This window comes from Tengunoibacter tsumagoiensis, from assembly GCF_003967535.1.
Taxonomy (GTDB): Bacteria; Chloroflexota; Ktedonobacteria; order Ktedonobacterales; family Ktedonobacteraceae; genus Tengunoibacter; species Tengunoibacter tsumagoiensis.
In genome coordinates this window covers 1,944,044-2,059,386 of the sequence record NZ_BIFR01000001.1, presented here as the reverse complement: position 1 = coordinate 2,059,386, position 115,343 = coordinate 1,944,044, and the positions used below count along the sequence as shown (strand labels likewise).

The 115,343-nt window shown below is 49.3% G+C and carries 89 protein-coding genes and 4 tRNA genes (1 of these 93 cut by a window edge); 41 read left to right on the top strand and 52 right to left on the bottom strand.

Annotated elements, in window-relative coordinates:
* Positions 1 to 81 precede the first annotated feature (81 nt).
* From EL628_RS08015 to EL628_RS08005, 3 genes are all read right to left on the bottom strand, one after another.
* A complete protein-coding gene (locus tag EL628_RS08015) occupies positions 82 to 816 on the bottom strand; it encodes an RHS repeat-associated core domain-containing protein (protein WP_126579433.1) in 735 nt (244 codons plus the stop codon).
* A 58-nt stretch (positions 817 to 874) separates the two neighbouring features.
* Positions 875 to 1,210 carry a hypothetical protein gene (locus EL628_RS08010; protein WP_126579432.1) on the bottom strand — a complete coding sequence of 112 codons (336 nt, stop codon included), beginning with the start codon at positions 1,208 to 1,210 and terminating at the stop codon, positions 875 to 877.
* Positions 1,211 to 1,724: 514 nt separating this feature from the next.
* Complete coding sequence (locus EL628_RS08005) at positions 1,725 to 3,404, bottom strand: RHS repeat-associated core domain-containing protein (RefSeq protein WP_503827288.1); 1,680 nt, start codon at positions 3,402 to 3,404, stop codon at positions 1,725 to 1,727.
* Here EL628_RS08005 and EL628_RS31200 point away from each other — a divergent pair.
* Positions 3,324 to 3,797 carry a hypothetical protein gene (locus tag EL628_RS31200; RefSeq protein WP_245994027.1) on the top strand — a complete coding sequence of 158 codons (474 nt, stop codon included), beginning with the start codon at positions 3,324 to 3,326 and terminating at the stop codon, positions 3,795 to 3,797. The genes EL628_RS08005 and EL628_RS31200 overlap by 81 nt on opposite strands.
* A 140-nt stretch (positions 3,798 to 3,937) precedes the next feature.
* Here the strand turns inward: EL628_RS31200 and EL628_RS07995 are convergent, their stop codons facing one another.
* From EL628_RS07995 to EL628_RS07980, 4 genes are all read right to left on the bottom strand, one after another.
* Positions 3,938 to 4,417 (bottom strand): GatB/YqeY domain-containing protein, encoded by a 480-nt coding sequence (locus EL628_RS07995; RefSeq protein WP_126579430.1) that lies wholly within the window; start codon positions 4,415 to 4,417, stop codon positions 3,938 to 3,940.
* A 53-nt stretch (positions 4,418 to 4,470) separates the two neighbouring features.
* Complete coding sequence (locus tag EL628_RS07990) at positions 4,471 to 5,724, bottom strand: glycoside hydrolase 5 family protein (protein ID WP_126579429.1); 1,254 nt, start codon at positions 5,722 to 5,724, stop codon at positions 4,471 to 4,473.
* A gap of 252 nt (positions 5,725 to 5,976) precedes the next feature.
* Entirely contained in the window at positions 5,977 to 6,219 is a 243-nt protein-coding gene (locus tag EL628_RS07985) for a hypothetical protein (protein WP_126579428.1), read from the bottom strand.
* A gap of 16 nt (positions 6,220 to 6,235) precedes the next feature.
* Positions 6,236 to 7,891: a sodium:solute symporter family protein gene (locus EL628_RS07980; RefSeq protein ID WP_126579427.1), complete on the bottom strand. Its 1,656-nt coding sequence runs from the start codon at positions 7,889 to 7,891 to the stop codon at positions 6,236 to 6,238.
* Positions 7,892 to 8,182: 291 nt separating this feature from the next.
* On the opposite strand from EL628_RS07980, the gene EL628_RS07975 reads away from it, so the two are divergent.
* From EL628_RS07975 to EL628_RS07965, 3 genes are all read left to right on the top strand, one after another.
* A complete protein-coding gene (locus EL628_RS07975) occupies positions 8,183 to 9,673 on the top strand; it encodes a thioredoxin-like domain-containing protein (protein WP_126579426.1) in 1,491 nt (496 codons plus the stop codon).
* A 102-nt stretch (positions 9,674 to 9,775) separates the two neighbouring features.
* Entirely contained in the window at positions 9,776 to 11,353 is a 1,578-nt protein-coding gene (gene pruA, locus EL628_RS07970) for an L-glutamate gamma-semialdehyde dehydrogenase (protein WP_126579425.1), read from the top strand.
* A gap of 155 nt (positions 11,354 to 11,508) precedes the next feature.
* On the top strand, positions 11,509 to 12,450 hold the full coding sequence (locus EL628_RS07965; RefSeq protein ID WP_161975339.1) for an MBL fold metallo-hydrolase: 942 nt from the start codon (positions 11,509 to 11,511) through the stop codon (positions 12,448 to 12,450).
* Between the two features lie 155 nt (positions 12,451 to 12,605).
* On the opposite strand, the gene EL628_RS07960 is transcribed toward EL628_RS07965, so the two are convergent.
* Together EL628_RS07960 and EL628_RS07955 are read right to left on the bottom strand one after the other, a co-directional pair.
* On the bottom strand, positions 12,606 to 13,598 hold the full coding sequence (locus EL628_RS07960; RefSeq protein ID WP_126579423.1) for a polysaccharide deacetylase family protein: 993 nt from the start codon (positions 13,596 to 13,598) through the stop codon (positions 12,606 to 12,608).
* Between the two features lie 106 nt (positions 13,599 to 13,704).
* Positions 13,705 to 15,267 carry a hypothetical protein gene (locus EL628_RS07955; RefSeq protein WP_126579422.1) on the bottom strand — a complete coding sequence of 521 codons (1,563 nt, stop codon included), beginning with the start codon at positions 15,265 to 15,267 and terminating at the stop codon, positions 13,705 to 13,707.
* A gap of 844 nt (positions 15,268 to 16,111) precedes the next feature.
* On the opposite strand from EL628_RS07955, the gene EL628_RS07950 reads away from it, so the two are divergent.
* The 5 genes from EL628_RS07950 (at position 16,112) to EL628_RS07930 (ending at position 22,657) form a co-directional block, all read left to right on the top strand.
* Positions 16,112 to 16,894, top strand: a complete 783-nt coding sequence (locus tag EL628_RS07950; RefSeq protein WP_126579421.1) for a glycosyltransferase family 2 protein — start codon at positions 16,112 to 16,114, stop codon at positions 16,892 to 16,894.
* Between the two features lie 119 nt (positions 16,895 to 17,013).
* On the top strand, positions 17,014 to 18,036 hold the full coding sequence (locus EL628_RS07945; RefSeq protein ID WP_126579420.1) for a glycosyltransferase family 2 protein: 1,023 nt from the start codon (positions 17,014 to 17,016) through the stop codon (positions 18,034 to 18,036).
* 141 nt (positions 18,037 to 18,177) lie between these two features.
* Complete coding sequence (locus EL628_RS07940) at positions 18,178 to 19,911, top strand: lipopolysaccharide biosynthesis protein (protein ID WP_126579419.1); 1,734 nt, start codon at positions 18,178 to 18,180, stop codon at positions 19,909 to 19,911.
* Between the two features lie 95 nt (positions 19,912 to 20,006).
* Positions 20,007 to 22,277 (top strand): hypothetical protein, encoded by a 2,271-nt coding sequence (locus EL628_RS07935; protein WP_126579418.1) that lies wholly within the window; start codon positions 20,007 to 20,009, stop codon positions 22,275 to 22,277.
* A gap of 11 nt (positions 22,278 to 22,288) precedes the next feature.
* On the top strand, positions 22,289 to 22,657 hold the full coding sequence (locus EL628_RS07930; protein WP_126579417.1) for a hypothetical protein: 369 nt from the start codon (positions 22,289 to 22,291) through the stop codon (positions 22,655 to 22,657).
* Between the two features lie 119 nt (positions 22,658 to 22,776).
* On the opposite strand, the gene EL628_RS07925 is transcribed toward EL628_RS07930, so the two are convergent.
* Positions 22,777 to 23,028, bottom strand: coding sequence for an acyl carrier protein (locus EL628_RS07925; RefSeq protein WP_126579416.1), 252 nt, complete (start codon positions 23,026 to 23,028; stop codon positions 22,777 to 22,779).
* Positions 23,029 to 23,142: 114 nt separating this feature from the next.
* Positions 23,143 to 23,535, bottom strand: coding sequence for a holo-ACP synthase (acpS, locus tag EL628_RS07920; protein ID WP_126579415.1), 393 nt, complete (start codon positions 23,533 to 23,535; stop codon positions 23,143 to 23,145).
* 373 nt (positions 23,536 to 23,908) lie between these two features.
* Here acpS and EL628_RS07915 point away from each other — a divergent pair, with 373 nt between their 5' ends.
* Both EL628_RS07915 and EL628_RS07910 read left to right on the top strand, forming a co-directional pair.
* The gene (locus tag EL628_RS07915; RefSeq protein ID WP_126579414.1) at positions 23,909 to 24,847 is read left to right on the top strand and encodes a thioesterase domain-containing protein; all 939 of its coding nucleotides are present in this window, start codon (positions 23,909 to 23,911) and stop codon (positions 24,845 to 24,847) included.
* Positions 24,848 to 25,100: 253 nt separating this feature from the next.
* Positions 25,101 to 26,063: an SDR family oxidoreductase gene (locus tag EL628_RS07910; protein ID WP_126579413.1), complete on the top strand. Its 963-nt coding sequence runs from the start codon at positions 25,101 to 25,103 to the stop codon at positions 26,061 to 26,063.
* Positions 26,064 to 26,271: 208 nt separating this feature from the next.
* On the opposite strand, the gene EL628_RS07905 is transcribed toward EL628_RS07910, so the two are convergent.
* The 10 genes from EL628_RS07905 to EL628_RS30320 all read right to left on the bottom strand — a co-directional run bounded on the left by EL628_RS07905 (position 26,272) and on the right by EL628_RS30320 (position 36,323).
* The gene (locus tag EL628_RS07905; RefSeq protein WP_126579412.1) at positions 26,272 to 27,015 is read right to left on the bottom strand and encodes a response regulator transcription factor; all 744 of its coding nucleotides are present in this window, start codon (positions 27,013 to 27,015) and stop codon (positions 26,272 to 26,274) included.
* A 314-nt stretch (positions 27,016 to 27,329) separates the two neighbouring features.
* A complete protein-coding gene (locus EL628_RS07900; protein WP_126579411.1) occupies positions 27,330 to 27,773 on the bottom strand; it encodes a divergent PAP2 family protein in 444 nt (147 codons plus the stop codon).
* Between the two features lie 18 nt (positions 27,774 to 27,791).
* Positions 27,792 to 28,013, bottom strand: a complete 222-nt coding sequence (xseB, locus tag EL628_RS07895; protein ID WP_126579410.1) for an exodeoxyribonuclease VII small subunit — start codon at positions 28,011 to 28,013, stop codon at positions 27,792 to 27,794.
* A 23-nt stretch (positions 28,014 to 28,036) separates the two neighbouring features.
* A complete protein-coding gene (xseA, locus tag EL628_RS07890) occupies positions 28,037 to 29,257 on the bottom strand; it encodes an exodeoxyribonuclease VII large subunit (protein WP_126579409.1) in 1,221 nt (406 codons plus the stop codon).
* 6 nt (positions 29,258 to 29,263) lie between these two features.
* Positions 29,264 to 29,785 (bottom strand): acetyl-CoA carboxylase biotin carboxyl carrier protein, encoded by a 522-nt coding sequence (locus EL628_RS07885; protein WP_161975338.1) that lies wholly within the window; start codon positions 29,783 to 29,785, stop codon positions 29,264 to 29,266.
* Between the two features lie 49 nt (positions 29,786 to 29,834).
* The gene (efp, locus tag EL628_RS07880) at positions 29,835 to 30,392 is read right to left on the bottom strand and encodes an elongation factor P (RefSeq protein WP_126579407.1); all 558 of its coding nucleotides are present in this window, start codon (positions 30,390 to 30,392) and stop codon (positions 29,835 to 29,837) included.
* Positions 30,393 to 30,406: 14 nt separating this feature from the next.
* Positions 30,407 to 31,507 (bottom strand): M24 family metallopeptidase, encoded by a 1,101-nt coding sequence (locus EL628_RS07875; RefSeq protein ID WP_126579406.1) that lies wholly within the window; start codon positions 31,505 to 31,507, stop codon positions 30,407 to 30,409.
* Positions 31,508 to 31,524: 17 nt separating this feature from the next.
* Complete coding sequence (gene aroQ / locus EL628_RS07870; protein ID WP_126579405.1) at positions 31,525 to 31,962, bottom strand: type II 3-dehydroquinate dehydratase; 438 nt, start codon at positions 31,960 to 31,962, stop codon at positions 31,525 to 31,527.
* 4 nt (positions 31,963 to 31,966) lie between these two features.
* Positions 31,967 to 33,625, bottom strand: coding sequence for a 3-dehydroquinate synthase (gene aroB, locus EL628_RS07865; protein WP_161975337.1), 1,659 nt, complete (start codon positions 33,623 to 33,625; stop codon positions 31,967 to 31,969).
* Positions 33,626 to 33,659: 34 nt separating this feature from the next.
* Entirely contained in the window at positions 33,660 to 36,323 is a 2,664-nt protein-coding gene (locus EL628_RS30320) for a CHAP domain-containing protein (protein ID WP_126579403.1), read from the bottom strand.
* Positions 36,324 to 36,613: 290 nt separating this feature from the next.
* On the opposite strand from EL628_RS30320, the gene EL628_RS07855 reads away from it, so the two are divergent.
* The 5 genes from EL628_RS07855 to EL628_RS07835 all read left to right on the top strand — a co-directional run bounded on the left by EL628_RS07855 (position 36,614) and on the right by EL628_RS07835 (position 40,203).
* Positions 36,614 to 36,687: transfer RNA gene (locus EL628_RS07855), tRNA-Val, on the top strand.
* Positions 36,688 to 36,726: 39 nt separating this feature from the next.
* Positions 36,727 to 36,800: transfer RNA gene (locus EL628_RS07850), tRNA-Val, on the top strand.
* A 282-nt stretch (positions 36,801 to 37,082) separates the two neighbouring features.
* Complete coding sequence (locus EL628_RS07845; protein WP_126579402.1) at positions 37,083 to 37,424, top strand: hypothetical protein; 342 nt, start codon at positions 37,083 to 37,085, stop codon at positions 37,422 to 37,424.
* A 99-nt stretch (positions 37,425 to 37,523) separates the two neighbouring features.
* A complete protein-coding gene (locus tag EL628_RS07840) occupies positions 37,524 to 39,113 on the top strand; it encodes a hypothetical protein (protein ID WP_126579401.1) in 1,590 nt (529 codons plus the stop codon).
* Positions 39,114 to 39,162: 49 nt separating this feature from the next.
* Positions 39,163 to 40,203: a HEAT repeat domain-containing protein gene (locus EL628_RS07835; protein WP_126579400.1), complete on the top strand. Its 1,041-nt coding sequence runs from the start codon at positions 39,163 to 39,165 to the stop codon at positions 40,201 to 40,203.
* 60 nt (positions 40,204 to 40,263) lie between these two features.
* Here the strand turns inward: EL628_RS07835 and EL628_RS30755 are convergent, their stop codons facing one another.
* The gene (locus EL628_RS30755) at positions 40,264 to 40,398 is read right to left on the bottom strand and encodes a hypothetical protein (protein WP_281276525.1); all 135 of its coding nucleotides are present in this window, start codon (positions 40,396 to 40,398) and stop codon (positions 40,264 to 40,266) included.
* A 306-nt stretch (positions 40,399 to 40,704) separates the two neighbouring features.
* Between EL628_RS30755 and EL628_RS07830 the strand changes: the two genes are divergently transcribed.
* Positions 40,705 to 41,727: a HEAT repeat domain-containing protein gene (locus EL628_RS07830; protein ID WP_126579399.1), complete on the top strand. Its 1,023-nt coding sequence runs from the start codon at positions 40,705 to 40,707 to the stop codon at positions 41,725 to 41,727.
* Positions 41,688 to 42,791 (top strand): HEAT repeat domain-containing protein, encoded by a 1,104-nt coding sequence (locus tag EL628_RS07825; protein WP_136626706.1) that lies wholly within the window; start codon positions 41,688 to 41,690, stop codon positions 42,789 to 42,791. The genes EL628_RS07830 and EL628_RS07825 overlap by 40 nt, the downstream gene beginning before the upstream one ends.
* 155 nt (positions 42,792 to 42,946) lie before the next feature.
* On the opposite strand, the gene ispG is transcribed toward EL628_RS07825, so the two are convergent.
* From ispG to rpsB, 9 genes are all read right to left on the bottom strand, one after another.
* Entirely contained in the window at positions 42,947 to 44,182 is a 1,236-nt protein-coding gene (gene ispG / locus EL628_RS07820) for a flavodoxin-dependent (E)-4-hydroxy-3-methylbut-2-enyl-diphosphate synthase (RefSeq protein WP_126579397.1), read from the bottom strand.
* A 19-nt stretch (positions 44,183 to 44,201) separates the two neighbouring features.
* Positions 44,202 to 45,398, bottom strand: coding sequence for a M50 family metallopeptidase (locus EL628_RS07815; protein ID WP_126579396.1), 1,197 nt, complete (start codon positions 45,396 to 45,398; stop codon positions 44,202 to 44,204).
* 70 nt (positions 45,399 to 45,468) lie between these two features.
* The gene (locus tag EL628_RS07810) at positions 45,469 to 46,644 is read right to left on the bottom strand and encodes a 1-deoxy-D-xylulose-5-phosphate reductoisomerase (RefSeq protein WP_126579395.1); all 1,176 of its coding nucleotides are present in this window, start codon (positions 46,642 to 46,644) and stop codon (positions 45,469 to 45,471) included.
* A 156-nt stretch (positions 46,645 to 46,800) separates the two neighbouring features.
* Positions 46,801 to 47,685 carry a phosphatidate cytidylyltransferase gene (locus EL628_RS07805; protein WP_126579394.1) on the bottom strand — a complete coding sequence of 295 codons (885 nt, stop codon included), beginning with the start codon at positions 47,683 to 47,685 and terminating at the stop codon, positions 46,801 to 46,803.
* Between the two features lie 137 nt (positions 47,686 to 47,822).
* Entirely contained in the window at positions 47,823 to 48,611 is a 789-nt protein-coding gene (uppS, locus tag EL628_RS07800; protein WP_126579393.1) for a polyprenyl diphosphate synthase, read from the bottom strand.
* 2 nt (positions 48,612 to 48,613) lie between these two features.
* Positions 48,614 to 49,171, bottom strand: a complete 558-nt coding sequence (gene frr, locus EL628_RS07795) for a ribosome recycling factor (RefSeq protein WP_126579392.1) — start codon at positions 49,169 to 49,171, stop codon at positions 48,614 to 48,616.
* Positions 49,172 to 49,234: 63 nt separating this feature from the next.
* Complete coding sequence (gene pyrH / locus EL628_RS07790) at positions 49,235 to 49,969, bottom strand: UMP kinase (RefSeq protein ID WP_126579391.1); 735 nt, start codon at positions 49,967 to 49,969, stop codon at positions 49,235 to 49,237.
* Between the two features lie 114 nt (positions 49,970 to 50,083).
* The gene (tsf, locus tag EL628_RS07785) at positions 50,084 to 50,680 is read right to left on the bottom strand and encodes an elongation factor Ts (RefSeq protein ID WP_126579390.1); all 597 of its coding nucleotides are present in this window, start codon (positions 50,678 to 50,680) and stop codon (positions 50,084 to 50,086) included.
* Positions 50,681 to 50,897: 217 nt separating this feature from the next.
* Positions 50,898 to 51,788: a 30S ribosomal protein S2 gene (gene rpsB / locus EL628_RS07780; RefSeq protein ID WP_126581901.1), complete on the bottom strand. Its 891-nt coding sequence runs from the start codon at positions 51,786 to 51,788 to the stop codon at positions 50,898 to 50,900.
* A 631-nt stretch (positions 51,789 to 52,419) separates the two neighbouring features.
* On the opposite strand from rpsB, the gene EL628_RS07775 reads away from it, so the two are divergent.
* From EL628_RS07775 to EL628_RS07765, 3 genes are all read left to right on the top strand, one after another.
* The gene (locus EL628_RS07775) at positions 52,420 to 53,166 is read left to right on the top strand and encodes a response regulator (RefSeq protein ID WP_126579389.1); all 747 of its coding nucleotides are present in this window, start codon (positions 52,420 to 52,422) and stop codon (positions 53,164 to 53,166) included.
* Between the two features lie 91 nt (positions 53,167 to 53,257).
* Positions 53,258 to 53,983, top strand: a complete 726-nt coding sequence (locus tag EL628_RS07770) for a Crp/Fnr family transcriptional regulator (protein ID WP_161975336.1) — start codon at positions 53,258 to 53,260, stop codon at positions 53,981 to 53,983.
* 32 nt (positions 53,984 to 54,015) lie between these two features.
* A complete protein-coding gene (locus EL628_RS07765) occupies positions 54,016 to 54,705 on the top strand; it encodes an ABC transporter ATP-binding protein (RefSeq protein ID WP_245994023.1) in 690 nt (229 codons plus the stop codon).
* A gap of 104 nt (positions 54,706 to 54,809) precedes the next feature.
* Here EL628_RS07765 and dxs read toward each other — a convergent pair whose 3' ends face one another.
* Complete coding sequence (dxs, locus tag EL628_RS07760) at positions 54,810 to 56,747, bottom strand: 1-deoxy-D-xylulose-5-phosphate synthase (RefSeq protein WP_126579386.1); 1,938 nt, start codon at positions 56,745 to 56,747, stop codon at positions 54,810 to 54,812.
* A 634-nt stretch (positions 56,748 to 57,381) separates the two neighbouring features.
* On the opposite strand from dxs, the gene EL628_RS07755 reads away from it, so the two are divergent.
* On the top strand, positions 57,382 to 57,909 hold the full coding sequence (locus EL628_RS07755) for a hypothetical protein (protein WP_126579385.1): 528 nt from the start codon (positions 57,382 to 57,384) through the stop codon (positions 57,907 to 57,909).
* Between the two features lie 77 nt (positions 57,910 to 57,986).
* On the opposite strand, the gene EL628_RS07750 is transcribed toward EL628_RS07755, so the two are convergent.
* On the bottom strand, positions 57,987 to 59,246 hold the full coding sequence (locus tag EL628_RS07750; protein ID WP_126579384.1) for a Glu/Leu/Phe/Val family dehydrogenase: 1,260 nt from the start codon (positions 59,244 to 59,246) through the stop codon (positions 57,987 to 57,989).
* A gap of 110 nt (positions 59,247 to 59,356) precedes the next feature.
* Entirely contained in the window at positions 59,357 to 60,844 is a 1,488-nt protein-coding gene (gene gatB, locus EL628_RS07745; RefSeq protein WP_126579383.1) for an Asp-tRNA(Asn)/Glu-tRNA(Gln) amidotransferase subunit GatB, read from the bottom strand.
* Positions 60,845 to 61,421: 577 nt separating this feature from the next.
* Between gatB and EL628_RS07740 the strand changes: the two genes are divergently transcribed.
* Positions 61,422 to 62,006, top strand: a complete 585-nt coding sequence (locus tag EL628_RS07740; protein WP_126579382.1) for a GTP-binding protein — start codon at positions 61,422 to 61,424, stop codon at positions 62,004 to 62,006.
* A gap of 533 nt (positions 62,007 to 62,539) precedes the next feature.
* A complete protein-coding gene (locus EL628_RS07735; protein WP_126579381.1) occupies positions 62,540 to 63,244 on the top strand; it encodes a LuxR C-terminal-related transcriptional regulator in 705 nt (234 codons plus the stop codon).
* A 45-nt stretch (positions 63,245 to 63,289) separates the two neighbouring features.
* On the opposite strand, the gene EL628_RS07730 is transcribed toward EL628_RS07735, so the two are convergent.
* On the bottom strand, positions 63,290 to 63,808 hold the full coding sequence (locus EL628_RS07730) for a hypothetical protein (protein ID WP_126579380.1): 519 nt from the start codon (positions 63,806 to 63,808) through the stop codon (positions 63,290 to 63,292).
* A gap of 376 nt (positions 63,809 to 64,184) precedes the next feature.
* Between EL628_RS07730 and glgP the strand changes: the two genes are divergently transcribed.
* Entirely contained in the window at positions 64,185 to 66,740 is a 2,556-nt protein-coding gene (gene glgP / locus EL628_RS07725) for an alpha-glucan family phosphorylase (protein WP_126579379.1), read from the top strand.
* A 125-nt stretch (positions 66,741 to 66,865) separates the two neighbouring features.
* Here glgP and EL628_RS07720 read toward each other — a convergent pair whose 3' ends face one another.
* Both EL628_RS07720 and EL628_RS07715 read right to left on the bottom strand, forming a co-directional pair.
* Positions 66,866 to 67,537: a GtrA family protein gene (locus tag EL628_RS07720; RefSeq protein WP_126579378.1), complete on the bottom strand. Its 672-nt coding sequence runs from the start codon at positions 67,535 to 67,537 to the stop codon at positions 66,866 to 66,868.
* A 327-nt stretch (positions 67,538 to 67,864) separates the two neighbouring features.
* Positions 67,865 to 68,314, bottom strand: a complete 450-nt coding sequence (locus EL628_RS07715) for a VOC family protein (protein ID WP_126579377.1) — start codon at positions 68,312 to 68,314, stop codon at positions 67,865 to 67,867.
* Between the two features lie 225 nt (positions 68,315 to 68,539).
* On the opposite strand from EL628_RS07715, the gene EL628_RS07710 reads away from it, so the two are divergent.
* The 6 genes from EL628_RS07710 (at position 68,540) to EL628_RS07685 (ending at position 75,396) form a co-directional block, all read left to right on the top strand.
* Positions 68,540 to 69,181 carry an HAD family hydrolase gene (locus tag EL628_RS07710; protein ID WP_161975335.1) on the top strand — a complete coding sequence of 214 codons (642 nt, stop codon included), beginning with the start codon at positions 68,540 to 68,542 and terminating at the stop codon, positions 69,179 to 69,181.
* 118 nt (positions 69,182 to 69,299) lie between these two features.
* Positions 69,300 to 70,550, top strand: coding sequence for an MFS transporter (locus tag EL628_RS07705; RefSeq protein ID WP_126579375.1), 1,251 nt, complete (start codon positions 69,300 to 69,302; stop codon positions 70,548 to 70,550).
* A gap of 36 nt (positions 70,551 to 70,586) precedes the next feature.
* On the top strand, positions 70,587 to 71,531 hold the full coding sequence (locus tag EL628_RS07700; protein WP_126579374.1) for a quinone oxidoreductase family protein: 945 nt from the start codon (positions 70,587 to 70,589) through the stop codon (positions 71,529 to 71,531).
* Positions 71,532 to 71,577: 46 nt separating this feature from the next.
* Complete coding sequence (locus EL628_RS07695) at positions 71,578 to 72,693, top strand: aminotransferase-like domain-containing protein (RefSeq protein ID WP_126579373.1); 1,116 nt, start codon at positions 71,578 to 71,580, stop codon at positions 72,691 to 72,693.
* A gap of 459 nt (positions 72,694 to 73,152) precedes the next feature.
* Complete coding sequence (locus EL628_RS07690) at positions 73,153 to 74,280, top strand: ABC transporter ATP-binding protein (RefSeq protein ID WP_126579372.1); 1,128 nt, start codon at positions 73,153 to 73,155, stop codon at positions 74,278 to 74,280.
* Positions 74,281 to 74,781: 501 nt separating this feature from the next.
* On the top strand, positions 74,782 to 75,396 hold the full coding sequence (locus EL628_RS07685) for a GNAT family N-acetyltransferase (protein WP_126579371.1): 615 nt from the start codon (positions 74,782 to 74,784) through the stop codon (positions 75,394 to 75,396).
* A 97-nt stretch (positions 75,397 to 75,493) separates the two neighbouring features.
* Here EL628_RS07685 and EL628_RS07680 read toward each other — a convergent pair whose 3' ends face one another.
* From EL628_RS07680 to EL628_RS07655, 6 genes are all read right to left on the bottom strand, one after another.
* On the bottom strand, positions 75,494 to 77,980 hold the full coding sequence (locus EL628_RS07680; protein ID WP_126579370.1) for a flippase activity-associated protein Agl23: 2,487 nt from the start codon (positions 77,978 to 77,980) through the stop codon (positions 75,494 to 75,496).
* A 13-nt stretch (positions 77,981 to 77,993) separates the two neighbouring features.
* Positions 77,994 to 80,492, bottom strand: a complete 2,499-nt coding sequence (locus EL628_RS07675; RefSeq protein WP_126579369.1) for a flippase activity-associated protein Agl23 — start codon at positions 80,490 to 80,492, stop codon at positions 77,994 to 77,996.
* A 39-nt stretch (positions 80,493 to 80,531) separates the two neighbouring features.
* Positions 80,532 to 83,099 carry a DUF2298 domain-containing protein gene (locus EL628_RS07670; RefSeq protein WP_126579368.1) on the bottom strand — a complete coding sequence of 856 codons (2,568 nt, stop codon included), beginning with the start codon at positions 83,097 to 83,099 and terminating at the stop codon, positions 80,532 to 80,534.
* Between the two features lie 298 nt (positions 83,100 to 83,397).
* Positions 83,398 to 87,618, bottom strand: coding sequence for a DUF2298 domain-containing protein (locus tag EL628_RS07665; protein WP_161975334.1), 4,221 nt, complete (start codon positions 87,616 to 87,618; stop codon positions 83,398 to 83,400).
* A 249-nt stretch (positions 87,619 to 87,867) separates the two neighbouring features.
* Complete coding sequence (locus EL628_RS07660) at positions 87,868 to 90,363, bottom strand: ATP-dependent Clp protease ATP-binding subunit (RefSeq protein ID WP_126579366.1); 2,496 nt, start codon at positions 90,361 to 90,363, stop codon at positions 87,868 to 87,870.
* Positions 90,364 to 90,477: 114 nt separating this feature from the next.
* Positions 90,478 to 91,320 carry an ROK family protein gene (locus EL628_RS07655; protein ID WP_161975333.1) on the bottom strand — a complete coding sequence of 281 codons (843 nt, stop codon included), beginning with the start codon at positions 91,318 to 91,320 and terminating at the stop codon, positions 90,478 to 90,480.
* A 180-nt stretch (positions 91,321 to 91,500) separates the two neighbouring features.
* Here EL628_RS07655 and leuA point away from each other — a divergent pair, with 180 nt between their 5' ends.
* Positions 91,501 to 93,222, top strand: coding sequence for a 2-isopropylmalate synthase (gene leuA / locus EL628_RS07650; RefSeq protein WP_126581900.1), 1,722 nt, complete (start codon positions 91,501 to 91,503; stop codon positions 93,220 to 93,222).
* A gap of 179 nt (positions 93,223 to 93,401) precedes the next feature.
* Here leuA and EL628_RS07645 read toward each other — a convergent pair.
* The 5 genes from EL628_RS07645 to EL628_RS07625 all read right to left on the bottom strand — a co-directional run bounded on the left by EL628_RS07645 (position 93,402) and on the right by EL628_RS07625 (position 99,237).
* Positions 93,402 to 93,477: transfer RNA gene (locus EL628_RS07645), tRNA-Arg, on the bottom strand.
* Positions 93,478 to 93,721: 244 nt separating this feature from the next.
* Positions 93,722 to 93,797, bottom strand: a tRNA-Arg gene (locus EL628_RS07640).
* Positions 93,798 to 94,085: 288 nt separating this feature from the next.
* Positions 94,086 to 94,508 (bottom strand): ArsR/SmtB family transcription factor, encoded by a 423-nt coding sequence (locus EL628_RS07635; RefSeq protein WP_218028886.1) that lies wholly within the window; start codon positions 94,506 to 94,508, stop codon positions 94,086 to 94,088.
* Positions 94,509 to 94,754: 246 nt separating this feature from the next.
* Positions 94,755 to 96,545 (bottom strand): aspartate--tRNA ligase, encoded by a 1,791-nt coding sequence (aspS, locus tag EL628_RS07630; protein WP_126579364.1) that lies wholly within the window; start codon positions 96,543 to 96,545, stop codon positions 94,755 to 94,757.
* Positions 96,546 to 96,825: 280 nt separating this feature from the next.
* Positions 96,826 to 99,237: a Stp1/IreP family PP2C-type Ser/Thr phosphatase gene (locus EL628_RS07625; protein WP_126579363.1), complete on the bottom strand. Its 2,412-nt coding sequence runs from the start codon at positions 99,235 to 99,237 to the stop codon at positions 96,826 to 96,828.
* Positions 99,238 to 99,490: 253 nt separating this feature from the next.
* Here EL628_RS07625 and EL628_RS07620 point away from each other — a divergent pair, with 253 nt between their 5' ends.
* From EL628_RS07620 to EL628_RS07590, 7 genes are all read left to right on the top strand, one after another.
* Positions 99,491 to 100,795, top strand: coding sequence for a zinc-binding metallopeptidase family protein (locus EL628_RS07620; RefSeq protein WP_126579362.1), 1,305 nt, complete (start codon positions 99,491 to 99,493; stop codon positions 100,793 to 100,795).
* A 346-nt stretch (positions 100,796 to 101,141) separates the two neighbouring features.
* Complete coding sequence (locus EL628_RS07615) at positions 101,142 to 102,347, top strand: glycosyltransferase family 4 protein (RefSeq protein WP_126579361.1); 1,206 nt, start codon at positions 101,142 to 101,144, stop codon at positions 102,345 to 102,347.
* A gap of 18 nt (positions 102,348 to 102,365) precedes the next feature.
* Positions 102,366 to 103,982: a sugar transferase gene (locus EL628_RS07610; RefSeq protein WP_126579360.1), complete on the top strand. Its 1,617-nt coding sequence runs from the start codon at positions 102,366 to 102,368 to the stop codon at positions 103,980 to 103,982.
* Between the two features lie 62 nt (positions 103,983 to 104,044).
* Positions 104,045 to 105,187, top strand: coding sequence for a glycosyltransferase (locus EL628_RS07605; RefSeq protein WP_126579359.1), 1,143 nt, complete (start codon positions 104,045 to 104,047; stop codon positions 105,185 to 105,187).
* Between the two features lie 101 nt (positions 105,188 to 105,288).
* On the top strand, positions 105,289 to 106,092 hold the full coding sequence (locus tag EL628_RS07600; RefSeq protein WP_126579358.1) for a YveK family protein: 804 nt from the start codon (positions 105,289 to 105,291) through the stop codon (positions 106,090 to 106,092).
* A 435-nt stretch (positions 106,093 to 106,527) separates the two neighbouring features.
* Complete coding sequence (locus tag EL628_RS07595; RefSeq protein ID WP_126579357.1) at positions 106,528 to 107,226, top strand: P-loop NTPase family protein; 699 nt, start codon at positions 106,528 to 106,530, stop codon at positions 107,224 to 107,226.
* 132 nt (positions 107,227 to 107,358) lie between these two features.
* Positions 107,359 to 108,012, top strand: a complete 654-nt coding sequence (locus EL628_RS07590) for a hypothetical protein (protein ID WP_126579356.1) — start codon at positions 107,359 to 107,361, stop codon at positions 108,010 to 108,012.
* Between the two features lie 114 nt (positions 108,013 to 108,126).
* Here the strand turns inward: EL628_RS07590 and EL628_RS07585 are convergent, their stop codons facing one another.
* Positions 108,127 to 109,320, bottom strand: a complete 1,194-nt coding sequence (locus EL628_RS07585) for an acyl-CoA dehydrogenase family protein (RefSeq protein WP_126579355.1) — start codon at positions 109,318 to 109,320, stop codon at positions 108,127 to 108,129.
* Positions 109,321 to 109,575: 255 nt separating this feature from the next.
* On the opposite strand from EL628_RS07585, the gene EL628_RS07580 reads away from it, so the two are divergent.
* On the top strand, positions 109,576 to 110,256 hold the full coding sequence (locus EL628_RS07580; RefSeq protein WP_126579354.1) for a glucosaminidase domain-containing protein: 681 nt from the start codon (positions 109,576 to 109,578) through the stop codon (positions 110,254 to 110,256).
* 204 nt (positions 110,257 to 110,460) lie between these two features.
* On the opposite strand, the gene EL628_RS07575 is transcribed toward EL628_RS07580, so the two are convergent.
* Positions 110,461 to 111,297, bottom strand: a complete 837-nt coding sequence (locus tag EL628_RS07575; protein ID WP_161975332.1) for a CHRD domain-containing protein — start codon at positions 111,295 to 111,297, stop codon at positions 110,461 to 110,463.
* Between the two features lie 354 nt (positions 111,298 to 111,651).
* Between EL628_RS07575 and EL628_RS07570 the strand changes: the two genes are divergently transcribed.
* Positions 111,652 to 112,860 (top strand): tRNA dihydrouridine synthase, encoded by a 1,209-nt coding sequence (locus EL628_RS07570; RefSeq protein WP_126579352.1) that lies wholly within the window; start codon positions 111,652 to 111,654, stop codon positions 112,858 to 112,860.
* A 153-nt stretch (positions 112,861 to 113,013) separates the two neighbouring features.
* On the opposite strand, the gene EL628_RS07565 is transcribed toward EL628_RS07570, so the two are convergent.
* Together EL628_RS07565 and lepA are read right to left on the bottom strand one after the other, a co-directional pair.
* Complete coding sequence (locus EL628_RS07565) at positions 113,014 to 113,214, bottom strand: hypothetical protein (protein WP_126579351.1); 201 nt, start codon at positions 113,212 to 113,214, stop codon at positions 113,014 to 113,016.
* 1,089 nt (positions 113,215 to 114,303) lie between these two features.
* Positions 114,304 to 115,343, bottom strand: the 3' portion of a protein-coding gene (gene lepA / locus EL628_RS07560) for a translation elongation factor 4 (protein WP_126579350.1). 772 nt of this gene lie beyond the right edge of the window; only the last 1,040 of its 1,812 coding nucleotides appear in the window; its start codon lies beyond the right edge, outside the window; it ends in the stop codon at positions 114,304 to 114,306.

Below are 115,343 nucleotides of genomic sequence, written 5' to 3'. Positions count from 1 at the left end.
ACACGAAACGTTACCTTGTTTTTACTACCACATTCTGTACACAAAAATCCACTGATTTGATCAAAGTGTTGTTTAACATACTCAATGAATAAGTGGAGCTGGATAGAAAACTGTTGCATCCACGTAAACCCCTGCTCCACTGCATTTAGTATCATCGAAAGCAAGAAGGTATAAGGAAGCACCTACTATAAAACCAGCTGGAGGAGAAAAAAGCGCAGTACCACCTCCTAGTACAACACTTCCACCATTTCCAAGGGCTTGAGCTAAAGTAGAATTGAGCCAATACTCTGTACCCCACCAATAATTGGTCACAGACCATCGAAAACGTCCATCACCAAAGTAGTATGTAGTTCCCCAGTTAGCTCCACTTGGATCAACAAAATTCACAGGATTATTCCCCGCATACACATACGGATTCCCCTTCAGCGTCTCCTGTAAACTCCCACCCACTGGCGTCCTCTGCGTCCAACGTCCGACGGTCGGATCGTAATACCTGATACCGAATTTGGTCAGGCCGGTGCTGCTATCATAGTAGCCGCCCGCATACTTCCAGGGATTGTTGAGGCCGCTCTGTTCTTGCTGGCTGATGATGTTGCCGTAGGGATCATATTTGTAGGCATTGACTTCCTGGCCGGTGCTGTTGGTCATGCCGACGACGGAGCCCAGACCATCGAAGAGGTAGTAATACTTCTTGCCGTCGGGCGTTCGTTCGTTGTTGAGCAGGCCGCAGCTACAGCGGACATATTCGGTTGTGCCTGCGGCGGTGTTAGTTCGTGTGAGTCCCAGGCCACCATAGACAAAGGGATTGTTGTTCACTGTTACTCGCTCGCTCTGGTCGAGGCCTACCTCTATTCAATAAGTGCACCTACATTCCTCACACGAGCACATGCGCAGCCTTCCCCGATGCCTCCTTGCCTCGTCGATAGACCAGTTTGAGCACACCAACCGTCAGAAGCAGCAACACAAAGGCTCCCGCATAAAAAATCTTCCCCATCACCTTCTCGCCGCAGAGAATAATGATCCCTACAAAGAGCGCCATCAGTGACAAAATCAGAGTGATCAGCTCAAAAGGTCGCGTGGGAAACAGATCAGCCAGCATCATCGGATGATCGATAGTCACTTCCAGAATAAGGGCAACGATCAGCAGACCCAAACAAATTTCAAGGGTCAGCAGCCAGAGCTGCTTGATAGAGAGAAACTGTACATCCATGTGTGCTTACTTTCTTCCATTACAAATAACTGTACCAGAAGCTGCTTTGCTAGTAGTCCTTCTAGCATTTTCCCAAAAAGTATTTTTAATTATCTAAATCATCTCTTTTTATCTTTTGCCTTTTTCCAATTAATTAACGTAGATACTACAATGTACATAATAGTCATACCCAAGCCCCAAGTAATAGAACTTGAAAAAGATTGCCGAGAAAGAAAAGAAAAGAAAAGAAATATCAAAAAAATAAAACTGTATCCAACAAGATAAACTAACAATTTCTTCATGCTAACCTCCCATGATGGCAAAAACATTAATTCACTTTGTAAGTAAAGTCACAAGAATTGAAAAAATACGAAAAACACAATGAAAATGAGCATATCATGCCAATTTCCACTGAATATTTTTCTCCTACTAATATTGCTATTTTCATGAACAGTATAAAATAGTAAAAAATTTCATGCTATTCTGTACATTTCATGAAAATAGCATCAAAAAATGCTAAAAAAGCCTCTATGGCTTAATCAAATGCTTGTTTGGCAAAGAGGGTACAAGCTGTACCTGCAAAACCTCCATTTGCTGCTGGCAGAAACTCTTTAAAAGCGAAACCTGCTAACTCAGCCCCCGCTCCTCCTCCTAATGTATCAGTAAGGGCTGTGGCTGATGGTCCAAGTAAAGGTCCTAATGTTGCTGCAAGCGCACCAGTAACAGCTCCTGTTAATGCTCCACAAGCAACATCTATTGCAAGATCTTTCGGCGTATCCCTATTTTGAATCCCAGACCATACTCCTGCAAAAGCTCCCAATGCAGCTCCCCCCACAACACCCAAAAGTAACGCTGGCGATTGGCCACTTGGATCAACCTCATTCACAGGATTATTCCCCGCATACACATACGGATTCCCCTTCAGCGTCTCCTGCAAACTCCCTCCAACGGGCGTCCTCTGAGTCCAACGTCCGACGGTCGGATCGTAGTAGCCGCCCGCATACTTCCAGGGGTTGTTGAGGCCGCTCTGTTCCTGCTGGCTGACGATGTTGCCGTAGGGATCATATTTGTAGGCGTTGACCTCCTGGCCAGCGCTGTTGGTCATGCCAACGACGGAGCCCAGGCCATCGAACAAGTAGTAATATTTCTTGCCGTCTGGCGTTCGCTCATTGTTGAGCAGGCCGCAGCTACAGCGGACATATTCGGTTGTGCCTGCGGCGGTCTTCGCAGTGGTGAGTCCCAGGCCACCATAGACGAAGGTGTCGCTATTGACTTGAACCCGCTCGCTCTGAGTAGTTCCGCTATAGGTGTAGGTGGTGGACCCATTCTTCGTGGTCTGGTTCAGGGCGTTGTAGCTCAGGGTACCTCCTGCGGTTGAACCGGTCAGGTTGCCGATACCGTCGTAGCTATAGGTGGTGCTTCCACTTCCGTTGGTTCTGGTGATCAGTTCGCTGGCGGCATTGTAGCTGTAGCTCTCGTTGAGGCCAGTGCTCTGTACCTGCTTGCTGGTGATGTTGCCGTTATTGTCATAGCCATATTTGTTGTCTTCTACCACGCTGTTACTGGCGTTCTTTGTGGATGCCTCCAGCAGGAAGTTGAGCCCATTGCCGCTATAGCTATAGCTGGTTGTAAAGGTGCCACTGTGTGTGATCGGGTCCAGATACTGCACGCTCTGAAGCAGAGAGGTCGGATTGGGCCCGCTCTGATAGGTGTACTGATAATTGGTATACGCGGTACTGAAGGTGTTGGATGGAGATGAGGTGAAAATCCCGCTCTGGCTTGCGGTCTCCTGACCAGATGTGTTGAAGGCCATCAGCATACCAGTGCCGTTGGGATAGCGGATGCTGGTCTTATGGTTGGCATGGTCGTAGCCATACGTGGTCTGTGCCCCATCAGGCTCCTGAACGGTCGTGACGCGATTGATCGTGTCATAGCTGTAGGTAATATCACCAGTGCTATCGTCATAGATAGTCAGGTTGCCGACGTTGTCATACGTGGTCTTGATCAGGGTTCCACCTGGCAGTTTCTTCTGCGTGAGACGGTTGAGGACATCATATTGAAAGGTGGTGGTGCCTGTGCTATCCTGCTCGGTCAGGACATTACCGGCATCATCATAGGTATATTTCACGTCACTTTGACTATTGTAATTGATGTCCGTTACCCGATCCTGATTATCGTAGGTATAGGTTGTTTTGTGGTTGTTGCCATCGGTCAGGGTGCTGACACGGCTGAGGGCATCAACGGTAAGGCTTGTCTGCCCCAATGGGCTGGGCTGGGTGATCGTCTTCAGGTTGCCCAGCGCGTCATAGCCATAGGTGGTGGTATTCCCATTGGCATCTTGCTGGGTGGCAACGGTGCCATTGCCGTTATAGGTGTAGGTCAGCCCTTTGTTGGTCTGCTGATCGATGGCCGAGAGCAGGTTGCCATTGGTGTCATACGCATAGTTCGTGCTATGGCCCTGTGGATCGGTCTGGGTGAACGGGTTGTAGGTGTTGTTGCCCGTTCCGCCATAGCCAAAGTGCGTCGTGGGACCAACGGTGGGATTGGAGCCGCCCGTGTTGGTATCACCGACAGAGACCTGGGTGAGATTATTCTTGCCATCGGTTGAGAATTGGAAATCGGTTCATCTATAGTATGTTTGATGTGCTTTTTCTAGCGTTTGTCTAAGTACTAGATTACTAGACAAAGAAGAGGGCTTACAGTTTTCTGTAAGTCCTCTTCTGTGAAAAGTTTTCGATCGGTTGCTCGTTACTGCGTCAGCTCTTTCACCAGACGTTGCACGCGAGCACCTTCAGCCTTGCCTTTCGTGGCTTTGGCGGCCAGTGGCATAACGCGCTTAAACTCTTTGCCATGCTCTTCAATCAGCTGGCTAATTAATGCCTTGAGTTCATCATCGCTCATCATGGCGGATTGCAGATAGGACTGTAAGATATCTAACTCCCGCTGCTCTTTCTCGGCCATATCCAGGCGTCCACCCTGCTTGTAGAGAGGAATAGCCTGATTGCGCTTCTTCACCTCTTGCTCCAACACTTTAAAGCAATCGGCCTCAGTGAGGGGCTGACCATATTCAGCGTTTTTACGGTCGGTACGAGCCACCTCTAAATTGTGGATAGAGCCCAATGCCATGCGCAAGGTATCCAGCTTCGACTGATCACGATTGCGCTGAGCCTCCTGAATATCCTTGCGTAATTGCTGCTCAATCGGAAATTCTTGTCGTGCTTCTGCCATATCGTCTACACTCCTACTTCTTTTGTGCTCATAGTTTTTGCGTCAATAGTATACTACTTTGCACCCAAAAAAGCACTGGAATTCATAGTATAATTATTCAGACGTTGATTCCATTCGGCAAAGAGTTGAGCAAAATGTTTCTCAGGATTGGTATACCAGTGATCAGGATCAAGCGTTAGCGGACCAAAGACGCGCCTGGGAAGTTCACCAGCTTCGATGCGCTCCGCAAAGGCACGCATTGCTAGCCCCGAAGGCTTGACTGTTCCATCATAGCGAGTCAGACCAAAGAAGCGCTCATGTTCATAGAGATCAAGCGGTGGTAAGCCCCACAGAGAGGGATCATAATCCGAGAAATCCCACCCAAAGGCTCCCAATGAGCCACAAAGAGCTAATTTTTCTAATACTTCTTGATAATAACGCCCCCCATCCACATCACTCGCGACAAAGACCTTTCCTCCATTTGAAAAAGGCTTAGGTTTAAAAACTGAGACATCTCCGTGTTCAGAACTACTATAGCCAAATTCTTCAAAGAGCACTGGCTTGCCACCCAGTGCCTCAGTAACCAGATTGGTAAATGGAATGAGATTGCTATTGAGCGGATCGCTTATGGCTGTGCCAGGGTAAAAGATGCTATATCCATGCATGGAGAGATAATCGTTCGCAGGAGCAAGATAATCAGGACGAAAGCCTGTGTACTCTGCTACCGCTGGCTGATGAATCCCTGCGCTCGTTGGACGAGTTGAATACTTACGCACTTCTTTCGTCAACAAAGCATTCCAGCGTGCTGAATCCTGAAAGGACTTTGGTTGATAAAAAATGTCCGGCTCGTTAGAAAAGTTCCAGGAATAGATGGCTGGATGCTCTCCATAACGACCACAGACTGCTTTCACCAGCCGGAGCTCAGCATCAAGCATCAAGGGATCGGTATAAGGGTCGCGCCCGGCTCGCGTTGTCTCTTTTCCATCAGAGATGCAGCGCCGTACAAACACCTCTTGCTCGCGATCCAGCAGCGCCCAGCTCGGCCACCAATTGGCTCCCGACATATGCCCGGTGAAAAAAGTGGGCATGACCTTGATCCCAATCGCTTGAGCGGTATCAAGAACTACCCCTAAGTCTATGAGAGCCTGAGGATTAATCTTCTCAGGCGAAGGCTGAAAGTCTTCCCAGAACAGAAAGATGCGCGCAACCTGCAATTTCAGCGCAGCAATCTCTGCAAACTCAGAGGCTACTTCCGCTCGATCAAAAGCCTTCCACCAGTACATGGCCTTCTTGCGCGGCCAATAATTTACACCCAGGGTAAACGTCATCAGAGAACGACCTTTCTAGCTACCGCCTGAGCCTATGCTCCAGCTAGCGGCAGGTACGACAATGTAGTCTCACCATTGTACAGAAGGAACACAATCTCTGCTGACTTCTCACCTAAAATAAACCATCTCTCCTAGCCCGTTAGAATGGCCGGCTCATCCCCGAGCAACAAACTTGCCTCACGGGGATGAGTCGGCCATTCTAACCTATGAACTCTTGCTTGATGGGCTCACCATCAAAACAACTGATGCTCTTTATTTACCTGTGGTCCGCTTTCCAGAAAAGTAGCTTCCAGCACTCATCAGAAGGCCAAAGATCACCATTCCAAGGCCCCACCAGAGATTAAAATTAATCCCTTCGCTCATACTGTAACTGGCCCCACCAAACAGACCATACAACAGAATAATCACACCAATCAGCGCAATTGTCCCCCCAATAATCAGTGCAATGGACATCTGATGCCCCTCACTCGAAGGCTGCATATCTTGTTGACTCATATCTCTCTCCCTCTCATTAGAAGAACATCAGGTTGAAGATGATGAAGATGACCAGGGCGATACTCGCAAGGACGATTGGCCGTTTGTACCAGACCGTTTCCACAGCCGTTCGTTTCGGGGTCAGGCTATAGACCAGACCTTTCAGCTCTTCATCAGGTTTGGGTTTGGTAAACAATGAGATGATGATTGTGACGACAAAACAGACTCCCCAACCAATCAATGCACGCCACATGCTCGATCCTTCGGAGCTCCCAAAGGAGAACAGATGATAGACGGTCTCGCCAATCCAGAGGAAGAGTGCAACCAGTGTACCAATAACCACGCCAAAGAAACCACCCCAGGCTGTTGTACGCTTCCAGAACATTCCCAATAAGAAAGTTGCTAACAACGGTGCATTGACAACAGAGAAGAGCGCCTGAACATAATCCATAATGCTCGTAAAGCTGGCCGCAATATACGCAGTTCCTACACTCAGGATAATGCCTACTACGGTGACGATACGTCCCATGTTCAGGTAGTGACGATCTGAGGCATCGCGTTTGATATATGCTCGGTAGATGTCATACGTCCAGACCGTATTAAAGGCCGTTACATTACCAGCCATCCCAGACATAAAGGCGGCCAGCAAAGCAGTCAGACCAAGGCCAAGCAGACCATTGGGCAGGTAACGAACCATCGCATAAGGGATCGCCATGTTGAATGAGTTCTCAAAGCCCGGCGTCTTTCCTAACTGTGGGAAGACGGTTAAGACTACCAGGCCTGGGATAATTGCCAGGAACGGGAAGAACAGTTTTGGGAAGGCTGCAATCAAAGGCGTTCGCTCAGCCGCCGCCTCATCTTCAGCCGCCAGTGCACGCTGTACAACCAGGAAGTCTGTACACCAGTACCCAAAGCTCAAGACAAAACCTAGCCCCAACGCGATACCGATAAAGTTCACGCCAAACGGATTGTTATTTCCTGCCGTGTTAATCCAGAGATGGAAGAAGGCCGGATTGTTTACACGCTCTTGTAGCCCTGACCAGCCGCCAACATTCAGTAGACCAATAATGGTTAAAGGCAAGAGACCAGCGACGATCAAAAAGAATTGTAGTGTTTCATTGTATATTGATGAGGTTAGACCACCCAGCAGAATATACGCCATGATAAAGACTGCCGCCAGCCAGATGCTTGCATCCAGCGACCAGCCCAGCAGTACATTAAAGACCAGGGCCGCAGCGTACATGTTTATTCCACTTGTGAGCAGCGTGAGAATTCCAAAGGTGATGGCATTAAAACCACGGGTTGCCTCATTGTAACGTAATTTCAGAAAGCCCGGAACCGAATGAGCTTTGCTTCCATAGTAAAAAGGCATCATAAAGATGGCGACAAACAACATGGCAGGAATAGCGCCAATCCAATAAAAGTGCGCCTGCATCATACCATACTGGGCTGCCGCAGCCCCCATACCCAGAATCTCTAACGCTCCCAGGTTAGCACCAACAAAAGCCAGGCCAGTTACCCAACTGGGTAACGAACGGCCCGAGAGAAAGAAATCTTCAGAGGATTTCATTTTGCGGCGCAGAATCAGTCCAATGCCAAGTGTGACAAGGAAATAGACTCCAATGATTAAGTAATCCACCCACTGAACATGAGCGGTAACGGGGGCTGTTGCTACAGCACCTAATGTAAACATACTCAGTCTCCTTCGACCATTCCTGCCTATCTTTTGAATACATAAAAAATCTTATCTATTCAATAAATGATAGACGAGCACAGATCTAAGAATAATAGCCTTAATTTCAGCAATAAAAATTCCAGTCAATATAGAGACACCGTAGTCTAAAAATTGACTGTTCCACTAGTTAGTACGGATGAACACAAGCAATAGCTTCAAGATTTCGCTGACTCTGGGGGTTTGTGAGCGATCTGTGAGCGCTATCGGATACAATAGAGTATCAAACAACCCGGGAAGGGGGAGAGAATAATGACAACATCGCGTTTTCGCGGAGAGGTACGAGCTCCACAATTTCAAAAGGGGCTGGATTGGATTAATAGCGATCATCCTATTCAGCTCCAGGAGCTACGAGGAAGGATTACGATCCTCCATTTCTGGACGTTCTGCTGCATCAATTGTATGCATGCTCTGGCCCAATTGCACGAGATTGCTGAGGCTTTTCCACTTGAAGTGACTGTTATTAGCGTTCATTCACCAAAGTTTCCCAACGAGAAGTTTACTGATAGTGTGCGCGATGCCGTATTGCGCTATGGAATCGATCATCCTGTCGTCAATGATCGCTCGATGTATCTCTGGAAACAATATGCTGTCCGCGCATGGCCAACGTTGATCTTTCTTGATCCAGAAAATCGCGTCATTGGTCGGCATGAGGGAGAGATCTCTCCGGAGGGAGGCAAGCTGCTGATCCAGGAGATGGTGGATGATTTTCGCGAGCATCAGCTCTTAGAGCCTCGCCGTCTGACCTTTACACGTCAACCTGCTCCCCAGACCTTGCTGGCTTTTCCAGGAAAACTGGCCGTAGATGAAGCCGCCGATCGTCTCATCGTCAGCGATTCCAGTCATCATCGTCTCCTGGAATGTTCTCTTACTGGTAAGATTCGGCAGGTGATTGGAAATGGAGAAGCTGGCTTCCAGGATGGGAAGCTCTCAGAAGCCCAATTTCGGCGTCCTCAAGGAGTCGTCCTTCATGGTGAGATCCTCTATGTCGCCGATACTGAGAATCATGCGATCCGTCGCGTCGATCTCCAGCGACAACAGGTTGAGACCATCGCAGGGACTGGCGAGCAATATGGTCTTATACGCAATGCCCCTAAGTCAGGCTCTGCTCTGACAACTGCTTTAAGCTCACCCTGGGATCTTGCTTTGAATGGGCAGACGCTCTATATTGCAATGGCCGGCATGCATCTGGTGTCCGCATTAGATCTCACGCGTGGCGAGATTGCGCCCTTTGCTGGAGCTGGTCCCGAGGGTATCGGAGACGGTCCAGCCTTAGAGGCCTTTTTTGCACAACCCAACGGTCTGGCGCTTACGTCGGAAGATCTCTTTGTAGCAGATAGCGAGACAAGTGCTGTGCGCCAGATCACTTTAAAGGAACCTTCGCTGGTCAAGACACTGATCGGCTCAGGACTCTTTGATTTTGGCGATCAGGATGGCATAGGTGAAGACGTGCGACTTCAACATGTTCAGGGTCTCTGCTTCACCAATGGGCAACTCTATCTCAGCGATACCTATAATAATCGCATCAAACACTTGAATCCAACAACCAGGGCAGTACAGAGCTATGCGGGAACAGGTGAAGGTGGTCTGCGCGATGGTTCATTATCAGAAGCCCAATTCAACGAGCCCGGTGGGATAGCCGCTGGCCAGAACAGGCTCTACATTGCAGATACCAACAATCATGCGATTCGTATCGTTGATCTCATGACAAAACTTGTCAGCACACTTGCACTTCATTCCTGAGCTAGCATTTCCCATCTCCCATCTTATGAGATACAATGGAGGAAGTATTCGTGTCCCCACACGCTGGCGTGTATCCAAGGGTGTATCCCAGGAGTAATTTTAATGACAACAACAACAAACAATATATTCACTCGTGCCCAACAGCCTTTTATAAATGCAGCGTTCACCGATTTCTCACAGGAAGCGGCCCAACGTGCTCAGATCGAGGCGCTTGAGCAGGTGAAAAGCGAACTTGGTCAGACCTATCCCCTTATTATCAATGGGAAGAAGATTAAGACCGCCGAAACCTTTGCATCCGTCAACCCTAGCAACCCCTCACAGGTCATTGGATACTTCTCCAAAGCCAGCGTAGAACAGGCTAACGAGGCAGTACAGGTAGCTGCCAGAACCTTCGAGACATGGAAACATGTTCCTGCCGAAGAGCGCGCTGGCTATCTGTTTGCGGCGGCTGACCTTATGAAAGAGCGCCGTTTTTATATCAACGCCTGGATGATCTATGAGGTTGGTAAAAGCTGGGTAGAGGCGGATGCAGATACCGCTGAAGCTATTGACTTCCTAGAATTTTATGCCCGCGAAGCGCTGCGTCTTTCTGGCGAACAGCCTGTTGTACAGGTTGAGGGCGAGAAAAATGCGCTCGTTTACATTCCTCTTGGAGTGGCTGCCGTTATTCCACCCTGGAATTTCCCTTGCGCAATTATGGTCGGCATGACCAGTGCGGCATTTGTCACTGGCAATACCGCCATTCTTAAACCAGCCAGCACCGCACCAGCTATCGCTTATCAGTTTATGCGTATCCTCGAAGAGGTTGGCCTTCCAGCAGGCGTGGTAAACTTTCTTCCTGGTTCAGGATCGGTCATTGGCGATACTCTGGTTGATAATCCACTGGTCCGGTTTATCGCTTTTACGGGCTCACGCGATGTTGGCCTGCGCATCTTCGAGCGTGCCTCCAAACATCAGAAAGGTCAGCGCTGGCTCAAACGCACCATCTTAGAGATGGGCGGAAAAGACGCTGTTGTGGTTGATGAGACCGCCGATCTCGAGGCAGCTGCCACGGCCATTGTCGCCTCGGCCTTTGGTTTCCAGGGACAAAAATGCTCTGCTGGCTCGCGTGCAATCATTGTCGAACAGGTCTATGATGAGGTGCTGGCAAAGGTTGTGGAGAAGACCAAAAAGCTCACGCTTGGCGATCCTACTCAGCCCACTACCTATATGGGGCCAGTGGTTGATGAGAATGCCATGAAAAAGATCCTCGATTATATCGAGATTGGCAAAGGTGAGGGCCAGTTACTGGTTGGTGGTAATCACCGAGGCTCAGGCTACTTTATTGAGCCAACCGTTATCGCTAACGTCGATTCACACGCTCGCATTGCGCAAGAAGAGATCTTTGGACCAGTCCTTGCAGTCATTAAAGCGAAAGATTTTGATGATGCGCTTCACATCGCCAATGATACCGAATATGGCCTGACAGGTGCCTTCTTTACTCAGAATGCACAGCGTCTCGAACGTGTCAAAGCAGAGTATCATGTGGGTAATCTTTATCTGAACCGCAAATGTACGGGAGCCCTAGTCGGCGTCCAGCCATTTGGCGGCTTCAATATGTCTGGCACTGACTCAAAGGCTGGTGGCAACGACTACCTTCTGCTCTTCACACAGGCCAAAGCCATCTCGGTCAAAAAGTAGCCCATCCATCGGCAAGCTTTTTCGGCTATGCACACCGTTTTACCCTCTCCATTGTGAGAGGACAGAACGTACAAACAGCGGACCTGCCCATCGTATGGGCGGTCCGCAGCACTAAGGAACAACTGAAACACACTGGTGCAAAGGAGATACCGTCCTTGACAGCTGTACAAAAACTCAGTGCCGATCTCTGGCAATGTAATCTGCCATTCCAAGGTGAAGATGAGATCATTGGTCCTTACCTGCTAGCTGGCAATAAAGAGCTGGCTATTATCGATCCAGGGCCCACCACAACCGTGCCCGCGCTCCTGGATGCTCTTCGGGAAGCTGGCTTCCAACCTGAAGAGGTGACTCATATCCTGGGCACACACATCCATCTCGACCATATGGGCGGAACCGGTACCCTGTTGGAGTCGATGCCAAAGGCTCAGATCTACGTCCATCGTAAAGGTGCACCACATCTCGTTGATCCCACAAAATTTATCGCCAGTGCCACCCGTATCTATCAAGATCAGATGCAAGAGCTCTGGGGAGAGATTAAACCCGTCCCTCAAGAACGCATTCATACATTAGACGATGGCGAGATCCTTACAGTGGCCGGGCGGCGATTGGAGGTTCACTATACCCCTGGACATGCTATCCACCATGTTGTTTTCTTTGATGTCCATTCTGGCGCTCTATTTGCTGGCGATATTGCAGGGGTGCATCTGCCAAATGTCAATTATGTTCGCCCTCCCACTCCCCCACCCGATCTTGATCTGGACGATTGGTTCAATAGCCTGGATAAGATGAAGCGGCTCTATCCAGATCTTCTCTATCTGGCTCATTTCGGTGCTGTACGCAATCCCACACAGCATATTGAAAGGCTCCGTGAGAAGCTCATTACCTGGGGGAATTTCATTCTAGGGGCTGTGCGTGATGGAAAAAGTGAGGCCGAGATTACGCAGATGCTCAAAGCGCATACTGAACCCGAAGTGGTACGCCTTGCAGGCTCTAAAGATATTCTTAAAAAATTAGAGTTAGCGACAAATTATTCTATGACAGTGCAGGGCTATCTGCGCTACTGGAAGAAAAAACAGCCTGACAGCGTCCTGAGCTAAGTGAGAAGATCCCTTCCCTCTTCTCTTGCTCCGGGTCCGCTGTACCTGCTCTCTCTTACCTCGATGAGATAGAGAGAGCAGAGCACACATTTTACGCGAGCGAGATCAGGAAGGGGCTCCCTGGTGGTCGGATCTATCCTTTCCCTTCCAACAATCTATTTTGTTGCATCTTTTAAGGCCGCTAATTTTGTGGCGAGAATCAACCAGGGCTCATCCGCAGATGACTCAATACGCTTCAACTGGAAAGGGTCACTCTCGGGCGTATTCACTCCAGATGTAGATGTCAGAGCCCAACGATATCCCGCCTGTTTGACCGCCTTAAGGACCTTCTCTGCGATAAGAGTATCCGGCTCCACAGGATAGGCAAAGCTCTGCACTGGATGTCCCAACCGGGCTTCCAGCATAAGACGGCATTCAGCCACCTCACGCTGCAATTCTGAGGTTTCCGTCAAACGCTCCAACTGGGGATGATGCTGAGAATGAGCTCCAAACGAGATTAACCCACTTTTAGCCATCTCTTCTACCTGCTCCCACAACAGTGGAAACATTGGTAGATCCTCTTCCTGTACCGTTGAAGGGACAGCTAAGGCCCGGCGCACAAACCACAGAAAAGCATCTCTCTCAGTTACAGAAGGTGCCAGGCGCAATTTATCGGCAATGTATGTCTTCAACGCAGCTCGTTCAGCAGGCTCCTGTAAGCGATAGCTCTTCTGATCCAACGTTACAACCTCAACCTGTGCACGAGAGATCAGACGCTCATCCTCAAACCACCAGAAAAAATCGCCCCGCTCAATATAGCCAGGAATCAAATAAACCGTCAAAGGGATATTGAGCTCCTTCGCCAATGGAAACGCCTCTGTGTAAAAGTCACGATAACCATCATCAAAGCTAATCACCAGGGGCGGGCGACGATCTCTACTTACCTGGGGCTGGGCCGCAAATAGCTCTTGCAACGCCTCCTCGATGGATAATAAACGATAATAACGCCGCAAAAATTGAAATTGCTGCCGGAGCTCATGACCAGTGGCGCGATGATATTTCAAAATAAGGAGCTGTGGCTTCGTCTCCCTGTTTAACATACGATAGAGACGCAAAGCACCAGTATAATACAGACCAGCAGCGAGATACATACGCAAACGACTGAGCATACAGTATCCTTCTCTAAAAAATAAAGTGAGAGCCGCGCAGGCTATCCATCTCTCTGGCTCTCAGAAATTACCTGCCATCACGATAACTTACCACTGCACAAAAAGCTCACTGGTGGGTAGAGTCCATCACAAGTACCTGATAGGGCGTCAGGGTTGTCGCGGTTCCATTAACGGTCAGAGCAAGAGTCTTATCGGTCTTATTAATGATAATAATCTTCTGATCGGTCGCTAGAGCAGCTACTTGATGTGCATCCGATACACTCACAGCATAGAGCACCTTCCCAACCCCAAAGTCTGTACTCAATGCCTTCACCGTATCATACCAGGGGTGAGCTACTCCCCCTCCAGCATAGTTTGTTGGAGACCAGTAGCCCTGATCCGAGGAACCATCCCCCGATCCACCCCAGGAGAGAGCCACAGATCCCCCAGCAGCAATAAACTTTACCATCGCATAGCTTTTCACAGCATTATCATAGACATCATTGAAATTATCAATATATGGTGAGGTAAACCATTCTGCTAGCCAGATAGGCAGAGTCGTCGAGCCTGGATAGAACGTAGGGTTAAGTCCACGTATCCATTTGACAATCTCGCCATAGATCTCAGAGCCCGTAAAAGGATCAGCAAGCAACTTGTGAGTATCACGATTCTCAATGGAGCCATCGATAGTAATGAAGCCAGCTCCAGTCTTATGTTGAAGCCAATATTGAATCACATCAAAGGGACGCTGATCAAAGACACCAAACTTTTTTATCACATTCGATGGATCACTCTGTTGAGTCGAAGACCAGGTATCCATAAAGACATACGGGCCACCAACTTTGATCATCGTTTGATCAATCTGCTTTGACTGTGCAACCTGCATCAAAGCAGCATAGACACGATTATACATGTACGTATATCCATGACTGGCATTCGGTCCATCGGGCCTCCCCGGACTAATCGTGAAGTCATAATTATCTAGCTTTGGATCAAAATATCCTTTGAGCTCATTCCAGACTTGAAAGATACGCACATTATAAGGGGGAGCCATATAACGCTCAGCTGTACGCTGTACCAGATGTACCCAGGCATCCATTTTATTATCAAGGATTCTTGTACCATAGGTGATCTTCGGGTCCCACTCATCTTTTGCGGTCATCACGCGTGTTGAGCCGTCTCCCTGTAATTGCCCTTTCATCCACCAGGGAGCCTCTGCCAGGGTGATAACTGGCGTCAATCCAAGGTTCACTGCATGCATCACACGTTGATCTAAACTCGACCAGTCCGATGGCTCTGGCATACCTGGATCGGGCCAGGGATCTACTCCTCCCCAGGCCATAAGGGGAATATTCTCATACGCCAGAGTCCCCTTCATAAGATTGTTAGCTCGACTCATAGCGCCAGCATCGCCATACAACAGCGTATTATCAATCTGGCTCAATCCCGCCTGATACTGACTGATCCCCGGCGAACATTGTTGATTCACCTGGACTTGAATTGGCTCGTTCGGCTGGTTCGCGGGAAGATCAGGTGCATCTAAACATTTGACCACTGTCGTCGGTGTTGGAGTACCATTCATAGCCTGTGCCGTTGGGCTCGCAGTTCCATGCTTCTGGCCCGATGCTACTCCCGCCCCTATAGTAGAACACGAGACACTTAGTATAAGAACATATACATATAGCAACAAAGCTATGATCTTCCTCAGCGTTCTATTCCGTTGCCTCCAACAATCCATTGTTCTTTCCTTTGTATCACAAATAGTCCATAGTCCTCGTACGGGGCTGATAACAGAAGACAATGGCCGCCTTTTCTAGCAGGATGATCAACATCAATTACCTTGATAGAGGGTTGATCAGATCAATCTTATTAAACTAGAAATATTGAATTATGTCACTTTTCTCTGTTCTCATATAGGAAATTTGGCACCTTTTGATGCGATAATCACCGCCACACGTTATGATTGATAAGCGTTGTGGAGATCTCCGTCGCTCTCTACCAAAAATATGCCACCTTTTGCTCATGGATGCTCATTGGATCGTGAACTATCTGGTTGGGAGGTAGAGAGGGGAATAACTCCTGCAATCAAGTACTCCAATCTGGCCTGGAAATAAGCTACAACTTGCAAATTAGCTCAATCTCATATAAACTCATCCATAGATACCGATAAAACAGAAAAAAATTAGTATCTAGTATTTTTCCAACGTAACGATGTCCAATTTTCAAACCCACATTCCATCGGCTGACTTTGATCTGGCTTTACAGAAGGATCTACAAAGCAGAACAGCAGAGTGTTACAGAGCTTTATAAGGTAGATCAGCTGGTAGCTTTCGTCAAAAAATCAGGTGCGGAATGTGGGTTCAAATACATCCCAAATATCTTTTTTCTACCAATTTCGATGCTCAAATACATGAGAGTTTGTAACATCGGTATGCCCTGGTCAGTCTGGTTAGAGTGTATATACGTAAATTTTTATGCATAAAAAGTTTTATGCTCATTGAGCACGTAACGTAGTGAGAGTAAGGTAGGGAACCATGTACAGAAGGAAAGATCAACCCACCGTTAGTGTTATCATTCCAGCTCGCAATGAGGAGAAAAATTTAAGCCATATCTTACCTTATCTTCCTCCCGAAGTGACAGAGGTTATTCTTGTCGATGGTCACTCAACGGATAATACCATCGCGGTAGCTAGATCGCTCCGACCCACTATTCGCATTATCCAGCAACAGGGCCGTGGAAAAGGCGATGCGATGCGTCTGGGCTTTACGGCAAGTACACAAGATATTGTTGTCATGCTCGATGGGGATGGCTCAGCCGATCCATTGGAGATTCCGCGTTTTGTCGAAGCTCTTGTGCAAGGGGCCGATTTTGTCAAAGGTTCACGCTTCCTGGGTCAAGGGAAAAGTCATGATCTCACGATCGTTCGCAGTATCGGCAATTGGGGCTTGTGTGCGCTCGTTAATCTTCTCTTTCACCAGAAGTTTAGTGACCTCTGCTATGGCTATAATGCCTTCTGGCGCGACTGCTTAGAGCATATCACTCTTGACTGTACAGGCTTTGAGATCGAGGCTCAACTCTGCCTGCGAACGTATAAAGCCGGTCTTAAAATCAGAGAAGTTGCAAGTGTTGAACATTCAAGAATTCATGGTATGAGTAATCTCCATGCCTTTCGCGATGGCTGGCGTATCCTGAAGATTATTCTCAGTGAATGGTATACCCGGCCTGGGATATCGACTAAGCCGATAGAGCAAAATTACACATACCCAAAGGTACCGATAAACACCAGTTCGTCGCAACATTTTGTGAACGACCTCTGAGTTGAAGACTTCGTGGTTTTCACGCCGACCGCCTACAAAATAAGACCATTTGTGAAGCAATATTTAGTTTATTTTTCTAAATGTATTGTTCCATAGAGAGCTAAAGAAACGAGTGCTCTGTGATACCAGCCAGACAATGTATTTCTGTAATTATCTGCGCGTATAGTCTAGACCGCTGGGAGCTTCTCCTGGCTGCGGTTAGAGCGTTGCAAGCTCAAACGCTGCCAGCGAAAGAGATTATTGTAGTCATTGATCATCATCCAGCACTATTCACACAAGCAAAGACCCTGCTACCAGGGGTCATCGTGCTTGAAAATAATGCCAAACAGGGGCTCTCAAATGCTCGGAATACAGGGATTGCTGCGGCCCAGGGTGAGCTCATTGCGTTCTTAGATGATGATGCCTGCCCTCCTCCTCTCTGGTTGGAAGAATTTGATCGTGCCCTACAACCTGCGACCATTCTTGGAGCGGGAAGTGCAGTTGTGCCAGCCTGGCAGCAACAGAGACCCGGGTGGTTTCCGGCTGAGTTCTATTGGGTGGTTGGCTGTAGCTATCTGGGCATGCCGACTGTCCCGGCAGAGATTCGCAATCCTATTGGGGCAAGTATGTGCATCAGGCGCAAAGTTTTTGAGGAGGTCGGGGGCTTTCGTAGTGAAATTGGCCGTATCGGAACAAGACCCATCGGCTGTGAAGAGACGGAGCTTTGTATTCGAGCTCGCCAGCAATGGCCGCTTCAATCGTTTCGCTTCCTGCCATCTGTCTCAGTCTCTCATGTGGTTCCTGCACATCGAGCGACATGGAGCTATTTTTTTGCTCGTTGCTATGCTGAAGGTCTCTCTAAAGCAGGGATTTCGCGCCTTGTTGGAAGCAAAGCCTCGCTCTCAACTGAGAATAACTATACTTTTCGGACACTTCCACAAGGGTTTCTGCGCAATCTCCACCAGGCACTCTTTAAAAGGGATCGCTGGGGGCTGGCTCGAGCCGCCGCAATTGTGCTTGGTCTGACGATAACAACTCTAGGTTACGTCATTGGTATCTGCTCTCCCACAACAATACATCCCAATCGTAGAGCACCTGCAATCGCAGATAGCAACCTCCTGTGGCAAAATCATTCCACAGGGAACCCAGGAATTCCCTCGTGAATATCGATAGATGATAAAATATTGATCAGTCTTTCTTTTTAGTGAGCAAGACGGTAAACTTTAGAGGTTGACTAGTAGAGACACGCCGGAGGCAAAGAACAACATATGCACATCATGAGCTGGATAAAGAAAAATAGTGTTATGCTCTTTAACACTGGCTCTTTGATTGGAACAATGTTTGTCACCTCTGGCCTTGGTTTTGCTTACTGGCTGGTTGCAGCACGTTATTATCCAGCTGATGCTGTAGGCCTGGCATCGGCTGCCACATCAGCTATGATGTTGCTCTCTTCGCTCTTTCTCTTAGGGCAGGGGACACTTCTTATCAGTGAGATCCCACGCCATCGTAAGGAAGCTGGTGCGCTGATCAGTGCTTCAGTTATCCTGGTAGCTGGCTGTAGCCTTCTTGGGGGGATTATCTCGGCTTTTCTTGCGCCTCTCCTTTCTCCAGAGCTCCGCTTATTGGGCAATACTCCTCTTCACGCCCTTCTCTATGCTCTTGGCGTGATGCTGGCAGCAGTTACTGTTATTCTGGATCAAGCGGTGATTGGGCTACTTGAGGGGAATATCCAGCTCTGGCGCAATACGCTTTTTGCCGTTGCAAAGCTGGTGCTTCTCTTTGTTGCAGCAGAATATCTCTCATTGAAAAGTGGGATTGGCATCTATACCCTCTGGACGCTTGGAAATGCGATCTCTTTTCTACCGATTATCATTTTTATGATTCGTAAGAAAAAATGGTCTCTGCATTATTATCGTCCACAGTGGAAGCTTATGCGCAAGTTTGGCATTCCTGCTCTACAACACCATGTCTTAAATCTTATCCTTCAGGCCCCTACTCAGCTTCTTCCCATTCTTGTGACGATCATTATTTCAGCAAAGGCAAATGCATGGTTCTACTCTGCGTCCATGATCGCAAACTTTGTCTTTTCGCTCTCGCTTTCATTGACGACGGTCCTTCATGCAGCTAATGCAGCTCAAACGAGTACGCTAACACAGAAGACGCGCATGACGGTTGGGCTCTCACTTCTAGCAAGTCTGACAGTTGGGACGGTTCTAGCGCTAGCAGCCTATCCCATCCTTCATGTCTTTGGCACCATCTATGCACAGGAGGCAAGCTGGAGTCTACGAATCCTGATTCTGGCCTCACTTCCATTGATTGTCAAAAATCACTATATTGCTATCTGTCGTATTAAAGACCATATTGCCCATGCGATTGTTCCCATCGTACTGAGCAGTGTATTGGAGCTTGTCGGTGCAGCCATCGGAGCCAGGCTGTGGGGGCTCACAGGGCTCAGCCTCGGCTGGGTCCTGGCCATGACGGTAGAGGCTCTCTATATGCTCCCTGTAGTCGTACAGACCCTGATTGGCCGCACGAATATCGATCAGTATCTGGATGCTATTGCTGCTCAGGATACGCTTCAGATGCCTGCCCTTAACCAATTCGTACCCAGTGGCGTGATTCAGTTGACGATGTATGGCAACACAATGGCTCTGGCTGAGCTCGATACAATGCAGTTGCCAGCCTTGCGCCGCTCATCTTCAACGCCATCTCATGCCGCGACTCCCTATCCCACAGTCAACTCTATCCAATCTAGAAATGAAACAGCTATGAAACACCGACCCGCACGACGCATCCGTTTTCAAAGCGAGGAACTCACGGACTCTGCAATAAAAAATCCTATTGCCGACGATATCGTTCGCACAAATACTGCGCAGATACCGTTGGATGAAGTTAAGAAAGCACGTGCTTCCTCTTCGCCCGCCAATGCTTTTGTGGATATTTCTGAAGCACAAACGATGCAAATGCCACTGACGCAGATTACGACCGGTCAACCTCACCCAACTGAAGCTGAAAAAAAAAAGAACCTTTTGAGATAGAAGAGCGCTCTGCTCCACCATTCGTTCCTGAAGCAGGAAATGAGCAGGAGCCTGAGCAGCAAAATAATGTGGAAGATGTTGAGGAGGATTCTCAAATGGAAAACGAACCACCAGCAGTTCCCTCACAGGAGCATGCAGCTACCAAAACGGAAGGCTCAGGTATATCACCTTCTTCCGCTAAACACAATAAATTTAAACGCAGTCGCATGGTTAAAGAGCTTCCAAATTCGAAAGATGAGGTTGCTGCACTGGAGACAAATCACATCCAGGCCTTGACGTCTGAACCATCTACGACCCAAAACAGGACCATACCTGACAAAGCATTTCCAGCTACTACAACGGAGATTGCCAACCTCGAGACAAGGCAGATGCCGTCATTCATCGCTGAATCGCCGACACAGCATATAGAAACAGTTGTAGAGCAGGAGACACGGGTAGAAAAAGCTATCTCATCACCACCCGACGTTGTGGATCTCTTTACACATGCAGCCACAACGATTATGCAGACCCCTCGTGTTGCGCTTGAGCAGGTAACGCCGCTTGTCGCACAAAAACCTGAAGAAGAGAGCAAACAGAATAAACGCTGGCTTGAGATCGTTCTTTATCTGCTTCCTCTGGTGGCATTGGCGCTCTGGTACCTCGCGCTAAAAGATGTTCATATTCGCCAGATGAATGACCTGGGACTGATCTCGGTCTTTCCCCCAACGCTCATTGCGGCAATGTTTCTTGTGACAGTCAGTTTTTGCTTTGTCCTGTATCAACCAAAAATTCGTCCAGCACAGTTGATTCTGTACTTTAGCATACTCATCTTTATGCTCTATGCAGTCAGCATTGTGGTTGAGGAGATGCCTCGCTTTTCGATTGTCTATCGTCACGAAGGCTATACCGAATTCATTATGCGTACGGGAACAACCGACCCCAACCTCGATGCCTATTTTAGCTGGCCTGGCTTCTTCTCTCTGACAGCTTTTCTCACAAAACTGGCTGGCTATCCCGACATTTTAAACTTCGCTGGCTGGTCCCCCGTTTTTTATAATGCAATCTACTTTGGGCCACTCTATATGATTTTCAGGGCCTTTACAGAGAAAAAGCGCGTCGTCTGGCTCGCTATCTGGATCTTCTATCTCACCAACTGGATCGGGCAGGACTACTTCTCTCCTCAGGGCTTTAACTTTTTCTTGTATCTCGCCATTCTAGCTATCAGTCTCACCTGGCTCAAGAGCGATCCGGAGGCGCCTGTTCGTCCATTATCCCCTCGCCTGGCAAAAATTCCTTTTATGACCCCACTTTATCAGTGGTTACGCACACCAGATAGACTGATCATGCCCAGTCAGCCGCGGCAACGCATTGCACTGGTAGCCTGTATATTGATTATCTTTGGCTTTAGTACCTTTAGCCATCAGCTATCACCGTTTTTTATTATCGCCAGTGTTGGTATACTGGTTATCACACGGCGGATACGCTTCTGGTGGCTTCCAGTCGCCATGATTGTGATAGAAGCGGCCTGGATCTTATTAATGACGCAGACGTTTCTGGCCGGACACTCAGATGCGCTTCTGGGGGGTCTGACACATATTCTTTCATCCTTTACACAAAATGTCTCTGATCGCGTCACTGGAAATCCTCAACACAATTTTATTGCTCGTATACGGCTCATTATGTCTGGAGTTGTCTGGTTAACGGCTGGCATAGCAGCCTGGCTTCGCTGGCGTCAGGGGCATAAGGATGCAACAATCCTCTTGCTTGCGCTCACCCCGTTTCCGCTTTTCATTATCCAACCATATGGTGGCGAGATGCTCTTGCGCTGCTACCTCTTTGCTTTGCCGCCCATGACTTTTCTCATGGCAACACTTCTCTATAACATTCCCTGGCTCGAGAAACGTTTTCTTCTGGTGATCGGTAATGGCCTGCTCTGCGCCTTGCTCATGGGAGGCTTCTTCTTTACGCGCTATGGCAATGAGAGTATGGATTATATGACCTACGATGAAGTAAACGGCTTAATTGCGCTCTATGATATGGCTCCTGATCAATCGTTCTTTCTGGATGCCTGGCAAGGCGTCCCCTGGCAGATCAAAGGATTTGAGAAATACTCTTTAGATACAGTAAGTGCGGAACCTGCGCTCATTGAAGCGGTGGGGCATGGTGATGTGAATACAGTAGCACGCTTTATGCAGCAAAAGAAAGTGCATGGCTCAGCCGCTTACATTATCTTTAGCCGTAGTTCGAAACAGACCTATAATGTCCTCTCGGGCTATCCAGCAGGGAGTTTAGACACGTTTGAACAGAAAGTACAGTCTTCTGGTGAGTTCAACCTTGTCTTTCGTAACCAGGATGTTCAGATTTATCAGTTTGTCGCTCTTACATAGGATTAACACCGATGAAAACATTTGCCTGGCTCTTCTGGCCTCTTCTCATTCTGTGCTCGGCTGTAGCAGTCGTTGCAATCCTCTTTACAGCACCTGGCACTCCGCTGAGGGGAGCTGTTGTGATGTGGTTTCTTTTTCTGTGCCCTGGAATGGCGCTTATTCGTCTTTTAGGATTACAGAACCTGATTATGGAATTGACAATGGCAATCGCAGTAGGGATTGCCATTGATGGCATTGTGGTGGGGATCTTCCTTTACTCTGGTCATTGGTCAATCCGAGGAATCCTGCTGGTCCTGCTGATCTGGAGTTGCACAGGTGCGTTCCTTCAGTTACTTACGCCAAAAATACCGTTTCTCCAACACATGAGCACTCGTGCATAACGGCCTCTCAAACCCATGAGGGCATAGGTTTGATGCTCTCTACGGTAAAGCTCCTCGCCTATCCATATTAAAAAGGTTTATGGATAGGCTGGCCATCGTTTACCATACCTGGCTGTACTTTAAACCGCTTCTGTCGCTCCCACAAGCTCTCGAACTGCACTCTCAATCGACAAAACACTGGAGAAAACTCCACGTTTCAGCAAACGTGGAGGAAATTCAATGTCAAACTCATCTTCTAAGGCCAGCATAACGTTGACCGTTGAATGGGAAGACATCCCAGAATCATAGAGGTTGGCATCATCACTTAATGTGGCGATCGCAACGGGAAGATGAGCGTTTTCCTGCAAAATAGTACGAATCTGTTCCCTCATATGAACACAACCTTTCGTCAATAGATAGCAAAGAATTGAGGCGAGTAAATAATTATATATATGAAAGGCAACCTCTGTGTATTCTTAGAAAGAAAGAGCTCTTATGAAAGACCATTAGAAGAAGTCCGCAATAACAATCGCGGTTGCATACTCTGCTTCGTGACTTAAGCTAAGCGAGAGTGTACAGATTCCTCGCTCTTGAGCCAACAAAGCAGCTTCGCCTGATAACACAAGATCGCAATACCCCTCGGGCCAGCGTCGAACCTCAATCTGCCGCCAATCAATCCCTCGCTCTATACGTAGAACCTTCATCGTCGCCTCTTTGGCTGCAAATCGAGCCGACAGGCTGGCGATTTGTGCCTGTGCAGTAGCTAAACTCAGACAATAGCTTTGCTCATCATCAGTAAAGATTCGCTGTAGATAGCGCTGCCCATAACGCTCCAGCGACTCTCGTACTTGCTGCACAGCCACCAGGTCAATCCCCACACGAAAAGGTGATGCCTTCATAGTTTTCCTCGAGGAGGCTTAGAGAGACGAAAAAAGAGAACAACTAGAAAGCATGAAGAAGCGTGAGAAGAAGAAAATTTTAGCAGTGTTTTCAAAATTGGTTCTAATCGCTTGTTTCTACATAAATACATACCAGGTCACTGAAATCTTTGCTTATTATAATAGGCCCTTCAGAACCCTGTCAATCCTTTTCCAACTATGGCTATAAGTTATCCCACGTCTGTTATCTCGAAAGAAGCTCGATTTTTTCCTATTTTCTTGATATCATTTCTCTCAAATCATTTGGACCATTAAATCATACTATAAGTAACATCATCAAAATGATGGTTTTGATGATTGTACCAGTCTATGGACAGGAAAGGAACAAACAATAATGGCTACGGCATCCGACAGAGCTCTCAAAGCACAAGTTCGTATTCATACAATTCAAGCAGGCAGATCATCATTTCAGAAGAAGCCACTATTCTTTTTCCATGGCGATAGAAGCGACTCCCCTCCATTCTACTGTTATACCCTCTCACGTACTCTGGGCTCTCATCAACCATTCTATCTGGTCGATGCTTACGATTATGCTGGAGAGGTCAAACCTCTCACGCTTGAAGAGTTAGCAGCTATCTATATCCAGGCAATTCGAGCTATTCAACCGGAAGGGCCGTACCAACTGGCTGGCTTTTGTGGTGGATCTTATATTGTGTATGAGATGGCTCGTCAGTTACAGGTACAAGGTGAGCAGATTGCATCCCTGATTATGATTGCGCCTTCAGAGATTAACCGCAAGCAGCTCTTTGTACGGAAATCAATACAGGTCTTGGGAAATCTTTTTCGCATACAACAACAGCGGCAGCAGCTACTTTTTCTACAACTTCGCCAGATCATTGCCTATATGAACCGCAGGCTCTATCCAGCGGACCATCGACACAATAAATACTATCCTATTCTTTTTGCCCGTGATGAAAAAATACGCCTGCTATTCCCACCTGCTCAGACACTCTATCATGATTATTCAGGCGTGTTTATCTCACTCGCCACTCTCTATAGACCACTCTTTCAACCTGCACATTGTGCCTTTATCTGGACTGACCAGGGCACAAAGTATCGTTATCGCTGGAAACAGAGCGAAGACCGAGAAAGATCTACGATTCTGCCTGGATATTATATGGACCTCCTTGAGGAGAATATCCAACTACTTGCTAAAACAATCAAGTTTTATACGGAGCTACTCCCGAATATCCATGAGAGCAGTGATCAAACTCTGTCTGGTTCGCCTTATCATTCCACTTTGTATCCTCATTCCTCTATCGCACCAACATGATGATCCTTCCATAGCGCATCCTTACCCAGTAGAAACCAGATCATCGTGTATAAAAGGTCACGTTCCTCTTTTACCCTAAAAAATGGCTACAAAAATTTACTATGAATTACGTATATGCAAATGTTTTCCTTTCTGATATATTGCTAGAAGCTCTAAATATCTGATAAAGCCCGATTTATTGTGTAAGTAGAGGAAGGGGGTAACACATGTTCGCGTTTTGGAGAGATCTACGACGAGAACGTTGTGTTGAAAGATGTATAAAAATTCTGCACGCTATCTCATCACTGGGGGAGCTGGCTTCATTGGCTCCCATATCGCAGAAGCTCTGCTAAGTCAAGGGGAATCCGTCCGCATCTTTGATAATTTTTCCACCGGCAAACGCCAGACAATTGAATTGTTGGAACGATTACCTGGCCATCTAGAGGTTCAGCATGGTGATATTCGCAATTCTGAAGCCCTTGAAGCTGCAGTGGCAGGGGTAGAGGTAGTCTGGCATCAAGCTGCTATCGCCTCAGTCCCTTTTTCAATCACAGAGCCAAAGCTGACACTTGACGTTAATGTGAATGGCACCCAGAATGTGCTACTTGCAGCACGCGATGCCGGGGTAAGGCGCGTTGTCTTTGCAAGCTCTTCAGCTATCTATGGCAATTCACCACTTCTCCCCAAGCATGAAGAACTTTCACCAGAGCCACTCTCGCCTTATGCTCTGCATAAGCTGAGTAGCGAACAACTCTGTCGTATCTTTACTCAACTCTATAAGCTAGAGACGGTCGCACTGCGCTATTTCAATGTCTTTGGGCCTCGACAAGATCCTAAATCCGAATACGCTGCTGTAATCCCACGTTTCCTCACCGCAATCCTTCAAGGCGAGCAACCCGTTATCTTTGGAGATGGTGAACAGACACGAGATTTTATCTTCATCGATAATATCGTACAGGCCAATCTTCTGGCCTCTACGTCAGAGAGCGCCGTTGGAAAAACGATGAATATTGGTAGCGGCACACGCACCTCGCTCAATGAGGTTCTTCGCTGTGCAGGTGAGCTGCTCAATACACCGGTTAAAGCTATCTATACACATGTTCGTCCTGGCGATGTGCGCGAGAGCGTAGCTGATATCACCCGTTCCGAACAATTATTAGGCTTCCATCCAACAATCTCTTTCCGCCAGGGGCTGGCTCGCACACTGGAATCGATCAAGATACAACGAAAGCAGTAATCCTTAAGAAGAAGATAAGCATCTCGAGTAGTTTCTGAAGAGCGTCAAACCTATGTAACGATCAACAAAGATTCAGCCGTAGAGGCCGTTATCCCAACAGCAGTTACTATTCATACCATCTCTACTCTACGGCTGAACCTCTTCTTTCATTCGCCCATAAGCCCATGATCTCGGCGGATGCGGCTGGAGCTGGCTCAAAATCCTGAAGTTAGCTCGAAAGAGCATGCAAAGAACGAACAGGCTCTTCCTGTTCCACAGTGGTATCAGTTGAACGTCGAATAAGGGTATAACCAACCCCTGGCACTGTCAGGATATAGTGGGGATTACTCGGATCGGGCTCTATTTTTTGACGCAAATGACGAATATGAGCCTTAATTAAGCAGGCATCACCATCTCCATCGTATCCCCAGACATGCGTAACGATCTGATTGGCTGTACAAACATCATTGGCATTAAGAGCCAGTAAGTGCAACAATTTGCTCTCGGTTGGAGTAAGGCGAGCACTTTTATTGTCTACAGTTACTTCATTATGCAACGAATCCAGGCTAATCGGGCCCACGACCACAAGCGAGGAAGGACTACGCTCCAGAGTCAAACGAGCGCGACGGCTCACTGCACGAATATGCGCCAGAAGTTGTGAGGGGAAAAAAGGCTTCTTAATATAATCATCCGCTCCAGATTCCAAACAACGTACTTCGTCCTGGATATCATGGCCCTCCGTCACAACCAGCACCAATGCATCGTGCTTCATTCTTAGATCGCGACAGACCGCCAACATGTCAGCATCTCTCAACGCAGTATCCATAATCACTAGATCCGGCCTGTGCTCCATCCACTCATGTTTGGCTCGCTCGGCTGTATATGCGCGATACACTTCGTAGCCGACTGTCTTGAGCCAGCTGGCCAACATCTCGACCAGATCCCGATCTTGATCAATAACCAGCAACTTCATACTTCCACCTTCCTACCTCTCTACTACAACCAAACATGGCGAGAATAATCAGCAAAATAGACCTGATGAGGGCCTTTCGTTCTGGCACAGAGCAATTAAAACTGGACAATTCTCCCTATTCCACGTTAAATACTATACCCTATAGGGAGATTAATTTCAATGTACTATCGATTAATAACCTCTCTCTCTACAAACACAGCTATAGAATTAAAATTGTCCGATTCTTTTTGAAGCTACCTCTACAATTACTAAAAAAGACCTTCGTTATACGAAGGTCCTGCACATATTGAGTGGAATCAATCAAAAATAGCTGTTTAGCGTGTGATAACGAGGCCAACGACGATGCCGAGCAGAGCTCCTACAAAAACTTGAATCGGCGTATGCCCGATCAGTTCACGTAAGCGTTTCTCTGCCAGTGGACGGCCAGTAAAAACTTCATCGATCATCTGATTCAGGATACGAGCCTGAATGCTTACAGCACGCCGTACTCCAGCTGCATCATACATGACGATACTGGCTAATACGACAGTAATTGCAAAAGCGGTCGAACCTACTCCAGCCACACGCCCGGTTGCCGTTGCCAGAGCCGTAACCAGTGCAGAGTGAGAACTTGGCATTCCGCCTGAAGAGACTAGACGACTCACCACCAATTTGCGTTGCTTAAATAGCTCGTAGACCGTCTTACTTACCTGAGCAATAGCCCAGGCAATAAAGGAGGCCCATAACACATGATTATCCAGTAAAGAATTATCCATCATACGTGTAAAGCGTCTCCCCTATAGATCTACTGGTTGCGCGGTGATCGTTCCGATCGCATCTACGCTCAATTGTTGCACAGACAATTCTGCCTGTTGCAATAGTTCATTGCAATGCCGCAACAATTGCATCCCCTCTTGATAGTGCTGCAATGACTCTTCCAGGGGCAATTTCCCGTCCTGTAGGGCTGCAATAGAGGCCTCTAGCCGTTCAAAGGCCTCCTCAAAAGATATCTGTTCCATTCTCTGCTTCTTTTCCTTCACCTCTAGGGCTCGACTCTGACCGCCAACTGCCCGTCCTGCACCTGCACGATAAGCTTCTCACCAGTCTGTACTTGCTGCACACTGGTGATGATCTGCTGATCTTCTTCCCTTCGGACGACTGCATAACCACGGGCAATGGTGAGCAATGGACTGAGAGAGTGCAGTTGTAAGGCGATGCCACGCAGACGCTCCTTCCGCAAGTTCTGAAGATGGCTCATCTGTGTGTGTAGACGTTCACTTGCTTCGTCCAGTTGCTGACGTCGACGTTCAATGAGGCTCTGTGGGCTGAGCCGCTGAAGATCGCGCTGAGCATAAGCCATTTGCCCATGGAGATCAAGCAGGCGCTCTTGCATGAGGTCGACCAGTTGCTCTTGCTTCTCGATAAGATCAGCACGCCAGGCAGCCAGATCAGGAACCGCCGCGGTGGCTGCAGCAGTTGGCGTAGAGGCTCGATGATCAGCGACAAAGTCCGCAATGGTAAAGTCTGTCTCGTGCCCGACTCCGCTAATGATGGGGATTCGCGAACGAGCAATCGCACGCGCCACTACCTCTTCATTAAAAGCCCAGAGCTCCTCGATTGAACCACCACCACGACCTACGATGATCACTTCTGCCTCTCCCTGTTCATTCAGCAGGTCAATGGCCGCTGCAATTGAATCAGGGGCATCCGCCCCCTGCACAAGGGCTGGCGCGAGCAAGACACGAACCAGCGGATAACGCAGGCGAAGCACTCGCAGCATATCCCGCAAGGCTGCCGCCTGGAGTGAGGTCACAATTCCCAGGACCGCTGGCTGTGCTGGAAGGGGGCGTTTGCGCTCTGTATCAAATAGACCCTCTGCTATAAGGCGAGCCTTTAGCTGCTCAAACCGCTGAAATAAAGCACCTTCACCTAACGGCTCGACTGCATCGACGTAAAACTGCAATTTTCCATCACGCTCATAGAATGAGACACGCCCATTCACTGCCAGCGCCATTCCATCACGCAATGATGGTGCTCCTGTCCGCTGACGAGCCGACTTAAAGAAGACACAGAGAAGCTGTGCATCCCCTTCTTTCAACGTAAAATAGCAGTGACCCGAAGGATATGTCTTACAGTTGGAGACTTCTCCATGAATCCAGACATTCTGTAGGATATCATTGCTCTCTAAAAATTCACGTACGTAGAGTGCAAAGATTGAGACGCTCAGTGGTGCCGAACCACTCAGAGGATCAAACAGCTGCATACACGCTTACGCCCCCTCGGCTGTATCGATAACAAGCAATGGCTGCCCGTATTCAACAGCGTGTCCGTTCTGAACCAGAAACTCTACAACATGGCCAGCAACGGGGGATTCCACTTCACTAAGGACGTTTAAGGATTGGATCGATCCTAATACCTGGCCTATCTTGACGGGATCACCAACAGTGACCATGTCTTTTCCTTTAGGCTTGGCCCAGGTATGGAAGATACCTACCAGTGAAGCCTTAACTGTATATTTGCTCTCAAGAGGGGCCTCTTCTGTCAGCTCTTCTTCGTCGGCCACTACAGGAGCAAGATAGCTCACTCCCTCACCGGCATGACTGGCCCTGGCCTTACGCAGGACCAGACGCATACCCTCTTCAACACGCTTCACCTCAATCTCAGAGACATCGCTCCCATCCAGTAGATGCACCAGGCGCTGAAGCTGCTCAACGCCTACATGCTCAACTGCGGGCCGCTCTTCAGTGGTGAAGGCATCTACCTCATAGGAATACTGGCTCTTATTATCCATTGTGCAACTCCCATGCGTATCAGTTACTAATGCGCATCTGCTAAGCGGACTATGCGCGCTCGACATAAGCTCCTGTGGTAGTATTGATGCGGATCTGATCATCGATCGATAAGAACAGGGGCACCTGAACTACAAGTCCTGTCTCTGTTGTGGCAGGCTTGGTTCCACCAGTTGCTGTATCACCTTTATAGCCGGGCTCCGTATAGGTGATGCGTAGCACAACTTTTTCGGGCAGATCGACAGATAATGGAGACCCATCCAGGCTGACGATATCTAGCTCGATATTATCAATGAGATAGTTTTTAGCATTGCCCAACTGCTGCTCGGTTAATACAATATCATCATAGGTATTGGTATCCATAAAATGATACTGATCCCCATCCTGATATTGATAGGTCACGGTTGCTCGATCCAGGGTCAGGCGACGGAACTTATCACCTGCATCGCAGGTACGATCAATCGTTGAGCCGGTCCGCAGGTTGCGCAGCTTCATACGCACAATCGCTCCACCACGCCCAATTTTTACATGCTGCCAATCAAGAATGGTACAGGGCATGCCTTCAAATTCAATGGCCACGCCTTTTTTTAAATCACCAGTAGAAATCATGACTATACTCTCCTTTAGCGCTGAATCACCAGTTCGGTCGGTGATTGCGTTAATACTTCAACACCATCTTCTTTAATCAACACACAGTCCTCGACACGCGTTCCCGTCCAACCAGGAATATAGACGCCTGGCTCAACGGTCACAACGCTGCCAACTAGTAAGGTCATCTCTTCTGGGGCACGCGAGGCGAGAGAAGGGGTCTCGTGTATCTCTAAACCAACTCCATGGCCGGTGCTGTGAATATAATAGTCAGCCAGTCCGACTTCAGCCAGAACATTACGTGCTAATGCGTCAGCCGCTCGACCACTTATACCGGGTTTTAAGTTCTGCTCACAGGTTTTCATTGCCCGTAAGGCAGCCTCATAGATCTCTCTCATGCGAGGCTCAGCTGGCTCACCAAGGCAGATGGTCCGCGTCATATCTGCACAATACCCATGATAGCGAGCCCCCATATCGATGGTGATGAGCTCACCTTTCTGAATTCTACGTTCGCTGGGGATCGCATGGGGCTTCGAGCCGTTGGGGCCGGATGCCACAATTGAGTCAAAGGAGGGACTTTCAGCACCGAGCTCGCTCATCTTGCGCGAGATCTCCCATGCCACTTCTTTCTCAGTCATGCCCGGCTGAATCCAACGGCATAGATGGGCAAAGGTCTCATCAGTAATCGCGATGGCTTTGCGCAGAAGCTCTAGCTCATGCGGCTGCTTGACCTGACGCAGTTTTTCCAGCGCACCATCGCCAGAGGGGATCAGTGTAAAGAGATCTTTGCCTGCCTCTACATACTCTTGATAGGTTGCGTAACGGACAGCGTGGGATTCAAACCCGATCTTTTGCCAACCATGCTCTTGAGCCAATGAGGCGATCGCGCTGGCATATTCGCGGGCAGGTGGTACAATAACCTGCCACCCTACCGCCTCTTGCTCAGCGACTTCTTTATAGAGAGGATTGGTGAGCACAATCTGTTGCTCCTGACCAATTACTAACAGACAGGCTCCTTCCTCATCATTCGCCCAGCCGCTTAAATAGGTCGCGTTCTGTGGCTGGGAGACTAAAAATGCATCGAACCCTTGTTCCGCCACCCACGAACGAAAGGCTTGTACGCTCTCTTGACTCATATGCTTCTCTCTTCCTTTTACAATTGCACCAGTTCAGATAATGCCTCTAAAGCGAGCAGATAGCCTCGCCATCCCAGACCGGTAATCTGACCACGGCAGACCGGAGCCGTTACGGAATGATGGCGGAACTCTTCACGCGCATAGATGTTGCTTAAATGAATCTCAATGGTGGGGAGTTGTGAGGAGGCTATCGCATCGCGCAGGGCAATTGAATAATGGGTGAGTGCCCCAGGATTCACGACCAGGCCTGCTGCTTTCTCACTGTACTGCTGAATATAATCAATCAAGGCTCCCTCATGATTCGACTGGAAGCACTGGACCGCTACACCCAGCGATTTTGCCAACTTTTGGAGCATGTCATGAATCTCATCAAGCGTCACGGTACCATAAATAGAGGGCTCGCGGGTGCCTAATGTATTTAAATTGGGGCCGCTCAAAATGAGGAAAGTGGGCATAGACTTACTGTACCTCTCCAGCAAAAAAAGCTTTGATGACCCGAGTTACCAGATCATCTGGCATGGGTGTAATAACAACTTCTCCGATCCGTGTGGGCATGATCCAACGAATACGCTTCCCAACTACTTTCTTATCCAGCAGCATGGTTGAGAGGATCTCTTGTGCTTGAACCGAACCTGTATAGCTGATTGGCAGACCTAAGGCTGCCAGCAGGTGATTCTGCCGCTGTACATCGCTTGCAGCCAACATTCCTGCTTCCTGCGCCATTGTTGCTGCCGCCACCATTCCCAGAGAGACTGCTTCCCCATGAAGCCATTCTCCATACCCTGAGGCGTTCTCTAACGCATGCCCGACTGTATGACCATAATTTAAGATAGCCCGACGCCCCTGCTCTCGCTCGTCCTCTTCGATCATTGCAACTTTGAGATCAATACTACGCGCAATAATCTGACAGAGCAAGGCTACCGGGGGATGGCTAAAATCTCGCAAGGTCTCTGCATGCGCCTCAAGCAAGGCGAATAACTCAGTGTCGAGTATGATACCATATTTGACAATCTCTGCCCATCCCTCTGTTCGTGAACGCTCCGGCAACGTGAGAAGCGTCGAAGGGTCGGCCAGGACCAGGCGCGGATGATAGAACGCACCAATGAGGTTTTTCCCCTTTGGATGATTAATCCCTGTCTTACCACCAATCGCAGAATCAACCTGCGCCAGCAATGAGGTGGGGATCTGGATCAGGGGAACACCCCGCAGATAGCTGGCCGCGGCAAAACCTACCATATCGCCAATCACTCCACCACCCAGAGCAATTAAGGCCTCACGGCGCTCTGCTCTCTGCTCTAACAGCCAGTCGTAGATTTTATTCAGTTGCGTCTGGGATTTACTGGCCTCGCCAGCAGGAATGGTCAGTACCTGAGGCTCAAAACCAGCGGCTAGCAGGTTCTGAGTGACCTTTTCCGCATAGAAAGGGCCAATATTACTGTCTGTAATGACAAAGACACGAGGGGGAAGCTGAAGGTGTGAAAGGTAGGACCCCAGGCGCTCGAGTCCCCCCCACTCAACAATCACATCATATCCATCGCCAATCTGGACCCGCCGCACAATCGGGGCTGGCCGATCCTGTGCTCCTGTTACCATGGTTGTTATCTCCTGCACGACCTCTTCTACACTCTTGTCACTGGTTGAACAGGTGAGCTCTGCCTCCTGATACCAGGATAGACGCATAGCAAGCTGCTGCTGTAGCGCTGCAAGGGGATTGGGGCCTGCCAATAGAGGACGAATCTCCAGCGTTTGTCCGCTCGCCTGTTCACGAGCATGTTGTGCTTGCAAACGCTGAAGCGCGACCACCGGATCGACATGGGTGAAGATACGGATGCCACGTTCAGCCATGAGTGCTCGATTCTCTGCTCGCGTGACGATACCACCACCAGTTATAATGACGGCCCCAGTACTCTCTTGAGCCACTTCCAAAAGAATGCTGCTCTCTAAAGCGCGGAAGTAGTCCTCGCCATGTCGGGAGAAGATAAGAGGGATGCGCTCGCCATATTTTTCTTCGATGAGTGCATCAATATCATAGACAGGAAGACCCAACCGTTGGGCGAGGAGACGCCCAACGGTGCTTTTTCCACTGCCAGAGAGCCCAATTAAAAATACATGTCGCATAACCGCTATTGTACCACGTTCAGCCCTTACGTGATCAGTACAGTTCCTCATTTCTGATACTGGTCGTTTGAACGCTGATCATGTTGAATGTGGTGGTATCTATTGAGCTCACCACTTGCTCTGCCGAATAGCCGCGACGTGTAAAGGCCTGGGTGCGATTATCATAAATCTGGAACTTACGGCCAAAGGTGAACATATACTGGGCAATCTGACCAGTATGACGATTGAGGACGAGGATATCGTCATTCTTTGCACATTGTGCATCACCTACACAGCGAGAGCGGTCCAGAAAAGCCCCCACAAGAATCTGCCAGTGCTGATCCCAGGATTTGACAATATACTGATGCACGATATTCAATGACTGGTCAAAAGAGACAAATGTACTCTGAGCATTCTGAATATCGTACAGCATGATACTTAATGCCTGTGTGCCAAAGTGGCCTACATACAAAACCTGGTTGGTATCAAACTTATCAAGCTGCTTCTGGCTCACGAGCTTAAGGTCTGAATCAAAGGAAAGAATCTGAGCGTCACCACTACTGGGATCGTAAAACAGGGTCTGAGCACGCCCACTATTGGTAAAATCGCCGCTATAAACTTCCCAGTTGCCACTGAGATTATGCTGCTCTTCGTAGTGATTGACCAGGAGATTGCTGTCAAAGTCCATCATACGCCCTTCTCCAGCAATACGATCATACAGGAAGATACCATCCTGCTGAGCATTGACAAAGCGTCCGACGTAAACCTCCCAGTTGGCGTGCCAGAGCGTGTAAGACTGCTGATGACGAATACTCAGATCATCATTGAAATCCAGCAGTTGCACATTGGCCGTTCGACCATGTCTCTCCCAGGAAGCAAGAGCAGTGCCACTGAGGTCCCCGCTTCCTGGTGCTGTCGTCGAGGTCGGCTCAGGATCGACTAATCCCATTCCCATATCTCCCTGAGCAAGGAGAGCAACACTCTGCTTGCTTGCCGTGGTTGTCTGGGTGGCAACAGATGATGCAGTTGCGGTTGGCGTTGGCACAACAACTGGTGTGGGAGTTGCCGTTGGGCTCGGCGTCACCGTCGGACTTGGTGTTGCCGTTGGACTTGGCGTCACCGTCGGGCTTGATGTTGCCGTTGGACTTGGTGTTGCCGTTGGACTTGGCGTCGCTGTTGGGCTTGGCGTCGCTGTTGGGCTTGGCGTCGCTGTTGGGCTTGGCGTCGCTGTTGGACTTGGCGTCGCTGTCGGGCTTGGCGTTGCCGTCGGACTTGGCGTTGCCGTTGGGCTTGGCGTCGCTGTCGGGCTTGGCGTTGCCGTTGGACTTGGCGTCTCAGTGGCAGTATCTATATTTCCGGGATCATCTGGATTCGTCCATGGGTCTGTCCACTGCGAATTATCGGTTGGCGTTGGAGATGGCTGATCAGCAGGAACTTGATCAGCATAGGCAAAGCGGCGATACATAAACAGACCACTCCGATTATCGTTGAGGCGTGCAACGTAAAATTCCCAACCAGTTCCCACATTTGCATGCGTGACGTGCTTTTTAATGCTCAGATCGGCATTCAAGCTTAATAACTGGATGGTTCCTGCTACGCGATCATAAAGGAGGATCTCGGACTTCCCTCCACCCGAAAAATCGCCAATGTGAATATCGAGATTTGGGCCCCATTTACCAGCTCCAGTGATCGCATCGCCCAGGCTGATTCGTTGTGGGTTCTGGGGAAAGTTTGTTTTTTGCACTTTGCCATTTGGATCGTCGGGGATATCTTTCCCCTGACTAACAGGCGGAACCTGTAGACGAAAGATATCGATATTCCCCTGGGCACGGTTATATAACAGGAGATCACTCACACCAGTTCCAGTAAAATCAGCATTATACTCTTGATCAGTTGAGACTGCAGAGAGTCCTAGAGCAACACGATCATCGGTAAAGGTTGTAGCAGTTGTTGCTGTGGAGGCTCCATTTGCGCTTGAACTGGTTGAACCTTCAAAACCAGTTGTGGCCAGCTGTATATTTGCTTTAGCAATGGCGGCCCCGATATTGTCGGTACTAATGCCAGGCAACTGGGCAAAACGCTTGAGATCTAACGAACGAGGAAAATAAATAAAGCGCATCTCTCCATTCTGGAAGCGAGGCTGGTTAATTAAAGAGACGTTATAGCTCGTCCCAACATACATTGGATGAGGATCGCCATAGTTTTGATAGGTTACATCAAAAGTTGAGCCATCGCTGCTGACTGCCGTTACAAATGCCACATGTCCCTCGGGCCCAAAGGCCCAGACGCCATCCCCACGCGGAAAGACTGCGATCGAACCCACGCGAGGCGTCTTCCCCAAAGGCAGACCCGAACGGATCGCATCCACCTCCCAATCAGCGGCATTGCCCCAGTTAAGTGGTAGATCATACCCTAAGAGATGCCATTGCTCCCAGGCCCACCAGACACAATTTCCACCAGTCAATGCTCCATTGGGGTTCCCAGGACAGAGGGGGAAAGGATTACCATCCTGCGAGAACGAGACATGACCACAATTCATATTGACGGTTGGCAGTGTGTGCTGGGCGCTCACAGAGGATGTATTAAAAGGCGAGAACTCTATTATAATCAGTACAGCTAAAAGTACTAATCCAAATATCTTCGATTTTTGACGGCTTTTAAAACAGGTAAATAAGAGACGCCTACTAGTCAATAAACAGCTCTGGGCCGAAGAAAGCATACAGACCACACCTTCCTAAGAAAGCAAGCAAATAAAGATGAAGCATCTGGCGAATAGCATCGATCTATAGAGGTGTATTCCTCGAAACATGTCAAAGTATACCATTCGGCGTATAGATAATCAATACGCCTGAGCTGATAATTTAGTACTTTTGCGCATTTTACAGAATCTTTACTTTTCTCTATCATATGAAAAAGGCCCGGAAAGAGGTAGACAGGCCAGACAAAAAAAACTAATCAGAAAAATGCTTGACAATGGTGGGTGTCGATGCTATCATAGTCCGTGTTCAAGGGCAATTAGCTCAGTTGGTTAGAGCGCCACGTTGACATCGTGGAGGTCACAGATTCGAGTTCTGTATTGCCCATTCAGTCCATCTTATGAGGTTGAATAACAAGACCTTTACGGGCGATTAGCTCAGTTGGTTAGAGCGCTACCTTGACATGGTAGAGGTCACAGATTCGAGTTCTGTATCGCCCATTCTTAAGCCATCAGTCTACTTCTTGCAGACTGATGGCTTTTTTATAGTATCTTCACTCCAGCGATGCAACAAACAATCCCATAGAGAGTGGGTTTATCCACAATCAGCTTGCTTTTGCACGTAATTTGCCAGCATGCGCAATCCAATCACCCTCCTTCTGTCTTTTTAGAATCACTATCACCCCCTAAACGCCTTGAAATTACTCCCACAGGAATATATTATAGTGAATGGAGGCTATGATAAGTCATCTATAATTATAGAAAGCGTGGATTACAGCAATCATGACTGAAAAAATCTCTTACCCATTTGACGATATGTCTACTACATCCAAAGATCTGCGTACATTTATCCATGAACAATGGACGCAACACGACGCTCTCTTCATGCAGAATCCCGACTCATATGCCACCATTACCCAATCGATCGCCAATCTAATTCCTGACGGAAAAGGCAAGTCCCACGAGCTTAAGACAGCCCTCGCTAGCTATCACCAACAGTTCCATAGCTGCTATGATGCCCTGCACACCCTGGCCGAACAGATCGATAAGGCCAGTCAACAAATGGGCCAGACCGATACCGATGTCAAAAAAAGTTTTGAGCAGTCACCAAAAGGCTTTGAATAGCTGGAATAAAGCGGCAATTCTCTTTACTCCGAAGCGCTACGTTTGCGCACAAAAAGCTCATCAATAGACCCCATTATATAGGACAAGAAAGGATTCTTTATGTCTGGGACTGCGGGCGACACAGGAAACGCCTTTAGTGCAATGATCAATGGCGTCGAACACTTCGCCGACGATATGAGCCATCTGGTGAGCCATGCCACCGATGAGCTTTCATCTCTGGGTATCTCAAGTTTTAGTGGTGTAGAGGCCTTCGTTAAATTTCTGATCGATATGCAGCAAGATCCTGTCAATGTTATCTCTACGCTCTCTATTCACATCGCTCAATTTGGCGGCGATGTCTCGCTTATCCTTGAAGAGCTGGCAGATGGGGTCATAACACACGGAGCACCACGCTTCTTTGAGATGAAGGCCACCCAGGCCCTCACCCCCATTAAAGATGCTCTCTCTCAACAAACGACCCACGGCAATACCATTGCAGATGTTCATACCACCACGCTGAGCACGATGAAAACAAAGCTTGACGCTTTGAAGACCAGCAATACGGTCTCAAATGTCGCCTGGCAGGGAGCCAGCGTGGAAGAGATGAGCAGCTCATTCGACGATATCTCAAAAACGCTCAACGAGCTCTCCGATCAGATTCAACACGATAGCCATCAGGCGATCCTCAACCGCACCTTTATGCTTGTGCTTGAAGGGATAGGCATTCTGGCAATTGGCATGGCCCTGTTGGACATTCTGCTGTTGATTGTAGGAGCTATCGGCATTACAGCTGTTGGCGTCGGGACGGCTGGCATCGGCTTTGCAGTTGGTGTACCCGTTGGAGCTATCGCCTGGGGAGCTCTGATCGCTTCCGAAGTCGAATTGCTGCTGGCCCTCGTCGCCGCTGACGCCTTACTCTGGCTGATCGGCACGCTGGCCATCTATAGCTATCATCACCTGACACACAAAGCCACAGCTATACCAGTGAGCACAACCCACACACCTCTGGTAAGTTCTGGCAAAACATTACCCAATCCTAACGATAAAGGCATCCCAGAAACACCAACAGAGACATCGCTTATTGATCAATTAGCAAACGAGTTTGGAGGAAATATTCCAAGAGATCTTCTTCAATATCTTGTTAGATGGTTAGGGGCAAGTGCTTTGACGGCAGCAATGATCCGTTGTCTATACCAGAATGGCTATCTCAACACAGCTAGTTTGACTGCCAACCGTTCTACAAGAGTGAATACATCTTATAAGAAAGCTTGGGAGGCTATTTACAAACACTTTACGCCTAATGATTTAGAGGGGGCTTGGAAAGAAAATAATTCTGATCAGGTTGATACAGATCAATATAATCGAACAGGCCATTATTCTGGATCAGCTCATGACCAGGAAGTAGAAGAGGCTTTAAATTCGCTTGATAAGCTTGATGGGCAAATACAAAAACAAATAGACAATCTTAATAATTATATTACCCGTGCTCCTAACCCCAATTCTCCAGATATTCTTACCAAAATTGCCGAAGTGCAGAGTCTCACAGATGTACAAAATGCCTTTCAAGATCTGAAAAAATTTGTAAAGTCAAAAATAGCTCCTGGATCTCCTCCCCCAAACACTTGGCCTGATCAAGGACAAGTTCCTATAATTGAAGACCTACTTCAAATATCGACTTGCAAAGTTCCAGGAGCTCAATATTATAGGTAAAACCACTATTTACGGGTGAAAATCAAAAATTAAGAAAAGGACAACATTAATGGTTGATAACAGGCGTGAGTATGCATTTCAACAGCTCACCAAGTACCGTGCTGGCCAGATAGAAACTTCCCAATATGCATGGATGATTGATGATTGGGGAAAATATAACATTGTGGAAGCGCTGCCAGAAATCGAAGCGTTTTTACAAAGTTCAGATGTAGATGTTCGTATCGCTGCACTGCATACATTGACGAGTTATTTTCGTCTCCAAAAATACTGGCCAACTGCACGAGATTTTTTTCTGTATGGCTCTGACATGTCTGAGCGTTCCGCAGGAGCATTAGCTTTAGGACGACTCCAACAAAACACACAAGACAGAAAAACCCTGGGGCTTCTCGCCAGTGTCGTCGCTGATATCTATGAAAACGATGAAATCCGCAAAGATGCCTATCAAGCTATGCTTCTCGTTGGATCTGGAAAGTGGGAAATGGTCCATTCTCGATTTTATATTGATCAGGATGCCAATTGGGAATATATTAACACCCAACATAATCCGGATCTTGCCAGAGAGTTCATCACAGAAGCGCAACAGGCGTTTACACAATTCCAATCTGGACAACTGCTAACCGAACTTGATCAATATACATTCCTCATGAAATGCGGACGAGCTCGCCTCCACGAGGCCAGTGAGACAATCGAAACGTTTCTCAAAAACAAGTCACTGCTCTTACAAAAAACAGCTTTGCGTGTTTTGTTGCTCTACTTACAGATCCCTAACAGTTGGCAGTTCGCTGTTGACGCACTTCAACAAGGAGCATGGGTTGAAGGCAGCGACAAGTCACAACACGATCCTCACTCGGAGTATCGCCAGGAAGCTGCGTTTATCCTCGGAAAGTTGATGCGTGGAACACGTGATAAAAAAACACTACAGATCTTAGATGCTTTTTTTAATGATGATAACTATGATCTGAGCAGTGACGCGCAGATTGCAAGTATTGAAATTTACTTCGGCGATTATAATCGGGAGCACTCCTCTGTCGCTGCCTATGGAGAAATTGTTGCTTACATACGTTCTCCACATGAGGACAAAAACGAATAGGTCAAAGGATGATCTTTTTGTTGGTGTGAACGGAGAGTTATTCAAGCCCTCTTTACCGGTTTACTTCTGCAAAATGGGGATATTGCGACCCTCATCACGGGTATGATGGGTTCCAACAATCTCTTTTTTGCCAACTGGTGAAAAAGAGATTGTCGCCTTTTTACCTTTCGTATTTCCAATGGGATACAGCAACATTAAGTGGTGGAATATCCCTCGTTTGAGCTCATTTTTGCATAGTTATTTGAGCTTATCCACCAGATAGTGTAGCTGTACCTCCAATGGATTTATCGAGAAAAAAAACAATCGAACAAAAATGTTCATGCGTCAAGGCTATCGTAATCATCATCACTTACGGCTTCGCATTCTCATAGGAGATTTGGCATGAACCCATCCTACCCCTGGATGTATACTCTCCGTCCTGATACCTGATCAAACCAGGGAAAAATAATAGCATTCTGCCCCTGCAACATTTTGCTATTTTCATTAGAAAGAAATATAAAAATGCAAGAAAGCCACCAGCAAAAAAGTCAAACTATTTATCAACTCTTAACTTCATTGAAAAACAAAGAAGTTCCAGTAATAGATTTACCAAGTGCTATAAATAAAATTGGGAAATATGGACTGGAAGAGGCGCGTTCCGATCTTGAGTCTTATCTTTCACACTCAGATCCTCTTGTACGCGCAGCCTCCCTTCAAAATCTCTGCTTTTATTACAATCGTGAGAATGAATATGTCCCTACTGCTATCTCCTTTCTGCTCCATGATCCTGATGCTGATTGTCGTAGCAAAGGCGCACGTATGCTTAGCTATCTTAAGAAAAATATGCATGATAACGCAATTCTTAGGCTTTTAGCACCTATAGTACGTAATCCCGAAGAGAGTTTTTTTGTTCGTAAGGATGCGTATGGAGCAATGAGAAGTATTGAAAGCTATAGCGAGGACGAGCTAACAGACATCTCCACTGATAACGATCTTGAAAAAAAGATAGATTGGAATTTTGTTGATAACAATCTTCCGGTCAAAAAAGCGCAAGAACTACTTGACCAAGTTCAATCTGGTACCATTTTACAATCAGATTTACCAACAATTCTAGAAGAAATGAGCCGTAGCATTATTCCACAAGCGCGACTCGTTCTAGAAAGTTATCTCTCTTCAGCATCTCCAGAAGTTCGCTCTACAGCACTAAAGATGCTTTGCCTGTACTATAATCAGCAAAATAATTATCTCTTAAGTGCCGAACAGTTTCTTTTACACGACCCTGCAGTCATCTGCCGTGTTCAGGGAGCTAACATGTTGGGATATCTCAAGAGAAACACCGAAGATCCTGCCATATATAAAATTTTGGCACCGATAGTACGCGATATCAATGAAAACGAACAAGTGCGCAAAGCAGCCTATCTTGCCTTCTGCTCAATTGCTTTTTATTATGAGGATGAACAAATACAAATGCAACGGGCTGATTTTTCGCTTCAAAAAGATGTAAATTGGGATTTTATAGACGCCTACCTACCCTTTTCCGATTGAAAATGGAAGGGACTAAAAAAGATATGCCTGATCGCAGACGCGTCCCCGATGAATACTCGCTGCAGCTGTTCGCCAACTATACAGCTGGCAAGGTTCCTGCATCTTCTTACGAATCAATGATCTTTCATTGGGGAAAATATGGATTCATAGACGCTCAGCCAGAAATCGAAGCGTTTCTACAAAGTTCAGATGTAGATGTTCGTATCGCTGCACTGCATGCATTGACGAGTTATTTTCGTCTCCAAAAATACTGGCCAACTGCACGAGATTTTTTTCTGTATGGCTCTGACATATTTGAACGTTTTGCAGGAGCATTGGCTTTAGGCCGACTCCAACAAAACACACAAGACAGAAAAACCCTGGGGCTTCTCGCCAGTGTCGTCGCTGATATCTATGAAGACGAAGAAATCCAAAGAGCTGCGTATCAAGGCATGCTTCTGGTTGCACTCGGGAAGTGGGAAATATTCGAGTCTGGCTTCTATATTGACCAGGATGTCGATTGGGAATTTATCAACACCTCTCGTGACTCTGACCTTACCACTGAGTTAAGAAGAGAATCACAACAAGCATTTGCAGAATTCAATGCTGGGAAACTGCCTAAACAAGACGAGTATGCATTTCTACTCAAATGCGGACGCGCTCGCCTCCAAGAGGCCAGTGAGACAATCGAAACATTTCTCAAAAACAAGTCACTGCTCTTACAAAAAACAGCTTTGCGTGTTTTGTTGCTCTACTTACAGATCCCTAACAGCTGGCAGTTCGCTGTTGACGCACTTCAACAAGGGGCATGGGTTGAAGACGGTGATCAGCTACAACACGATCCCTACTCAGAGTATCGCCAGGAAGCTGCGTTTATCCTCGGAAAATTGATGCGTGGAACGCGCGATAAGAATACTTTACGCATTCTTGATATTTTTTTCGTGGATAATAATGTAAGCGGCGAAGTACAAAGAGCAAGCATCGATATCTACTTTGGGGATCACAGCAAAGAGCACTCCTCTGTCGCTGCCTATGGAGAAATTGTTGCTTACATACGTTCTCCACATGAGGACAAAAACGAATAGGTCAAAGGATGATCTTTTTTGTTGTAAACGGAGAGTTATGCGCAGCATTCAAGCCCTCGTAAATGCGGATACTCCCTCATGTGACGACATATTGCCACAGGAGGGAGCATCCGCATTTACGAGGGATATGATTTCTGTACACCCTCTTTATCGGTTTACTTCTGCAAAATGGGGATATTGCGACCCTCATCGCGGGTACGATGGGTCCCGGCAATCTCTTTAATTCCACCCTCAGGATAGACCAGCCTCGCCTCATGTTCTGGGAGCAGACTGGCAACCTCTTTCAGCACAGCATCAAGAAACTGATCCTCTGGAACGGTGCGGACAGGCTCACCTTTACGGAAGATCACTCCTTTGCCCTTACCTCCAGCCAGACCCACATCTGCATCGCGAGACTCGCCAGGGCCGTTAACAACGCAGCCCATCACAGCAACCTGAATCGGAGTCTGGACCTTCGTCAGACGCTTCTCAACTTCATTAGCGACGCCTACAACATCGATCTCAACGCGACCACAGGAGGGGCAGGAGACAAAGGTCACGCCGCGATTGCGCAGCTCCAAAGAACGCAGAATCTCATATGCCACTGGAATCTCTTCCTCAGGCTCAGCGCTCAAGCTCACACGCAACGTATCACCAATACCATCAGCCAGCAACAGGCCCATCCCCAGCGCTGATTTGACCGAGCCAGCAACCAACGTACCAGCTTCAGTAATACCCAGATGCAAAGGATAATCCGATCGCTCAGAGAAGCGACGATACGCCTCAACTGCCGTCAACACCGTCGAAGATTTCAGAGATACATCCAGATTGTGATAATCCAGCTCTTCACACCAGCTAATATATTCCAGCGCCTTTGTCACCATTCGTTCGGCCAGGTGATCGCGCTCTTTCCGGCGCGCCTCTGCGGGATCGGAACGTTCCAACGTTCCATCATCGCGTAGACGAACCTGCACACGCTGCATCTGTGCCACTTTATCGATAGCATCAATTGAACCAGAGTTCACACCAATACGCATGGCAACATCGCGCTCTTTTGCTGCCAGCACAATCTGTTCCAGAGATTTTCGTCCCTGCAACAGGTTTCCTGGGTTGATACGGACCTTATCAATGCCTTGTTTGATCGCTTCTAACGCCAGAAGTGGATTGTAATGGATATCTGCAATCAAGGGAATATGAATCTGCCGTTTAATCTCACTGAGGACAACGGCATCTTCCATCTCCGGCACAGCCACACGAACAAGTTCACAGCCTACTTCTTCGAGACGATGAATCTGTGCTACAGTACTAGCTACGTCACGCGTATAGGTCGTTGTCATGGATTGGACCGCAATGGGAGCATCGCCACCAATCGCTACATTACCTACATGAATCTGTCGAGTTTTTTTGCGCATAATTCTAAGCACACTCCAATTAACTTCCCCAATGGGCTACATCACTGATCGTGACGACAACCAAGAGTAGAAGTAAGACTGCAAAACCAATAAAATTAATAAGACCTTCGCGCTCGGGCTTCAGACGTTTGCCGCCTCGCAAGAGCTCTACTAATACTAATACGACGCGTCCCCCATCAAGAGCGGGGAATGGCAATATATTGAAGATTGCTAAGTTCACACTCAGCAGGCCCGTCAGGCTTAAAATCGGAAACCAGCCGTAATTTGGCACGGCTTCCGCCACGCTACCAGTCACCTGTGCAATACCCACTGGCCCAGATAGCTGAACGGGAATCGTCCGCGTAATCATTTGCCCCAGAGCGCTCAGAATCAATCTGGTGGTTTCATACGTATAGGAGAGCCCTTTCAGAGGTGCCTGCCAGAGAGGAGCTTTCACCATCACAATTGCACCAGAGACGCCCATCGCTCCCTGTTGGGCAGTGGCATGGGTACGAGCATTCACCAGGAGCGTCTGAGTCGTTCCATCACGATGGCGAACATCCAGCGTCACAGGGACACTGGCACTTTTCCCTTTATCATCAGAGATAGCCTTCGTCACAATCGCTCGCATATCATCAAACATGCTCACAGGCTTGCCATTGACCTTCAAAATGGTATCACCAGAACGCACGCCTGCGATCTGGGCGGGCGAACCAGCCGAGACCGTCTCAATAATCGCCGGGCGCGTCGGCTCACCTAGACTATAGGCAATCGTAAAGAGAACAATGGCCAGGAGCATATTCATCACAACGCCTGCACAGAGCACCACAATGCGCTTCCCTGCCGACTTCGCAGCAAAGCTATCCTCATCGTAGTTGCCATTCTCATCCGTCACATCCCCGCTTTCACCAGGCATCCGCACAAAACCACCAATTGGCAGCAAGTTGAGCGAGTAAATGGTGTTGCCTCTCGTCTTTCCCTGGGTCACTCCACCAGCAGTCCCGGTAAACGGATTCTGCGTACTGCTGGTATCAATCTCGCGACTCCTGCCAAACCACATGACCTCCCAGCTCCCATTATCGCGTTTGCGTATACTGACAACATTGGGAGGAAAACCCAATCCAAATTCCTCAACGCGAATACCTGCCCATTTGGCGGCTAGAAAATGTCCTAGCTCATGCACAATTACAAGCAGGCCAAACACTGGAATGACAGCAAGGTAAGACCAGTTCATCATCCTGTTATTTTCCTTTACTCTCTACAACAACTGCCATGCCTTCTCCACCACTCTGACAGATATCTTGCTATCAGGCTCGTTTCTTCCACAGTTCACGCACCATCCGTCGCGCCCACGCACAGGTCTCCAGCGTTGTTGTTACATCAGGCTGCTCAATCGCAGTATGGCGCTCAAGCGCCTCCTCAATGAATTCAGCAATCTGGACAAAACGAATCTTGCCCGCCAGGAAAAGCTCTACAGCCTCTTCATCGGCTCCAACCAGCACGCTGGGATAGGTCCCACCACGTCGGCCAGCCTCCAATGCCAGACGGAAACAAGGAAAACGTGGGAGGTCCAGAGCTTCAAAATGAAGATTGGCAACCGTGGGCCAGCTCAACTCACGAATAAACTCTGCCCCCGTTCGATCAAGTCGTTGCGGATAGGCCAGTGCATTCATAATGGGAATATGCATACTTGGAAGGCTGGCTTGAAGCTTAATCGAGCCATCCACGAACTCAACCATTGAGTGAATAATGCTTTCAGGATGCACAACTACTTCCATGCGCTCATATGGTACACCAAAGAGCCAGCGCGACTCAATTACTTCCAGACCCTTATTCATTAACGTTGCACTATCAATGGTAATCTTTGGTCCCATATGCCAGGTTGGATGAGCCAGGGCCTGCGCAATTGTGACCCCCTGTATCTCCTCAAGCGTGGCAGAGCGGAAAGGGCCGCCAGATGCGGTTAAGAAGAGGCGAGCAATATCACGCTGCTCTTCACCGCGCAAACATTGCCAGATAGCACTATGCTCACTATCAATAGGGAGAATCGGAACGCCAGCACGTTGAGCAGCCTGCATCACGAGGTGACCAGCCATCACGAGCGTCTCTTTATTGGCAAGAGCAATCGCCTTGCGGGCTCCAATCGCAGCCAATGTTGGCTTTAGACCAACCAGGCCCGAAGTCGCAGCCACCACAATGTCAGCCTCTGGATGGGTCGCAACCTCCAACAAGCCCTGCTCACCCAGGACAGCCTGAGGCAACAGCTCTCGCGCTCGGGCTTCTACTTCGGGGGTATCGGCAAAACAGGTCACTAACTGGGGTTGAAACTCAGCTACCTGTTGCGCAAGGAGGGAGACATTACTACGTGCCGCAAGGGCAACAACCTGAAATTGCTCGGGAAACTGCCGTACAACGTCTAGCGTCTGCCGACCAATCGAACCGGTACTTCCAAGTAAAGCAATACGTTTAGGAAAAGTGGTCATATCTTTCAACCTGTGGACATATATACTATACGCTGACTGACTTCATCATCAGGATCACCTTGTCGCGTTCCCATCCATCCAGATTATAGCACGCCCAGACGAATAGACACGACAAATTCACCCTTCCTCTCAAAGATGAGAGCACTGTCTCGTCTCCTAACGGCCAATCAGTTGCGCAAACAGATAGACAACAATGACAGCAAACAGCAGGCTATCAATCCGATCCAGCATGCCTCCATGCCCCGGCATGATCTGTCCACTATCCTTTACATGCGTCTGGCGCTTAATCAAGGACTCCGAGAGATCTCCAATGACAGCAGCTACCCCAATGAATAGACCAAGCAAGATAGCCAGATACCAGGGAACGCCCAGAGGAAGCACTGTAAACAGGAATGCAGCGATAATCGGGACAATGAAGCCGCCAAACACACCTTCCCAGGATTTAGCAGGGCTGATCCGAGGAGCCAGCTTGTGCCGACCAAGATAGCGGCCAGCGAAGAAAGCAGCTCCATCAAAGCCCCAGACCCCCAATAAGGTCAACAGGAGCCACCAGGCCCCAGATGGCAACGTCACCCAGGCACCGCTACCGATATGTAGCACACCTGGTTCATAGCCACGCAAGAGCAGGAAAAAGCTCATTGGCCAGCCCAGGTAGATAGAAGAAGAGAGCGTTAAAGCCCAATCAACCATCGCCCCATCTAATTTACGACGCACAAACAACCAGGGAAAAGAGATCAAAAGGGTTGCGCTCAGGCCAATCTCAATGAGCAGGGAACGCTGCTGGGGAAGCATAGCAGCGAGCAAGAAGAGGACACTCAGCCCAAAACTAATCCAGATGAGAGGCCGATAGCCTGCATTGACGAGCATCGAATGCCACTCCAATGTCCCCAGGATAACGACCAGCAGGGTCGCTGCAAAGGCGGCCCATCCACCAAACCAGACAAATAAAAGAACAACAGGGATCAGCACCAGCGCTGTTAACCAGCGCTGACCCACTGATGAGCCTTGCTTTTTTATCTTTGAGGATTCAGAAGAACTCATTTCTATTTTCTGTTCACTTGCGCCTTGCAAACGATTCACTTCCTCTTCACAAACAGCCCGAGGCAGGGTGATTCTGCAGCGGGATCAAACAGGCCGCCTGCTACCGAGAGCAGCAGTCAGCCTGTCTCTCTATGCTGTCAGGTTGTGGGAACCGAGACGCGCCCAAAGCGCCTCTGCCTCTGCTGAAAACTCTCTAATGCGGCCAGGAGATCTTCATGCCCAAAATCGGGCCAGAGGGTTGACGTCGCATAATATTCGCTATAAGCCGACTGCCAGAGCAAGAAATTGCTCACCCGCATCTCGCCAGCGGTGCGAATAACCAGATCGGGATCGGGCAGATCGCGAGTATACAAATAGGAGCTAATGAGCTCTTCAGTAATCGTATTAGGATCGCGTCCGTCAGCAATAATCTGCCGCACAGCATCAACTAATTCGGCCCGCCCACCATAATTAAAGCATACATTTAAACCAATACGAGTGTTATCTTTGGTGAGATCCACCGAGTCCTGTACGGCCTTTTGCAGATCTGGAGGCAGATCGTAGAGTCGGCCAAGATGGCGCAGACGCACCCCGTCGCGGTGCAGCTTCTCCAAATCCGAGCGAATGGTCTCCCAGAAGAGGCGCATCAAGCCATCAACTTCGCTTCGTGGCCGCCCCCAGTTCTCGGTTGAAAAGGCATAAACACTAAGCATCTCAATATGTTCGTCAGCGGCACATTCTACCACACGGCGGAGAGCACTCACCCCTGCCTTATGTCCGGCCAATCGGGGAAGATGCCTCTTAGTGGCCCAGCGCCCATTGCCATCCATAATGATGGCAATATGGCGCACAGCCTGTTCGGGTTGCTGCTGCACTGATTGTTCGAGACGCGTCTGAGAATCTTTCTCTTTCCCTTTAAGCGAAAAGAGATTCTGCATCTTGGTCAAAGCTAGACCTCCATGATCTCCTGTTCCTTAGCTTTTCCGACCTTGTCCATATCATCAATATAGCGATCGGTGAGCTTCTGTAGCCGCTCTGTGCTACGCTTCAGCTCGTCCTCGGAAACTTCTTTCTTCTTTTCACGGTCGCGTAATTTATCTTGCACGTCACGGCGCACATTGCGAACGGCGACCTTATGCTCATCCAACTTTTTGTGCAACGACTTGACCAGATCGCGTCGGCGCTCCTCGCTCATTGGCGGGATGCTCAGGCGAATGACCTGCCCGTCGTTGGTCGGGTTAATCCCCAGGTCGGATTTCTGGATCGCTTTCTCAATGTCGACTAACAATTTGCGGTCCCAGGGCTGGATAACAAGCATCCGAGCATCTGGAACAGAGATTGAGGCAACCTGATTAATTGGAGTAGGAGTCCCATAATATTCAACAGAGATACGGTCGATCAGAGCAGAACTGGCGCGGCCTGCCCGTATAGCATTAAGATCCTGTTTCAAGGCTTCAATTGCCTTTTTCATGCGTCGTTCCGCATCCTCAAATAGTTCTGTAGTCATAGCATTCTTCCTTTTTCTACCAGTACGACGTGTACCTTGAAAACGGGACGTGAGAATACCAGGCTACGCCGGCTCCTTCACGTCAGCTCTTACGAGTGTACCACACTGCTCGCCCCGCATAATGGCTTCTAATGCGCCCGGTTGGCGCAGGTTGAAGACAATGATCGGCATATTATTATCCTTGCAGAGCGAAAGTGCGGTACTATCCATGACCTTAAGGCCCATATTTAATGCCTGCATATAACTCAGTTCATCAAATTTTTGAGCATGTGGGTTCCGCATGGGATCGTCATCATAGATGCCATCGACCTTTGTTGCTTTCAGTAAGACCTGGGTGTTCAACTCGACAGAGCGCAAGGCTGCTGCAGTGTCGGTAGTGAAAAACGGATTTCCACTGCCTGCCGCCAGAATCACCACACGCCCTTTTTCCAGATGACGGACAGCGCGGCGGCGAATAAACGGCTCTGCCACAGGAGGCATTTCAATGGCAGTCTGTACCCGCGTTGAGATTCCCTGTTTCTCCATGGCGTCTTGCATCACTAATGAGTTCATGACGGTGGCCAACATTCCAACATAGTCGGCGGTACCACGATCGATACCAGTGGCGGCAGCATCTGCTCCACGCCACATGTTCCCTCCACCAATCACCATAGCAACCTCGACTCCCAGCTCATGAATCCGCCTGACCTCACCGGCTATGCGCCGAACGGTTTCGGCATCAATACCATAACCCTGGGGTCCTAGAGCCTCCCCACTGAGCTTCAGCAGGATACGCCGGTACTTGAGTTCGACTGACATCTTTTTTCTCTTCTCCCTTGTGCGCAACCAGATGAAATCCCCCTACGCACTTACTTTCTCTAACATCCACATGCTGGCTTCAGGCCATTTCCCAGAGGGGAAGTAGCTCGAAAGCTACTCACCCAGGGCAAAGCGGCTAAAACGGCGCACGACGATGTTCTCACCCGTCTCAGAGATGACTTTACGCACAAGGTCACCAACCAGAACTGACTCGTCTTTGACCCATGGCTGCAAGAGCAACACCTGCTCGCCCAGCGTCTTTTTCAGTTTATTAGCTACGACCTCTTCTTTGCGAGCCTCAGGAACGCGCTCCATCGAAGGATCTTCAGCAATTGCTTGCTTGGCCGCATCAATAACGTCAGCGGGCACATCTTCGTAGTTCACATATTTGGGAGAAGCACCCACGATCTGCAAAGCCAGTTCGCTCGACAGATTGCGGAAGCTCTCGCTGCGGGCAACGAAGTCGGTGCTACAGTTGAGCTCGATTAGCACACCAACGCGATGGTTGTGATGGACATACGAGAAGACGCCGCCTTCTTTGGTCTCACGGCCAGCTGTGATCATTTTTTCGGCCTTCTTGTCGCTTCTCTCTTCGAGAAACTTCACAGCACTATCCCAGCTAGCAGATTCGGTCAGAGCCTTCTTACAATCCGCAAAGGTTGCGCCAGTCTCATCGCGCAACTTTTTGACGTCCGCGGCAGTGTAGTTCATTCTTGGGTTCTCCTCAATCTTTTTGTATGATACTCAGACGCCCAGAACAGAACAATTCCCTCTGTCCATTCTTTCTGGTCCCTGAGTGCTTGACAAATATGTATAGATAAACGCTTGCGCCTGAGAAGCGCGTGCAATGAGAAGGTGGATACAGCAAAAGGCGGGAGGCAGGAGGCAAACTGCCCCATATCTCCCACCATGTCGCTTGTTTTTTTACTTAGAGAGCCTCTTTGCTGACCAGTTCTGGCTCAGCAGCTTCTGGTGTCTCGCTAGCTGGAGCCTCGGCAGCTGGAGCTGCTTCAACGGCTGGGGCTGCTTCGGCAACCGGGGCTGCAGGCTCAGTTGGAGCCTCACTGGCCACTGGCTCGGCGGCTGGGGCTGCGGGCTCGAACTCGATGGCCTCGATCCCAGTTCCATCGCTGTCTTTCTGCTGAGCCTCAAGCTCGCGACGCCCCTCAACGGCAGCATCGGCAATCTTGGCACACAGCAGGCGAACGGCACGAATGGCGTCATCGTTAGCAGGAATAGGATAATCCATCTCATCAGGATCGCAGTTGGTGTCAGCCAGGGCGATGATAGGAATCTCCAGGCGACGAGCCTCCATTACAGCGGTGCGCTCTTTACGTGTGTCGATGATGAAGATGGCGCTGGGTAGACGGCGCATGTCTTTGATGCCACCCAGAATGCGCTCCAGACGAACGATATCGTCCTGCAAGCGCTGGACTTCTTTCTTAGGGAGACGCTCGAAGTCCCCACGGTCACGGCGAGCTTCAAGATCGCGCAGGTAGCTGATACGAGACTGAATCGTTTTGAAGTTGGTCAGCATACCACCAAGCCAGCGATGGTTGACATAGAACATGCCACAACGCTTGGCCTCTTCAGCTACAGCCTCCTGAGCCTGCTTCTTGGTACCAACGAAGAGCAGTGTCCCTCCATCAGCCGCAACCTGCTGCACAAACTTGTAGGCTTCATTCAGGCGGGTAACGGTCTGCTGTAGATCAATGATATGAATGCCGTTACGATCCATGAAGATGAACTGCTGCATCTTCGGATTCCAACGACGCGTCTGATGTCCAAAATGGACGCCAGCTTCTAAGAGCTGTTTCATGGAAATGATATTAGCCAAAAGAACGGACCTCCCTTGATCCTCCGCTCTCACATATGGCGTCAGGGTCACCCAAGGTGTAACCGTTTTCACAAACTTTTCACAGAATTGACTGGACCCTCAGGGTTGGCGCTGAATTAGAGAGCGTGTGTACTTAAATTGTATCATGGTGTTCATCACACAAAGGCGGGGCTATTCCCCCCGCTTCGACAGTGAAGTATAGCACAGAGCTACTCAGGACGCAAGAAAAAAGACCTATCAACCTGACCTATCAGTTCTCCACAGAACCGCAGAGCTCAGGTAGGCTTAAGCAGATATGCACATACGTATAAGAGGGTGGAAAGGGGCCGCAGATACGCTTTTTTTGGGCCTACCTCCTTGCTTATGACTCCCTCTCTTCTCCGCCCATCCTCTTCCCTCTGCTTATTCCTGGTCCCAATCTCTCTCTCATGCTCATTTCTTCGTTCACCGAAAACGTCTGCACTGCTCGGTTTTGCTTGTAAAAACAGAGGATTGCCGTCCGCTTCTTGAATACAGGAGTATAGTATAAAGTGTACCCATTTATAGCTAAATAAGATATATCATTCCATACCATTTTCAGGGGTTGATGAAGTAGAAAGGGTTTGAAATACATATGGTAAACATTTTAGTGGTGGATGATCATTCATTGATGCGGCGGGCTGTGCGCGAGGTGGTGGAGAAGGAGAGCGATCTCTCTGTGGTGGCGGAGGCTTCCAATGGACAGGAGGCCGAGCTACAGGCCGCCGAGACACAACCAGATGTGATCCTTATGGATGTCGATATGCCTGATTGCAATGGGTTTGAGGCGACTGAACGCGTCCTCGCGTGCTCTCCCAATTCACGTGTGGTCATTTTTACGGCCAATCATCAAGAACAACATCTGTTTCAGGCCATCCAAAAGGGGGCAATGGGCTATATTACGAAGGATATTGAGCCGGAAGCGCTCGTCCATGCCCTACGCTGCGCTGCGCGCAATGATCTCTGTATTCCTGGAGCATTTGCTTCTCAGGTCCTTACTCACTTACGGTCATTGTGGAAGTCACCTGCGACATACGCAAATCTGCTTGGATCAACGGCTGCTGTCTCCTATCGTACACCACGCCGCCCTACCAGCACCCATGAGCCATCTGAGCCTTCTCTAGATCCGCAGACGGCACCTTCGACTGCGACCCCTCGTCCGCTGACCGATCGCGAACGCCAGATCCTCGATCTTATGCGCAAAGGACGCAAAAATCGCGAGATCGCCGGGGAGCTCTGTATTGCGGAATCAACTGTCCACAAACATGTACAAAACATCTTTGAAAAACTTCATGCACGCAATCGCACTGAGGCCATCTACCTGACTAGCGTCGAAAGTTAATACTCAGCCTGGTTGAGAGAGCCTGGAGCGGATTTCAATATGATACAATATCAGGTGTTGGCAAATGAACCAACCATACAGGAAAAGAAGCGTGCAAGAAAAACATTTTCAGAGCCACAAAATGGCTCCTCTACCCAATACGCTGGACGAAAAAACAACCTTTCTGGCTCACCATGAACTGTTTCAGCAGCTTAATCCAACCGAGCTCTCACATCTGGCTTCACTTACAACGACTGTTAGCTACCCGCCTGGACGCATCTTGCTCCGTCCAGGCGATCCTGGTCTGACATTTTTTCTTCTCTCTTCGGGCTCGATACAACTTTATGCTCTCTCTACTGATGGCCGGAAGTTGATTCTAGCGACGCTGACCACTGGTGCATGTCTTGGGGAGCTCGCTTTTACGACTGCTCAAACTCAGCAGTGTTTTGCCGAGACTATTGCTGAGACGGTTCTCTATACGCTGACACGTGCCGATATGGCTGCTTTATTGCAACGCAATTCAACGATCTCTCAGGCGCTGCTCCAGATTATCAGCCAACGCCTGGCACAACGCGAATCTCAACTGATCAATACGACGTTTAAAAGTACTACCGCCCGCCTCTCTATTCTGTTGCTCGAGCTCGCTCACCAACAATCCGCGTCCGCTATTCACGGCCTGAGCCATGAAGAGCTGGCTGATCGGCTGGGCGTCTATCGAGAAACAGTCTCAACTGCCCTGCGAGAGCTAAAAGAGGCTGGTGCCATCGCTCTTGGCCGCAAACATATTACGATCTGTGCACCAGAGCTCTTACAGCAACTGGCTGGCCAGACAAAATAGTGCAGAACAAGTAAACTATGGAACAATCAGGCATGATGATTACAGCTCACAATGTAAAAAAGATGTATCGCAGCGGCCAATTACGGGTTGAGGCTCTTCAATGTATCAATCTGGAGATCGCAGAAGCAGAGATTGTCGCTATTATGGGTCCCAGTGGTTGTGGCAAAACGACGCTCTTAAATTGTCTCTCGGGGCTGGATACCATTGATGAGGGCGATGTCTTTTTACGTGGATGGAATCTCCGCGACCTGAGCGATCGAGAGCGAACGGAGTATCGCGCTCGCCATATGGGCTTTATCTTTCAGGACTTTAATCTTTTACCTGTACTTACCGCTGTGGAAAATGTTGAGCTCCCTCTCCTGCTGGCGAAAGTTCCCAGTCGTCAGGCGCGCAAACGAGCTCTAGAGATGCTGGATCTCGTTGGACTCGCAGCCCGCGCCAGTCACCGCCCTGCCGAGCTCTCCGGTGGACAGCGTCAGCGGGTCACGATTGCCCGTGCGCTCACAAATAATCCCGCCATTGTCTGGGGAGATGAACCAACAGGGAATCTTGATAGCGAGACTGCGCTGGAGATTATGCAGCTTCTCCAACAACTCAATCGTGAGCAGGGTCAGACGTTTGTTATTGTCACCCATGCCCTCGAAGTTGGACGCATGTCTCACCGTATCATACGTATGCGCGATGGCCGCATTATCTCCGATGAACCGAATACCCCCACATGACCATCAGGTACGCGTTGAGAGGGGGCCGCGTGCCTGATGGTGCATGACTGGCTGCACTCTCTTCTTGTTGATAGCAACCACAATACGCACAGCCGATAGTTAGCCTACACAACACCTTGCTTCTTTGTCGTTGTGAGCTGCTCCCGCACGACCTCTTTAATATGGGCCGAGGAAAGGCCATAGAGCTCCTTCAAAATGGTTGGTGCCCCATGCTCAACAAATGTATCTGGCAGGCCAATCAAACGAATAGCAATATCAGTCAGGCCCTTGCTCTCAAGCAGCTCAAGGACGGCGCTTCCAAAGCCACCAGAGACAACATGATCCTCTATCGTTATCAGATGCTTCGTGCTCTGTCCCAGGCGCAGAATCAGCTCCTGATCCAGAGGCTTGGCCCAACGAGCATTAACGACAGCCACATGAATACCTTCCTCAGCCAGCTCTTTCGCCGCCAGTTCTGCTTGCGAGACGGTTGAACCATATGCGAATAGCGCAACGTCGCATTTCTCCGCAGCCTCGATGGTTGCCGGGCTCAATAGCTCTGCCTTTCCAACTTCGAGCTTATGAAGCCCTGTTGTAAGCTCGACACCCAGACCCTTGCCGCGTGGATAGCGCAGCCCTACGGGACCATCTAGCTCCACAGCCGTGTAGAGCATATGTCGCAGCTCCTCTTCATCTTTGGGAGCCATAATCTTCATATGAGGGATCATCCGCATAAAGGCGATATCAAAGACTCCATGCTGCGTCTGTCCATCTTCACCAACGATTCCAGCGCGATCCATGGCAAAGACGACATGCAGATTCTGCACACAGATATCGTGAATGATCTGATCAAAGGCACGCTGCATAAAGGTCGAATAGATTGCCACGACCGGAAGCATCCCCCCTACAGCAAGTCCCCCCGCAAATGTCACCGCATGCTGCTCAGCAATGCCAACGTCAAAATAGCGCTCAGGAAAGCGCTTCTGCAACTTCTTCAGGCCAGTGCCTTCAGACATGGCAGCAGTGATACCAACTACGGCTGGATTCTGCTCTGCAATGGAGACGAGAGTATTGGCAAATACCTCTGTATACGTCAAAGGATCATTCGCATTTTTCTTGATAACACCTGTGGTGTAATCATACGCTCCAGGCCCATGCCATTTGGTCGAATCCCCCTCGGCAACGTCCCACCCCTTGCCTTTCTTCGTCACCACTTGCACGATCACTGGCCCTTCAATTTTCTTCACATTCTCAAATACATCAAGTAAGAGAGGAATGTTATGTCCATCAAATGGACCAAAAAACTTAAAACCAAGCTCCTCGAAGACAGCCCCACTTTTGCTATGCATCATGAACTGCTTGAAACTTGTTTCTGCACGGCCAGCCGCTTCACGCGCTTTATCACCAACAACCGGAAGACGCTCAATCGAATCCTTGGCCATCTCACGCAGGCGCTGATAGCTCGGAGAGGTCTGCATCCTCCGCACCTGCCCTAAATGCTGAGACATCGCCCCCACATTCTCAGAGATAGACTTATCATTATCATTTAAGACGATAATAAGATTCTTCTTCAGACTCCCCGCGCTATTCATTGCCTCAAGGGCCATACCACCTGTCAACGAGGCATCGCCAATAATAGCGACAACTTTATAATCTTTTCCCTGGAGATCACGAGCAGCTGCAATGCCCAGTGCAGCTGAGATTGACGTGCTTGCATGGCTCGCACCAAACACATCATAGGGGCTCTCTTCACGACGCAAGTATCCAGACAGGCCACCAAATTGACGAATAGTGTGGAAACGCTCACGACGCCCGGTCAACAATTTATGCACATATGCCTGGTGACCAATATCCCAGACAAGCTGGTCTTCCGGCGTTTGAAAGACATGATGCAACGCCATTGTTAACTCTACTACACCCAGATTCGGTGCCAGATGCCCTCCTCGCACCGAAACTTTCTCGATGATCTCGCGCCGAATTTCCCTGGCTAATTGCTCCATTTGCGGAACGGTCAGAGCTCGTAATTGCTCTGGGCTATCCACACTATCAAGAATCCTCGTCAATGGTTTCCTCCAAATTACTAGGCACCAACATCCCCAATAGATTATAAAAACAAAGTATGTATTCCTACACGACAGATGCGACGTGTCTAAGCCTGCTAGAATGAAGATGCAGAGAAGGGCAAGAAAGGGTGTATTCCTGACTATCTTCTTCCTTATTATAGAGTTGTTCTTCCGCCCTGGCAAACACTACAGCTCTAGAAATTCATGCACTTAGGGTCTTGACAATAGCTAAACCCTCTCTACAAGCCCCTTTATCCATTGTTCATGGTCCCTTGACAGTCCGACACTTTCTTCTTATCATGATCAACACATGGTACCACTAGCAGTTTACGCTCATGCCTGTGCGATAGGAGAATGCAGAACTTTCTAGGAGAATAGAAGTTCTCCCCTGACGCATGGTCAAGGTGATGTATGAGACTGCGGGTCAGGCACCCTATCTTTTTCTCTTTTTCTGTGTACCAGCGCATATCAACTCAAGTTTCTGACGTTCTCAGGAGAAAACCGATATGGGAGGGGCCCACAAAAAGATGCCAGGGGCATCCATTCACTTATTCGCCAACGTGATCGTCCATGTTTTGAAACACAAAGGAAGGTAGGAGCAGCCCTCTCAAGCGAACGGCTGCAGACACATCTTATGTCAAGAAAAGATAGCGAAAAAGATTCAGAACGACCACATTATTATTCTCAGTTCTGGCTCGATATAGCAGCTGGACGCCGCGTCATTGGCGGCCCTAAACCTAATGAAGAGGGAGAGATCGCTGAGACCGAGCCTGTAGAGCCCGCTACTGCAAGCCCTCGCCGCCCTGGACGCTCTTCTGAAGGGTCCTTTGGCGAGAGCCGTGTCAGTGATCGTCAGGCCAGCAATATCGTTCATCCTGTGGCCGAACCCATCTCCTCGCCCAAAGACTTTATTGAGCCCGAAGTGGCTGATTTTGCTTCGGAAAGCGAAGATGAAGACTTTCAGGACCTTCCAGTTGAAGAGGCCGATATCCCTGACATGGATCTTGGCTTTGATGATGACGAAGAACCATTTGAGGATGAGGACGAGGATGAGGATGAGGATGCAGAATGGGGCCGTGGCCGCAAAAAAGCCAAAGCTCCGCGTCCAACAAAATTACCTGCCAAAAAGCCCGCCAAACGCGAACCTCGCCGCGGCTATTAATTAAACCTTCAAGCGCATCAGCAGGCGACCACAAAGAAGATTGTGGCCGCCTGCTGATGCGCTAAACTGTCTCAGACCTAGGGATAGATCCCACGAATCTGCGTTGCCTCAGCGACCCGCGAGATCGCAAGCATATTCGCGGCCAGCCGAAGGTCACAATGATGCTGTTCTGCCAGTTCTACCACCGCATCAAATGAACGGTTGATGATGACTTCCAGACGTTGAAGGATCTCCTCTGGCCCCCAAAAAAAGCTCTGAAGATCCTGTACCCATTCAAAGTAGCTCACTGTCACTCCTCCAGCATTCGCTAGAATGTCCGGGATAACCTGACAGCCTCGCTCAAAGAGGATACGGTCCGCTTCAGGAGTGGTTGGCCCATTGGCAGCTTCGGCAATAATGCGCGCCTGAATACGCTCGGCATTCTCAACCGTAATCATTCCCTCGGTCGCCGCTGGAATGAGGATCTCACACGGAACCTCCAGGATATCCTTGACACCGATGCTCTGCGCCCCCGGAAAACCAACGACACTCCCATGCGCTTGCTTATACCGCATAACGGTTGCCGGGTCAAGTCCAATCTCACTATAGATGCCACCCTGTGTATCGCTAACCCCAACGATCTTGCAGCCATCAGCAGCAAAAAGCCTGGCCGCAATGCTTCCAGCATTCCCAAATCCCTGGATACTTACACGCTTCCCCTGTAATGTCGTCCCCATCCGCTGTACCGCTCGCCTGGTGGCAAATAGCACGCCTGTGGCGGTGGCCTCGTTCCGACATTCACTCCCTCCAATGGAGAGAGGCTTTCCCGTTACGACAGCAGGAATTGAATAGCCTGCATGCATGGAGTAAGTGTCCATCATCCAGGCCATCACCTGCGAATTGGTGTTGATGTCAGGGGCGGGGATGTCGCTATGTGGGCCAATAATAATGGAGATCTCTGTGGTATACCGGCGCGTCAACCGCTCGAGCTCCGCTGAGGACATGCGTTTTGGATCACAGATTACACCGCCTTTTGCTCCACCATAAGGGATGCCAACGACGGCACACTTCCAGGTCATCCACATCGCTAACGCTTTAACCTCTTCCAGGGAGACATCCTCACTAAAGCGGATGCCTCCTTTGGCTGGACCCCGATTAACGTTGTGCTGGACACGATACCCGGTAAAGGTCTTGATGCGCCCATCGTCCAGACGAACGGGAAAATTTACTGTTAATTCTCGCTTGGGTTTGCGGAGAATCTCACGCAGATCTTCCGAAAGCGCCAGACGCTTTGCCGCCAGCTCAAATTGTTGGACTGCCATCTGATACGGATTGAACGATGTAACCTCTCGCGACATGATTGGTACCTCTATCCAAACTCCTCCACATGGGCCGACACCAGTCGCCAGCACGCATTGTCACCGGAGCTCACTACACGTTCATTGTGTAACAAGCCAGGATACCTTTCCTAGCTTTGCAGCTCATCAAGTTTCTTGCGTAACAGGGTCTGGACAATATCTGCCTTCGCCTGTCCACGCGTCTGCTTCATCACCTGGCCCACCAACGCCTGCAATGCATTGGTCTTCCCACTACGATAATCACTGGTCGCTTTAGGATTCTTCTCGAGCACCTCGCTGATAATCTGTTCCAGAGCACCCTGATCGCTGATTGGCGGTTTAATCCCCTTGCGGACTACGATCTCTTCTGGTAGCTCGCCTGTAGCAAAAGCTTCGTCCAGAATATCTTTTGCCTGCTTGCCAGTAACCCGTTCTTTGTCCAGGAGATCCAGCAGGTTGGCCACGGCAGCCGGTGTAATGGGCGACTCCTGAATTGAGAGCGAGCTGGCCTTAAGCAACCGTACGACTTCACTGAGGAGCCAATTGCTGGCCGATTTGGCGCGAGCAAGGCGATCTTTTGCCTCTGAGAGGGTCATGATCTGCTCATAGTAGTCACCAAGCGCTTTGTCCTCAGTCATGACATTGGCATCTTGTTCAGATAGACCAAACTCTGACTGATAGCGGGCACGACGCTCATCTGGAAGCTCGGGAAGGTTCGACCGAATCTCCTCTACTGAACTGCGGCTAATAATAAGTGGTGGCAGATCAGGCTCGGGGAAATAGCGGTAATCGTCGGCATGCTCTTTCACACGCTGTAGGACGGTGATCCCTTTATTCTCAACCCAACCACGCGTCTCCTGACGGACTCTCCCTCCATCACGAATCAGCGCAATCTGCCGTTTCGCCTCAAACTCAAGCGCACGTTCAACGGAGCGGAAACTGTTCATATTTTTAATCTCGGTCTTCGTTCCCAGCCTGGTCTCACCACGCGGTCGCACCGAGACATTGGCATCACAACGCAGGCTTCCTTCCTCCATACGGCCAGAGGAGACCCCCAGATAGATCAGGATCTCACGAAGCTTCTGCATATAGAGCCGGGCTTCTTCCGGTGAACGCATATCCGGCTCGCTCACAATCTCCATCAATGGAGTGCCAGCGCGATTGACATCGATCAGGCTATAGCCCTCATGGTGGCGGGAACGTGCAGTATCTTCTTCTAAGTGGACGCGCGTGACTCCGATCCGGCGCTCTTGTCCATGAAGCTCAATAGTGACATAGCCATCACTGCTCAAAGGAATATCGTACTGAGAGATCTGATACCCTTTCATCAGATCCGGATAGTGGTAGCTCTTACGATCGAATTTAGAGTATTCAGGGATAGAGCAATGAAGGGCCAGAGCTGTCATAATTGTATAATGCACAGCTTCACGGTTGATCACCGGCAAAACACCAGGCATGCCCATGCACACTGGACAAACGTGCGTGTTGGGTGCATCATTCGCATAGTTTGTGCTACACGAACAAAACATCTTACTTTTGGTTAGAAGTTGTGAATGCACCTCAAGACCGATGACGATCTCAAAATCCGTATCAATCGGAGTGGAAGTGGTTGTAGTCATCTTTTCTTTTTCTCACTTCAATTCTTTTTGTACCTGGTATGCAGAGTAGAGCATCCTCGTTTGAGGGTAAGTCTAGCCCTTTCTGGCTCATTCGTCAATGGGGAGCTCATCCCCCAATTTCCTCTCTCGATTCAGTTTATTCTATTAAAGAATGCCAATGCAAATGCTCACAACAGTTCGATTGGCTCAATAGCATAAACAGGCATAGTATAGATGGGCTATGATGAAAGGGGACAAAAGTATCTCTTCTTCTTTATCGCAAGAATGGGCTCTGCCTGAAAAAACAGCTACGTTCAGGATAATTCCTCACCTACATGCCTCAAGCTGCGAGAAGCTCTGAGCATGCTTATTCGCAAAAATAAGAGATATAGGGTATATTTTTTGCTGAGTAGATGTAAGAAGCAAACGGCGAGTCCTGTTGTTGCAGCGCTTCATGGAATAAGGTATACTGTCCCAGACAGAAGTAGCATTCGTTCGTCAACTTCCTTCCTCCTCACACGGAATGTGAGGATTTCTTCAGAAAAATGACGTGCACACCTGGTAGCGGCGTGCACAAGCGGGCAGGAGATCAATACACATGTCTCTAATTAATATGGCAAAACGAGAGATCAACTGTAAAATCGTCTATTATGGCATCGGTCTGTGTGGCAAAACAACAAACCTTCACTATATTCACCAGGCGGTGAATCCACAAGATGTGGGAGATATGGTCTCGATCGATACAGAGACTGAACGTACCTTGTATTTCGATCTCCTCCCCCTCGAACTGGGAACGGTCCATGGCTTCCATATTCGTTTCCAACTCTATACCGTCCCTGGTCAGATTCTCTATCAGCAGACCCGCATCTCGGTTCTTAAGGGTGCCGACTGCGTGATCTTTGTAGCAGACTCACAGGCCAGCAAATTACAAGAGAATATCGAGTGCTGGAACGAGCTCCAGGATCAGTTACGCCGTATGAATAAAGATGCCAGTCAGTTCCCTCTCGTTATGCAATGGAACAAACGCGATCTACAGGACACTCTTCCAGTGTCAGTCCTTGAAAAATATCTCAACCCCTATCACGTTCCTAGTTTTGAGGCTGTTGCCGTGACTGGACGTGGGGTTATCGATAGCCTGAAAGTTGGCATCAATTCAACTCTACGCAAATTAGAGCGCTTTTAACGTATGGTGAACGAAGCTCTCTGTCTACGTTAACGAGAATACATCACGAACGGGCTACCCAATCACTCGATCACCACGTTCATGATGTATTCTTTTGTGTTCTATTGTGTTCTATGCTCAGTGCCTCCTCTTATCATCTCGTGCTACAAGGCAAGCATCAATACCAGGTCAGGTACCATTCTCAGTCCAATTACCCTCTTGCAACCATCTATCCTGATTCTTAAAAGAGAGGTTGTATAAACACCTGATATAGGGTTTTAAGCAGGGCCAGACGGTTCATTTCAGGAGAAGAAGCATGATCTTTCTCTCGTTCATGCCTGTCTTTGGCAGAGTTTATGGAGGTAATTCAGGAATTTCCTCTTGCTAACGATTGTTCACTGGAGATTTTCTGTGTATAATAATGCAACAACATAAGGTCTACAGGTTCCCTGATACACCACCCTAAGGGGCTCGGTGGTCAGTTTATACAAACATGAGGGTAGGCAGTGCGCCCAGGTGTCTTCTGGCTGTCTGCTCTTCTATGAAGGGTTAACATGGAAACGATACGTGTCATCATTATTGATGAACAGCCCCTATTCCGCGAAGGTGTCCGCGCTACCCTGGAACGAATGGGAGACTGCACAATTGTTGGTGAGTCGACTGATGCTGCTGACGTTCTGGAGATCGCCCGAACAGGCAACCCCGATGTAGCCCTCATCGACGCAGGACTCACTTCCTCTGATCCATTGGAGATCGCCCGTCAGGCCCGCCATATTGCTCCACGGATGGCGATTATTATTCTCACACCCTCAGAGGACGAAGAACGCTTATTTCAATCAATTAAAGTTGGGGCAGCCGCTTATTGCTCACGCAATATTACAGCGGACGAACTGATGGATGCTGTGCGCCGTGTAAGCCATGGTGAATATCTCATTCGCGATGATGTGCTTTCTAAACCACAATTGGCAAGTCGGGTCCTTAAGTCGTTCCGCGAGATGACTGTCGAAGAGGAAGAGGGCGAAACAAAGGATCCTTATTCTCCGCTTTCCAGTCGAGAAGTGGAGATTCTCGACTATATTGCACGCGGAAATAGCAATAAGGAGATTGCTAAATCGCTCAAAATTAGTGATCAAACGGTCAAAAATCATATTACATCTATCTTGAAAAAGCTTTCTGTGAATGATCGTACGGCAGCTGTGGTTCATGCTCTCCGCCACGGCTGGATCAAAATGCACGAAGAAGAGCGCGAGCAACGCTAAAGCGGCTATGGGCCCCCAGCATCTGGTGGAGGGCCCAGAACCGCTTTAAATCCAGACAGAGAGTATTTCATGGCCGGTGCTGGCATCAAGAAAGAGATACAGGTCATGGGTCGATTGCGGAAAAGGCGTCGGATCAACTTCAGCATCGGTCGGCTGCAATGGAATCTTTTGATAAATAATTAACCAGGATGGCTGGTCTTTGATATCTGCATGATTACCATCTTTCGCCGGGTAGTTCACAAGCACATATTGCGCCTGGGTATTTTGCGCTTGACTGGCTGCATCAGGCTCTTGCTGGCCCGCCAGGAGAAGCGCTTGTGCTTGACTCAATACTGGCTTCTGCTCGGCACGACCCAATGTAATACCAGCGGCCAGCAATGGAGCTTGCTGAACGACTGGTGAGGCTGAGGTTCCCACGCGGAAGAACTTCCAGGCCGACCCTGTTGAAGCGGTTGGCGATAAGAAAAGGCTCCAACCCAGCCAGAGAATGATCAGCCCTAATAAGACCCCCCCCAGGATTGCTCCTATCATCTGTATACGTCCAGGCCCTGGCTTCTGCTCCATCGGGCAGCTCCTCCTCTAAACAAGATGTCTTATCGGTTCTCTCTTCTGCACATCTGTAGACAATACATCCGTACGTACGTAATGAAGACAGTATAGAGGAATAAGGAGAGAAAGGCAATTTTAACTCTCCCGGTCCCATCTCTTTACTTCCATTGAAGACAAAGCAGGCGCGGCTCCATATACACTGCTAGTTTAGCAATGATATACTGAGAGTAGACGTTCATGAAGGGGTTTCACCACCCTGCATGAAACCTTTCTTTTCAGAAGATGCTACGACAGCGGCAAGGTTCCAGGATGGAGCAATGCGTTTCATTGTTGCAAGAAATGATAAATCGATTATCCTTGTATCTACAATAACAGAAAGGACCTGTTTTCTGTGAAAGTTTATGGTCGCATAACGGTCTTTCCGATTATGCCTGCACGCATTAACCGTCTCTATGAGCTTGCTTACAATCTCTGGTGGAGCTGGCACCCGGAAGCTCGCGCGCTCTATAGTACGTTAGACCCTCAACTCTGGGAACGCGTCGGGCATAATCCAGTCCGCTTCTTAAGCGAGGTTCGTCCGCAGCTCCTGGAAGAGGCTGCCACACAGCCTGAGTATCTTGAACAGTATGATAGCGTCATCAAAAATTTTGATTTCTATATTCACCCTCAACCCGATGAAACCTGGTTCTCTCGTACTTATCCAGAGCTTACGGGGAAGACGATTGCTTATTTTTCGGCGGAATTTGGCCTTCACGAGTCCCTACCAATCTACTCTGGCGGCCTGGGTATTCTCTCAGGTGATCATTGCAAAGAGGCAAGTGATCTGGGGCTCCCTTTTGTGGGGGTCGGTTTCCTGTATCCCCAGGGCTATTTTCATCAGCGGATCAATCGCGATGGGGTTCAGGAAGCATCCTACGATAAGCTCCACTTTTCAGAGGTTCCCGCTGTGCCCGCTATTGGCCCCGATGGCAATGAGGTGGTCATCAGTGTTGATCTGCCAGGTCGCCGCATCTATGCCAAGATCTGGAAACTGCTGGTGGGCCGTGTGCCGCTCTATCTGATGGATACGGATATTCCCCCCAATGCTCCCTCTGATCGTGAGCTCTCAGCTCGTCTGTATGGCGGAGATCATGAGATGCGCATCTCACAGGAGATTGTGCTCGGCATTGGTGGAGTCCGGGCGTTACGCGCTCTGGGAATCTCTCCCGATGCCTGGCATCTCAATGAGGGCCATGCAGCCTTCTTGAGCCTGGAGCGCTGCCGTGAACTGGTTGTCAAAGGATTGACCTTCAACGAGGCCCGCGAGGTGGTGATCTCCAATTCGCTCTTTACGACACATACACCGGTTCCAGCTGGCAACGATACGTTTAGCTATGAATTAATTGATAAATACTTCGCTAGCTATTGGGGCCAATTAGGATTAAATAGAGATCAGTTTATTGAATTAGCTGAAGAGATGCAGAGCTGGGGCCCCATGTATGGCATGACCAATCTGGCACTCAAATTAACAGGACAACACAATGGGGTCAGTGCCCTGCATGGCGAGGTCTCGCGCAAGATGTGGCAGCATCTCTGGAGTGGGCTGGATTCCGATGAGGTCCCCATTGGCTCGATTACCAATGGCGTTCACACATTCTCCTGGATCGCTCCCGAAATCAATGAGCTCTTTGGCCGCTATCTTGATCCCGATTGGGGCCGCTATGTCGATGATCCCGAGTTCTGGAATGAGCGCATTGCCCAGATCCCCGATGCAGAGCTCTGGAAAACGCATAATCTGCGCAAGAAAATCTTTGTTGACTATGCGCGTAAAAAGCTCAAGCAGCAGCATCTCCGCGTCGGTGAAGGCAGTCTTCAGATCGCCGAATTTGACCAGATGTTGAACCCAGATGCGCTCATCTTTGGCTTTGCCCGCCGCTTCGCTACGTACAAGCGCGCCACGCTGCTCTTCCGAGATCTTAATCGCTTACGCAAGATTTTAAACAATCCTGAGAAGCCTGTTCAGTTTGTGTTTGCAGGCAAGGCCCATCCAGCCGATGAGCCTGGCAAGTCTCTGATCAAATACATCTATACGCTCTCACGTTCTGAAGAGTTTCGCGGGAAGATTGTCTTGCTGGAGAATTACGATATCGATATGGCCCGTTACCTCGTCTCTGGCACCGATGTCTGGCTCAATAATCCTATTCGACCCTATGAGGCAAGCGGTACCAGCGGTCAGAAGGCGGCTCTGAATGGGCTTCCCAACTGTAGCATCCTGGATGGCTGGTGGGACGAAGGCTATAATGGCAAAAATGGCTGGGCCATTGGCGAAGAGCGCGAATATCATGATCAGGAAGCTCAGGCCGAGGCCGATAGCCTCTCTCTCTACCACTTGCTGGAGACTGAGATCATCCCCAGTTTCTTCCAGCGCGATGCAAACGGAATTCCTCATCAATGGCTGGCGACGATGAAAGAGGCTATCCGCACATGTGCACCTCAATTTAGTATGCGCCGCATGGTTAAAGAGTATACGACACGCTACTATGTGCCTGAGATTCGACAAAGCCTGCTGGTCGAGCAGAATCGTTATGAGCGTGAACGCAAATTGGCGACCTGGAAAGAGCGCATCCGCAGCAATTGGAGATCGCTGGAGCTCTATGTTGACGGTCAGCGCAATGGCCAGTTGAGTCTGGGCGAGACCATCGACGTTCATGCGTGGGTGCGGCTCCAGGGAATTACGACCGATGATATCAGTGTCGAACTGGTTTATGGCGAAACAACTGATGAACTGGCCCACGCCCAATATGCCCTTCCAATGACCTTTAGCAAGCGCGAGCAGGATGGCTCCTACCGCTATGATATTCAGCTCAAACCAAATGAGAGCGGAAGCATCGCCTACAATGTGCGCGTTATCCCCTCTCATCCCCATCTCACTGAGAAGTATGAGCTCGGTCTCATTCGCTGGGCGTAACACCCCATGCTGAAAAACCTATCCTAATGAACGAAAATCCTCCCTGTTCTAGTCAGGGAGGATTTTCGTTGGTCTTGCTTCACGCAAGGTTTGGAAACATCATATGTTTCCGATAGGGCATAGGGCTATAAGGCTGTATGCACAGAATCGACTACGGGCATCTCGCCGGTGACGGCCTCTTTAACCGTTTCGATCAGAGCTTCTTCAACCGAGACAGCCTTCTTATGACGATAGGTGAACAGGTGATGGAAAGCAAAGTTATAGAACAACACCAGGATCAAGGCTATCGCCTGTGCAATAATGGCTGGCACACCCAAGAAAGATTTGAAAGCGTATGACAAGACAAATGTCAAAACACCACCGGTAATTGAGCCAGCATGGAAACGCGCATTACGAACGATCCAGGGGCGATCTCCACTCGAACGAAGCTGCTTAAAGGTGAAATAGTCGTTGGGAATGAAGTTTGCCAGCACCGAAAGCTCGTAAGCAAAGAGATAGGCAACAACGTAGTGGACCGTGGATCCATCTGATGGCAATACAACATAATAGCCAATATAAAATACAATCAGATTAACGACGGCGGCCATCCCACCAAAGAAGGCGAAGGAGAAGAACCGCTGTACCCATCCCGCACGTCCACCACTTACTTTGTCGACAATATCCAGAATGCTATTCACAATTGCCCAGGGAGTTGGGCTATAACTTGGAATACGACTCGCAGGCCCCATGAGTTCTTCGACTGAAATAGCTGGCTCAAGGATACCGTGAGATTCGCTTGGTACAGTTGATTGCTCCATAATGTTTTCGATTCTCCATAATGTTGTTTTATTTATTCTATACCAGCCACCTATACATGCCAGACGATCTATGATCTCGCAATGTAACAAACATTGCTGATAGAGGAGAAGAGTACTACCTATCTGAACAGTATTGCAGTACTTCTTGCATTTCTGTGCTTCTCATTGACTCTATTGTATCTGCTTTGCCGCCCTTAATGCTAATTGCAGCAAAAAAGTACTGCCTGACAACAAGATGACTGGCATATTCTGCGTAATAACCTCATCAGGGAGAGACGTTCACCAGAAAAGGAAGATGCTCAGTGGAAACAGGCTGGAGAGACAGGGTCAGGCCGCCGATCCAAAATACAGTGGAGCAAACTGGACGCCTGGGGCCACCTCTAATAATGTAAAGGTATTGCCGTCTGGATCACAGAAGATGGCCTCGACTCCATACCGTTGTTGCCTTGGAGACTGGAGAAACGTGATGCCACGCTCAAGGAGCTGCTTATAATCCTGCCAACAATGAGTGGTGATGAAGATTGAACTCAGCATCTGTGCATGCTGCTCCTGTACTTTGCTTTTGTGCTCAACCGGATAGAATGTCTGATCCGAACAACCTAAGGCGATCTCCGGTCTGCTCTGCCCGGGAGGGGCGACGGTCACTAACCGCAATCCAGGTGCAAATGACTGATCAGTGCGAATCTCTAAGCCTAGCTGCTCAAGATAAAAACGCAAGGCTCGCTCCTGGTCTGAAACAAGGATGGAGATGATGGAATGTTGGGAAATGAGTTTCATAAGCGCACCTACTAGCTAGAGGGTATTTCAACCTTCGATGATCTTTCAACAACACAACTTCGCTACAGACTCATTCTTTTTCTCACCCGTTCATTATATCGAATTTTTGTTCTAATTGCAAGCAATTTTGACCTCATTCGCTTCCATTCATCCTTCTCTGCATATGGTATGATAGGGAAAATGTTGAGTTCTTTCTCTGTCTTTAACCCACCTATTGGAGCACCAATGAGCCTTAAAAGTATTATTTTTGATCTTGATGGAACGTTAGCCAATACTCTTCCTCTCTGTATTAAGGTCTATCAACAGACACTCGAACGGTATGCTGGACGCCCTTATAGCGAGCAGGAGATTACTGCACACTTTGGGCTGACTGAGGGGGGGATCTTTCAGCGTCTTCTGCCTGCTCAGTGGGAGAGTGCTCTCGACTATTATCATCAGCGCTATATGGAACAACATGCCGACTGTGCAGAAACGTTTCCCGGCATCCTACAGGCTCTCTCACTCTTGCAAGAGCGAGGGGTCAAAATGGCTCTGGTGACGGGAAAAGGTTCCTATACAGCTACCTATACCCTGCAATATCTTGGTCTCACACAGTATTTTTCGCTCGTTGAAGCCGGAAGTGAGACTGCTATTGTGAAAGCCGAAGCAATCCGCCGTATCCTTACTACCTGGCAGATAGAGCCCTCAGAGTCCGCTTATCTTGGTGATACTGATACGGATATGCAACAGGCTGCAAGCGCAGGAGTCCTTCCATTGGCCGCTGACTGGGCAGCGACCTCGACTATTCATCTCCTACCCACACCGGTTCAAACATTTCATAGTGTGGATGAGTTCATTGCCTGGATTCAAAAGACCTGGGAGAACTAACGCTTTCTTTATACTCTGAAAATAGTCTGAAATCATAAAAAAACGTAGTTTTCGCTTCATTTTCGCTAAGATCATTGCTAAAGCTCTAAAAAGTATATTTATAAAGGATCTCTCGACCATGCAACATACGCACTCGATACAGAACAAGATTATTCTGGCCGTCCTCTGTATCGCTTATGGTATTACTGGCATTATGGCACTCCTGCCTGGAACAACCCTGCTCTTACTCGCTGATCATACACATGCAACACTGGAAATGATCTCTTTTGTGATCACAAGCAGTTCAATCGGTATGGCCTGCGGTGTCTTTCTCGCTGGACAATTGAGCAGAAAAATTCCACCCAAATATCTTCTGATGTTCGCGCTTACCATGGGAGCTTTTATCCTACAGGGTATCTTCTGGACACGTTCCTATTGGATCTTACTATTTGCTGAATTTTTCTTCGGTATTACATTTGCGTTTTCCGATCTATCCCTGAACGTTTTGATGTCGCGCCTCTTTCCACGAACGCTGGGGCGCGAATTAAATCTCCTGCATAGCTCGTTTGGCGTTGGAGCACTACTCGGACCACTGCTGATTACGCTCAGCTTTGCGCTCCTTCACGATGTAAGTTGGGCTTATGCTCTGGCCTCTGTTTTAACGCTTGGAGCCGCCCTGCTAGTAGCCGTCCAACCTGTTCCGATCCGATCCTCGCAATCAACAGCTGAGGTACAGGCTGTAAAAAACACCAGAAAGCCCCACCTATTTGGGCAGCTTGCCTTCTGGCTGCTGGTTGTCCAGGTCTTCCTGTATGCTGGCGCAGAGGGAGGCTTTGGCAACTGGATCGTCACAGTGTTGAGTCAGAGCGCACACGTTCAGATGGCGGTCGCAGCCCCTGCGGCCTCTCTTCTCTGGTTAGGACTTACACTTGGACGTTTACTAAGTACCCAGTTGATGAGAAAGATGTGGGTAACTGAACAAAAACTACTGGTGCTGATGCTGCTTGGAGCTGGAGCCAGTGGTCTGGGGCTCGCCTTCTCGATGCGCTCGCTCTGGCTGGGCTTTATAACGACTCTTTTGACGGGGATCTTTCTTGGCCCCATCTACCCCATTATTATGGCGACTGCATTGCGCCGCTTTACGCATGCGCTGAGTACAGCTTCAAGCTCGATGCTCTTTAGTGCACGAGCCTCAGGGCTGGTCTTTCCCATTCTGATTGGCACATTAATTACCAATGTTGGTGTGACATGGGCGATGATTTTTCCTGCCGCCACATTACTAGTAACGTTATTACCGGTTTTCATTGCTCAACGTGAGCAAACATTGCAATCAAACGTTGTAGGGCATACAATACAAGAACCGGAAGCTACCCACACCCTTATCTCATAGTATCCAACACAAGGAAAATACAGAGGAAGGATTTTCATGAAAGCTGTCCAATTTTCACAGTATGGCGAACCCAATGTGCTCCAGATGCACGAGGTGCCCGATCCCACGCCAGGCCCTGAGGAGGTTCTGATAGAGGTAAAAGCTACCACGGTGAATCGCCTGGATCTCTTTCAGCGGGCAGGAAAACGACCAGTCCCTCACCTTCCCTTTACTCCTGGGCTGGAAGCGGCTGGCACTATTATTCAGACCGGCCATGGCTTTCAGGCCGGGCAACGTGTGCTGACAACACGAGCTCAGAGTGTCAGTGGTGGTGGCTACGCCAGCAAGATTGCCGTTCCCACAAGCGCACTCGCTCGTATCCCCGCTGAAGTCTCCTTTGAAGAGGCCGTCGCAGTAGGACTGGCAGGCTCTACCGCATGGGGAAGTCTTTTTGATCTGGGTCACCTCCAGCCTGGCGAACGGGTGCTGATCTGGGCGGGCTCCAGTGGAGTGGGTTCGATTGCGATCCAGCTTGCAAAACAGGCCGGAGCCTGGGTCGCTACGACTGCCAGTTCAGCCGAACGCGCTGCTGAACTTACAAAGCTTGGAGCTGATCTGGTTATCAATCCTCGTCAACAGAAGGTGGGTCAGATCCTCTCTGAAGCAGGCGGCGTCAATCTTGTCATTGAACTGGTAAGCTCTACTCTACAAGAAAGCCTTCAGGCCTGCGCATTGGAGGCACGCATCATTCTGATTGGCAACCTTGGAGGGCAGGAGGCTACCATCGATACTCAGGCCTGGCGACTCAAACGAGTCACGGTCGTTGGTGGTGGACAGCTCCGCACTTCTGTAACCAATGAGGAACACATGCTTGCACTGGTTGCAGACAAAAAAGTGACGCCTCTGATTGGACAGCGCCTCCCAATCACTCAAGCCGCCGAGGCTCATCGCTTACTAGAGGCAGGCACAGTACAGGGTAAGGTCGTTCTCACTCATGCTTAGCTATGTCTTCTAATACCAGACAGATATCTATAAGGAGTACATCTTTATGCAACAGGTTAGTAGCGAACAGATTCTTTTTACACGAGGCGTCCCTGCCGCTGAAGCATTACCAGGCAGATTGCTCAGCGAATGCTTCCAGGCTGTGCTGGAGGGTCCTGATGCCAAAGTAGTCCTACAATACGGCCATAATGGAGGCTACCTTCCTCTGCGCCGTCTGATCGCTGAACAATACAATGTAGCAGCCGATCAAGTTCTGGTAGGGAATGGTTCTTTGCACCTGCAAGATCTTCTGGCGGGGCTGCTTGTAAAAAATGGAGATGTGGTCTTTGTTGAGCAGCCCAGCTATGATCGGGCCATTAAGACGTTCCGCCGCAGGGGTGCGAAGGTGCTGGGCATACCTTTGAAGGGTGATGGCATTGATCTGGCTGCACTCGAACAGGCTATTGCGAAACAGAGACCTGTCTTTCTCTATATCATCCCTGATTTCCAGAACCCTGCTGGTGTCACAACCTCTGCTGCGAAAAGACAGGCTCTTGTAGATCTGGCACAGCGCTATGGCTTCTGGCTGATTGAGGATGTCCCCTATCGCACTCTTCGCTATACAGGAAAATCGCTTCCTCTTTTGCGCGATCTCAATGCAGAGAGGGTTATTACGGTTAGCTCGTATAGCAAATTGATCAGTCCGGCTCTGCGCGTGGGATATCTGGTCGGGCCACTCGATCTGGTCAAAAAGTTAACGAAGCTGGCAGAAGAGACGATCCTGGCTCCGGTCCTTCCCACACAGGCTACGGTAGTAGAATTCCATAAACGGGGCTATTTCGATTCCAATCTTGAGAGCTTAAAACAGTTATATGCTCCACGCTTGCAAGCGATCATTACGGCTTTAAAACTGCATCTCCCCTCTATTCCTTTTGCAGAGCCTGAGGGTGGGTTCTTTGTGAGTATTACGCTCCCCGAACAAAGCAGAGTGAGCAATCTGCTAAACCGGGCTAAGGAACATGGCCTTGTTCTGACGGATGGCCGGGATTTCTTTGCTGATCCGCTGGATGGAAGTGTAGAAGATCGTACTGGCGAACGCTTTATTCGCCTTCCTTTCTGTGCTCTCACTCCAGCCCAGATTCAAGAAGGCGTTAAGCGTCTGGCTGGCATTATCAACGAGTAAAACAGTGGCCCCCCTGTCTCTCCTCATGACCAACAGGGGGGTCAATGTACTACAAGAGAGATTATATTAAACAATAACACGTGTTACACCTATCAAAAAAGATATACTCTCTAAAAATGGGTGAAAAACGCTTGACAAATGTTTTGCTGTTGAGTATCCTCAGAATAGGTGGACTAGCACAAAAAAAAGAAGAATGGCTACTTCTTTTTTGCTCAAAGTTGACCATCATTGGCATAGAGACGATGCCTTCTCTGCGGCAGTAGCAGCCCGGCTCCCGCTAGCAGTTGAACCAATGCAATAACCTCCGCCTGACAGACCAGATGGCATAAACAGTACAAGATAGCCCCAGCATGGATGCACCCGGGACTCATTTTTTATGGCCATTCTCCTAAACGTATTCTGGTGTAAACCTTCTTATCATGCATACTCTATAATCATACAAAAAGGATACTATTTGTTATGGATGAACTTGAAATACAAGGGTTGGTTAAACAATTTGGTTCTGAACTCATTATCGATGGTATCAGTTTTTATGTTCGGGATGGTGAATTTCTTGTTATTCTGGGCCCTTCGGGAGGCGGAAAGAGTACGTTGTTGCGTATGATCTGCGGCATTGAGAGTCCAGATAAGGGCCGCATCTTTCTCAAAAAGCGCGATATTACGACTCTGACGCCCCAACAACGGAATGTAGGGATGGTCTTTCAAGATCATGGCCTCTACCCTCATATGAATGTTTATGACAATATTGCCTATGGTCTGCAAAAGAAAGGTCTGACGCGCTCCGAAATTAAGCAGCGTATCCAGACTGCCACGGACAAACTGGGCATTACATCCCTGATCCGACAGCCTGCCACGACTCTCTCTGGTGGCGAACAACAGCGGGTTGCTCTTGCCAAGGTGCTTGTACGAGATGCCGATATCTATCTCTATGATGAGCCTTTCTCAAATTTAGATGTTCGCCTGCGCACCCAGCTCAGACATGAGGTGCTCAATGTGCATCGTGCGAAACAGCGACCCAGCATCTTTGTCACCCACGATCAGAACGAGGCTTTTACGATGGCTGATCGAATCGCAGTTGTCGCACAGCGCCGTCTCCAGCAGATTGGAACAGCTGAAGAGCTCTTACAGGCTCCTGCAAATACGTTTGTGGCTCAGTTCATCGGCACACCTCCCACCAATCTGCTCCGAGCACAACTTTCACAGATCGATGGTCAACTGGTTGCCGAACACAATGGCATCGTACTTCCTCTTCCACGCTATTGGAGGCGCGTGCTGAAGCAAACAGTCTATGATACTTTAATTCTGGGAATCAGACCAACGTCTATCATTCCTGAATGGCTCTTCCCACAATTAGAGAAGGTTCCTTCTCTCATCCTACCAGCAACGGTACGCTCGGTTGAATCGCTCTATGCTGAAGTTAATCTGACCCTTACGCTCGGTAAGGATACGGTCGTTACTGCAACGTATCAGCAAGGAGGAGATCCTTTACCCACTCCTGGCAAAAATATCCGGGTGGCGATAGAGACTGCTCACCTCCAACTGTTTGATCCCACCACTGGCAAATCGCTCAATCGTCTCTTCACCTAGAGATCCTGCCAGGCCTGGAATTTCCACCTTCAGCAATCATCATGAGAATGGTTGCTGAAGAAGGTATTTCCGTTCTGGGTTGGTCCTCTGGCGACCAACGAGGTTCTCGCATCGGGAAGAGCTTGAAGAAGAGGAACAGACTGCATCAGGCCATTTCTCGGGCGCGACTGCGGTCTGGCCCCTGTCATCAGCCACAATGAATTGATCCCTGACCCCTTCTCAATTCATTGTCCCCCAGACACGGACCAGACCGCAGTCGCGTCCGCTGAGCTTACCCACTCGCCTCACTCCCTCTTCCTGGCTCATGGCCTCTTCTGCAAGAACTGAAACGCCCTGGACGTATCCATTACTGCTTGCCTTCTGAAAAAAAATATGTTACTCTAACTGCTGTGTCTCCAGATTTAAAAATAAGAATAAAGACAGTTTCATCTTTTCACTCTTTATACGTAATTTGAACGCTGGAAGAGGTTCGTCTTCCATAGAAATGATGAGATACTTCAGATGGAATCATCTATCCAACAGCCTACTCAGGACGCCCCCATTCTCAATATCGTAGGCGAGAAAGTTGCGCTTGGCCCTATTCATCGTGGATGGATTCCCCTTATCCACAAATGGCAGAATGATTTTCAAGTTGCACTGTTCTCTGGTGACCCACTCCGACCAGTCTCTCTGGAAGCAATACAGGCTGAGTATGAAGAACATACCAAAAAGCAGCAGCGCTATCGCGAAGAAACATTTGGCATTTATGCGCGTACGACGCTGCAACCTCTTGGTGTCGTCGAATTACGCCATATTAATCTTCATGGCCGTACAGCTACTATGGGTATTGGTATTGGAGAGAAGGACTACTGGAGCAAAGGGTATGGGACAGAAGCCATCCTCTTGATTCTGGATTATGGCTTTACAGTTCTGGGCCTTCACAACATTGACCTTACGACCTACGCCTACAACGACCGAGCTACAGGTGCCTACTTAAAGGCAGGCTTTAAACTGATTGGACGCAGACGAGAGGCTCACCGCTGGGGAGGAAAAATCTACGACGAGCTCCATATGGATTGCCTGGCAACCGAATTCCAGCTCCCAGGCCATCTGAAATCTGCTATTGAGCTTCCTTAACAGGACTTCCTATGATGCTCGTACATTCTTGCTTTATACCAGAGAGCCCGTCATTTCACAACCATGAAATGACGGGCTCTTCCTCATTACTGCTCAATTAAGGAGCGGCATTCAGGTCGCGGCGGATAAACAGACCCATTCCATAATAGCCATCCACGCTACCAAAAGGTTTGCGATACCACCACCATTGCCAGACATTGTTTACGGCGAGTGGAAGATTAAAGCTGACATTCTTAGGGGGCGTATCGCCATATTTATCCCCATAGCTTAACCAGAGCAGAGGGCCCGAGCCTGTATACTGCTGCAATTCACACGTCTGCTTTGGGGCTGGAACACAGCGCGTCGGCATATAGCCCTGATCCCACTGTGCTCTCATCCGATAGGCTTTATATGCATAGCTCTTCCCATAGCTTTGTATAGTACCAGGATAGCTATCCCCACCACTAATAATGACTGCAACCCCATTTGCATTGGATGCACACCCGCTGGGAAACTTAAAACAGACGTTGGTGTAATCCCTTACATACCAGGCAAAGGGCCAGGTTGCATCATCCGTCACGCCAATCGGAAGCAGATGCTTGCCACCATAGAGCTTCTGATCCAGTGCATCAATCTTCGCCATGACGGTATTTACATCTTTGGTCGATTGCACATAGATCATCATCTCGTAGGGGGCATCGGCATAATGGACATAATTGACCTGAAACATATTCTGGAGCGTTGGTAACAGGAGCAGGAGGGCGCAGATAGCGCCAAAGACGCTCCAACCCAGCGACCACCAGCCTTCGCGACGAGCGCTAACGGGTGGCGTTTCAGGGACAAAAGAAGGGGCCAGCACAGCTTGACGAGACGCGCGTCCTGTAAAAAAGGCTACGATTCTGACCACAATGGGCTCTAAAGCAATAGCCGCTAACACCATCATTGGCATGGTCATATGAATCATTAGCCAGGGCATCTTCTCGCCGGCCCACGAATAGATGAAGACGTTCCCTACAAACCAGTAGACGAGAAAGAGTCGGAAACGCGAGGGCTGGATAAGACAGCGAACAACACCAGCCAGACCAAAGACCAGGCCAATCTGCTCATAGAGGGGGATCAGCAAGAGATAGTAGTACCAGGGCTGTCCACCACGCGCCACTTGCTGTTGCTGCACCCAGTAATAGAGTCCCTGCCAGATACCATCACCAATACCACCTGAGATATTGGTGAAAATCACGGTAAAGAGTACCAGATAGATCGTGATCGCAGCCATGAAGGCGAAGAACCAATGCGTCCAGGGCATGGTTACAATTGTCTCCAAGAGTGGCTGTTTGCGTGCATCTAGCCTGGCAACCCACCGATTTTTCCTCACATCAGGCATCTTCCCATACTGCTCAAGCACTAAAAAGGTAAGGACAATACCTGCCAGCAGAATCCCAACCCATGGGAATATCTGCACAGTCCAATATTTAAGATTATGAACATAGAGATCGGCACTGGCTGTATTCTTTGGGTTCGCCGTAATGAATAGTGACAGATCCTTCAGCCAGCCAAAGAACCACTTAGCAAGCAAACCCAGAAGCACAAAATAGGCCAGCAGGATAAATGGAGCCGTGGTCCGTGGTACGAGATGACGCTGGAGCCAGGATGCTTCACGCCCTTCCAGTGGCCGTTGCGGCACACGCCATATCACTCCTATCTCCCAGAGGAGAACCGCTACAAAGAAGCTCCCAAAGACTGCAATACTGAGAAATGTCGCCTCTTTCGTGGCATAGGAGAGGATAAAACCAACCGCAGCCAGCGTGAGCCAATAGCTACGCCGTGTATGAACATAGCGCCCCACACTCACAATGAGAAGCAGAGTAAAACAGGCCATGTAGATATCTTCACGCGCAAAACGCGAAAAATAGACCATGCTTGGCGAGATCGCCAGCAGGAAACAGGCCAGCCAGGCTCCAATCTTCCCCAGGTAATCACGCAGAAAATAGGGCAGGCCCACAATGACGGTGCCCAGTGTCGCCGCAGCTATCCGCACCGTCGTCGTGTTGACGCCATTATCTGGTGCTCCCAGCAACTGGCTCAGCTTATAGACGAATGCAATCGCATGGAATTGAAAGGGACCATGCAACAATGGATCGTAGCGATAGCAGGTTCCGACAGGGGCATTCAGGCAGGCGCTCCAACTTTCCAGGTTATGCATCAACTGCAAAGAGAAATAGGCATGCAAGCTTTCATCGTGATGCAGAGGTTTATCACCCAGACCCCAGAAACGTAAAATAGCGCCAAGCAGAATGACACCCCAGAATGCTAGCAGTGGCCAGAGCTCTTCCTGTGCAGGCCAATGCCAGCCACGCCGGGCCTGTTGCCATGGCTGTGTAAACTCTGTATACGCGACATGAACCTCCTCATCTCCGCTCCCAGATGCTTCCAGATTATCGATAGTCGCTGCTGATGTAGCTTCACTCGGGTTCGTCTGCACATGTGGTTCGGACTCCGAGGTAGTAGAAGTGGAAGTGGCACGAGTGCCACTTCCAGCTTCTGGATCTCCATTGAGTACACCAGACGAGTTCTCCGATTCGCCTGGCTTATTCTCATAGCTATTCAAAACAGGTCTTCTCCTAAGGTTTCAAACCAAGATCTTTGCGAATAAACAGGCCCATATCTGTTGAGCCGCCAGCGCCTCCAATGGGGGTACGATACCACCACCACTGCCAGATATGATTCATGGCTTTGCCCAGATCAACCGCCCCTGTACTGGGGGGCGTATCTCCATAGCTCAACCAGGTAAGCGCACCAACACCTCCCCACGCAGGCTGGCCAATACACTTCTCAGTCGCCGTTACCACACAGGGCAGAGGTTTATATCCCTCATCCCACCAGGAGCGCAGATGATACTGGTGGAAAAGATAATCGGGCGCTTTTCCGTTCACCACGGTTGAATATTGCGCCTGCGATGTGGTCAGATTATCCCCTCCCGTCAAAATGACGGCTGGATTCATTGTGCCACACCCATTGGGATAGTTATAGCAGACGTTGGTGTAATCCCGCAGGTACCAGTAGAATGGCCATTCTGCATCCGCCATCACGCCAATGGCGATCTTATGCTGCCCACCAAATTTCGTCTGGTCCAGCGTGTCAATCTTATCCATCACGGTATTGACGTCTCGTGTCGTCTGCACATAGATCATCATCTCATGCGGTCCGTCCGCCGCATGGACGTACGTTACTTGAAACATATTGTGTATTGTTAACACGAGCAGGAAGATGGCTAAAACGCCACTCAGAGCAGTCGCCACTCCATTGATCCGGACCCAGACTGGACGGGCTGGAGCAACCGGCAGCTTACGCTTCACCGTCGCTTTAGTGCTGACAAGATCATTTTGCTTATTCTGTTCCTCAGCCAGCCAATCAGAGATCTTTACCACCAATGGCTCAAGCCCAATCGCGGCCAGAAGCATCAGTGGCATCGTGATATGAATCATCAGCCAGGGCATCTTTTCGCCTGCCCAGGAATAAATGAAGAAGTTGCCCGCAAACCAGTAGACCAGAAAGAGCCGGAAATAGGAAGGGTGTCGGAGACAACGCACAATTCCTACGATGCCAAAGACAACGCCAATCTGCTCGTAGAGCGGGATGAGCATCACATAATAATACCAGGGCTGACCACCACGGGCAATGTTCTGCTGCTGTAACCAATAGTATAATCCCTGCCAGACGCCGTCACCAATTCCAGCGGGCATATAGGTAAAAAGAGCGGTATACAATACCAGAAAGATCACAATAATGCTCATCAGAGCAAAGAACCAGTGCGTCCAGGGCATGGTTACAATCGTATCTAACAGCGGCTGACGTTTGGGGTCAACTCTCTTAGCCAGCCAACGCTCTCTCCCCATTGGGAGCTTATTAAGCATCTCGCGGATCAGAATACTCAGTACATAGGCCCCCAGGAGAATCCCTAACCAGGGTGAGAGCGCAATCGTATTGCTTTTAAGGTTTTGTACAAACTTCGTCGCAGTATCAGCATTCTTTGGATCGTTGACGAAGGTAGAGAGGTCCTTCATCCAGCCAAAAAACCATTTGGCGATCAATCCCAGGACAATCAGAAAGGCCGCAAGAGCAAGTGGCGCCGCTGTTACTGGCGCATAGCGTCCCAGAGTCGATTCAGTATTCACATGTTTCCGCACCGACCAGCGCAGCCCGATCTCCCAGACAAGAACCATGGCAAGAAAGCTCCCAAAGATGGCAATGCTCAGATAGGTTGCTTCTTTGGTTGCATAGGAGAGGATAAAACCAATTGCTGCAAGCAGCAGCCAGAGTCCACGCCGTGTCCGCACATAATTGCCTGCTGCCACGACCAGAAGCATGGTAAAGCAGGCCATATAGATATCTTCGCGCGCAAAACGTGAGAAATAGACCAGACTGGGAGAGATCGCCAATAAGAAACAGGCCAGCCAGGCTCCCAGTCGGCCAAGATAACTGCGCAAGAAGTAGGGCAGAGCGACGATAACTGAGCCCAATGTTGCTGCGCCCAACCTTACTGTCGTGGTATTAACGCCAAAATCGGGGACATGGAGCCACTGACAGATCTGATAGACGATTGCAATCAGATGAAATTGAAACGGACCATGCAATAGGGGATCGTAATGGTAGCACGAGATCTTGCCTGTGGCGCAGGCGCTCCAATTCTCCAGATTATTATGCATCAATTGCAGCGCAAAATAGGCATGGAGACTTTCATCGTGGTGCAGGGGCTTATCTCCCACATTCCAGAAACGGAGCAACGCCCCCAACAGGATCACACCTACATAGGGTGCCCAACTCAACCACTGTTCACGCGAAAAAAACTGACCAGGTCGGCGGAGCGAAAGCTTCTCCCCTGCCGATTCGGCTGGCTCACGATCCACCACCATCACAGACCGATACTCCTCATTCACAGGCTCCTGGCTCTCTCCAACTGATCTTTGCCGCTTTGTTTTACTCACTGCATCACCTCCCACAACACCATCCTCATAGGCTGCTGACGCCTCCTCACTGGAAGCCTCCAACTGCATCACCGTCTCTTGAGAAGTTGCTGCGCTCGCTTTCTTCCGCGAGCGAGCATCACGTTTTGCACTCACGGCACTGCTCCTTCCTGCCTTAGATCTGATGCTACGCTGCTATCTAACTTGATAGATGGTCACTCCATTAGCATTGTAAACAACGTTCATGAACGTTCTAAATCGCTGGAGATCCGCTCCAGTATATTTCTCCCGCTCTAATAACCCTACATAGAGATATTGAGCATGATAATGAGCCATGGTCGTGAGGACTTGTGCATTATTGGGGTTGGTATAGATTAAGCTGACATCTCCTCCGCGACGATTAAACTCACCACCATTGGTGGGATTATTCAACCAGTTGAGCCGCCACTGAATCTCATGCCCAACCCAGCCCATTGGTGTGGGCAGGCCTGTAAAGGCTGAGATACGAGCGTACGAAGAATAATCATCGCCAACGGCTTCAACAATCACGGGATCGCCTTGAATATGCTCGTTCAACCAGCGGATCGCTTGATAATCGCCTACACCGGCGGGATCTTTGCCTAGATAGGTCAGGCCATCCAGACTATTGGTGCTCAGTAGAGCCAATTTCTGTGTCTTTGGGTCAGACTGGCCATAACGCCAGTAAGGGGCCACTAACGGATAGGTCGCACTGGCAAGAAACAAGACCAGCAGGAATAGAGACCAGATCCCTAAAGCACCTCTTTGCATCCAGCGAAATTGGAGGCCATGGAATGGTTCTGGGCGAAAACTATCAAGAATAAAGAAGAGTCCGCCCCCACAGGCAATGGAGAGAAGCGCCCAGGCCTGGAAATAGAACTTGAAGACGGTATTCATGCGCTGGAAATCGCCACCCGCAAAAGCATCTCGCAGAAAGACAATCTCACAGAAAGCCACCAGCGCAAAGGCCAGTGAACCCAGCAATAGCACAAAAGCAAGGGTACGATCACGTAGATTATAGAACAGGGCCACCGTCCCTATCAGTGCAATACTACTGCCAACCACCAGCGTGAGGCTATTTGGAAGAAAGCGCAAGAGTGCAAGACAGAGCACCAGATATGTCACGACGCCCAATAGCCAGATCATCCAACTGGCTGGATACGTTTCGGGCACGACTTCCTGTTCCGCAACCAGAACCGCCACCTGAGCCTGACCTGGCAACATGTTGTCTTGCGCCTGCTCCAATGCCATCGGCTCTCCAACCATCTCAGCCTGCATCTGTAGCGAGCCTGGAAAGGTGTCTACAGGCTCTTCCGACGCTATGCTCTCTGGCAACGTAGCTGAAGCTATCACCGCTGGAGCATCCTGCCCCGCTACGCCAAACAGCTCAAACAATGGGCGCTTAAAAATACTGGCCAGCAGCAAGGAGAGGAAGATAAAGGCAAACAGCCCATAAATTTGTAGCTCATTGCCAAGCAAGGAGCGCTGCGTCGCAGGCAGAAGGCCCAGACCCTGTGCAGGTGAACTAAAATGAAGGTAGAAGGGAGTATACAGCAGAAATGAGAGTATGCCCAAACAGACTACAGGAAAAAAGATATCAAAGACCAGGCTCCACTGAAAACGGCACTCATACGCCAGCCATTGCTGTAGCCCGATGCAGGTTACCGCCAGAGCGAGATAGACGGGATAATCCCACCCATTCATGGTAAAGAGTCCACCCAGCACTAAAGCGGTCAGCAATAGATTGATTGGGAGATGCCAGCCTCGACCAAATAGAGCCAGCCCTTTGCCATCTTTCTCTAACAACAGATTGCAGGCCAATCCAATCGCGAGAATAGTAAAGGCCAGAGCCAGAACATGTGCATGAAAACAGGAGAGCAGAAAACTAAAGGCTGGAAACTCATTAATCGTGCTGGGGATCACACGCGAAGGGGCAAACCAGTCAAAATGGGCCATGGCATCCCCATGCTGTTGCCACCATTGTTGCGTTGCCGCCAGATTGCCAAAGATAAGCCCCATGACCATCGTCAGCAAGCCAAACGGGATCGCCAGGGAGAGAGATGGCAGAACATAGTCCGCTCGCTCAGGCTCGACGCCTCCCCGTTTGCAGCGACGCAGATACCGTCCCCATCCGACAATATTCGCAGTCACCCCAAAAAGGTTCACTGCCGTCAGGCCAAAGAAGAGGCTAATACCTGTATTGAAGGCCACTGAAGGCGATTGTCCCAGCAGTTTTGCCAGCATGGCCACAATAAAATGAGCATAGTAATAATAATTAATACTATAGCCCGCGAACCAGACATCGTTAGGAGGAAGATGGGGGCTACGCATAATACCAGCAATAAAGCCCTCATCCATAAACATCTCATATGACCGAATCTCAGGGCCACAGGAGCGCAGCCAGCCCAGAAGAAAGACCATCCCCAGAAAGATCAGTTCCGTGACAACAACATAGGGAAGATGGCTCCTGACGACCTTCAATACGGTAAAGCGTACCCTCAACAGGCTCATCAGACTTGCAGCCAGCAGGAGCAGCCCCACTCCTAAAATAAAAAACTGGCTAAAGGGCAGGGCTGGAATAAGCATCAGCGGAAACCAGATGCAGAAGCCAAAGACGGCTACACCTAATGACTTACTAAAAGCCCAACCACGGTCCGGCAAATTATGACACACGGCAAGGGTGAGCGGGAAACAGACCAGACCCAGTAACTCAACCAATGCCCACATCTGAAAAAGTTCAAACATACCATCTCTCTAACAACAACTAATGATGACGTTGCTCTGGATTGCATGAAACAACAGCCAGACAACTCTTTCGTAGAGACGAATCTACCGCTGAACTAGTTCCCCATCCCTCTTGAGAGGAGGAACAGAGAAGCGCAGCTACCAGATCGAAGAGTCACGGCAAGAGAGCGGGTGACCTCTTCAAATGCAGTGTTCTCAAATACTATCATACATGATGGAGACAAACAGCACCTGTTTTTCTTCCATCTACCGCTTCACTCCCTTTACTCATAGTCAGTATTGCTCTCCAAATAAGCAATCAGATAACAACTTCATAGATCGTGACACCATGGGCCTGATAGGCAATTCGCAACGAATCTCCTACCATCAATGAAAATTTCTGGAGACCCGGCGATTGCGCACCGTAGATCTGTTGCTCCAGGGGCCCCACATAAATATAACGTACATGATAATAATGTAAAACCACAAGGGCCTCGGCCTGATTATCAATAGTATAAAGCATATTCACATCAGACAACCGGTTCTCCGGCTGATTTGCGTAGCGCTGCTCGCTCACATGGTCTGGCCATCCCAATAAGGACGGCAGGCCTGTATAGACTGAGACGCGTCCAATCCACTGATAGGAAACGGACTGTTCTGTCTCCAAAATAACGGGAGATCCGCTCACATGGTCATTTAACCAGTCAATGGCCTGAGCATCCCCAGGATACCAGGCGTGCGCAAAGGCAAAGCCATCTAAGCTCGGTGCGTAGTCCGCAGAAGCAGCTTTCCCTGGTGGGGCCTGGAGATGAACCCAGACCTCATGATCATTGATGCGCGATATGGTCCCCTGCACAAGAAAGATCGAGCTACTCAACAGGAGAAGCACAAAGGCTGTGCGCCAGATCGTTCCCACAACACCCCGCAATTGCTGCCAGAGCCTCTGTACAATCAACGCACTGACCAGTCCCAACAAGATCCAGGCCTGAATAGAGAATTTAAAGACGGTGTTCATACGTGCATACCCGCCACCATCCAAAAAATCCCGAATATAGATCACTTCGATCCCCAAACAGATCGCCAGACCCGCAAGGATCAACAGATAGAGAAAGGCAGTACTGGCCTGTCCCCGCCACAAATCATCAGGAACAATAAGCTTATGCGGGCTCGAAGCTTCTCCATCTCCTGATCGCGCCCCGGTCCAGAGCCAGCGTAAACAGAGGATCAGGCCAAGGAGCAACAAGGCCGCTATCCAGAGTCTGATCCCCACCCATAATCCCCCAACCAGCAGAACCAGGCTCATCCCACAGCACACCAGCACAGACCAGCGAGAACGACACACACTGAAGAGCTCAACCAGAAGAAAACTCACGACAACAAATAGCCAGAGGCCAAAAACGGTCAGATACTGGGTTGGATCAGAGCCCTGTTGCACCAGGCCAGTTCCATTGACATAGAGCTGCTGGTAGGAAGCATAAAAAGGCACAAAGAAAAGATAGCTCCCTCCATACACCAGCCCGGCCAGAATTGCGCGACCTAGAAGAGCCTGAATAATCTGTCTGGGACGTTGCCTGCGTACCTGCAAGTAACGCTGCCCCACAAGGGCAATCACCAGCAAGCAGCTATAGGCTGGCATATCCCATGGATTGACGCACGCCAATGTTCCAAGCAGAAAAGCAGCACAGAGATACCGTAAAATAACCTCAGGCGCGAACCATCGTGGCTCATCTGGACCGCCAGTAAGCAAGAGCGCAGCTAGAATACTCAGCAATCCAACGGTAATGGGCATATTCATCACATGGGGATGCAGATCAGCAAAGAGAAAGCTCCAGAAAGGAAATTCATTAATGGTTCGATCAATAATTCTGCTGCTCTGCCAATAATTAAATGGAGCAAGCGGTAAATGAGTGACGAGATCAACGAACTGCTCTTTCAGTTGAAGTATTCCATTTAAATTGCCACTTACAGCGACAAAATAGCCGCCCAGCAAAGCGGTTAGCACACTGCCCGAAAAGCTGTAGACAATGATGACCGCTCCACTCAAAGTCAGGGCAAAGAGCGTTGGGATGACCAGATTATAGGCAGTCAGAGGAACAATACCAGTCAATTTAATGAATGAGGCAAAGAGAGCATAACCATAATAGTAATAATTGATATACCCTCCGGAGAACCAGGGGTCAAGCGGGGGCATAAAGCGGCTCCGAAGCACCGCATTGAGAAAAGCCACCTCCATGGGCTTCTCTCCACCCAGCAAGGGCTGCCAGAGGTCCGGATTCTGTGCACGTATTCCGACAAGTGCGAGAAAAGCCAGACTAAATAAGATCTCACCACCTAGTAATAAACGCCACTTCCCGCGCACAAAAGACAGAATGCTACGCTTTAATCCATAATAAGCAGCAATTCCACTGAGTAGAAAAGCAAAAAAAAGAGCATACAGGCTGGTCTGAGTAAAAGGCACAAGGCGCAAAGAGGCCAGTAGCCAGGCCAGATAGCCAAAGAGCACGATACCAAAGAGCTTACTAAAGAGATATCCACGATCCGCCAGGGGTCGCAAGGCGACAAAAGCCAGTGGAAAGACCAGCCAGCCCAACAGGGTTATGGCCAGCCACCAGGCCAGCACAGGAAGCGCATTCGCCAGGCTTCCACGTGGAAACTGCTCACCAAAAGAGGGTTCGGATTGATTATCGTCAATCTGCTGGGGAGTTAAAAGCAGCGAGGCCTGGGTGCCCGAAAGACGAGCACCCAGAGGAGGGAGTTGAATTCCTTCCAATAATTTATGGACAAGCTGATCCTCAGTATAGGGATAGGGCGTGTCGCGCACAAAAATCTTCGCTGTTGGATGGTCAAAGACCGAATAGCTTTCATCTGCACTGCTATCATCAAGCGTGATGCCAAACAGACTGGGCCGATTCGAGACCTCTTCAGCCAGATGAAAACCAAGCTGTCCACTAAAGAGCAACTGATAGTAGTGGATGGTTAAAGGATAGCGAGCAGGCAGCCGTGGAATTGATTTGTCCAGTCGATCCGTCGGCATGGTGATAGCGGTCAGCGTTGGCAATAACCGCGCTAACTGCTCGGCTTTCTGCGTGGTATCATCACCATACAGGTCCAGGCCATTCACTGTCTGGCCATTGACAATATAGCTTGCCTGTACAAACTGGGCAGGATCATAACCTGGGATAGCAACGGGGAGGGCATCATCCCACTGCTCATAGGTCAGGACGCTCCCTTTTGGCAGATGGGTATACATCCATTGCGAGGCCTGGACCCGTGTGTTGGGCACACTATAGACATGCAACAGGGCCAGACCCTGAAACATTGTGCCGCCAAGCACCAGCACAATGGCTGCTATCTGCACAAAACGAAACCCTTTCTTCCAGGAGGCTGCTCGCTCGACAAGGGCAGACCAGTTAAAAAAGAAGAAGGCCATTACTGCGCCCGCAGCTAACAGCGCCAATGCTGGATAAATTGGCAGCATATAGCGCATAAACTTTACGTAGAAATTCCCGGTGATTGCACTATAAATCACAATCCAGGCCAACAATACGAGCCATGCATCCAATGTATGACGCCAGAGACGCCAGCAGAGCCAGAGGACTCCACCCACTGCGGCGCTGCTCAGGGTCACCCCCATACCCCACCAGAACATATTCTGTGCTTCATAAAGATAAGGAATGGTGCCTGCAAACTGGCGCACATACGGAAGATCCCACATACCTCGCGCCATATTGCTTTGATCGCCTACCTGCTGTACAAAATTATGCATATCGAGCAGCATATAGGGTTGAGCCAGCAGCATGACAGCCAGCGTAACGACTGCTGCAATCAGCAAACTACTCAATGCTACTAGAAAGTGGCGCTGACGAAACCAGTAGAGCAGAACGGCAACGAAGATGGGAACAGCCAGAGGTGTCGCGCTAAACTTTGTTGCAATCGCCAGACCATAGCCCACTCCAGCTACCAGTGCCCAGAGCCAGGGACGAGGAGCATCCACCAGCCGCACCGAGGCCCACAACGTTAGCATGACAAAGAAAAGCAATATCGTATCAACTGCATAAAAATGAGAGAGCTGAAGCTCTAAAGGAGTAAAGGCGACCAGGGCAGCAGCAAGAAGCGCCACTCCCCAGGCACATGGTCGGCCAGGCCGCTCATCCGGGGTCAGGGCCAGACCAAGCAACCCCGTCAAAAGCACTGTCCCGGTATCAAAAAGGGCTGAGACAATACGACCAAGGATAGTCATCTGAAAAAAAAAGTTTGGGGTCGCAGGTCCATATCCTACTACATGGCCTAGAAATGCTAGCAAGTAGAGAGGAAAGGAACCATACGCAAAAAAGTGGGGATTGAGTGGCGATTGAACAGGGTCCAGGAACTGCGCCCAACTTGTTGGCCAGGATAAAGCCACAACATGAAAGAGGATCTGCCGCTCATCGGGGTGGAAATTATTGCCCTGATCCCAATTGAGCCCATACAGGCGTAATAGCAAGGCAAGAATCACCAGCCCAACCAGAGCAAGAGGTCTCCAACGGATGATAATCTTCACAGACATCCTTTCCTCACTCTAAAGAGCCTATCTCTCAGGAGATCTTTGGATACGTTCACTACCCAGGACGAAAGCGCTCCTTCTCGAAAGAGAAAAACGTACTTTTTGTAGAAAACATCGAAAATGAACGCAACGTTTCTGCTCTAGTATAGGTAAAGGATGAAAGATGGTCAAGTGGAGCTGATCTATCTTTCTTTCAAGCAGGTGACTGGTCGCCTACAACCATAGGATCAGGAAAGAGATAAACCCCTAAGCTGCGGCAGGATCATCACAAGTTGGTAGCACAACCGCAGCTATCGTAGCGTGAATACTGATGGCAATTTTGCCCTCCTGGGCCTCGATACAGACGCGCTGGCCTGCACTGAGCCTTCCCTCCAGGATCAGTTCAGCCAATGGATCTTCGATCAGGCTCTGGATGGTCCTGCGCAAGGGGCGAGCCCCATAATCTCGATCATAACCCCGCTCGACCAGAAGCATTCGTGCAGACTCGCTAATATCAACATGCATGGTGCGTGCACTTAATCGTTGTTGGGTCTGAATCAGAAACTGATCGGCAATCTTGCGCACGTCGTCGCGTTGCAGAGGATGGAAAAGGATCGTCTCGTCGATGCGATTGAGTAGCTCTGGTTTAAAGAGCTGCTGGAGGGCCTGGCCAATCTGTTCATTCTGATACAGATGCTGCTGCTTGAGAAACTCCTGTTCGCCCTTCTGAGAGACAAAAGACATCTGTCCCTGCGCTCGATGTACGGTACCTGCATTTGAGGTCAGGATGATAATGGTATGTTTAAAATCAATGGTCTGACCATGGGCATCGGTGAGGATGCCATCTTCCATGATCTGCAAGAGCAGGTCAAACACTTTCGGATGGGCCTTCTCAATCTCATCAAAGAGCACGACGCTATAGGGACGACGGCGTACGCCTTCGGTGAGCTGACCTGCCTGATCATACCCAACATAGCCCGGAGGGGCCCCGGTCAGACGCGAGGCATGATGGCTCTCCATAAATTCTGACATATCGAGCTTAAAGAGAGCCTTCTCATCGCCAAATAAGGCTTCAGCCAGGGCACGCGCCAGTTCGGTCTTGCCAACTCCTGTGGGACCAACAAAGAGGAATGAGCCAATTGGACGATGGCTATCCCGAATATTGGTCCTGGCCCGGCGAACGGCTCGCGCGACCGCATGGACCGCCTCATGCTGTCCCACCACACGTTGATGCAATCTCTCTTCTAGCTGGAGCAGTTGCAGACCCTCATCACCTGCAATCTCGACAACGGGTATCCCCGTCCACATGGCAACAATAGTCGCAATATCCTGACATTCAACGGCAGGACACTGCTGACGATAGCGGAGCGACCATTCTTGTTCTGCCAGCCAGATGCTCTGACGGAGCTGGCGCTCCTGCTGCAAAAACCGGGCCGCCTCCGCGAAATCTCTCCGACCAATCGCGCTATCTTTCTCCCGCTGGATACTCAGAAGCTCATCACGCCGTTGTTGAATAGTATCTGGCAGGACGGCGCTCTGAACGCAGACGCGGGCAGCCGCCTCATCCATCAGATCGATGGCTTTATCTGGCTGATAACGATTGCTCAGATAGCGATTGGACATTCTGATGGCGGCCTCCAGGGCATTATCGCTGATCTTGACGCGATGAAAAAGCTCATAACGGCCCCGCAGTCCCTCAAGGATCGCCATGGTCTCCTGGGGGGTTGTCTCACCAACCATGACGGGCTGAAAACGGCGCTCCAGGGCGGCGTCCGTCTCAATAGACTTGCGATACTCATCCAGGGTCGTGGAACCAATACAGCGAAATTCGCCACGCGCGAGCATTGGTTTAAACAGATTGGCGACATCGACCGAACCATCGGCTACTCCAGTCTGGGCCAGAGTGTGGAGCTCATCAATTAAGAGGATAATCCCTGGATTGTGGAGGATCTCTTGCAAGATGCGCTTGAGCCGCTCTTCAAGATCACCACGAAACTTGGTGCCAACGGAGAGCAGTCCCGCTTCAAGAGAGACGACACGACAATGAGCTAGATGTTCTGGGACCTGCCCCTGGACAATGCGCACTGCCAGCCCTTCTGCAATGGCCGTTTTGCCCACGCCAGCCGGACCCAGCAAGACGGGATTATTTTTCGTTCGGCGGGCAAGAATCTGCATGGTCCGCTCTAACTCATTCTCACGGCCAATTAAGGGATCGAGGTTATCATTCAGGGCAGCCAGCGTCAGATCTCGACTAACTTGATTGAGGATAGGGGTCGCCTCATAACGTGTATAATATTGAGCAGAGGCAGCTATCCGTTCATATCCCCCTTCTTTGAGAGAGATCAGCTGATGCTGGGCCAGCATCCGAGAGATACCAAAACTCTCCAAAACGCCCATGGCGATGCTATTCTCTTCCTCAAGAATGGCGAGGAAGAGATGTTCAACCTCGACATTCTCAGTCTCGCCCTCCTGAGCAGCCTCTTCCGCTCGTGCCAGCGTGGATCGCGCCGAGACACTAAAGAGCGTCTCGCTCAAAATAGCTTTGTGTCCTCGCCCAATCACAAAATCTAGTGCTTGACAGATATTTGTAGGGTTAACGCGCAAGGAGGCAAACACTCCCTCAATTAAAGGGATCTGTAAACGTAGAATGCCAAGCAAGAGATGTTCTGGTCCCACAAGGCGGTGACGCAGGCGCTGTGCCTCCTCTCGTGCATAGGCCAGCACCAGACGAACTTCCTGACTATATTTATGAATCTTCCCCATGCTCTCTCTCCTTCTTGTGTCGCAAAGTCTCTATAGAAGAGTTATCGGGCGATCGAGCATTTCAATAAGGAGCCAGGACAAATGGTCCGCCAAAATCGCGAGAATGGTCCTTTGTTAATGCAGAATGCGCTCAGGCGGGGTCTGCAAGAGGGCCAGTGCTCCAATCAAAGGAGCATTTTCGCCCAGAAGCGCTGACGTCAGGGTTAATCTCGCATTTAACAGGCGTTCGTCGATCTTTCGCTGGAGAAGAGGCAGGAGAAACTCGTTCTTCAAGGCAATGGAGCCACTGACGGCCACCAGTTCGACCCGTGTGAGATGAGCTAGATTAACCAGCCCGATGGCAAGTTTCTCACAATACTGCTCCCAGAAGCCATGATCCACGATCCGGGTCAGCTCATAGCCCAGGCGCTGCTCTAGCTGTCGCCCGCCAGTACACGTCTCCAAACAACCGATCTGACCACAGAGGCAGATCAGTGGATTACTATCCAGTACCTGATGCCCGATCTCAATCGAGATTGCCAGACCCGGCGATCCTAAGAAGATTGCTGCCCCTGTTCCGGTCGAAAGGGTCAGGTAGGCACAGCGTTCACTGGTCTGAAGAGCTCCAAAGTTTTTTTCGGCCAGCAGACCACAGACGGTATCATGCCCCAGCCGCACAGGACAGTGCCAGCGCTGCTCCAGGGTCTCCACCAGAGGCTGCCCAACATAGTCAGGTAGATTAGGAGCGACGGCGACAGAGCGTCCATCACGAGCCATCTGTCCCCCCAATGAAAGGCCTATCCCCGCTGGCTGACCAATCTGGACAAGAATAGAGTGAAGCGCCTCAAGCTGTAGCTCATACTTCGCCTGAGTGGGAAAACGTTCAACTATCGTAATCTCAGCCCGTTCAGAACTCTCAGCCGTAGCAATGCGCGTGGTTGTTCCTCCAACATCAATACAGATATAGTTCGTCATCATTTCCTCCATCAAAAAGATGTACAAAAAAAGAATGGTCAAAGTATCTACCTCTAGATAGAAGTCAGCACTGGATCAGCATGTTATACTAACTTAAAAATCAATGACGCATAATCCCCTGGTCTTTACCACTAAAAAAGGAGTATCCTTCAGATGGATGAGAGAGTACCACGTATTTCTAGCATGCAAAAAGGACGTATTACCAAATACCAGCCCTGCCCACAGATTCATCTCCCTGATCGCCAGTGGCCCTCACGAACGATCACCACTGCGCCTACCTGGTGTAGCGTTGATCTACGTGATGGCAATCAGGCGCTAGCCATTCCAATGGGAATAGATGAAAAACTAGCAATGTTTCAACTCCTTGTCCAACTGGGCTTTAAAGAGATTGAGGTGGGCTTCCCTTCGGCTTCACAGATCGAATTTGACTTTATCCGCCGCCTGATTGAAGAAAACCATATTCCTGAGGATGTTACGATCCAGGTTCTGGTTCAGGCTCGCGAGGAACTGATTCGTCGCACATTTGAGTCACTTCACGGAGCCCACAGAGCCATTGTCCATCTCTATAACTCGACCTCTCCGCTTCAACGACGCGTTGTATTTGGCCTGGATAAACCTGAGATTATAGCGATCGCCACGCGCGGTACCCAACTCGTCAAAGAGCTGCTTCCAACGCTCCCAGGCACAGAGGTCACCTTTGAATACTCGCCCGAGAGCTTCTCATTGACAGAGATTGAGTTTTCCCTGGAGATCTGCGAGGCCGTCGTGGATGTATGGCAACCAACACCAGAGCATAAAATTATCTTAAATCTGCCTGCTACCGTCGAGATCTCAACTCCTAACGTTCATGCCGACCAGATTGAATGGTTCTGTCGCCACTTGCGCAATCGTGAAACGGCCATTATTAGCCTCCATACTCATAACGATCGTGGAACCGGGGTAGCGGCCACAGAACTTGGCCTGCTGGCCGGGGCAGATCGCGTTGAAGGGACGCTGTTTGGCAATGGTGAACGCACAGGCAATGTTGATATCGTTACGCTCGCACTGAATATGTATACTCAAGGTGTAGATCCCTTCCTCGATTTTAGCGAGATCGATGCAGTTCGTGCCGTCTATGAAAAGTGTACACGGTTGGAAGTCCCCATTCGTCAGCCCTATGCTGGCGAGCTGGTCTTCACTGCCTTCTCTGGCTCCCATCAGGATGCAATCAACAAGGGGATGGCCGCTCAAGATCCTGAGCCGGGTGCGCTCTGGCAGATCCCTTATCTACCCATTGATCCCAAGGATCTGGGGCGTTCTTATGAAGCGATTATTCGTATCAATTCCCAATCTGGCAAAGGCGGTGTGGCATATGTTCTGGAGAGCGAATATGGCTATCAGCTCCCCAAAGCTATGCGCATAGAGTTCGGTAAAATCATCAACCGGCTGGCCGATGAAACAGGCGAAGAGATTCTTAACCGTCAGATTCTCGAGACCTTCGAGCACGAATATCTCAAGCCACGGGGCCCGTTCCAGATCCTGAGTTTCCGCACTGTTCAGGAAGTCGATCTCCTCAATCATGAGACCGTCGAATGTGTAGCCCGCGTAAGCCACGAGGGTCAGATTCATGAGCTCAGAGCCCGGGGGAATGGACCTATTGATGCCTTTACACGTGCACTCAATCAGACGAAGCTCGTGCAGTTTACTGTTCGCTCATACTCCGAACACGCTCTTAGTCAGGGAGCAGAGGCCAGAGCAGCAGCCTACATCGAGATTCAGAATGACAAAGGTGAGAGCTACTTTGGGGCCGCCACTGAGACGAATATTGAACTGACCTCGATTAAAGCCCTCGTCAGCGCCGTCAACCGCTCAGTCCGCGCAACCCGTAAAGAGACAGACAGTACCTATGACAAAATAAGCGTGTAAGGGTGGAAAGATTATTCCCCAGCGGTGACTGTCGTCCTGATCTGTGCCTCATGAGGCACAGATCAGGACGACAGTCACCGCTGGGGGCTCTCCCTCAACATCCATGACCAGCCTCACCAGTACAAGAAGAGATAATCGCAAAAAAAGAGAACAGGCTAACTTTCATTAACCTGTTCTTATGGCGTACCCGAGAGGGGTCGAACCTCCGGCCTACAGATCCGCAATCTGTCGCTCTATCCACTGAGCTACGGGTACTTACGCTACCGAACATGCTTTTACCCCCGACCTTCCAAGAAACCTCAGTCGGTATACTGGAATATGTTGCTTTGTTCGATGGATGTATCATACCAGAGAAAGCACTTTACGTCAAGCATATTCATGACCAATATTCTCTGCCGCCAGAAATCTGTCTCACTTTTGTCCTGGCTTTGTGATTGTCCACCAGGAGCAAAAATCATAACAAAAGAGGCACCTACTCGTTATGAGCAGGTGCCTCAACTGGCGTACCCGAGAGGGGTCGAACCTCCGGCCTACAGATCCGCAATCTGTCGCTCTATCCACTGAGCTACGGGTACTTACTTGTCGCCAGATAGTGGCGTCGTTTACGTGTTGTAAGATACCGTATTTTAGCGACTTTGTCAAGAGGTTTTACCACGCCACCCGTAAACTCGTGATTCTATGGGCTTACCAGTTCCAAATACAGGATCATCTTTTGCTAGAAAAACGTTACTGCTTTATGGTTTTCAAACACGATATCCACGAGTGGCAAATAATACCTTAAGAAAAAAACCTCCACGCCCTACAACTGTCTACTGTACAACTATACAGTATCAAAGAGAGTGGTCCGCACACCTTCGCTCTGATCAGGCCAGCCCTTCAATAATATCGCGAGCCCGATTCAAGGCCTCACGGCGCACATAATAGTAGGCCCACAATCCCTTCTTACGACAATCAACCAGGCCTGCATCGCGTAAAATACGCAGGTGGTGTGAGATTGTTGGCTGTTCAAGGGTAAAGCTCTCAACAATCTCAAAGACACACACCTCTCCCTCATGCCGGCTCAATAGACTCAGGATGCGCAAACGAGTAGGGTCAGCAAGCGCTTTAAGCAGACGAGCCTGGGAGACCGCATCCTCTTCGCTCAGGGTTGGAACAAACTTTGGCGCTATTCCCACCGCTGGCGCATTGAGTGCGGCGCTCTGACGATTGAGCATTCCCACTGAATTGGCTGGATTTGGCACTGGCGCTGCCCCTCGATTGACATTCCCCTGATTCATTGACGTCATTTTCTTCTCCTTCCATCCTCCCAACCGGATGTAAAACCTACAATAGATTCGTGACATATGGTATGTGTATACCTACAATTATTATAGAACTCAATCCAAATTATTCCACACAAACATATTACATCTACTTTTTTGAGCTCACATAGCACTCATCTTCCACTTTCCCTCTCCTTGTGTATTTGACAAAAAAAACAAGCTACCATCTCTTTTTGAGACGGTAGCCTGCTCTCCTGATAGAATGAGCTTTTAACGCTTCTCTTCATGACGTACAAGCAGATGTAACTCCTGTAGCTGCTTCTCTTCAACGGGTGAAGGAGCTCCCATTAGTAGATCTATTGCACTCTGTGTTTTGGGGAACGCAATGACTTCGCGAATGCTATCGGCATCGGCAAACAGCATTACCAGACGATCAACCCCCAAAGCAATACCACCGTGGGGAGGTGCACCATATTCGAAGGCCTCAAGCATATGACCAAACTGCTCTTGAATCTGCTCATTGTCCATTTTCATCAATGAGAAGACTTTATGCTGAAGGGCCGCTGTATTGATACGGACGCTACCACCGCCAATCTCAAAGCCGTTACAGATGATATCGTACTGCCTGGCGCGAATATGCAGTGGATCGCTATCCAGACGCTCAATATGGGCCTCATCCATACCTGAGAACGGATTGTGTTCGGCATCATAACGCTGCCCCTCTTCGTCATAGTGGAAGAGAGGGAAGTCAACGACCCAACACAGAGCCATCTCGTCTGGATCAATGAGCTTCAAACGCTCTCCCAACTTTGTACGGAGACGGAAGAGCACATCATTACAGACTTTGGCACTATCAGCAACAAAGAGCAACAGATCGCCAGCCTGACCTTCCAGGCGCTCAATAATCGCCTGCACCTCTTCAGCGCTCATAAACTTGGTCAAAGGCGATTTAATCTCGCCGCTGGCATTGATCGCCAATGAGACTAACCCTTTTGCTCCTAGCGTACGAGCAAATTCAGTCAGTTCATCAATCTCTTTACGGGTATAGCTCCCACCACCGGGGACACGAATCCCTTTGACCATCCCCTGAGCCGCCAGCGCGCTCTTAAAGACCCCAAAGGTACCTGCGGCGGCCAGATCTGTAATCTCGACAAGGGGAAGCCCAAAACGCAGATCAGGGTGATCTGTGCCGTAACGGCTCATGACATCATCAAAACTTAAACGTGGAAATGGGCGCTGCTTAATGCGCTTTTTCGTTGTTTTCTCGATCAAGGTGATTAACAGATCCTCAATCAGAGACATGACATCCTCTTCAGAGACAAAGGACATCTCTACGTCCAACTGAGTAAACTCTGGCTGGCGATCTGCTCGCTGATCTTCATCACGGAAGCAGCGGGCAATCTGAAAATAACGATCCAGACCTGCAACCATCAGCAACTGCTTTAACTGCTGAGGCGATTGCGGCAAAGCATAAAACTCACCTTCATAGAGACGACTGGGGACAAGATAGTCGCGCGCTCCCTCCGGTGTGCTCTTCATCAAGACAGGGGTCTCAACCTCTACAAATGCTCGCTCGTCTAGATAATCGCGCATGATCTTCACAATACGATGACGCAAGAGAATATTATTGCGCATACTCGGACGGCGCAGATCAAGATAACGATATTTCAAGCGCAGCGACTCATCAGCCTGCACATTATCGGTAATTGGGAAGGGAGTAGTGCGGGCGGCATTTAAGATCTCGATAGCCTCTGCCTGCAACTCAATCTTCCCTGTGCTCAGGTTGGGGTTCTCGTTCTCAACCGCACGACGAACGACACTGCCTTTGATCTGGACCACATACTCCGAACGGAGCTCTGTTGCCACTTTATGCGCCTCAGGCGAACGCTCAGGATCACAGACTACCTGTGTTAGACCATAACGATCGCGCAGATCCAAAAAAATCAGACCACCATGGTCGCGTCTACGATTAATCCAACCAGCCAGCACAACCTGCTTGCCAACCGCATCTGTATTTAATTCACCACACGTATGTGTACGATACTGCACCTCAAAACCCACGTGATTATCACTCCTTTAACAGTGTGCCCAGATACCAGTCTATTCCAGATACTGGTGCACCCAGGTACCCAGAATACGCCCTCTCTGGTCTGCGCCTTCTCTGGCAGATAGAATCTATGCACACGAGAACAATTTCTTCTCTCCTTCTCAGCGACCAGTAAAACGACAGGATAGGGAAACGGGATTGCATCTCAGCCAGAGGTGCAATCCCGTACATCTCTTGCTGAGAACAACAGAAGCCGGAATATCTTTCTCTTATTGTGGCACGTGCCGTCAATCCTTATGAACTACAGCTCTGGGTTGGATTTGTCTCCAACGAGCTCTGCATTGGCTTCTTTCCACCTGCCTGTGATAGCAGGATAAGATGTGTTCCACTTGCATCTATAAGCATGCTATTAACCTGCGTAATCGTCTGGGGTGAAGCATACTGTCGAACCAACCTGGCCCCTGGAATAGTCTCCGGAGTTTTGGTACTGGATGCCGTCGCCTGAGGAGTAACGGTGGCAGTCTGTGATGTTGGAGCTGCAATCGACACATTCGAGCCCTTTGGAAAGGTAAGGTCTATGACGCGATGATTGGTATTATCGACAACGTAAAGATGAGACTCGCCCCCGATAGATCCTCCAACGAGAAACGCCGAACCAGGGACCGTTGCTCCTGGTATCGTTAAAAATTGCGTTGACTGTGGAATAGGTGTCGCGATTGAAGTATTCCAGCTCAAGTTCTTCCCATCTACTCCAATCGGCACATTGATCGGGCTGCTCACAGGCACATTGACTGGTGCCGCACCCGGGTTCAACTGCAAGCTCTGCACGCTCCCATTGCTATACAACAAAAAGAGTTGTCTGTCCGGCTCAGCTGCTACACTCAACAGGTCTACAGAGGTTGAGATATTCATACGCTGAAGGGCATCGCCTGGCTTATCTGCCGCGTAGGTGAGTATCCAGGCCTGATTAGCAGTCGTTTTCGATGTGAGGATAAGATAGACATCGTTCTGTGAAACCGTCAAAAAGGCAGGTGACCACCCATTCTGTACCAGATCATTGGGAACCGACCATGTTCCTTGATCGTTTAATTTGCCGCCATCGCCTGCGCTATACATCTTCAACGTATAGTTAGAAGGCGCAGTGCCGGTCTGAGATAAACTAAAGAGGTGCTGGTTATCGCTGGCCGTCAGGACAATGTTGGTTATGGCAGCATTCATCAGTTTCTGCTGATCATCAACTCTGTACAGGATATGATCTGAACCAACCATATATGAGATGGCTTTATCTCCCTGCTGCAATTGCGCCAGCCCGCTTACAGTGGTGGCTGCGGTATTCGCATTCTCGATCTGGGTCGTTTGTGGTGAATTTCCACAGGGCAATGCAGAGATCAAACCCTGTGTATTGTAATCGCTTATGGTCTTTTTGAATGCACTTGTGAGATCATTCTGTCTCTGTGCAAGCAGATCGGATTGACCGCCGCTCAATGCATTGATCTGCACCGACCGCAACTCTTTTTGAGCATTCACCAGTTTTTGTAGTGCCTCTGTGGGGTTCTGCGTTGATTCTTGTTTGGCCTGCTCTATCTGCTTACCAGCATCACTCAAAAGTTGATCTGCCTGCGCCGGTAATCCTAGAAAATAAGAGATCCCACTCCCCACCAGGGCAACAATCAATACGATAAAGAGGGCCAGTGTTGGATAGAGAAGCCGTGAGCGCTTTCGACGCATTGGCAGGGCAGATTTTGACAGGGGAGCAGTAGTATTGGGATAGGAAGGTAATGGCCCTGTTCCGGGTATCTGAAAGAGCGCGCCTGGCACACGGGTATCAGCCCCTCGTGGTAGGCCAAGCGTCGAGGTGGGGACTTTTCCCAGGGGAGCGGTAGCTTCATCCACGCCGCCTCGTCCACCCGCCGTTACAGGATAGCGAGCATTCGTAAACTCGTTCCAGCCGATCTCCTGAACACGAACGACAATGGCAGTGATATTATCAGATCCGCCATTTTCATTGGCCCGCTCAACAAGATAATAGACGCTCTCCTGGGGAAGATATTGATTTACAATCGCTTGTAGATCATCTTCATTCACTAAACCAGAGAGTCCATCAGTACAGAGGATCAGGGAGTCACCTTCCTCAAGCATCTCTGTAAAAATATCGACGTCTACCTCGGATTGGGTCCCCAATGAACGGGTGATGACGTTGCGTTGCGCATGAGAGCGCGCCTGCTCTTTGGTCAACAAGCCAGCGCGGACCTGCTCTTCCACCCACGAATGATCTTGCGTAATCTGATGCACCTGCCCATTACGAATCATGTAGGCGCGGCTATCTCCTACATTGGCAATATAGGCCATATTGCCACGAAGGACTGCGGCCACACAGGTCGTTCCCATTCCACTACGTAGCACATTTTCAGCCGCACGTTGGTGAATGAGTGCATTTGCACGTCTGATCGCATTAATGAGAGAGGGAGGGACCTCTTGACTATCATCCTGATAGTAGACGTTGGTGACGGTGTCTACTGCGATCTCGCTCGCTACTTCCCCGGCTGCATGCCCCCCCATGCCATCAGCCACAATAAAGAGCGCCCCCTTTCGGGCCATAACCTGGCCATCCTTTGGGATGACATAGGCCATATTGTCTTCATTATGGGGACGTTTGCGGCCAACATCTGTTAGCTGTGCGACATCAAGCCGAAGTTGTTTGGACAACGCGCTTCTCTCCCGTATTCAGTAGCTGTTGATTTGTGCATACTGCCTCTAGGCAGGCACTAAAACTTTCGGCTATAATACACCGATGCAGAAAAAAACGCAACGCAATGCACATTTCCGTTGTTGCGATCTTCTCGCTCGCCTACGTACTTATGCCATTCACTGCACTTGAGTATACTCTTTCACATCTAGGCACGCAAGGGATTGCCTACGGTACTAGCACAGTTGGTTTAAGCCAGACGGAGGTAGCCCTATGATTCCATCAGCCTATCAGATGCTTTTGTCGGCAGTGGAGAGGCAGTGTCAATCTCCACCAACCATTTTCCAGCAGTTCCTTACTCACTATAATACTTTCCCACGGCAGAACTTACAAGAGGGGCTCCTGGCTTTAGCGTACCAATGTGGACTGAAGGCCCATCCCCAGGGGGTACGTTTTTCCAGATATTGCACGCTTCTCTCAACTACTGATGATCCTTTTCTTTCCAATACGCTTCTACTCGGTCTGACCTATCAAAACGAGCAGCCGGAATCTTTGCTTCCTCTCTTTGCTTCTCTTCTCACCATTTTATCCTATCAAGAGGTGGGAGAGGCACTCCCCTTTCCATTGACGTGGCTACTGTATGAGGCATCTTCAGATATGGTCGCTGCTCAGGCCATGCTTGATCCAGTAGAGCAGTTTGCTCAAGCCCTGGAGACATTCGGGGGGCTCTGTCCTAATGCTCAATCCTGCCTGTGGTTCACGCAAGATGTTGGTCTGCCACAGCCCGGTCCAACTCCCCTCCTGGCCCTTGGCTGTAAGGGCTCTCTTTCGCTGGAGGTACAGCTACAAACAGCGCAGCATGACCTGCCATTATCGTATGGGAATGTCCTACCCAATGCAGCCTGGCGTCTCCTCTGGGCTCTGAGTAGTCTGAAAGATGCACGTGAGGATATCCTGCTCGAAAATTTCTATGATGCTATCTCCATGCCCGCTGATGAGTTGATTGCGGAGCTGGCTCAGCTTCCACCTGCTATGGAGACGCTTCCGGCCTCATGGCAGATTCGCCATTGGTTGCTTGGTCTGCAAGCTTCCCGCCTGCATTATACGCACTTTCTTACTCCTGCTTGCACCATTACCAGCCTGCTCACTGATACTCCCTCCAATGGCAGCGAACAGATTCCGGCTCTGGCCAGGGCCCGGCTCCATTTTTGTCTGCTACCAGATCAAGATCCACTGACCGTTCTTCAGCAGACACAGCAACACTGGCAGGAACACGGTTTTACAGATCTCCAGATCAGTCGGCACTTCTCTTATGCGCCAGTACAGACGCCTCTACAGGCCTCTTTTGTCCAATCAGCGATCCAGGCGACGACTCAGGCCTATGGACAACGTCCCGCGCTTCTCCCATGGACGGCTGGACCATTTCCTCTCAGCAGGCTCAAAATGCCCGTTATTGTAGCGTTAATAGAAGAGAACGTTGTTGATGATGATCTTCCAGGGAGTAAACAGATCAGCGCACTTGCCAAACAGCTTGCCATTCTCATCTGGCAACTCGGGCATCCAAAAACAGTCTCATAACTCAATCTTATCTTCATTCATTGTTCAGGCGATATTGATAGCAGTCAATCAAGCCAATAGGGCCATCTACAGGTCATCTACTATGCCATACCAGGCGATAGAGAGTATACTGGATGGTGTGCACATACCTGGGCACTAATGGTAAAGAGGAAACGACATCTATCTTCAGTACGTTATACATGTGGACAGACACTTTCTCATCAATAAAGAAGTGAAGTCTGTTACCAGACAAAAATCAAAGACGTTATATAGCAATAGCGACCTGGGAAGACCAGTAACGTTATAGAATCGTCAGTACCAGTGAAGGTATTCGTACTGGAAGTCTCACGAGGAGAAGACGACTAGTATGCACATAGGCATCAATGCTCAGTTGTTATCCTACGAACAGAATTATCGCAATGGCGGTGTCAGCCGCTATATCCGCTATCTGCTGACGGCACTGCCAGAACAATTGAGTGCTCATCCAGATAAACATCACTATACAGTCTTTGTGAATGGGCAAGAGGTTATCGAACGCCTGCCCACTCATCCTCAGATTGTGTATGTCTCTGCTGCGTGGCCGCAAGAAAAACCGGCTCTGCGGGTGGCCTGGGAGCAGTTTACGCTCCCTTCACTGCTCAAACAGAGGCAGATCGATGTACTCCATTCGCCTGTCAATGTGCGACCAGAATTTTTACCTGCCGACTGTGCATCGGTTATTACCTTACATGATCTTGCATTCTTACGTTTTCCTCATGTGCTCACACGAGCAAAACGTTTCTATCATAAAACGTTTACTGTTCGTAGTCTTCGGCAAGCTACGCTGCTGATCACGGTCTCAGAGAGCACCCGACAGGATGCACACGATCTGGTGGGTATTCCTCTGGAGCAGATGCAGACTATTTATCCTTGCATTGATACCCGTTTCTCTCCATCCACTTCTGAGCAAGAGCTTCAGGAGTTCCGCGCTCGCCATAATCTGACTGATGGATTTATTTTATATCTTGGAACCTTAGAACCGCGCAAAAATATTCCTGCTCTGCTTGATGCCTACGCTCAATTGCGACGAAACTATACGCTTAAAACAAAATTGGTGCTGGCTGGTGGCAAAGGCTGGCTCTATGATGAAATCTTTGCCAGGGTTCAGGCGCTGGGCCTGACATCTGAAGTACTTTTTCCCGGCTTTGTGCAAGATGATGAGCAGGCCCTCTGGTATCAGGCTGCCGGGGCTTTTGTGTTCCCTTCTCTGTATGAAGGCTTTGGTATTCCTGTAGCAGAAGCCCTGGCCTGTGGCACTCCTGTTGTGACATCGAATAGCTCTAGTTTACCAGAGGCGGGAGCAGGGCTGGCCCTCTGCGTCGATCCAGACCAGCCAGCCGCTCTTACTGAAGCGCTGTATCAGGCTCTCACAGATACAGTGCTCCGCCAGCGATGTCAGGAGCAGGCTATGGAGGTAGCACAAAAATTCTCGGCTCAAAGGATGGCTGCTCAGACTATCACCGCTTATGAACATGCCGCTCATCTCCATACATCCAGGGGAGGGGCTCACTATCGTATATCGTCTGTTCAATAATGAAGAGATAGTATAAAAATGGCTCGAATTGTAAATCAGACTGAAGGATCTCCTTCACCGCATGTAAATCCCGGGACAGGAGCATACGAGATGATCAGCGGGGCAACCGGACCTATTACGAAAGCGATCTCCCGCCGACGCTCAAATCGACGACAGTGGCGTATCTTTGAATGCATCTTTATGCTCATCCTGGATGCTATCTTGATTAGTGCCGCCGTCTCTTTGGCGTATTGGGTACGCTTTTATCTTTTGTTGAATAGCCCGGTTGTAAGGGCGCTTCAACATCATTTGTTGGGAAATACCCCTAAGCCACTCCCACCGCCAGACCCTCAGCAACTCTACCCTATGGCGGTCAGTATGGTGATTGGACTGATTGTTATTTTCGCAACACGAAAGCTCTACTATATCCGCCTGACGGGGAGCTGGTTTCATCAGGCCTGGATCATTTTGAACTCAACGACGATTGGAATCGCTCTTCTCATCGCCTACTACTTTGCATTCCAGAATTCAAATCAGTTAGATCAGAGCACAACGTTTCCTAATTCTCGTCTGCTGGTGCCTTTTGTGTGGGTCTCGGTGATTGTTATTCTTTGCCTGGGTCGCTTGATCATTTCAGGGGTCATGGGCATGCTCTATCGCCTTGGATTGGGCGAGACCCGTGTGCTGGTTGTCGGTTCTGGCCGCCTGGGCAAGATGATTATGCAGCATATTGCAGCCAATCCCAACCTGGGCTTTTCTATCGTTGGTTTCCTGCATGATATGAATGAGCCACCTAGCGATTTTGGCCGCTTTAAAATGTTGGGAACGATCGATGATCTTGGCCTTGCCATCCGTTCAATGCAGGTTGATGAGGTGATTATTGCCTTACCATCCAATATGAATCAGCATGCGGTGCGAAGTGTAAAGATGTGCGAACGCCTTGGCACGACCTTTAAGTTGATTCCTGATCTGTATGAGCTTAGCCTCTCACGCATTGATATGGAGACGATCGAGGGCATTCCTCTGATCGGTATCCGTCAGGTCTCCCTCAATACTGCTCAAAGGATCGTGACCCGCGTGGTAGATATCACTGTGGCCACGGCTGCCCTGGTGCTTGGCTCTCCACTCTGGTTACTGATTGCGCTGATCATTAAGGTTACATCGCCTGGCCCGATTGTGTTCAAACAGACGCGCGTTGGACTCAATGGCCAGCATTTTGGGATCTATAAGTTCCGCTCAATGTATCAAGATGCTGAGCAGCGCAAAATGCAATTGCAAACACAGAATGAGGCTCAGGGACCACTGTTCAAGATGAAATCCGATCCTCGCCGCACGCCATTCGGGGCATTTATTCGTCGCACCAGCCTGGATGAGATCCCACAGATCATCAATATCATCAAGGGTGAGATGAGTCTGGTTGGACCCCGCCCCCCTGTTCCTCGTGAGGTTGCACAATATGAAGAATGGCAGAAAGGTCGCCTGGCCATTAAACCCGGCCTGACCGGCCTCTGGCAGGTTCGTGGTCGTAGCGATATCAGTTTTGATGAAGGAGTCCTGATGGATCTCTACTATATCGAGAACTGGTCGTTACGGCTCTACTTCCAGATTCTTCTACGCACCATTCCAGCTGTTCTCTTTAGCCGTGGAGCCTATTAGGTAGAGCTTACTTCGTGGAGGGCAGAGGCGAGGATATGAGGAGATAGATAGGAGATCGAGCGATGAAAGTAGCCTTAGTTCATGATTACTTAAACCAGATGGGAGGGGCCGAGCGGGTGGTGCTGGCCCTCCATGAGCTGTTTCCAGATGCACCGCTGTATACATCAATCTATGATCCACAACGGGTTGACCCAGCGTTTCGGAAGATTGATATCAGAACATCCTTTATGCAGAAGCTCCCTATGGTTACAAAACACCATCAGCCCTATCTGCCTTTCTATCCGTTTGCCATGGAAAACCTTGATCTGCGGGGCTATGATCTGGTCCTGAGTAGTTCCAGTGCCTTTGGCAAAGGTGTTATCACCCGCCCTGGCACGATGCATATCTGCTATTGCCATACCCCCATGCGCTGGTGCTGGAACTATGAGGAGTATGTAGAACGCGAACAACTGGGCAAGCTCTCACGCTCGATCCTCCCATTTTTGATCTCTGGTCTACGCGTCTGGGATCAGACAAGCGCGATGCGGGTCGATCATTTTATTGCCAATTCACCAATTGTCGCTGAGCGCATTCAAAAATATTATCGGCGCGAGGCAGTCTATATTCCACCACCCGTCGAGGCCAATCGTTTCCCATTTGATCCAACGGTTGTGCCAGGCGATTATTTCTTGATTCTGAGCCGACTTGTCCCCTATAAACGTGTCGATCTGGCAATCCAGGCCTGCAATCAACTTCAGTTGCCTCTCGTGATCATTGGCGGTGGACGCGATCTCGAACGTCTACAAAAATTAGCCGGGCCAACTATTCGCTTTCTGGGAAAATTATCCGATGCTGAGGTGGTACAATACCTGACCCATTGCCGGGCCTTTCTCTTTCCAGGGGAGGAAGATTTTGGGATTACGCCGCTGGAGGCTCAAGCATGTGGCCGCCCTGTGATTGCCTATGGGCAGGGGGGAGCCCTGGCCTCGGTTGTGGAGGGAAGCACCGGAACCTTTTTTCATCAACAGACAGCAGAGAGCCTGGCCGAGGTCCTGGCACGCTTTGACGAACGAGCCTTTGATCCACAGGCTATTCGCAATCATGCTCTGGAGTTCGATACTCCTCGCTTCCAGCGCCGCATGCTCCAATTTATTGAGGCCAGGATGAATGGATCTCATGAGGAGATGGCTGAGACCCAGAAACGGACCGCCATCCCACGCCATTAGTACGAGATGATTATTTTGTTGATGATTATGTTGTTATAGCACGATAGCGATTATTTTTTCTTCATGACAACAAGCTATCCCTGCAAGAAAGGGTTTTACACGTGGAACTACGCGCCTATGGGCAGATTCTCAGGCGGCGACTCTGGGTTATTCTCCTGGTCGTTGCAGTGGTAAGCATCTATGCTGGCTACCTTTATTATTCCTCACATAAGCTCCTCGGCGAATTCAAAACGTATCGCTCCAGCATTGTCTTACGCGTTGGCCTTCAGGCTGCTCCAGCCACTACTACTGCCACTTATGCAGACTATATAACCGTCAATGAGGCACTGGCTGAGGAGTTTGCGACAGGCCCTATTCTCAACTCTGAGGATTTTGGAAAGTTGATTGTCCAACAATTAAGGGATGATCATACGCAAATTACCGCCCTCTATGGCTCACAGGCAGACCTGGGAGATTGGCAGAACGCCAGGGCAATTGCAGGAGCGCTCTCAGCCTCTCGAACACATGGGCTGGTGACGATTCAGGTCAATTGGAATGCACAGGTCGGTGCATGGGCAATTGCTCATGCAGTTGGAGAGGTCAGCCACGATCAGATCTCTCATTATCTCGACTATGAGGTGCGCTCTAACAGTGATCAGTCCACCTCTCCTCTCGCAGCAGCTCAGGTCGTTACTGATGCCAGCGAGCCCACAGCAACTCTGGGAGCTCAGACAAAGACGCTCCTTCCATTACTCTTGCTTGTCGTTGGCCTGATCGTTGGGATTGCACTGGCCTTCCTGGTTGAATATCTGGACGATCGTATCTATCAGGCTGAAGAAGTGGCTCAACTGCTAGAGCTACCCATCTATGGTCGCATCCCACCAGCCCCAAAGACGACAGGTAAGACATCACTATCTCGCAGCTAAACCGTATGGACTTCAGGGAGAGACCCCACAGAGATCAGCCCTTCCAGTTGGGAAGGCTGGTCTCTTTGAGAACCTTCCTCTTCTGGTCGTTCCATTCGCACCCCTGGCATCAACCCCACCAGAAAATCAGACCGGTTGACAGCCAAAAGACAAGCCATTGCTGACAGCCAAAAGATAAGCTATTGTTGACAGCCAAAAGATAAGCTATTGTTGACAGCCAAAAGATAAGCTATTGTTGACAGCCAAAAAATAAGCCATTGCTGACAGCCAAAAGATAAGCTATTGTTGACAGCCAAAAAATAAGCCATTATAGTAGAAAGAGTCCTGCGACGAGATGTTAGCAGCAAAGGTTTTACTGAGTTAAAAAAGGAAAACACCTCCTCTTTTCTCACCTTTCTGCTCATTTGTTGCGGACAAGCAATAAGGAGCTTTTCCGTGAGGAAACAGACACCAGAGCCTGTCGCTTTATTAACTGATTATGCTGCCACCACAGCCTATAGCACAGCCTTTGCGACAGCCTTCGCCAATATTCGTTTCAATTGGGATCAAGAGCAGCATCAACAACTCAGTCTCTTGCTCACCACTCCAACCGATTATACTCAACGTGCAACTGCCGTAGCCAATATTGCCATTGCCGCAGCGCAGACTGGCACGCCTACCTTGCTAGTTGATGCTGATTTCACAACGGCCTGTTTGCCGCAGAGCTTTGGTCTGGCTACTACTGCCGGCTTAAGCGACCTCTTACAGATAGATGATCTCACTGCAAACCAGACGCAGATACAGATAAGTCAGGCTATTACGAAGACTTCTATACCTCACCTTTTTCTGCTGGGCGCAGGCTCAGGAACGCAGCCACTTTATGAGACGAGTCGCCTTCTCACTGCCACGTTTTCTCAACTGCTGCCGGGCCTTCGTCACTTTCTGGCGACAACAACGACACAACCTGGACTAATTATTTTTAATAGCGCACCAGTGCTTACTCAGATCGATGCAGCAACTATTAGTGCTTGCGTTGATCAAACATTCCTGCTATTAGCCTCTGGTCAGACAACGCGCAAACAGTCCCGGCTCGCTCGGGAACAGCTCGAACGTGCTCATGCTCATCTTACAGGCGTGATCCTGCTCGATGCCTGATGACATTGTTTGCTGAACATATGCTGATCAAAAAATGGAAGCGTGCAGAGAGCAGCAGCCCTGAGATGCTACGACATATTGTTGCTCTATTCTGCCTCTATAGATATGTTGTAATTAAGTGGAGGAGATACAATGCAAGGACGACCTGATCAAAATGGTGGCCCCTGGGAGCGAGAGAGGCCCTCAGAACACCTGGCGGCCCTCAATGGAACAAGCAAGCAAAGAGCCATCCCCAAACGGCCTCCAGGCATGACTCGCCTGGATACGGCGCCAGAGATTGCACGTGTCCCACGGCCAAAGCGTCAGGCGGCACCACAAAAAAATGTTCGTCGCCGTTTTGTTATTCTCGGGAGCATTTTTATTGTTGCTGCTTTATTCGCCTGTACCGCTGGCTATTTTCTAGCCAATGGGTTGATCGCTGGCTCTGGTCCCAGTACGACAGCAACAGATTTTCTCGCTGCCTTAACAAATAAAAATTACGATCAAGCTTATAGTGACCTTGGCCCTGGCATTCGTATCCACCTCTCACAAGAACAATTTAAACAGCAGGCCCTGGCGATTGAAAATTGTTACGGGCCAGTCAGTAATTATGCTGAGGTGAATGGAAGCGCTGTCAATCAGGGCTCCAGCCAGAGCTTTACTTATACCATTACGCGCAGCAAGCTCTCAAAAACATATCCATTAAAATTAACATTACAGCAGGATCTCAACGATAATAACAACTGGAAAATCGATGATTATGGCAATGATATCGGCCCTGGTCCTGGCGCTCCCAGTTGTCGTTAAGAAACAGGATCAACAGGAATAGATGCGAGCCGTTCATAGACATTCATACTACTCTGACGATAGAGTGTCATCTTATGAACGGCCCGTCTCCCTTTCAAAGGTGCGGATCACGAGCTAAGCGAAGGCATTCTCTCCTGTAATTGCCTGGCCGATAATTAAGGTATGAATATCGTCGGTCCCCTCATAGGTGAAGACCGATTCAAGATTATTCATATGCCGACTGATCGGATACTCCAGGGTAATCCCATTGGCACCCAGAATATTTCGCGCCTCTCTGGCTGTCTGTAGAGCTTCACGAACGTTATTGCGCTTTGCCAACGAGATCTGCACTGGATGGAGCCTCCCTGAATCTTTCAGACGCCCCAATTGGAGTGCCAGTAGCTCTGCCTTGACGAGTTCAGTGACCATGACAACCAGCTTTTGTTGCACTAATTGAAAGCTGGCAATAGGGCGCTGAAATTGAAGGCGCTCTCGCGCATACGTTAACGCCGTCTCATAACAGGTACGAGCAGCTCCATTGACGCCCCAGGCAATTCCATAACGCGCCTCATTTAAACAAGAGAGTGGGCCACGCATCCCTCGTACATTGGGCAGCAGATTGGCTACAGGAACGCGACAATCCGCAAAATGTAGCTCCGATGTGACAGAGGCCCGCAACGAGAGTTTATGTGAGATCGTGCTGGTGGTAAAACCAGGCGTATCTCGCTCAACGAGAAAGCCACGTACGCCATCTTCAGCTCGCGCCCAGACAATGGCAACATGAGCAATGCTGCCATTCGTAATCCACAGCTTGGTCCCATTCAGTATATAAACATCACCATCGCGTCGCGCACTGGTAGTCAGATGGGCTGCATCACTTCCATAATCCGGTTCTGTCAACCCAAAACATCCGATAATTTCACCGCGCGCCATCCCTGGAAGCCAGCGCTGCTTCTGCTCTTCAGAACCAAAGGCAGAGATGGGATACATGGCTAACGAGCCCTGGACAGAGACAAATGAACGTAGGCCGCTATCACCTGCCTCCAACTCCTGACATGCCAACCCATAACAGACGGCACTCATGCCAGCACAGCCATACCCCTCGAGATGCATACCCAGGAGCCCCAATTCTGCCATTTCGGGAACTAATTCTTGCGGAAAGGTTCCAGCCTCAAAATGCTCTGCAATCTGGGGCTTGACCCGCTCAGCAACAAAACGTCGCACTGTATCACGCACAAGAAGCTCTTCTTCGCTGAGCAATGAATCGATCTGATAGAGGTCCGTTGCGGCTGGCATCTTAGCCAGACGCTCATTCTCTGCCTGAGACATACCTCACCCTTCCTTATTACGCTCTTGCTATTCTGCTTCATTATTGCTACACTCGTTAGGTCAGCACTATTATTATAGCGCACAAAGAGTAGCTGAAAGCATCGTTTCAAACCCTCTCAAAAGGCTGAAACATCACTTCGTGATAGAATCGATGGACATACCCATCTAAAAATAAGATTATGGCTTCACAAAAAAATATGTTTGCTTTAAACTATGAGACATACCCGTATTGTTTAAATAATAGGAAGATCGATCATGCCAAAAGTCTATCGGCGTCGTACCTATCGTAGTCCGCTCACAACAAGGCGCAAACGGGTCTATCGGCGCAGACGTAGAAGCTCCTCTTTCCCATCATGGCTGGTAATGCTCTTTGGCTTCGTACTTTTAGCCTCTATTGTCATTCTTCTGGAGAAAAAATCTCTGTCTGGAACATCGTCTCAGCCCCCGGCTCATTCCATCACGACGCAAGATCCTGCCTATCTCATTACTGGCAAACCAACACTCTCCGTTGACTTTATGAATCAGGTCCTGGCCTATCATCACTCGCCCGCAGCTGGAAAAGGGCAGGTTCTGTATGATGAGGGCCTTAAATATGGGATTGATCCTGCCTATGCACTCGCCTTTTTTATGGAGGAGAGCCATATGGGGACGCAAGGAGTAGCCCGTACGACGCACTCGCTGGGAAATATTCGCGCGACAAAAGGGTATGCTAATGTATCAGGGTATCGCGCTTATTCCTCCTGGGATGCAGGAATCGCTGATTGGTACAAACTTCTCTATGATCTGTATATTCATCAGTTGGGACTGACAACAGTAGATCAGATTATCCCTGTGTATGCACCGGCAGGAGATAATAATAATGAGGGCCAGTATATTCAAACAGTGAAATCTCTGGTTGACTTATGGCGCAGTGGCTATGTTGATTTCCCTAAGTGACATCTTCTATGGCTACGGAACAGTTTGATCAAACGCTTGACTGCCCGCTAATTGAGTTATCCACCTGAATACACAACGTTGTCTGATGATTGATGAGGACGGATATCTTCATACCAGACATACATAAAAAAACGAGAGCTTCTCCATCGCAAAACACGACTTCAAGCTCTCGTACCAGAACACTGACCCTATAACTTGCTTATGTTAGCGATTAGGAGTGATATCGCCACAGCCAATAGGATCAAAATCACTTTGTGCGCTCAGATTATCGTCTCCACGATGAATGTTCACATACCATCCACTAGGAGGAATCTCGCTCACATTGGAGATAACCGTCGTTGAATTGACCTCGCCCGCCGCATTAGCCTGCAACGGCTTCAGAGGATAGACAACCGCCCCCTGGCTCGCACAACTCCCCGTATGAATATGCGCCATATGCTTGGAGTTCGGTGCCAGACCCTTTACATTGAGGACGACGGTCAATTGCTTGTTATTCAGATTAAGCTGAACAGTGCCGCTCACCGATTGATCAGGCACAAAGGCATCGGATAGGGTCGCCTGAGCTGCCTGATTAACACTCTTGTCTGACTTAGCGTTCACCAGATCTGCACAACTGATCGGCTCAGATTGAGTTGCACTGCTGAGATCAGGACCATTGAACACAGTAACCGACCAACCAGTGGCTGGAATACCATCAGCGACATCTTTAATCTTAGTCACCGCATCGGCAAAACCAATCGGTTGGGCCTTAATCGTTGTCAGTTGATAGACGGTCTTCCCTGGTTTTCGACAGGTCCCCTCTAGAATAGCGACAGGATGGCTACTACTTGGGGCCAGTCCGGTCAGTGCAGCATGAACGTTGAGCAGATGGGTGGTATGATCCCATGTTGCCGTGACAGTCCCCGATGGGGCATGTTTAATCACCGCATTCGCTGCTGTCACCGGAGCAGTCGTAGGTGTTGCAGTTGTGTTGGCCGAATTTCCTGTATCACAACCACTAAGGAATAGGGTGGTCATCCCCGCAAGTAAAGCGAATTTCATACATCTTTGCTTAACAAAATATCTCTTAAGCATAGTAACTCCTTTTCTATAATTGCGTCGCCGCGCCCATATTATAATTACTAATTCTTCTAATGGCAAATTGAGATACATAAAAATTATTCTCTTATGCTTTTACTTCCAAAAACATTGATACTTTTTTAATACACATTTACCAAAAAACATCTGTGGGGCTACAGAAAACAACAAGGCTTGCTCTCAAACGAGACATTGACCTGACAAGGCAAAAACGTGTATCATAAGGGTTGCGTAGACCATAGACATTCCTGGCACCTGTGCTCTCTGTTCGCAAAGAACAGGCTAGCTCAACAAGCGCTGAAAGAGTAGAGATTTTCAATGAAACTTGCATCATTCTGGAAAACCCTGACACAACCAATTATTGGCCTGGCCCCGATGGATGGCGTGACCGATGCCCCTTGCCGTACCATGCATGGTCTTCATGGCCGCCCCGACGTGGTGCTTACCGAATTTACAAATGTTGAGGGTCTCTGGCGTGGTAGCGATCGTATCTTCCGCGATTTCCTCTATACACCAGTGGAACGACCAGCAGTAGCTCAGATCTTTGGTTGTAAGCCCGAATACTTTTATAAGGCTGCACATGTCGTCTGCGAACTTGGCTTCGATGGCGTCGATATCAATATGGGCTGCCCCGCAAGCAAAATCGCCAATCGTGGCGGTGGTGCGGCACTGATTCGGGTTCCCGATACGGCTAAGGAGATTATTCGTGCCACTCAGCAGGGGGTGCGGGATTGGGCCAACGGTCAGACACTTGAAGAACTCGAGATGGACCCTCAGCGCATTCAACGTATTCGCCAGATGAACGAGGAACGCGTCCGCATCTGGGGCGATTCTGCTCAGATTGAACGCCGCTTGCTTCCAGTCTCGGTGAAAACACGCCTGGGCTACGACAAGATTACCATTACCGACTGGGTTCAGGAGCTCTTAGAGTTGGAGCCCGCCGTCATTACCTTACATGGGCGTACACTGGTCCAACATTATAAAGGGGAAGCTAACTGGGAAGCCATCGCCGAGGCAGCGGAAATTGTCCGCAAGACGGAGACGCTGATCCTGGGCAATGGAGATATTCTCACCCTGGCACAGGCCGGGCAGCGTATTCAAGAGGCTGGGGTTCACGGCGTCTTGATTGGACGAGCAACTTTTGGGAATCCCTGGATCTTCCAGCGCAAAGAAGAGCTTCGCCATTTACTGCGTGAAGGACAGCGACCCACTGAAGAGAACCTGCCCACCATCCAGCCCACCCGTGAAGAGCGCTTGCATATGGCACTCGAACATGCTCGTGTTCATGCGGCCTTGAAGGGTGAGGATCATTTTGTTGAACTCCGTAAACATATGGGCTGGTATCTCGGACGGTTTCCAGGGGCGAAACAGGTGCGCAATGAACTGGTTCAGATTCACAGTCTGGCAGATGTTGAGCGCATCATTTTAAAAGCCCTCGAAGAGACTGAGAGTACAGACGATACTGTTGAAGAGCTGTTGATACCGGAGCCACAGGATACAGAGCTCGATCTAAGCTGCGCTATCTAACACTCCCGACAAGCTCCAGAGCACAAAAACAGAACAGAGCGGGCCTTCCCATTCAAAAAAGGCCAGCTCTGTTCTGTTACATCGCAGAAATATACTGGTAGATTGCGGTGTGTTTGAAATAAGCGCCCTCATCCCCACACATCCCGAGCCAGGCTAAACCATCACCTCTTCAATCTCACCAAAAAGCTTCTGAATCTCACGGAGACGTTGTTCTGCAATCTCCACATTTTCTAAAGCCTGCGCCAAAATACGAGCCTCAATTGATGAGTACGTCTCGGCAATATCTGGGTCAATCGAACCACCCAATAACTCTAGAGCGCGGTTCAGTGTCTTTTCAGCAGTACCGGTCGACATGGTTGCATTACCTCTCAGAATCTTAGAATCTTAGAAAGTTGGATGTTACCAAGAAAACAATCTATGAACACGGTGTCTCACCTTGGTCAACGCGCCCTGTAATAATACCTTCTACTGCTCATTACGTAAGCAAATACAAATTGGTTACATCCAAAAAGAACAGCTTCCTGTTGGTTGCCAGTTTCTATGTTTATCGTACACTGGACGCAAACATAGACCCAAAAGAGGAAGCTCTTATCATTCTTCATCGAAGATATCTGATCGCACAGGTCTCTGCTCTATAGCTCTTCCTCTTGTGCTCACATTCGTTAGACGCACACAGATCTGCTTACTCCTCCTCTGCCACCTCTTCCTACCGCACTTACTATACCACACAAATGTGAAATCGAGAACTGATCCTCGAAAAAGTACTTATTCATTCCACCTGCTCGGGGCCTTCCAACACATTTTTTTACCATCTGAAAAAAAATGGATGATGCCACAACCCAGGGGCACAATCGACGCCAGCGATGCCGATTAAAGAGCCTTTTCTCAACACTGAGAAACCTTTTTATTCACAAAATTTTCACAGCCTAAACGTTTATATACGTCATTCTATGAATAAACTTCACACTAATGGGAGTATCCGATCTTGACAAGTCCCAGGAGATATGTTAGTATCAAAGTGTTCCTACAAAGGGACACCACCAGGGAGCAAACAGACCCTGGCACTAGCAACGGCCTAGCAGAGCAATTTCCGAAAGGAGCCGCTTATGAGACCGACGAAGAAACCAATACGAATCCTTGGGATGGTTTATCAGATTGACTAGCAGGGCCCGTGGATGCGGGCAATGGGCTCCCCCTGAAAACGTCTAGTCATCGTCTTGTATCTCAACCACAACTCGTTATAGAGAGTGTATATAGCTAGACGCCTACTATGCGTTACGAGATGGCTTGAAGTATTATGGGGATGATCGCTGAAGAATAGATGCCAGCGATGTCTCGAGTAAAGCGATTCTCATCGGTTGACGTGATATGGGAGTTGTGAAGAAGAAAAAACCGACAGGGCTGGATAGCCGTGACTATCCAGCCCTCGTTTTATGTCTTGCGCTAGTTATTATCTCCAAGAGACAGGATGGCCATGAAGGCCTCTTGAGGGATCTCAACACTTCCTACCATCTTCATGCGCTTCTTCCCTTCCTTCTGTTTCTCGAGAAGTTTACGCTTACGGCTAATATCACCACCATAACATTTGGCCAGAACGTCCTTACGCATCGCTCGCACGGTCTCGCGAGCCACAACACGTGAACCAATGGCAGCCTGAATCGGGACCTCAAACATCTGACGTGGAATCAGCTTCTGCAATTTCTCTACCAGCGCTCTTCCTTGATAATAGGCGTTATCCTTGTGCATAATCAACGAGAGAGCATCCACTGGAAAGGCATTGACCAGAATATCCAGTTTGACCAGATCAGCCTCCAGATAGCCCGCAAAACTATAATCCAGCGAGGCATAACCCTGAGTACGCGACTTTAACTGATCATAAAAATCAATGATCAGTTCAGCAAGTGGCATGGTATAGGTGAGAAGAACGCGCTCGGCTTCAATGTACTTCAGATCTTTATAAATGCCGCGCCGAGTGGTAACAAGATCCATAATGGTTCCAATATAGCGACTTGGTGTGAAGATGGAGATATCCATGGTCGGCTCTTCGATCTTCTCAATTTCGCCAAAGGATGGCATCTCGGACGGATTATCCACCTCAATGACCTCTCCACCCATTTTCGTCACATGGTACGCCACACTGGGCGCAGTCGCCAGAATGTCCAGATTGTATTCCCGCTCCAGGCGCTCCTGAATAATCTCCATGTGTAAAAGCCCCAGGAAACCACAGCGAAAACCAAAACCGAGCGCATTAGAGGTCTCGGGCTCGTAAAACAGGGCCGCATCATTGAGCTTCAGACGATCCAGTGCCTCTCGCAACTCAGGATAGTCATTGCTATCTACAGGGTAGATTCCTGCAAAGACCATGGGTTTAGCAGGTTCATAACCAGCAAGCGGCTGAATAGTGCCAAGGGCTGAAGGGACGGTTACGGTATCGCCAACACGACAATCCTTGACATTTTTAAAGCCAGTCGCAATATACCCAA

What these genes read in the sequence shown, in the direction of transcription:
- EL628_RS08010 (WP_126579432.1), bottom strand. Translation starts at nt 1,210, where the DNA reads ATGGATGTACAGTTTCTCTCTATCAAGCAGCTCTGGCTGCTGACCCTT.
- EL628_RS07995 (WP_126579430.1), bottom strand. Translation starts at nt 4,417, where the DNA reads ATGGCAGAAGCACGACAAGAATTTCCGATTGAGCAGCAATTACGCAAG.
- EL628_RS07990 (WP_126579429.1), bottom strand. Translation starts at nt 5,724, where the DNA reads ATGACGTTTACCCTGGGTGTAAATTATTGGCCGCGCAAGAAGGCCATG.
- EL628_RS07985 (WP_126579428.1), bottom strand. Translation starts at nt 6,219, where the DNA reads ATGAGTCAACAAGATATGCAGCCTTCGAGTGAGGGGCATCAGATGTCC.
- EL628_RS07980 (WP_126579427.1), bottom strand. Translation starts at nt 7,891, where the DNA reads ATGTTTACATTAGGTGCTGTAGCAACAGCCCCCGTTACCGCTCATGTT.
- EL628_RS07975 (WP_126579426.1), top strand. Translation starts at nt 8,183, where the DNA reads ATGACAACATCGCGTTTTCGCGGAGAGGTACGAGCTCCACAATTTCAA.
- pruA (WP_126579425.1), top strand. Translation starts at nt 9,776, where the DNA reads ATGACAACAACAACAAACAATATATTCACTCGTGCCCAACAGCCTTTT.
- EL628_RS07960 (WP_126579423.1), bottom strand. Translation starts at nt 13,598, where the DNA reads ATGCTCAGTCGTTTGCGTATGTATCTCGCTGCTGGTCTGTATTATACT.
- EL628_RS07950 (WP_126579421.1), top strand. Translation starts at nt 16,112, where the DNA reads ATGTACAGAAGGAAAGATCAACCCACCGTTAGTGTTATCATTCCAGCT.
- EL628_RS07940 (WP_126579419.1), top strand. Translation starts at nt 18,178, where the DNA reads ATGCTCTTTAACACTGGCTCTTTGATTGGAACAATGTTTGTCACCTCT.
- EL628_RS07935 (WP_126579418.1), top strand. Translation starts at nt 20,007, where the DNA reads ATGGAAAACGAACCACCAGCAGTTCCCTCACAGGAGCATGCAGCTACC.
- EL628_RS07930 (WP_126579417.1), top strand. Translation starts at nt 22,289, where the DNA reads ATGAAAACATTTGCCTGGCTCTTCTGGCCTCTTCTCATTCTGTGCTCG.
- EL628_RS07925 (WP_126579416.1), bottom strand. Translation starts at nt 23,028, where the DNA reads ATGAGGGAACAGATTCGTACTATTTTGCAGGAAAACGCTCATCTTCCC.
- acpS (WP_126579415.1), bottom strand. Translation starts at nt 23,535, where the DNA reads ATGAAGGCATCACCTTTTCGTGTGGGGATTGACCTGGTGGCTGTGCAG.
- EL628_RS07915 (WP_126579414.1), top strand. Translation starts at nt 23,909, where the DNA reads ATGGCTACGGCATCCGACAGAGCTCTCAAAGCACAAGTTCGTATTCAT.
- EL628_RS07910 (WP_126579413.1), top strand. Translation starts at nt 25,101, where the DNA reads ATGTATAAAAATTCTGCACGCTATCTCATCACTGGGGGAGCTGGCTTC.
- EL628_RS07905 (WP_126579412.1), bottom strand. Translation starts at nt 27,015, where the DNA reads ATGAAGTTGCTGGTTATTGATCAAGATCGGGATCTGGTCGAGATGTTG.
- EL628_RS07900 (WP_126579411.1), bottom strand. Translation starts at nt 27,773, where the DNA reads ATGATGGATAATTCTTTACTGGATAATCATGTGTTATGGGCCTCCTTT.
- xseB (WP_126579410.1), bottom strand. Translation starts at nt 28,013, where the DNA reads ATGGAACAGATATCTTTTGAGGAGGCCTTTGAACGGCTAGAGGCCTCT.
- xseA (WP_126579409.1), bottom strand. Translation starts at nt 29,257, where the DNA reads ATGCAGCTGTTTGATCCTCTGAGTGGTTCGGCACCACTGAGCGTCTCA.
- EL628_RS07885 (WP_161975338.1), bottom strand. Translation starts at nt 29,785, where the DNA reads ATGGATAATAAGAGCCAGTATTCCTATGAGGTAGATGCCTTCACCACT.
- efp (WP_126579407.1), bottom strand. Translation starts at nt 30,392, where the DNA reads ATGATTTCTACTGGTGATTTAAAAAAAGGCGTGGCCATTGAATTTGAA.
- EL628_RS07875 (WP_126579406.1), bottom strand. Translation starts at nt 31,507, where the DNA reads ATGAGTCAAGAGAGCGTACAAGCCTTTCGTTCGTGGGTGGCGGAACAA.
- aroQ (WP_126579405.1), bottom strand. Translation starts at nt 31,962, where the DNA reads ATGCCCACTTTCCTCATTTTGAGCGGCCCCAATTTAAATACATTAGGC.
- aroB (WP_161975337.1), bottom strand. Translation starts at nt 33,625, where the DNA reads ATGCGACATGTATTTTTAATTGGGCTCTCTGGCAGTGGAAAAAGCACC.
- EL628_RS30320 (WP_126579403.1), bottom strand. Translation starts at nt 36,323, where the DNA reads ATGCTTTCTTCGGCCCAGAGCTGTTTATTGACTAGTAGGCGTCTCTTA.
- EL628_RS07845 (WP_126579402.1), top strand. Translation starts at nt 37,083, where the DNA reads ATGACTGAAAAAATCTCTTACCCATTTGACGATATGTCTACTACATCC.
- EL628_RS07840 (WP_126579401.1), top strand. Translation starts at nt 37,524, where the DNA reads ATGTCTGGGACTGCGGGCGACACAGGAAACGCCTTTAGTGCAATGATC.
- EL628_RS07835 (WP_126579400.1), top strand. Translation starts at nt 39,163, where the DNA reads ATGGTTGATAACAGGCGTGAGTATGCATTTCAACAGCTCACCAAGTAC.
- EL628_RS30755 (WP_281276525.1), bottom strand. Translation starts at nt 40,398, where the DNA reads ATGTTGCTGTATCCCATTGGAAATACGAAAGGTAAAAAGGCGACAATC.
- EL628_RS07830 (WP_126579399.1), top strand. Translation starts at nt 40,705, where the DNA reads ATGCAAGAAAGCCACCAGCAAAAAAGTCAAACTATTTATCAACTCTTA.
- ispG (WP_126579397.1), bottom strand. Translation starts at nt 44,182, where the DNA reads ATGCGCAAAAAAACTCGACAGATTCATGTAGGTAATGTAGCGATTGGT.
- EL628_RS07815 (WP_126579396.1), bottom strand. Translation starts at nt 45,398, where the DNA reads ATGATGAACTGGTCTTACCTTGCTGTCATTCCAGTGTTTGGCCTGCTT.
- EL628_RS07810 (WP_126579395.1), bottom strand. Translation starts at nt 46,644, where the DNA reads ATGACCACTTTTCCTAAACGTATTGCTTTACTTGGAAGTACCGGTTCG.
- EL628_RS07805 (WP_126579394.1), bottom strand. Translation starts at nt 47,685, where the DNA reads ATGAGTTCTTCTGAATCCTCAAAGATAAAAAAGCAAGGCTCATCAGTG.
- frr (WP_126579392.1), bottom strand. Translation starts at nt 49,171, where the DNA reads ATGACTACAGAACTATTTGAGGATGCGGAACGACGCATGAAAAAGGCA.
- pyrH (WP_126579391.1), bottom strand. Translation starts at nt 49,969, where the DNA reads ATGTCAGTCGAACTCAAGTACCGGCGTATCCTGCTGAAGCTCAGTGGG.
- tsf (WP_126579390.1), bottom strand. Translation starts at nt 50,680, where the DNA reads ATGAACTACACTGCCGCGGACGTCAAAAAGTTGCGCGATGAGACTGGC.
- rpsB (WP_126581901.1), bottom strand. Translation starts at nt 51,788, where the DNA reads ATGAAACAGCTCTTAGAAGCTGGCGTCCATTTTGGACATCAGACGCGT.
- EL628_RS07775 (WP_126579389.1), top strand. Translation starts at nt 52,420, where the DNA reads ATGGTAAACATTTTAGTGGTGGATGATCATTCATTGATGCGGCGGGCT.
- EL628_RS07765 (WP_245994023.1), top strand. Translation starts at nt 54,016, where the DNA reads ATGATGATTACAGCTCACAATGTAAAAAAGATGTATCGCAGCGGCCAA.
- EL628_RS07755 (WP_126579385.1), top strand. Translation starts at nt 57,382, where the DNA reads ATGTCAAGAAAAGATAGCGAAAAAGATTCAGAACGACCACATTATTAT.
- EL628_RS07750 (WP_126579384.1), bottom strand. Translation starts at nt 59,246, where the DNA reads ATGTCGCGAGAGGTTACATCGTTCAATCCGTATCAGATGGCAGTCCAA.
- gatB (WP_126579383.1), bottom strand. Translation starts at nt 60,844, where the DNA reads ATGACTACAACCACTTCCACTCCGATTGATACGGATTTTGAGATCGTC.
- EL628_RS07740 (WP_126579382.1), top strand. Translation starts at nt 61,422, where the DNA reads ATGTCTCTAATTAATATGGCAAAACGAGAGATCAACTGTAAAATCGTC.
- EL628_RS07735 (WP_126579381.1), top strand. Translation starts at nt 62,540, where the DNA reads ATGGAAACGATACGTGTCATCATTATTGATGAACAGCCCCTATTCCGC.
- EL628_RS07730 (WP_126579380.1), bottom strand. Translation starts at nt 63,808, where the DNA reads ATGGAGCAGAAGCCAGGGCCTGGACGTATACAGATGATAGGAGCAATC.
- EL628_RS07720 (WP_126579378.1), bottom strand. Translation starts at nt 67,537, where the DNA reads ATGGAGCAATCAACTGTACCAAGCGAATCTCACGGTATCCTTGAGCCA.
- EL628_RS07715 (WP_126579377.1), bottom strand. Translation starts at nt 68,314, where the DNA reads ATGAAACTCATTTCCCAACATTCCATCATCTCCATCCTTGTTTCAGAC.
- EL628_RS07710 (WP_161975335.1), top strand. Translation starts at nt 68,540, where the DNA reads ATGAGCCTTAAAAGTATTATTTTTGATCTTGATGGAACGTTAGCCAAT.
- EL628_RS07705 (WP_126579375.1), top strand. Translation starts at nt 69,300, where the DNA reads ATGCAACATACGCACTCGATACAGAACAAGATTATTCTGGCCGTCCTC.
- EL628_RS07700 (WP_126579374.1), top strand. Translation starts at nt 70,587, where the DNA reads ATGAAAGCTGTCCAATTTTCACAGTATGGCGAACCCAATGTGCTCCAG.
- EL628_RS07695 (WP_126579373.1), top strand. Translation starts at nt 71,578, where the DNA reads ATGCAACAGGTTAGTAGCGAACAGATTCTTTTTACACGAGGCGTCCCT.
- EL628_RS07690 (WP_126579372.1), top strand. Translation starts at nt 73,153, where the DNA reads ATGGATGAACTTGAAATACAAGGGTTGGTTAAACAATTTGGTTCTGAA.
- EL628_RS07685 (WP_126579371.1), top strand. Translation starts at nt 74,782, where the DNA reads ATGGAATCATCTATCCAACAGCCTACTCAGGACGCCCCCATTCTCAAT.
- EL628_RS07670 (WP_126579368.1), bottom strand. Translation starts at nt 83,099, where the DNA reads ATGTTTGAACTTTTTCAGATGTGGGCATTGGTTGAGTTACTGGGTCTG.
- EL628_RS07660 (WP_126579366.1), bottom strand. Translation starts at nt 90,363, where the DNA reads ATGGGGAAGATTCATAAATATAGTCAGGAAGTTCGTCTGGTGCTGGCC.
- EL628_RS07655 (WP_161975333.1), bottom strand. Translation starts at nt 91,320, where the DNA reads ATGATGACGAACTATATCTGTATTGATGTTGGAGGAACAACCACGCGC.
- leuA (WP_126581900.1), top strand. Translation starts at nt 91,501, where the DNA reads ATGCAAAAAGGACGTATTACCAAATACCAGCCCTGCCCACAGATTCAT.
- EL628_RS07635 (WP_218028886.1), bottom strand. Translation starts at nt 94,508, where the DNA reads ATGACGTCAATGAATCAGGGGAATGTCAATCGAGGGGCAGCGCCAGTG.
- EL628_RS07620 (WP_126579362.1), top strand. Translation starts at nt 99,491, where the DNA reads ATGATTCCATCAGCCTATCAGATGCTTTTGTCGGCAGTGGAGAGGCAG.
- EL628_RS07615 (WP_126579361.1), top strand. Translation starts at nt 101,142, where the DNA reads ATGCACATAGGCATCAATGCTCAGTTGTTATCCTACGAACAGAATTAT.
- EL628_RS07610 (WP_126579360.1), top strand. Translation starts at nt 102,366, where the DNA reads ATGGCTCGAATTGTAAATCAGACTGAAGGATCTCCTTCACCGCATGTA.
- EL628_RS07605 (WP_126579359.1), top strand. Translation starts at nt 104,045, where the DNA reads ATGAAAGTAGCCTTAGTTCATGATTACTTAAACCAGATGGGAGGGGCC.
- EL628_RS07590 (WP_126579356.1), top strand. Translation starts at nt 107,359, where the DNA reads ATGCAAGGACGACCTGATCAAAATGGTGGCCCCTGGGAGCGAGAGAGG.
- EL628_RS07585 (WP_126579355.1), bottom strand. Translation starts at nt 109,320, where the DNA reads ATGTCTCAGGCAGAGAATGAGCGTCTGGCTAAGATGCCAGCCGCAACG.
- EL628_RS07580 (WP_126579354.1), top strand. Translation starts at nt 109,576, where the DNA reads ATGCCAAAAGTCTATCGGCGTCGTACCTATCGTAGTCCGCTCACAACA.
- EL628_RS07575 (WP_161975332.1), bottom strand. Translation starts at nt 111,297, where the DNA reads ATGAAATTCGCTTTACTTGCGGGGATGACCACCCTATTCCTTAGTGGT.
- EL628_RS07570 (WP_126579352.1), top strand. Translation starts at nt 111,652, where the DNA reads ATGAAACTTGCATCATTCTGGAAAACCCTGACACAACCAATTATTGGC.
- EL628_RS07565 (WP_126579351.1), bottom strand. Translation starts at nt 113,214, where the DNA reads ATGTCGACCGGTACTGCTGAAAAGACACTGAACCGCGCTCTAGAGTTA.